Source organism: Psychroflexus sp. MES1-P1E, assembly GCF_002836055.1.
Classification (GTDB): domain Bacteria; phylum Bacteroidota; class Bacteroidia; order Flavobacteriales; family Flavobacteriaceae; genus Psychroflexus.
This window is the reverse complement of record NZ_PJBS01000349.1, coordinates 1-102,077: the sequence shown is the minus strand read 5'-3', so window position 1 is coordinate 102,077 and position 102,077 is coordinate 1. Positions and strand designations below refer to the sequence as shown.

The window sequence follows — 102,077 nt, the reverse complement described above, 5'->3', positions numbered from 1 at the left end:
GATAAAATACTTCACAAAAAACAACACATCAGATACTAATTTTTAATAGTGTATATTTATTTTTAATTTTAAAACTATTGGTATGAAAACAACATTTCTAGGATTAGGCTTATTAGTTTTCTTGTTTTCTTGTAAGAAAGAAAAAACAGACGAAGCGATGGTCAATCGCGAAATTAAGCAATATACTATTGAACAATTTATGGATAACGAAGCTATAGGTGGTGGAAGTTTTTCATCGGATAACAGTAGTTTACTTATTTCCAGTAATCGCTCTGGGATTTACAATGTGTTCACTGTTCCATCTAAAGGAGGAGAAATGACGGCGATTACAGCCTCAGATAGTACTTCGATTTTTGCAGAATCTTATTTCCCAAATGACAATAGAATCCTATTAAGTGCCGATGGGAATGGAGACGAAATAGATCATCTGTTCGTAAGGGATTTGGAAGGAAATATAAAAGATATCACCCCAGACAAAGAGGCGAAATCTACTTTTTATGGCTGGTCAGACGATGACCAATATCTGTATTTTGGCTCTAATAAGAGAAATCCGAGTTATTTTGATGTTTATAAAATGTCTATTGATGATTTTTCTTCAGAACTGATTTATCAAGATGATAGTGGACTCAATTTTTCAGGAATGTCTAGTGATGAAAATTATTTTGCACTCACCAAATCTTTAAATACAAATGATAGCGATTTATTTCTTTATGATGTAAAGACTGAAGAAATGATTAAAATCAATGAAAATCAAAGTAAGAACTCGTCTCAAGATTTCTCGAATGATAATTCTAAATTCTATTACACGACTGACGATGGTGGAGAATTCTCCTATTTAATGTCTTATAATTTGGCTACTAAAGAGAAGAAAAAAGTTCTAGAAAAATCTTGGGATATCATGGGTAGTGGTTTTACGTCCGAGGGAAAATACATGGTTGTTTATGTGAATGAGGATGGTAAAAATGCAATTCAAGTTTTAGATTCCAAAACAATGAAGGCTATTGATTTGCCAGATTTTAAAGATCAAAGTATCACAAGTGTTGGTTTTAGCGATGATGAAAAATGGATGCGTATGTATGCTGGTGGGTCTAATTCCCCTTCAGATTTATATACCTATAACATAGAAACGAAAGAACAACATAAATTAACTGATGTTCTTAACGAGGCTATAGATGTTGAAGATTTAGTAACTGCAAAAGTAATTCGTTTTAAATCTTTTGATGGTGTTGAGATTCCGGCTATCTATTACTTACCACATCAAGCGTCTGTTGAAAACAAAGTACCAGCTATGGTTTGGGTTCATGGCGGTCCTGGCGGACAATCCCGACAAGGGTTTAGTTCTCTTATTCAATATATGGTCAATCATGGGTATGCCGTTTTAGCGGTTAATAACCGTGGGAGTAGTGGTTACGGTAAAACATTTTACAAAATGGATGACCTCAACCACGGTGAGAAAGATTTACAAGATTGTGTAGAAGGTAAAAATTGGTTGGCCTCGCAAACTGAAATTGATGGCGACAAAATAGGAATCATTGGAGGTTCTTATGGTGGATACATGACCATGGCCGCATTAACTTACACTCCAGAAGAGTTTGATGTGGGCGTCAATCTTTTTGGGGTGACCAATTGGATAAGAACATTAAAGAGTATACCACCCTATTGGGAATCTATGAGAGAATCGTTATACCTAGAACTAGGAGATCCTTTTTCAGCAGACTCTATTAGATTAAAACGCATCTCTCCTTTATTTCATACCGATAAAGTCACTAAACCATTAATCGTTTTACAAGGCGCTCAGGATCCTAGAGTATTACAAGTAGAAAGTGATGAGATTGTTGCTGGTGTTAGAGAAAATGGTGTCCCCGTGGAATATGTTTTATTTGAAGATGAAGGTCATGGTTTTGTTAAAAAGGAAAATCAAATAGAATCCTATAGTAGGATTCTAAAGTTTTTAGATAACTACCTTAAAAAGGAAAACATACCCTCTGAGAATAAGACCGAAACTTCCGAAATTGAAGATGTTTAAAAAAGGGCCAATATAAAAATTCAGCTCTGTGTTCTTCAAAAAAGGTGTTTGTCTCCATGACAATAAGGCCCTTAATCATTAGAATATATGACTTCTAAACTTGAATGCTATAAGTAAGGTCTTGGTATATTTTTTGAACGAAGGTGCGCATGGGACAACCGAATGATAATAAGACACAAAAACAGGGCTTCGTAGGTATACATGGAGCACGGCAACACAATCTTAAAAATGTAACTTTAGACATTCCCCGCGATGCATTGGTAGTATTTACTGGGGTTTCAGGATCAGGTAAGTCATCGCTTGCTTTTGGCACTCTGTATGCCGAAGCTGAGCGTAGGTATCTTGAATCTGTATCGCCCTACGCCCGGCGACTTTTCCATCAAATGCCTATCCCAGAAGTCGACAAAATCGAAGGCCTACCCCCAGCTGTTGCTCTACAGCAGCAAAGAGGTTCAGGTACTACGCGATCCTCGGTTGGTTCTGTGACTACATTGTCTAACCTATTACGCATGCTATATTCCCGTGCTGGTGATTATCCAGACGGACAGCCTCTTTTATATGCTGATTCATTTTCCACCAACACACCAGAAGGAGTTTGCCCTAAATGCCATGGATTGGGTAAAATACACCAAGTCACTGAAGAGAGCATGGTTCCCGATGATTCCTTAACGATAAGAGAAAAAGCCATAGCGGCATGGCCACCAGCTTGGCAAGGGAAAAACCTTCGCGATATTTTGACCACTCTCGGCTATGACGTGGATATCCCTTGGAAAGACCTTCCTAAAAAAGAACGCGACTGGATCTTATTTACAAACGATCGCCCGCAGGTACCTGTGTATCGTGACTTAAGCAGAGACGACGTAAAACTTGCCATCAAAAGTAAAACTGAACCTAGTTATAAGGGCACGTATACGGGTGCGAAAAGACATGTTCTGCACACTTTTGCAAATACGCAAAGTACTTTGATGAAAAAACGTGTGTTGCAGTACATGATAAGCAGCGAATGCGGGTCCTGTAAGGGTAAACGTTTACGCCGCGAATCGCTTTCTGTGACTTTTGCTGGTTATGATATTGCCGACATTTCGAGATTACCTCTAGAGAAATTACTTTCTATTTTCGCTCCTTATGGTGATGGCACGGCGCCTGCTTTACTCAAATTAACCAAACAGCATCAGGAAAAAGCAATAGTAGCTCAAAGAATCGCCGAAGATCTTGTGGCGAGAGTAATTGTTTTATTGGAATTGGGCTTAGGCTATTTATCCTTGGAGCGCAGCACACCTTCTCTTTCCCCTGGGGAACATCAGCGGTTAAGACTTGCGACCCAAGTGCGTAGCAATTTGTTTGGGGTGGTGTATGTATTGGACGAGCCTTCTGCAGGATTGCACCCTGCTGACACCGAAGCCTTACTAAAAACTCTGGATAGATTAAAAGCTTCCGGTAATTCACTATTTGTCGTTGAACATGAGTTAGATGTGATTCGCCATGCCGACTGGATTGTAGATGTAGGTCCAGATGCTGGGGAAGGTGGTGGTGAAATTTTATATAGCGGACCACCATCCGGTTTAAAAAACAGTAAACGGTCCAAAACCAGAGAACATCTTTTTAATCATCTGCCTTTTAAAAAGACCATACCCCGAGAGCCTATCGGCTGGTTGAAATTAAGTGGAGTAACCAGAAATAATTTAACAGATCTTGGAGTATCCTTTCCTTTAGGAGTGCTAACGAGTGTCACTGGAGTTTCAGGCTCAGGTAAAAGCAGCTTAGTGAGTCAAGTATTAGTTGAATTAATGTCCATAAAATTAGGAAAGGGCCTTCTTAAAGAAGAAGACGAAGAGGTCTTACAAAAAGATACCGTAGAGACGCTAGGAGGAGAAATCATCGCGGGTTCAGAAGGTGTCAAACGCATGGTGGTGGTCAATCAGAAACCGATTGGGAGAACACCGCGCTCTAATCTGGCGACCTACACAGGCTTATTTGATGTTGTACGGAAATTATTTGCTTCAACAAAATTAGCAAAAGCACGCCACTATAATGCCGGTCGCTTTTCATTTAATGTGGGTAAAGGTCGGTGTCCCAATTGTGATGGTGAAGGTTTTGTGATGGTTGAACTGCTCTTTTTACCAAGTGTCTATGCGCCCTGCCCTGTTTGTGAAGGTGCGCGGTATAATCCCGAAACCTTGGAAGTTGAGTATCACGAAAAAAATATCAACCAAGTTCTTGACATGACCGTAGATAAAGCAGCCGTATTTTTTGAAAAAGAAGACCGAGTAAGTCGCCCCCTCAAGGTGTTGAAGGAAGTAGGTTTAGGTTATTTGCGTTTGGGCCAACCAGCAACTGAGCTTTCCGGTGGAGAAGCACAGCGCATTAAACTTGCTACGGAGCTCCAGCGACTAAGCCGAGGAAATACACTTTATATTTTAGACGAACCCACTACAGGCTTACACCCAACAGATGTAGAAAAATTACAACTCCAATTGGCGAGATTGGTGGATGCTGGCAATACTGTAATTGTAGTTGAACACGATATGCAGATAGTGGCTGGGAGTGATTGGGTTATCGACATAGGTCCTGGAGCAGGAAAAGAAGGCGGAAAAGTGGTCGCAGAAGGCACTCCAAACGAAGTTGCCAAAAACGAATTCAGCAAAACCGCAATTTATTTATCGAAAACATTAAACGGTCACCCATAATTCGAAAGGATAGTTTACGAACTAAGGATTTGTTCTATTCTTTCAGCACTGGAAATAGACTTTTAATAAACCATACCTTTAAAGTTACAGACATAAAACGAGCAAAAAAATGAGATAACCAACTCATTAAGCCATTACAAAGTATACACAAACCTAAACGTAACAAATCTTGGCTGAATAAAGGTTTCTGAGCTAAAGACAAAAATATTATTTGCGCTGTTCCTGACCTGAGAATCGATATCCAAAAGATTAGTTGCTTTGATTTCGTATTCCCATTTAGCATCTCTATCTTTTCTGTAAGAAAGGCTAGCATCCCAGTTTTGGAAGGACTGCGATTCACCATTACCAAGGTCTTGGTTGGTATAAGAATAATTGGTCCAGAAAGTCACCTTTTTCCAGATATAAGCATCAAAGTCTATGGAAGGAGCGTTTGTTATAAACTTGGTCTCCCGGCTTCCTTAGTTGTTGTTTGTTATGCTATAGCGGTAATTAAAACTCACATTTGGAGCCACCTTAAAGTTTGTACGAATCCCTGGGGTATAGGCTTGAGTAAAGCCTTCGTTAAGCGATTGCGAACCTTGAGTTGATAAATTGCTTGTCCTTTCCGAAGATCTGTTGAGCAGAAGGTGCAGTACAAGACTTTGTTTAGTTCAAAAATTAATAAAGAACAAATTTTTTGTATATTGAATTATTAACCATGACTACTATATGTTACCTAAAATTTGGCTTTTGAAACAATCTATAATTTAAAAAACGCATGAAAACACTTACAAAATTTACAATGGCATTAATATTAACCCTTGTATTTTCTCTATCCTATTCTCAACAGAATTATCTTCCTGGCTACATTATAAAGAAAAATAAAGACACCATTAATGGAATTATAGATTTTAGAGATTGGGATAAAACCCCAAATGAAATTAAATTTAAATCTAGTAACACAAATAATCCAATAGTATTTAATCCTTTGGATATCATTGAGTTTGGAGTAGAAGATCAAATATATTCTGGTGGAATTGTAGAAACAGAAGTGACAAAACTAAGCACCAATGAACTTAAGACCTATGAACAACTAAATATTAAAGTTGATACGACGTTTCTTCAGGTACTGATTAGGGGTGATAAAGAATTGTTTTACTATAAAAACAAAGACTCACGAGAAAATTATTACATAAAAAGAGATGGAAAGTTTGATTTATTAGTCCATAAAAAGTACCTACAAAAGCAAGGAACAACTGGTAAAAGTGTAATTATCGAAAACAATAGATATCTAGGTCAATTGACTTTATATCTTAAAGATTGCAACACTATAAGCTCTAAGCTTAAGAACACAACATATACGGAAGGGAGTTTATTCCGCCTTTTTAGACACTATAACGAATGTACTTCACTTGACATAGCTTTCCAGAAAGAACGAAAGAAATTAATTATTGAAGTGGGTGCACTCGTTGGGGCCTCTTTGACCTCGTTAAAGTTCAGTGGTTCCAGATTTCCAAAGCTTACTCGAGTAGACTATCCACAGTCTGTAAATTTTGCAGGAGGGATATTTTTAGACTTGATCTTCCCTAAATATCAACGCAAATGGTCGATAAATAGTGAGTTATTTTACTCTAGTTATAATGTTGAAAATCAGTTTAAAGAGGTTTTAAGTGGTGAGAATAATTTTAGCACAACGACTACAGAATTTGCTTATTCCTATATAAAAATCAACACTTTAGTACGTTTTAAATACCCTGTTGGTCATATGTTCATCTACGTTAATGCAGGTTTTTCTAATGGCTTCTCAATAAGTGAAACTAATTATATGAAAGAAGAATTTGTTTTTAATTCCATGGTTAGCATAGTTGAAGGAAGAGCTCTTCCTTTAACAAGAAACTATGAGCAAGGGATACTGTTTGGAACCGGACTAAAGTACAAGAGATATTCTTTCGAGATTAGAACTGAAATAGGAACTGGAATTTCTAAATACATAGAGTTAGATAGCACACCAACCAGATTTCAATTTTTGCTTGGATATAAATTCTAACATATTAAAATAGTTTTATAAAGGTTTGAATTAGCAAATTAAATAAAGAGCCACTTAGGAAATCCTTGATAAGTTGCTTTTTATTTTTTTTAGGTGAAACAAAGTTTTAATCGCTAGCTCTATTCATTACAAAGTATACACAAACCTAAACGTAATAAATCTAGGCTGAATAAAGGTTTCTGAGCTAAAAACAGAAATATTATTTGCGCTGTTCCTGACCTGAGAATCGATATCCAAAAGGTTAGTTGCTTTGATTTCGTATTCCCATTTAGCATCTCTATCTTTTCTGTAAGAAAGGCTAGCATCCCAGTTTTGGAAGGACTGCGATTCACCATTACCAAGGTCTTGGTTGGTATAAGAATAATTGGTCCGGAAAGTCACCTTTTTCCAGATATAAGCGTCGAAGTCTATGGAAGGAGCGTTTGTTATAAACTTGGTCTCCCGGCTTCCTTGATTATTGTTTGTTATGCTATAGCGGTAATTAAAACTCACATTTGGAGCCACCTTAAAGTTTGTACGAATCCCTGGGGTATAGGTTTGGGTGAAGCCTTCGTTAAGCGATTGCGAACCTTGAATAAACTGGTTGATTTTACTATAGTTAAAACTAGTGTTGATTGTTGCTCTTACCTTCCCGAAGGTTCGCTGAACTCGCCCAAAGACACTCACGTTTTCATCTGCAAAATTAGAATTGAAGAAAGTGCTGGTTCGGATAACATTCTCAAAGTTTGTTAAGCTTCGTATTTGATCGATATTACTGGAATATGCCGCTCTGGCAAACACATTGGTATAGTTGAATAGGTTGAAACTGCTGTACAATAAACTTATGTTATTGGACAAGGCATTTTGGAGTTCAGGCTCGCCAAATTGAATACTATTGAAGCTGTTCAATACTAGGCCCTCTGCCAATCTTGTCACATCCGTAAATTGATTACGCATATCGTACTTCAAAGTCAATGACTCACTTTTCTTAAACTGAATTCGAGTTTCAAAATCTGGTAATAACCTAAAGAAATTATCTTCGTAAGTCACTCCAAATTGGGTATTCTTGTTTCCATAAGCATGAACAGAAAAGCCGGGAGTAAAAGTGAATTTGCCCACTTTCACCCGATAATGGACTCCTAAATAAATATCGCTAAAATTATACTGTATATCATTAGTAGCCCGCCCATTATTAAAAGTTGGAGTGGGTGCAAATTGAGACCCATCTTCAAGAAATTGAAAGATATCAGAATTGAAGTCTTGACGACTTAAGATAGTCCCCAATGTAAAATTGATATTGCTTTTCGTATTGAGAATATTGTAGTAGTCCAATTTAGCATCCAACTGATTGGATTTGATACGCCTGTCTTGCGTCAAATTATAGGTTTGCAGTGAGGTATCCAAACCTATGGCTTCTGCTGTAGTGTCGAAGGGGTCTTCGCTATTGGGGTCATTACCTAAACGAGCATTGTAAAATGGATCTTCATCTTTTATCAAATGCTGAGCCTCCAAAGCAAAAATATTATTTTCATTAAGCGTATAGTAATAGTTTAAATTTTGATTAATGCTGTAAGGGTTAACTTCATCCACTTGGACTGTATTTCCTATGACTGAAGAAAGTATATTTTGGTCTTGAGAATCCTCAGAAACACGTGCCAAAACATCGTAATCTAATTGATTATTGAAGTTTGGTTTGTAAGAAGCGCTAAGTTTTAGTAAGCCTTGGTTAGACCGTTCTTCACTAGATTGCTCTGTTCGTTCATCGGGAATACCAAGATCTGAATTGGTATATTGGACAAAACTGTTTTCTTTGGATAGAATGCGACTGGTATTGTAAATAAGAAATCCACTCAAGTCTAGAGACTGCTTTGGTGAATAACTAAAGTTACCAGTGGCCAATTTATTTTCTATTTTCAGAGCATTGTCTTGATTGGTTAAGAAATTAAGGCTGTTATCTCCAAGATTTATACTAGTTCCACTACTACTACTTGGGGCCCTAAAACCTCCACCAAAACCTCTAATATCTCTTCGCGTTAGGGCAGCTTCACCCGTATTATTTATGTCTCCTATAAAATTAAGGCTGTACTTAGGACTGTAATAGAATAATTTGGGCTGAACCAAATACAACTCATCCTCAGGAGATGTTCCTACTGCTGCAGTTACATTACCAAACCAAAAGCTTTCCTTTCCTTCTTTCAGTTTGATATTCATCGCCACATTATCTTGGTTATTTCTCACCCCACTGAGCTGGCCCACTTCAGAATAATTTCTCAAGACTTGGATCTTATCGACAGCTTTCGAAGGAATGTTTTTTATAGCTAATTTGGTATCCCCATCAAAAAAATCTTTGCCATTTACCATGAGCTTATTCACCACTTTCCCTTCTACTTCAATCTGGCCGTTTTCATTAATCTCAACCCCTGGTAAATTTTCGAGGATATCTTCCAGCTTTCGTTCGGTACCATCGCTAAAAGAGTCCGCATTGTAAATAAGAGTATCTCCTCTAATGGTCACTGGCATTTCGTAACTGATCTCGACTTCATCTAGAGATTTATCAGTTTGAAGGGTGTACACTTTTGTAATATCATTTTCATCAGTGGTCAAAACCTCTTCAAAAGTCTTCAAACCAATGTAACTCACTTGTATTTTATAGCTGCCATTTTTACCTAGCTGTAATTTAAAATTACCATTAGCATCCGTAATACCATAGGACTCCAAACCACTCGTTGCTTGATTTATAGCTACTACATTGGCCAACTCCAAAGGATTTTGTAAGCTATCTTTAACGACACCTTGTAATTTAACTTGGGCAAAAATGCAGGTGGTTGCTAGAAGTAATGCAACACAAAATATTTTATTCATAAATTTATGTGAGGTGTAAGTTGAGTTCTATTTATCGATTTAATTTGGATCAACCTCGTCGTCGACCTCTATTGTTTCTCATCTCAAGCATTTTCTCTTGAATGGTTGCTTGATAATCATTTTTCGTGATCTCTTTACCTTTATCTGGAGCTTTAATCTCTATCCCCTCTTCTGGATTTATGACTATTTTAGAACACAGCATAACTGTATTTCCTGCACTTACCTCTAGAATAAGACCCGGAAGTCCCCAGTATTCTCCAGGACCGTGGCTTACAGGAATTTGAAGTGTATACCAAGCTTCTACCTCAGTTGTTTTTATCTCTAAATCTTCCATTTTAACAGCCGTTGAGTCAGTTTTAGCCTCAGTGTTCGTTTCTCTTAAGTCGCCCCAAGAAAAATTATACCACTCCAATTCATCGGTTGGTACGGAAGCCGTTGCTTTAAAGCACATATATTGGCCTATCGATTTAGACTCAGTCCCCATCTTCCATTCAATAGCGGCTAGCTTATCTTTCACTAAAAATTTCTTGCCATAAAATTCTTGACTTTGGACTAGGGTCTTTTGTTTTACATCTTTAAATTGCTCACCTCTTGAAAAATTATCACCCCAAGAATCTGTAGCTCCAGAAATCGCATCTATTTTCTCGTCTTCGTTAAACACAGACTTCTCCTTATTGAAATTTAAAATATAAGTCTTTTGCAATCTATTCTTTAAACGAGCTTGGATTTGCTTTTTTTGAGCTTCGCTCATTCTAGCTCCAAAACTTCCTAGCTCCATCTTAGCCTTAGAAAAATAAACCGCTTGCCCTTGAAACTCTTGAGCATTTAAAGTAGGCGAAAATGACAATAATGCAATGAAGACTAGACTACTAAATTTTAAGAAAATTGATTTCATGATGCGTTTTTAAAATAAAATGTTAAACGAATGTAGAATAATGCAAAACGCGTCACCCTATTTTGTAAAAATATTAACAAGCTAAGCGTCAGCTTTTGTGCTGATAGCTTTTTAGTTTAATTAAGCTTCTGTATATTTTGAAATATTAAAATATTAAAGATGAAAATAAAAACACTAAGCCTTTCTTTTATTATTCTACTTCTGTCTTGTAAAGATGTGCAGGAAAGGGATAATAAGATGAATGAAAAAGCTAATTCTGATGCTATCACAGAAGTTGCAAGCTTTAAAGGCCAACAAGTCACTGGAGTCACTGCAACTGATAAAGGACGCCTTTTTGTGAATTTTCCAAGATGGAGAAAAGGGGTCAACAATTCAGTAGTGGAAATAATTCCTAATTCTGACCCTCAAAGCTATCCTAATGACTCTTGGAATTCTTGGGAAATTGGCGAGCCTATTACAGAAAACAAATTTATTGGAGTTCAATCTGTGTTGGCTTTTGAGGACAAGTTATATGTTTTGGATACCAGAAGTCAATTGTTTCAGGACGTAATGGATGCTCCGCGTATTTTCGTTTTTGATTTAGCCACAGCTACTTTGTTTGAAACTTATATATTAGAAGAGACTAGCTATTATAAAGATTCTTATATCAATGATCTTAGAGTAGATAAGAAGAATGATAGAATCTACATAACGGATTCTGGCCATCCTGGATTGGTCATAGTAGATATTGATTCAGGGAAAACCAGAAGAGTACTGAACGAACATAGCTCTACCACCGCAGAACAATCCTTTCTAACTTTTGGTGAAAAGAAATGGGAGAACACCATTCATTCCGATGGCATTGCGTTAAATACTGAAAGTGAACGCCTATTTTATCATGCCTTAACTGGGTATAGCTTGTATTCTGTAAGCACGGATGTGTTAAAAGTCGATGACAAGAAACCAATCGAAGAACAGGTTACCTTTGAAACTAAAACAGCCGCTCCCGATGGGATGATTTTCGATAGCGAAGGAAACCTCTATTTTGCAGACTTAGAACACGATAAAATTCAATATAGAACACCAGAAGGCAAAATTCATACCCTTGCAGAAGGGGAACAGATACGTTGGGCGGATACCTTTAGTATTTATGAGGGCTATCTTTATTTCACAAATTCCAGAATTAACGAAGTGGGTGCTGATATCTCATCGATGACCTTTAGCCTTAATAAAATAAAACTTCCTTCTTCACAAGAAGCTCATTAAATATAAAATGAATGTGTCATATCATAAAATAATTGAAAAAATTATGATTAAACACAACCTATCCACATATAATGTGTCTTCTTAATGAACCAAATAGTTATGAAAATTAAATTTTTAGCTTTAATTACTGTCATAATTTTATGCTCATGTAGCAACGATCAGGATACTATCACTCAAGCTACATTGGAAGGAGATTGGAAGCTGATTCAAATGATGGGAATGGTTCCAAATTCAGAAACAACAGGCTCAGATATGGAAAGGCAAGAATCCTATCGTTTTTTTTGAAGATGGCAACTTTTTAAAAACCAGAGAAACTGATGTGAGCTTTGAAGAGCTTTCAGGAACTTACAGTTTCAATGAAGACCAGAGACGTTTAGAACTTACCTACGGAGAATAAAGATAGATCATAGGCTCTTGCCAATCTGATTTAAAAGAAAATCTGTTTTTTAGCTCAAATGAAGTCTTATCAAGTACATGGATCCAATGTGATGGTCCAAGTCTAGATTATAAGAAAATCTAACACTGACATACTGAAATTTACCTCATAGAATTTATACGTGATGCTTTATATAAAAAAACCGTCTCCACTCTGGAGACGGTTTTAAAGGCTGAACTTCAAAATAACTATACTCTTTTACTTAGTATAGGAAATTCAGGGCAGTCACGTCGTTAGAATTAAACTCTCCATCTTCATTATTGCTAAAACAGGCTAACATGATAGACGTTGGATCAAATCCTGATGGAGTTCCTGGAATGTAGTTTGCACCTACACCAGCGGTTCCTTCATTGGTATTTTGTCCACAACTCTGGCGACTAAAGAAATCGGTATGTCTAAAACCTACAGAATGTCCAATTTCATGAGTGATCACGTGCTCAATAACGTTGGTATTGTAATTACTCAACCCGTAAATCTGAACAAATTTGTTGGGGTTTCCGTTACTGGGAAAACCTGCTGAACCTCCAGCACCACTAGGGTTGTTTACAGTATTGTTATAGACTACCATATCTTTATTTTGATAGTTGGTTCCAAAAGTAAGATTGAAATTGATATTCAAATTCAGTCGGTTGTAATTTGCAATAGCCCAACTCAAAGCTGTTCTCTCTTTAGTAGTTAAGGCTTGACTTCCACCCGTATAACCAATCACAGTTATAGTTTGAGGACTGACTAAGGCGTTGGTACTATATTGTTTATTATGGGTATCCTCATAACCCTGGAAATCTAGTCCGCTAAGTTCCTCTAGGGACATCACGATATCTCCTTCAACTCGAATCACCTCGCGCTTCTCACCACCGGGAAGAACCATTTCTTCACGTTGAGCTCCCAATGCACTCAAATGGTTTTTAGAAATTAAGTCTAAGGTAGATTGATCTAAATTGGTAGGAGTCTCTGATGTATTGACTCCTAAAATAATTCTATCAGAGTTATCAATTTGGTTGGTATCCAAAACCTCTTCGCTTGTAACTTTGTCAGCTTCACATGATCCCAAAAGTAATCCGAAGACCGCTGGGACGATAAATAATCTTTGTAGTTTCATAATTTTTAATTTAATTAAGTTAAAAATAATTGCGCAATTATTCATTTATATTGCTCTAAAATACTTTTTAATGTTGTTATGAGTTAATTAATTGTAAAATTTTTAGTTTTATTTAACAAACGCACGCTAATTAAAGTCACGCTTTATTTTGGAAAATTAAAATATTCATTTGAATTATCTAAAAAACACTTATAAAACTCATCCTTCCGTCTTTATTTCTAATCTTCTGCACTTTAATTGATACTTATTCGCAGATTACAGCAGCATTTTACACCAATAGTTCAGGCTCAAAATTTGCTGTTGATTATCATATCAATAAGAGGTTTTGGACAGGTCTTAGAATTTATTCAGATACTTCTGTTGATAATTTCAACCCTGAGATCGTCAACGATCATAATATAGTGACAAAGTCAAGTTATGATTTTTACTTAAGTGCTGATGCCATTTTAAATAACATCAATGGCGGTATTATTTCCGTTGGTATTGGCATTAAACCTTTTGAAAATATAAAAGATCTATCTTTTAACATCGAGTTTAATCTCATTTATGAATTTGATCTCAATGACTTATTTGTCAGGGGATTTTTAGGAATGCATTATAAACTAAATTAATTTTAGTTTGAAAAAACTAAAGACTACTTCATCACTTATAAAAAAGAAATCTATAGCTCTATTTAATTCCATAATTCAACAGAAAGCTTAACTACAAATTTTTACATTAACTTCCCCACTAATAACATCTTATAAAACTTGTTTAAAATTAAAATACATTATGATTAACCCACTATTTTAGATACCTATTAATTTAAGCTGATACAACATTTATAAACCTTACTCCTATGGCATTTTTAAAAATAAAACACGTGTTGGTCCTGCTTCTCATTGTAGGCTATTCTTGTGACAAAGCTCCAGAAAAAGAAAAAACTCCAAACGAAGACCTTAACGCTTGGTTTGAAGAGAAATACGAAGAGTCTCTCCAAAAAAGCCCCTTAAAGCTAACGTCTCTTGGGATAAAGGATAAATATGATCAAATTGATGATTTAAGCCTTGATGCTCAAATCGAAAATGCAACGTGGATGCAGGAGAGTGTTGACGAACTCGAGAAAAATTTCGAGTATCAATCTCTTAATAAGCAAGACCAAATGTCCTATGATATCTGGCTTTACCAGAATGAGCTTCTTCAAGAAGGCCTAGAGTATCAAGATTTAGAGTACGTCTTCGACCAAATGACAGGAATACATACGCGACTTCCTAGTATGCTTATCAACTTTCATAAAGTAGATAGCTTAGAAGATATGCAAGCTTATGTTAATAGGATTCAAGGAACAGCAAGAGCGATCAATCAACTGGTCGATAGAGTAAAATCTCAAGCTTCCAAAGATATTCTTCCGCCTAGATTTGCTCTAGAGACAGTCTTAAAGCAAAGCAGAGCTATTGTTACCGGACAACCTTTTCAAGACTCAGAAGTTAACTCCCCTTTATATGAGGATATGCTGAGAAAAACCGATAGTCTTTTAGCTCAAAATAAAATAGATGATCAACACGCTAAGGAGCTAAGAACAGCTTCAAGAGAAATGCTGCTTAAAGTATTTCAACCTGCATATAACAATCTCATCGCTTGGACAGAAAACGAAATCCCAAATGCTTTAGAAACCCCTACAGGAGTGAGTCGGCATCCAAACGGAAAAGCTTTTTATGACTATACACTTAAAACGTCTACCACAACTTTACTTACAGCAGATGAAATCCATAACACAGGCCTGAAGGAGGTAGAGAGAATCCAAAAGGAAATGCTAAGCATTAAAAATGAAGTTGGTTTTGAAGGTGACTTACAAGAGTTCTTTAAATTTATTGACGAGGATGAGCAGTTTTATTTCCCAAACACAGACGAAGGCCGTCAAGACTATCTTAATGAGGCGAAACAATATATCGATGAACTCACCAAAAAGCTACCAGACTATTTTGGCATTTTACCAAAAGCTAGTTTACAAGTAAAACGCGTGGAAGCCTTTAGAGAGCAAGATGGTGCACCACAACATTACAACGCGGGAACACCAGACGGCTCCAGACCTGGCACTTATTATGTTCACCTTTCGGACATGTCGTCTATGCCTAAAACCACTATGGAAGGAGTAGCCTATCATGAAGGCAATCCAGGACACCATATGCAAATTTCTATAGCACAAGAGCTAGAAACCGTTCCAACCTTTAGAACACAACTAGGCTACAATGCTTACGTAGAAGGCTGGGCTTTATATTCTGAAAAACTTGCTAAAGAGATGGGAGGATATGAAAACCCGTATTACGATTTTGGACGACTAGTCAATGAAATTTGGAGAGCGATAAGGTTGGTAGTGGATACAGGCCTGCATTCCAAAGGTTGGAAAGAAGCCGAGGCCATTCAATATTTTAAAGATAATTCTTCCATCTCAGAAAATGCTATAAAAGCAGAGGTCCAACGTTATATGGTCATGCCAGGGCAAGCTACAGGCTATAAAATCGGCATGCTAAAAATTCAAGAGTTAAGACAACGTGCAGAAACTCAACTTGGCGATCAATTCGATATCCGCAAATTCCATGATATCATCTTAGGAAGTGGGGCTTTACCCCTAGACCTTTTAGAACGACAAGTGGACTCTTGGATTGAAGTGGCTAAACAAGCAGCATAGTTGAACAGAGATTCTATCAATACTTAAATTTTAGAATAGATTTAAAATTAATTACAACATGCTGAATTGAAGAACAGTGGTTCTTATATTATGGGATACAACGCCTCTCCAGACACTCCTATTATAAGTGGAATCAGCATCCAGATGAGTATCGATATGAAAGATGACAAAAAGGCGAAAACACCATTTGAAAAACTTTCTCAAGGTAGGAAAATCTATACCGACTTTCAAAGAACCAGTCGTGGGGCTTATTACGGTAGAGTTTCCGATCAATATGGTATCCATTAAATGATGGATTCTAAATAAAAAAACGTTTTCTAAAAGCAAACAAAGCAATCTCAAATCTAATTAAAGTATCATTCTGAAGCGGCCTGAATATATCATGCAGCCAGATTAATTTCAAAATTTTAAATTATTGATAGTCAATTATTTAATAGACCTTCAAACTTCCAAAACTTAGGGACAAGGTAACTACTTAAGTTTTGAAACCACTTTTTTTATACCTCAGTTGTTGCTTTTCGCTTCAATTTAATGACGGTCACTTCTGGCCATATACCTACTCTACCTGGGTAAGCCAAGAAACCAAACCCCCGGTTGACGTTGATAAAGCGCTTGGCATTTACATATAAACCAGCCCATTGCTCATACCGATATTGAACAGGACTCCACTTGAACCAACCTGGGATTTCAATCCCAAATTGCATTCCATGAGTATGGCCACTTAATGTAAGTTGAACATCTTTCTTATGGTGTTGAATGACTTCGTCCCAATGGGAAGGATCATGGCTCATCAAAATTTTAAAATCAGAAGCCTCTATCCCATCAGCGGCTTTTTCAAAATCCCCTGCTTTTTTAAAACCTCCTTTCCCCCAATTTTCGACACCAATCAAGTGTAATTTACTATCCCCTCTTACCAACTCTCTACGTTCATTTCTTAGTAAATCCCAACCCAAGTCGGAATGAACATTTACAAGATCTTCAAAATTTTGCTGTTTATCTGTTTGGCTTTCGAAATTATAATAGTCGCCATAATCGTGGTTTCCCAATATGGAAAAAACACCATCTTTCGCTTTCAATTGACTAAAAAGAGGAGTCCAAGGCGTCATTTCATCAGCTAAATTATTAACGAGATCGCCAGTAAATAAAATTACATCAGACTCTTGTTTATTGACTAGGTTAATCGCATATTCAATTTTTTCCGTATTATCAAAACTTCCGCTGTGGATATCACTCAGTTGGGTAATAGTATAGCCATCAAAAGCTTTAGGAAGATTGTCAAATTCCAACTCATAGGACAACACCTTATAATTATACTTCCCCTTATACATCCCATACAAAAGTGAAAGGAAAGGGATAGCTCCAAGTCCAAGAGCAATAGTGCTTATAAATTTTCGTCGAGAAGGCAAATTTTCTGTAGATGTAGTAAATAGTTTACGGTAAGCATAAACAAGTAAACGAACAGTGTCTTCACCAAACATCCAGACCACAACACTCAATTTCAGTAAAAGTAAACTTAAGAAAACACCAGCCATATAAGCTCGAAATCCAGTAAGTGAAGTATTTGGACTTGACTCGTAGAAAGAATAAATCAACAGTCCAAGCACAACTAAGGTGATGCCTACATAAACCCCGAGGCTCCACCAAAATTTAAATAGGGTTTTAAAGGCTTGAAAGGCATAGACCTCAATAGCAATAAGAATAAGAATTGGGACAATCCAGCGCATCTTTTTTTTGCAAATATAGTTTTAGCGGTTCTTCTAGTCCGCTATTTAAACAAAGTTTTAGAGGCCTTTATTCTGAATTTAATCCAACAAGATTAAATGTTTAGAAGACCACTGTTACATTCTCTAAAACTAATGCGGATGTCGGGTGCCGTGTTCCACTGAAGGACTTTTTGAAGCTTTAAAAACGTAACGATAAATGCTTATTAAAAATGTCAGTTCGAGTGGTTTCAATGAATTTTTGCTTAAAAAAAATCATTGAAATTATATCGAGAACACTTCGGATAACTAGAAACCTCTCGATACATTAGTGCTAAAAAGCATCTAATTATTGTCATTTGGAGTTTTTTACTTGACTGAATAGGAAAGAAAAAAGTATCGAGAAACAACTTTAAATATAAATTCAAAAGCCCTCAACAAAAAACAAGAATGTTCAGTCGTGATATCAATTTAAGTCCTAAAAATATCAGGGCCACAGCCCCAAATTTTATAAACGCTTTTCAGAAAAAGTACTTTAAAGCGTATACTTCTATTTGTCTTTTTAATGTAATTAAAAATATAAGATCATAGCCAGCAAATCTTAGTAGCAAAGGCAAAAGCCCTTCATTTGTCGAGGGGGGCATAGCCCTGACCCTTAAATAAAAAATAAGGTTAGAACAATCACCTAGTTCAATTTTGGAAAAGCCATAATTTCAACTAAATTTACATTTAATAAAAATTCACTTTATGGCTTCCAAAAAACGACTTTTCCTTGTTGATGCATATGCGATGATTTTCCGCGGTTATTATGCCCTTATCAAAAACCCAAGAATCAACTCCAAAGGACAAGATACTTCCGCCATTATGGGATTTATGAATTCCCTTTTTGACGTCATAAAGCGAGAAAATCCCGATCATTTGGCAGTTTGCTTTGATAAAGACGGAAGCAAGGATCGAAAAGAAATGTATGTAGAGTACAAGGCCAATAGAGATGCAACCCCAACCGTTATCAAAGACTCCATCCCTATTATACAGGATATTCTCCACGCTATGGAAATTCCTGTCGTAGAAATCTCGGGTATGGAAGCCGATGATATTATTGGGACACTAGCTATACAAGCGGAAAAGCAAAACTATGAAGTCCATATGGTTACCCCAGACAAGGATTTCGCTCAACTGGTTACTGAGAATATATTTATGCAACGCCCTGCACGAATGGGGAACGGAGTAGAAAAATGGGGCATACCAGAAGTGCAGAAAAAGTTTGGAGTGGAACGTCCAGAGCAAGTCATCGATTTCTTGGGTATGATGGGAGATGCTGCGGATAATATCCCAGGCTTACCCGGAGTGGGTGAAAAGACCGCTAAAAAATTTCTACAGCAATTTGGTTCCATGGAAGTACTCTTGGAAAACACAGATCAGCTGAAGGGAAAGATGAAAGAGAAAATAGAAAAAAATGCAGAGTTAGGACGCTTATCTAAAAGACTAGCTACAATCATTACTGACTGTGACGTCACTTTCGACGAGGATAAGTATGAAGTTTCTCCACCAAATGTTGAGAAAGTCTTAGACATCTTTAAAGAGTTAGAATTTAGAAGATTGACAGAGCAGTTTGTAAAAATGTACAACAAAGGAGAAGCTGTCGCAGAAAAGCCCTCTCAAAACACATCAAGCTCTCCCCAAACTGCTGGAGCTGGACAATTTTCTCTATTTGGAAGCGATACCGATGTTTCCAGTATTGATCCTAGTCATTTTGATGGATACAAGACCTTAAAAAGCACAGACCACCATTATCAGTATGTAAAAGGAGGTCTCTCCCTAAAGCTCTTTATAGAAAAACTAATGAAGCAAAACTCGGTGTGTTTCGATACAGAAACTACCAGTTTAAAAACTCTAGATGCCGAATTAGTGGGAATTGCTTTTTCTTGGGAGAGCCATAAAGGCTTTTATGTGGTCTTTCCCGAGGATCAAAACGAGGCACAAGAATTAGTAGAAAAGTTGAGACCATTTTTTGAATCTACAGAGATCGAAAAAGTAGGTCAAAACTTAAAGTACGATATCAAGGTGTTGGCCAATTATAAACTTAAAGTAAAAGGACCGTTGTTTGATACGATGCTCGCGCACTACATCATCAACCCAGATATGCGGCACAATATGAATATCTTAGCAGAAACTTACCTCAACTATTCTCCACAACCTATTGAAGACCTCATCGGTAAAAAAGGTAAAAGCCAAAAGACTATGCGGACAGTAAATTTGGAAGACCAAACCCAATATGCTGTAGAAGATGCCGATATTACCTTTCAACTCAAAACTTACTTTGAAAAAGAATTAAAAGAAGCCTCCAACGAGCCTTTATTTAAAGATATGGAGATTCCCTTATTACGGGTCTTGGCAGCTATGGAAATTGAAGGTATCAACCTCGATAAATCAGCTTTAGAAAACATTTCAGAAAAGCTAGATGAGGATATTGAACGCCTGGAGAAGTCAGTATACGTAGAAGCGGAAGGAGAATTTAATATAGGATCCCCAAAACAATTGGGCGAGATCCTATTTGGCAAATTGGAACTTGCAAAAAAACCTAAAAAAACAAAATCTGGTCAATACTCAACGGCAGAAGAGGTCTTGTCTAATTATGCAAAAGATCATAAAATAGTACGAGAAGTTTTAGAATGGAGACAACTCTCTAAACTCAAAAGCACCTATGTAGACGCTTTACCAAAACAAATTCACCCAAGAACCAAACGCGTTCATACCGAGTTTATGCAAACTGTAGCAGCAACTGGTCGTTTGAGCTCCAATAACCCTAACCTTCAAAATATCCCCATTCGCACAGAACGTGGACGTGAAGTAAGAAAAGCATTTGTCCCTAGAGATGAGAATTATGTGTTGCTCGCTGCCGATTATTCCCAAATAGAACTTAGAATTATAGCAGCCTTGAGTCAGGAAAAAACGATGATGAATGCTTTTAAAAATGGAGAAGATATTCACGCTTCAACTGCGGCAAGAGTATTTGGTGTGGATATAGAAGAAGTAACCAGAGCACAGAGAAGCAATGCTAAAACTGTCAACTTTGGAATTATATATGGAGTGTCTGCTTTTGGATTGAGCAATCAAACTGACTTGACTAGAAACGAATCTAAGGAGCTGATAGAGACTTATTATAAAACCTATCCTAAGTTGAGAGCCTATATGGATGAGCAAGTGGAATTCGCAAAGGAGCATGGTTACGTGAAAACAGTCATGGGTAGGCGGCGTTACCTCAAAGACATCAATGCTAAAAACCATATAGTGCGAAGTGCCGCAGAACGCAACGCGGTGAACGCCCCTATTCAAGGAAGCGCTGCAGACATTATAAAGGTCGCGATGATAAATATTTATGACGCTTTAGAAGAACAGAATTTTAAATCCAAAATGCTCCTGCAAGTCCATGATGAATTGATTTTTGATGCTCACAAAGACGAAATCGATGCCCTAACAGCACTGGTTAAAGACAAGATGGAAAATGCCTTTAAACTGGATGTTCCTCTAGATGTGGAGATGGGTACAGGACAAAACTGGCTGGAAGCTCATTAAAATAAACATCACTCTTTGTCAACCTGATCTCGTTTCAGATTCTTGACTGAATTTTAGATAGGTATAAATTAGATTCTGAAACCATCCGACTTGTTATAAAAGTCGGACTTGTCCAGAATGATAAAATATATAGATTTTAGGGCAATACCTACCCCACAATATTAACGATTTTACCAGGCACGATAATCACTTTTTTAGGAGTGCGCCCGTCCAGTTGTTTCTGTGTGCGCTCCTCGGCCATTACTATTTTTTCGATCTCGTCTTTGCTTAAGCCCAAAGACAAGTCAAGTGTAAACCTCATCTTTCCATTAAAGGAAATAGGATATGTTTTGGAGTCTTCTTTCAAGTAGTGTTCTTCAAAAACAGGATAATCCACTTCAGAGATACTAGTGGTGTTGCCTAAAAGTTCCCATAACTCTTCAGCGATATGTGGAGCATATGGTGAAATCAATACTGCTAGAGGTTCTAAAACCTCCCGAGACTTACAACTCTGCTGAGTCAACTCATTCACGCAGATCATAAAGGTAGAGACTGACGTATTGAAGCTAAAGTCTTCGATATCTTGAGTGACTTTCTTAATGGTCTTATGCAGAATTTTTAAGGACTCCTTTGAAGCGTGCTCATCAGAAACGACAAAATCCTGTCCCTCGTCGCCTTGGGAGTTGGGGGGAAAATACAATTTCCAAAGTTTTTTTAAGAAATTATGCACCCCAGACAGTCCCGCAGTACTCCATGGCTTGGCTTGTTCAAGTGGTCCTAAAAACATTTCGTAAAGTCTCAAGCTATCGGCACCATATTCCTCACAGATATCATCTGGATTGACCACATTGAATTTGGATTTAGACATTTTTTCAACTTCCCTACTCACTAAAAGTTTCCCTGATTCATTATAAATTACTTTTGCATCTTTAAATTCTTTTCCAAAAGGAGATGTTTTAAAACCGTCTAGATTCAATTCGTTTGAAGTATTGACTAAAGAAACATCAACACGTCTCTTTACATTGGTTAAACCCATATAAACAATCTGCCCGTTTTTATCACTCTGGTTTTTATTTTCAAATTCACAAATCTCTTCTGCTTTTTGTATAATTTTTTCTATTTCATTAGAAATATAGTCTGATTCTATATATTCCCTTTTTTTAATATTTAAATCACCCAAATCATTACTTAAAAGAACCTTTAATACCTTAGGTGTCTCTTTCAGATTATTGTTATTCTCTTTATCATCAACTGTAAAAACAATAGTAAAAGTATTTACAAAAGCACTCTCTCCCAAAATCATTCCCTGGTTAATCAACTTTTTAAAAGGCTCGTCTACTGGAAAAACTCCTTTGTCGTTTAGGAATTTGGTCCAGAATCTAGAATATAATAAATGCCCAGTGGCGTGCTCGCTCCCTCCAATATACAAGTCCACGTTGTTCCAATAGTCTAAATTCTCTTTGGAAGCGATGTGTTGATCTCGGTTTTCGGTTTCCATGTAGTGAAATAAATACCAAGAACTTCCTGCCCATCCAGGCATAGTGTTCAGCTCCACTGGAAATACTGTTTTATGATCTATCTTGGCGTTTGAGACTACTTGATGTTGCTCAGTATCCCAAGCCCACTCTTGTGCTCTTCCCAAAGGTGGAGCCCCATCTTCTGTAGGCAGGTATTTTTCGACCTCAGGCAATTTCAGCGGCAGGTGTTTTTCATCGATCATTTTGGGTAAGCCATTGATGTAATACACGGGGAAGGGCTCTCCCCAATACCGCTGTCTAGAAAAGACGGCATCTCTTAGTCTATAATTTATCTTTTTAGCCCCTTGACCCATGTTGGCCAGAGCTTCAATCGCTTTGGGGATCGCTTCCAAAACACCTAAACCATTCAGGAAGTCAGAATTAGCGATTTTTGTCGCATTAGATTTATCTGTGTAGGCTTCCTTAGAAATATCAATGCCTTCAAACACGTTGGGAATAGGAATTCCGAAATGTTGAGCAAAATCATGATCCCTTTGGTCACCACAAGGGACAGACATAACAGCCCCTGTGCCATAACCTGCAAGGACATAATCTCCAATCCAAACTGGAAGAGGTTCTTTAGTATGAGGATGCTCGGCATACGCCCCCGTGAAAGCACCAGAAATGGTTTTAACATCTGCCATACGTTCTCTCTCGCTTCGCTTTGCTGAAGCTTTTACATAAGCGTCTACTTCTTCTTTTTGGTCAAGAGTTGTAATTTTAGATACCAAATCATGTTCTGGAGCCAGGGTGATAAACGAGACTCCGTAAATCGTGTCTGGACGAGTAGTAAATGCTTCAATAATCCTCTCCCCTTGCCCCTCTCCAATGGAAAGCGGTTTAACTTTACTCTCTTCAGATGGCTTCGCCATCTTAGTATAGGCGGGTAGTTTATCTAGTTTGGTTTTGATTTTTTCAAGAACCTCATCTATATTTCCGATGACGTCTTCATTTTTAAATCGAATAACTTCAAAGCCTTTTTTATTTAGAAATTGTGTTCGTTCCTCATCATAGGCTTTGGTTTCATTATGATATTCTCCATCGACTTCAACGACCAAAGATTTTAATAAACAGACAAAGTCTGCAATATAATCTCCGATTAAATGTTGCTGTCGAAACTTATATCCCGATAACTTTTTACCTCGAAGTTGTATCCAAAGTGTTTTTTCAGCCTCAGTTGGTTGATTTCTATTTTCTTTTGCTTTTTCAATAAGGGTGTAGGCATTATTTCCACCTGTCATGTAGCCTGGCTTAGTATTCTCTTTCCCTTTGGGGAAGGGTAGGATGGGGAATTTTAGTTGCGCTCCCACCGATTTTCCAATCCAGTTGCGTTGGGTTTCTTTTAGGCTTTCGCTCCAATCTAAATCTTCAAGTCCTCTAAGTAGACGATCTGCAAACGCAGAAATACGCATGCTCCACTGCTTCATCTTTTTTCTGGACACAGGATGTCCTCCTCGTTCTGAAACCCCCTTCACAATTTCATCATTGGCCAAGACCGTACCTAGGGCTGGACACCAATTGACTTCAGTTTCAGCAAGATAAGTTAAGCGGTAATTGAGTAGCAGTTCTTCTTTTTGATCATCGGTAAAAGTTGACCATTCTGATGCAGAAAATGAAGTTGTGTCTTCATCTGCAGCTGCGTCCACGATTATATTTCCCTCTTTTTCAAAAATGTTGACTAATTCTGATATAGACTTGGATTTTTGAGCTTTGGCATCGTACCAGCTTTCAAAGAGTTGAATGAAAATCCACTGAGTCCATTTATAATAATTCGGATCACTGGTACGGACTTCCCGACTCCAATCGAAAGAAAATCCGATTTTATCGAGTTGTTTACGATACCCTTTAATGACATTGCTTTGATAATGATCTTCATCAACACACGTTTCCTTAGATTTATCGATAAGAGCTGAATTCTTAATCTTGCCATTATCTTCTACATATTTGTCTAATATTTTCCCTTTGTTATCTAAACACCCTTCAATATTAATTTCAGTTGTTGATGATGGATGTTGACCAGTTTGAATAGCGTACTGCTCAGCAGGAAGCCCAAAAGAATCATAACCTTGTGGGTGCAATACGTTAAACCCTTTGTGTCTTTTGTAGCGGGCATAAATGTCGCTGGCAATATACCCTAGCGGATGGCCAACATGAAGTCCTGCTCCAGACGGATAAGGAAACATATCCAACACGTAAAATGGAGGTTTTGGGTCTCCTTCAAACTCCTGGGGTTGTTTCGCTCTAAAGGTTTGGTCTTTCGCCCAACGCTTCTGCCATTTGGTTTCTATTGCTTTAAAATCGTATGCCATAATAAGTTACTTATTTCGAAATGGCAAAACTAATATATATGGCTTTAACTCCTCACTGAGATTGGAATTAAAACTCAAAAGTTAAAGCATAAGTTGATTTGGAAAGTCCTAAAATTTATAGCCGATATAGAAGTCGCCTAGAGCTAGGAATTCATTTGGATTATTTCCTAAGAGATTTCTTCCTACACCAATTTGGGTTGAAATGTAAATCCAATTGAGTTTATCTATTTAGAAGCAACAGCAAATCCAACAGCTACATCAAAAATGTATGGTCTTCTTCTACTCTATTTCCTTGTTGATTGACATAAAAGACATCTTCCTCTCTAATGTGTGAATATGTAAATACTTCAACGAAGAAGCCGTGGCCTTTAAATTCTGAATTTTGCCAAAGTAAAAACAGTAGTATAGGTGAATACCAAATTAAATTATACTAAGACGTAGCTCAGCAGAGGTTTTTTGATTGATTGAATTTGAAAATAATTAGCATAGCCTTAGTTACAGTAATTATTTTTGATGAAAAGCAGACAAAAAAAGAACGATTTATTACAACACTATAGATTTAAATTGGCACAGGTTCAAATTTTTTATAACGGATAAAAGTATCAGCATTAACAAGAAGGGAAACTCCATAACCAGAAGTTTAGGAATTGATATAGTCGTAGCTCACATCAAAAAATCCACCAGCAAAACGGATGATAGTCCCCAGTCTAAGTTTATGGATTTTTTCATAATTGCTTTTGGTAATAAACTCTGCTTTTGGGGTGTCTCCATGTTTTGCGAAAAAAAATGTAAGAAATAGCACTAGTGCTAGACTGATTTCATCAGTATTCAGATCAGTTAGTTGTTGCTGAAATAATTGAAATTCGCATTCAGTACTTCTTGATATTTAGCTTATTTGCGCTCCCGATAGCAGAGAAACCCCTGCAAAGGCTGGGCGCTACAGGGCGAGTGTATAGCGCTTGACCAAAGGAAAAGCCGCTATACACTCAAGACCTTAAAGCAAAGCCTGCGGAGTTGAAACGAATAGCGAGATAAAGCGCCCATAAAATTAATCTGAGGGATAGCCGTTATCATCTTATAGTTTTATATTTTTACAAAAATTATCAAGTGGCTTCTTCCTTTGAAAAATACCAAAAACGACGATTGATTACCTCCTACTTTTCGGTGGTGATCAGTATTGCTTTGGTCTTATTTTTAGTGGGTTTGCTAGCGCTTTTGGTCTTGAACACCAAAAAAGTAGCAGATAATCTCAAGGAGCAAATCGCCTTAACAGTCTACTTAAAAGACACCGCCAAAGAGGTTGAAATTGACCAAATGCAGAAGTCTTTGGCCTTAGCAGAACACACTAAAACCATAGTATTTGTCTCCAAAGAAGAAGCCGCAAAGGCCTACAGTGAGGAGATTGGAGAAGATTTCATGGAATTTTTAGGGTATAATCCTTTACAAAATTCTATCGATGTTTATTTTAATGCCGATTATGTCTCAGAAACGCAGATTGCAGAAATTTCTAGAGATCTAGGGGATAAGGAATTTGTAGACGAAATCGTTTATGATAAGCCGCTCATTGCCCTGTTGAATGATAACATTAAGCGATTGAGTTTTTGGATTTTAATAGTGAGTGGTTTACTCACATTTATTGCTGTTCTATTGATCAACAGTTCTATTCGTTTATCGGTTTATGCTAAGCGATTTACTATTAAAACCATGCAAATGGTGGGAGCTACCAAGCACTTTATTCGACGGCCGTTTATCTTGAAAAGTATAAAACTAGGTTTAATAGGCTCTACTATTTCGTTAATAGGAATGGGAGTTGTGTTGTATTATCTGAATAAGAGTTTTCCTGAGTTAAACCTAATTAGTGATGAAATTCTACTGGCTGCTATTTTTGTTGGTGTTTTAATCATGGGGATCTTAATTTCTTGGTTAAGTACTTTTTTTGCTACTCAACGATTTTTAAATTTAAAAACTGACGAATTGTATTATTAATATGGGAGAAAGCAAACGTAAAAAAGAAGCTAAAGAAAGCGAAAAGTTAATTTTCGAAAAAGTTAATTATAAATTTATGATCATTGGATTGGCGGTGATTGCTGTTGGATTTATTCTGATGGCTGGCGGTGGTAGTGATGACCCCAATGTGTTTAATCCAGACATCTTTAGCTGGAGACGAATTCGCCTCGCCCCTACCGTGATTTTAATTGGCTTTGCTATAGAAGTGTATGCCATTCTACTCAAGCCAAAGTCTGCTAAATAATGGATGTATGGGATGCGAGTATCCTTGGAATTATCCAAGGACTAACAGAATTTTTACCAGTATCGTCTAGTGGTCATTTAGAGATAGGCAAAGCGATTTTAGGAAACGATAGTCTTCCAAAAGAATCTTTATTGCTTACCGTGATTCTTCATTTCGCAACGGCATTGAGCACTATCGTCATATTCAGAAAAGATATTGTTGAGATCTTCAAAGGTCTATTTTCGTTCCGGTGGAATGAGGAAACTCGCTTTTCTTTAAAGATTATCATCTCGATGATTCCCGCGGCCCTTGTTGGATTTTTTTTTGAATCTCAAATGGAAATGCTCTTTGGTGGAAACCTAATTTTGGTAGGATTTATGCTTATTGTGACTTCATTGCTACTTTGGTTAACCGATAAATCCAAGGCTATTTTAAAACCAGTTTCCTACTCGAATTCCTTTGTAATTGGTGTGGCACAAGCTATTGCTATCTTACCAGGAATCTCGAGAAGTGGGGCGACTATTGCTACTTCTGTGCTTCTTGGTAATGAAAAGTCCAAGGCTGCAAAATTTTCTTTTTTAATGGTGATTCCTCTTATTTTTGGAAAAATTTTGAAGGATATTACAAGTGGTGATATTTCTATAGACGAGGCCAATATGGTGAGCTATGGAGTAGGATTTGTAGCTGCTTTTATTTCTGGATTGTTAGCTTGCACCTGGATGATTTCGATTGTGAAACGCAGTAAGTTGAGATACTTTGCCATTTACTGTTTTGTAGTTGGTGTTGGCTCAATTATTTTTACTCAACTGAATGGATAATTTAACTTTAGACGGAATAAAAGAAGGACAGGTTTTGCTTTTTGATAAACCTTTGCATTGGACCTCTTTCCAAGTGGTGAATAAGGTGAGATGGCTTATCAAACAAAAATTTGACCTTAAGAAACTTAAGGTAGGACATGCAGGGACCTTGGATCCATTGGCAACCGGTTTAGTTATTTTGTGTACGGGCAAGGCTACAAAAACCATCGAATCTTTGATGGGACAAACCAAAATTTACACTGGCGAATTTACAGTTGGCGCTACGACTCCTTCCTACGATATGGAGACAGAAGTGGATAAGACTTTTGAAACCTCTCATATTACTACTGAGCTTATCCAAAACACCTTACCTCAATTTAGAGGAGAAATCATGCAACGCCCCCCGATCTTTTCAGCCTTAAAAAAAGAGGGAAAGCGTTTATATGAATATGCCAGAAAAGGAGAAAGCGTTGATATTCCTAAACGTCAAGTAAATATTGACAGTTTTGATATTACCCAAAACAACTTCCCTAAACTCAACTTTAAAGTCCAATGTAGCAAAGGCACTTACATTCGAAGTTTGGCCTATGACTTTGGTGAAGCTTTAAATTCTGGGGCTTACCTCTCTGAATTACGTCGAACTCAAATTGGAGATTATAATGTTAAGGAAGCCCTTAGCATTGAAGATTTTGAAAAGCTTATAGAGGATTAGTCAGTTGCCTTTAAGCAATTCACAAGATCTTCTGCGATATTTTTCCCCTTATCTTGGTTGTACCATTTCTGAAGAGTGATTTTAAATTCATCTCTCAGTTTTCCATATTCGGCTTTTTCTTTAGCCACCAAATCGGCAGCCTCCTTTGGTCTTGGTCCCCAAATAAATAAAAGATCATTTTCTTCAGCATTAAAAGAAACCAGCTTAGGTATAGACTTGCCGCCATTAGTTAAAAATTGGCTCATAAGTTCATCATTTTCGTCTCTTAAAATCAGTTTGAAGGTGATGAGCGGATTTATATCTGCTATTTTATTCATGATTGGGATGACAGGAGCGGCATCACCACACCAGCCTTCTGTAATGACAAGCCAAGTTTGCTTTTTAGTTACCTTTTGGATAGCTTCAATTTGTTCTGCTGTTAATTCTGACGTTTTTTCCCAACGATTCATTCGGCTAAAGCCTAGTTTAGAGTAATTGAGATACGACTCATTTTGAGTAAATCCTGTCGATTTATCTTCTTTCAACAAATCACCTACAAGTTCTTTATATTCTGAATAAGTAAGTGCTTTATCTAAGTGTTTTTTTATACTTTCAAGTTGTGTTTGTTCGTTCATGTGTGTGTTTTTTAAACAGTCGAATTATATTAAAATTATTACAATGGCAAAGGTAAGGTGTGAGTGGTGTATCGGTCAAGAAATTTATGAAAAGTATCATGATGAAGAGTGGGGAGAGCCCGTTTACGAAGATCAACACCTATATGAATTGCTTCTATTGGAAAGCTTTCAAGCTGGTTTAAATTGGTTGACTATTCTAAAGAAGAGAGAGCAGTTCAGAGAGGCTTTTGATCAATTTGATTATCAAAAAATTTCTAAGTACACCAATGAAGACGTTTCCAGATTGCTCAACAACGAAAAGATTATAAGACATAGAGGTAAAATTGAAGCTAGTATTACCAATGCGAAAGGCTTTATAAAAATTCAAGACGAATACAACTCGTTTTCGAAATACATATGGAAGTATGTGGATAAAGAGCCTATATTAAATTCATTTTCAAAATTAAACCAAGTTCCTTCACAAACTGAATTGAGTCAAAATATCTCGGAAGACTTAAGGAAACGAGGATTTAAATTTTTAGGGCCTACGACGATTTATGCTTTTATGCAGGCTTCTGGAATGGTTAACGATCACTTAACCTATTGTTTTAAGCATAAAAAAAGTGTCTAATTTACATTAGACACTTTTTTTATGCTTAAAATTATATCTTCTAGTTACTTACCACTTGAGTTCCTTCTTCAACGAAAGTTTTCACTTGGACGATTTTATTTTCATCATAATCTACAATAGAAAGTTTACCATTATTCCAAAACATCCATTGTCCAACTTTTTTACCGTTTTTATAATTTGCTTTGGCAAGATTATTTCCTTCTCTATCAAAAGATTCCCACTCACCATGAAGTTTATCATTTTTAATATATCCCATTTGATGTAGTTCTCCACTTTCATAGAACATAGCTACTTTGTGTAAATCTCCAACTTTTTCTGTCTTCACCAGGTCTTTATCAGTTTGAGCAAAAAGTGTAAAACTCATTAAAAAAACCATTACAAGGGTGCTAAATGCTTTCATATCTCTTTTATTTAGATTCAAATATACATATAATTTACATTTAAAACACATTTGGTTAACATTAATTTTACAAAGGCTCTTAAATGAGGAGTGCATAGGGCGATTCGATCTGTAAATAAAGCAAGTATCAAGTCTTTAAGTAAGTCTAAAAATTTCCTTGACATCCTCTTCATTAAGACCGTTAACTTGTTATTTTTGCAAATCCTGTCATAAACCACAAAACATGTATAGAGATCACAATAACAGCGAGTTAAACATAAATTCTTTAAATAAAAAAGTTACTTTATCTGGCTGGGTACAAAAAATAAGAAACAAAGGATTTATCATCTGGGTAGATTTACGAGACCGTTATGGCCTTACTCAGTTGGTTTTTGATTCTGATCGTACGCCTAAGGATATCATGGAAAAAGCTAAAAGTTTAGGCCGTGAGTTCGTTATACAGGCAGAAGGAACGGTTATAGAAAGAATATCTAAAAATAAATCCATCACTACTGGAGACATTGAAGTGTTGGTGGAAAAACTTACTATTCTCAATATTTCTGAAACCCCTCCCTTTACAATTGAAGATGAGACTGATGGTGGAGAGGATTTAAGGATGAAATATCGGTATCTAGATATCCGAAGAAACCCTGTTAAGAATAAGCTTATCTTCAGAAGTAAAGTCTCCATGGCTGTTAGAAATTATTTGACACAAAAAGATTTTATAGAAGTTGAAACTCCATACCTCATCAAATCGACCCCCGAAGGCGCTAGAGACTTTGTGGTCCCTAGCCGTATGAATGCTGGTCAATTTTATGCCTTACCGCAGTCTCCACAGACGTTTAAACAACTCCTTATGGTTGGAGGATTGGATAAGTATTTTCAAATTGTTAAGTGTTTTAGAGATGAGGATTTACGCGCAGACCGACAACCGGAATTTACACAAATCGACTGCGAAATGACCTTTGTTGAGCAGGAAGATATTCTCAATACGTTTGAAGGCCTAACTAAGTATTTACTTAAGGAGATAAACGGTGTAGAGGTCAAGGATTTCCCTCGTATAACTTATGATGAAGCGATGCAAACGTACGGAAACGATAAGCCAGACATTAGGTTTGGGATGAAGTTTGGCGAGCTTAACGCTATTGCTCAGCATAAAGACTTCAAGGTCTTTAATGAAGCTGAACTTGTCGTGGGTATCGCTATTCCAGGAGCTGCAAGCTATTCTAGAAAAGAGATCGACAAGCTCATCGAGTGGATGAAGCGCCCACAAGTTGGTGCAAAAGGAATGGTTTACGTAAAATACAATGAGGATGGAAGTTTGAAATCCTCTGTCGATAAATTTTATGATGAATCTGATTTAAAAGCGTGGGTAGAAAAAACTGGAGCTCAACCTGGCGATCTTATTTGTATTCTTTCTGGTAAAGCTCATACCACCCGTGGACAACTAAGCGCTTTGCGAATGGAAATGGGCAATAGATTGGGCTTGAGAAAACCTAAAGAATTTGCGCCACTATGGGTTGTCGATTTTCCTTTATTAGAATGGGACGAAGCTACACAGCGATTCCATGCTATGCACCACCCGTTTACTTCACCAAAAGAAGGACAACTCGAGTTGTTAGCCACAGATCCTGGAGCAGTAAAGGCTAATGCTTATGATCTGGTTTTAAATGGAAATGAGATTGGCGGAGGGTCCATAAGAATTCACGATCAAAAAACACAATCCATGATGTTTGATTATCTTGGGTTTACTAAAGAAGAAGCAGAAGCTCAATTTGGGTTTTTGATAAAAGCCTTTACTTATGGCGCACCCCCTCACGGTGGTATTGCCTTTGGATTGGATCGACTTGTAGCGATTCTCGGTGGACAGGAAAGCATAAGAGACTATATCGCTTTTCCGAAAAATAATTCTGGAAGGGATATTATGATTGATGCCCCAGCAGAGCTGAGTGCTGATCAACTGAAAGAGCTTCACATTAAAAAGCTCTCTTGACGCTGATGACTATATGGGTGATTAAAGACGACAACACTAATTTAAAACAGTGCTTTTAAAATGAGGCCTTTTAAACAACTACCTTTTTTACAACGTTTTCTGATTTGGAAAACCAAGCATTTGACGGATCATCAATTTACAATCATTTTGAGTGCTTTGATAGGCTTTACGGCAGGTCTAGGGGCTGTTGTTATTAAAAATCTTACACATTTTATCCAGAGATTACTTGAAAAAGAGTTCATCGTAAATTATCATCATGCTTTTTACTTTGTCTTCCCAGTTATAGGATTTGCTTTGGTCTATTTTATCATTAAAAAAATTATACGTAGGCCAATTGGGCACGGCATACCCTCTACTTTGTACGCTATTTCTAAGAAAAAGGGAATTATGAAGCGTTTTCAAATGTACGCTTCATTAATCACAGCCCCTATTACTGTTGGTTTCGGAGGTTCTGTAGGCTTAGAAGGTCCTACAATTGCAACGGGAGCTTCTTTAGGCTCAAATATTTCAAGGTTGTTTCGCATGAATCAAAATATGCGAACCCTCCTTATTGGTTGTGCTGCTGCAGGGGCTATGTCGTCCATTTTTAAAGCACCAATCGCGGCGATTATATTTGCTATTGAAGTTTTTAGCCTAGATTTGACTTTGGTTAGTATGTTACCACTTTTGATGGCTTCTATTTCTGCCATTCTAACCTCCTATTTTTTCTTTGGGTCCAGCACGATTATTCCTTTTGTACTTCAAAATGATTTTACAATTTCTGAGGTTCCTTTTTACATAGTTTTGGGTTGTATCTGTGCTTTTGGATCTATATATTTTACAAATATTTATTTTAGAATACACAAGATTTTTTCTTCAATTAAAAATACTTTTCTACGGATTCTTTTGGCAGGAACTAGCCTAGGAGTTGTGCTTTATTTTATCCCCCCACTCTATGGTGAAGGGTATGGTGTCATCAATCATTTGCTTTCAGAGAACTATCAAGAAGCCTTACAAACGAACTTTTTCAATGAGTTTCTTGATAATATTTGGGTTGTGATCCTGCTTTTAGCAGGCTTAGTTATCTTCAAAATAGTAGCCACATCATTAACATTTGTTGCTGGTGGGGTAGGTGGTATCTTTGCTCCTGTTCTTTTTATGGGAAGCGCTTTAGGGCATTGTTTCGCTTTAATAGTCAATCACTTAGACTTTTTAAACAAACCCATTTCAACGGGTAGTTTTACAATGGTTGGCATGGCAGGTATGATGGCAGGTGTACTGCACGCGCCGTTAACAGCCATCTTTCTTATTGCCGAACTCACCGGTGGATATCAACTCTTTGTGCCTTTAATGATCACTGCTTTAATTTCATATTTAATCACACAATCATTTCAACCCCACTCTGTTTATACAATGGAATTGGCTAAACGCGGCGAACTTCTAACACATGATAAGGATAAAAATGTGCTAACTTTAATGGATATTCAACAAGTTGTAGAGGATAATTTTGAAGTCTTAGGCAATGAGATGAATCTTGGGCAAATAGTAAGTGAAGGTGTAGTAAAGTCCAAGCGAAATATCTTTCCTGTGGTGGATAAGGATTACTTATTTCAGGGGATCATCCTTTTAGATGATATACGAACGATCATGTTTGATAAAACCCTTTACGAAGAAATGAGAGTAAGTGACCTTATGCAAAACGCTCCAGATATCATAGATTTAAATGAATGCAAAATGAAAGATATCATGCAGAAATTTCAAGATACAGGAGCATGGAATCTCCCTGTGGTGAGGGATAAGAAATATGTTGGATTTATCTCAAAATCTAAGTTGCTAACGGCCTACCGACAAAAATTAATAGAAGTTACTGTTTAAAACATCACTATGAGAGCACTTATCAAATTGGTTTTTCTTTTCATCCTAGCTGGATTCTTACTTGGGTCCTACTTCAAACTTTATGAAAGTGATATTATAGGTGAACGAATTATAGGAATAAGTGTACTAGCTAGCGCTTTTATATTGATGCCTCTCTTCCTGGCCCACCGGTGGAAGGGGAAACGTCTACAAGATTACACATTGACTAAGGAAAACATAGATAGAATAAATAAACTTTCAGATAAATCTAAAGAAGATAATAGGAAGGATAAGTCCAGTGAGTAAATAGACCTTTAATTTGTTGAAAATGACTTAATTAAAGCAAAATATAATTCAATTTAAAACACATGAAAGATAAATTTTATTTACTTTTGTAGTATTATTAATTATTATTTATTGTTATGCAAGGTAAAGTAAAATTTTTCAATGAATCTAAAGGTTATGGATTCATCACAAACGACGAAACAGGAGAAGATATTTTCGTACACGTCACAGGACTTAATGGTGAATCTCTTAACGAAGGAGACGAAGTTGAGTACAATGAAGAAGAAGGAAAAAAAGGAATGAACGCTTCAGATGTACGTTTGATCTAATCATATAGCATTTTTTTTTCAAAATCTTAAAACGCCACTCTTTCGAGTGGCGTTTTTTTTTTAAAGGTATTTATGCCAAATTTAATTTGTTGTCAAGCAACTTTTACTGCTTTATAACTTTAAAGGTTAAAGCCTCTTGTTGTTTGTTTTTTATAGTTACAAAATATACACCTGAAACTAAGTCCTCTAGATCGATGTTTTCTTTTAGATCAAGATAAGATTTAACCAACCTGCCTTCCATACTATACACTTGGGCTTGATCAAGTTCAATTTGATTGGGATTATTAAAATTGAGTGTGTTACTTACTGGATTAGGATAAACGGAAATTGAATTTAAACTTTCAAAATCGTCTGCCCCTAAGTTACAGGTTGTAGAAAATGAAAATGTTCTGACGCCACCAGCTAGAATTGTCCAAGTGTTGTAAGGAAAACTACCAGAACTCGCCGCTTCAGGGTCTTTAACGCCAACACAAACATTCCAATCATTTTCAGATCTAGGAAACCCTTCAAAATAAAGATCTAGTGTAACATTTTCATAATCATATTCAGGATTATTCAAAAAAATAGATTTTATATCAACATTACTCAAATCGATATATTCTAAATTTTCAAGATTGCTTAAATCTAAACTTTCTATGTCTATATTTGGAGCATCTGCAGAATCATTCGTTATGTAGATTTGTTTTAGATTTATATTTTCATTTAAAAAATTCGGTTTAGTCTCATCACCAAAAAAATTAATTAAAACCGGATCAGTAAGCTTAAAAATTTCAAGCTGAGTAAAATCTTCAATACCAGTGAATTCTTCTATAGAATAAGTACCATTTAATTCACTAAAATTCAGTTCAATAATGTTTTCAATATCAGCAGTAAAAACCTGCCCATTGATAACTCCATCAGTATCGATAGCTAGATCGATCAAGGCTTGTTCAAAATTCTCGTCAGGCACGGAGGTAACTTGAGCAAATGAGAGATGGGTACTTAGAAAAGATAAAATAATAAGAGTGGAGAGTTGTTTCATAATATAAAGTTTTGATTTAAAGTTAGTTAAAATTACTATACAAACTAAAAAACTCCTTTAAATTAATAAAGGAGTAAATTTTAAAATGTAAAATAAGATATGCTACTCTACAACTTCGGCATCTTCAGTACTGTCGATCAAAACTTGACCTCTGTAGTACATTTTACCTTCATGCCAATGTGCTCTGTGAAACAAATGCGCCTCACCAGTGGTGGTGTCTGTGGCGATTTGTGGCATCTTAGCCTTGATATGTGTTCTTCTCTTATCTCTTCTTGTTTTCGAGATTTTTCTCTTTGGATGTGCCATTGCTCAAATGTATTATTCGTTTAGTAATTCTTTTAATTTATCCCATCGAGGATCTGTATCCTCTTGTTTAGTATTCTGTTCTGGTTGTAATTCATTTAACTTTTCAAGGATTTCCGACTTAATACTACCGTCTTCTACTCCAGGATGTACTCTTTTCACAGGAAGACCTAGTATAATTCCTTCGTAAATATACTGTTGGATTTCTACTTCGTAATCGCTATGTGGTAAAATTAACAACTCTTCATTATCATTATTGTAATCGTCTCCGAACTTCACAACTAGTGATAAGTGATTACTTATCTGTTGATTGTAAGGCTCTAGAGTAAGATCGCAATTTACGTTAACGTGTCCTGTAAATTCAAACTCAAGTTCAAGCATATTTGCTTTTTTGGTAAGTTCTAAATCAACACTAACATCTGCATTATTAAATTCATTAAAATCAAAAAGCTCAAAGAACGAATTATCAATTTTATAATCAAATCTGTGCTGTTCAACTTTCAATCCTACAAAAGGTATGGCGTAAGCCTTAAACTTCCTCATACAACATCAGTTTTCAGTTTGCAAATATATTAAAATTAATAATACTCTCTAGAAATAACTAAAATGATTTCTGAGTTTGTTTTTCTAAGGGATTTTTGTTTAGTTCCAAATATTCTAATCTGTTTTTAAAGATAGAAATAGACATAAAAATAGCTTGTGTAAAAGAACTCCCCTCGGCTATACCTTTCCCTGCAATATCGAAAGCTGTCCCGTGATCTGGAGATGTTCTTATTCTATTAAGCCCAGCAGTAAAATTAACCCCATTGCCAAAAGAGAGCGTTTTAAAAGGAATTAAACCTTGGTCATGGTAAGCTGCGATAACCGCATCAAAATTAGCATTATTTTTACTTCCAAAAAAGCTATCAGCCGCATATGGACCAAACACAAACTTACCCTCTTCTATAAATTTTTTGATGGTTGGTTTTAAGACCTCATCATCCTCTTTACCAATAACTCCTCCGTCGCCAGAATGTGGATTGATTCCAAGCACAGCAATTTTAGGCTCCCGAATATTGAAATCTTTTTTCAAGGAATCGTGAATAGCATTTACCTTTTTTTCAATAAGTTCTTCAGTTATTTTACTAGAAACGTCTTTAACAGGCACATGATCGGTAAGCAGTCCAACCTTAATAATATCAGATACCATAAACATTAAGCTGTCGCCTTTCAATTCTTGAGCTAAGTAATCTGTATGTCCTGGAAAATTAAATTCGTCAGATTGAATGCTATTTTTATGAATTGGTGCCGTTACCAGCGTATCAATATCCTCTTTTATCAAGGCTTGAGTTGCAGCCTTTAGAGATTGAATAGCATAGCCCCCAATTGTTTTATTTTCTTCTCCAAAGCTTATTTTTACATTTTCTTTCCAAACATTCACTACATTTATCTTTCCTTCAATAGCTTCACTAGCATCGGTAATGCCATTAAATTGTAGTTTAATGTTAAATTTATTACCAAAAAAGGACATTATCTTTGAGTTAGCAAAAATAACAGGTGTAAAAAGCTCTAAAACTCTTGGATCTTCTAGAGATTTTAATATTATCTCTGGCCCAATGCCATTCATGTCTCCTATGCTAATTCCTACCCTGACATTTGACTTAGTTCTCATAAAATTCAACTATTTTTGTACCCAACAAAGGTAACGAAATAATCTACAAAAATGTTTACAGGAATAATAGAGGAAGTAGGTAAAATCTCTAAAATAGAGGTTTCAAAAGGGAATATAGATTATACTATACAAGCAAACTTTGCCAAAGAGCTTAAAATTGACCAAAGCGTAGCACATAACGGCGTATGTCTTACCGTGGTTGATATTGAAGACGGCAAATACAAAGTCACTGCTATAGAGGAGACACTCAATAAGAGCAACTTAAACCATCTTGAAATTGGGCATTATATCAATCTAGAAAGAGGCATGAAAATGAATGCTCATCTAGACGGCCATATTGTTCAAGGCCATGTGGACCAAACAGCCGTTTGCCAACGTGCTGAAACTAAAAATGGAAGCTGGGAATATACGTTTTCCTACGATCCAAAATTGATGAACGTAACCATTGAAAAAGGGTCTATTACTATTAATGGAGTGAGTTTGACTGTCGTCAATTCAAAATTAAACGAATTCAGTGTAGCTATCATCCCCTTTACTTATGAGCACACCAATTTCAAAAATTTGACCGAAGGCGATGTCGTTAACTTAGAATTTGATGTGATAGGAAAATATGTAAAACGCTTGCTAGAACTTCAGAACAATTAGTTGAGATTAGCATCATTGATTAGCACATTGAAGAGGTCGGCCTTTGACTTAAGAAGTAATTCAAAGGCTTTAATCTGCTTTACTTTTGCATTGATAAGACCTACTTCTCTAGAATTGATAAGGAAAACTGAGCTTTCGCCAAATGAAAATTTCCTTTCTTCTGCTCTCAATAGATCTGAATTGTCTTGAACAATGGATTTAAAAATTGTTAACTGATTACTATAAGAAAGGATTTCATTTCTTGAAGCTTGTATTTTGTTTTGAAGTTGCAAGGTCTCAAAATCAAGATCTAATTCCGCTTCATTGACTTTAATTTTGGCAAGCTTCAAATCTCCTCGTTCTTTCCTCAAAAACAAAGGCAGTCTAAAATATACCCCCGCCTTGTATTCGCTAGCATTAAAATTTAAATTATCAACTTGATTAACTCGTTCGTTGATGAAATTATACTCTAGGTCCAATTGTGGCTTTAGCATATCTGCTTTCAAGTTTTGATTCACCCGAAGCTGATCAATTTTAAAATCCAATGCCCTTATTTTAGGGTGATCTTCCAGCACAAAATCTTCCAACTGAAGCAAGTTTGTCCCTAAAACAGGATCTATACTTCCAGCAGTCAAATCTTCTGAATCCACAAGTGGATTAAGTTCCAAAGGCACATTGTTTTCGAACCAAAGAAAGTTCGATAACGTCAATCTGCTCTTGATCAATTTTAGATTAGCTTGTTCCAAGCTCAACTTTCTATTTTGAACAATAATTCCAGCTTCCAGAGTATCTATTGTTGGTATGTCACCCTCTAATGCACTTTGCTTGATACCTTCAAACCTCACCTCAGCACGTTCTACAAAATTAATAAAAAGACGAACTTCTCTATTCGCTAAATACCAATCTAAGTAAGATAATACAGCATCATAGAGCAACCTGTTGAGAAGTATATCCCGTTGAGCTTGGCTCAAATCTTGCAAAATTTTAGACTGCCTTAGATCTGCCATCCGCTGGTTGATAAATAAGCCTTGACCTAAGGGTACTGAAATACCTGCACTATAAAGACCGTCTTGTGGTACATTATTTTGAGGGTTGAGAAATTGTCCTTCATTTTGTTCAAAACCAGCCTTTAGTTCTACGCCATACCAAGTTGGAATCTTGAAGGTTGAGTTTAGGATGTCGTAATATTCACTCCCTTTAAATTCTTTGTTCTGCCAGTCGATCTCAACCTTAGGATCGAAAGCACCTCGAGATTTAAGCAATTGAGCTTGTGCCGCTGAAATTTCAAAATTAGCGAGCTTGGAGAGGGGGTGGTACTCTTTAACGTAGGCCAAAAACTCATTAAGGCTCAATGTGTTGGTTAAATTTTCTTCTTGAGCAAAAGCATTATGAAAGAAAAACAAGAATAAGATAGAATAAAAGCGCATCATTTTCCAGCATTTTGATTCTTGTTGCTATTTTTATTAGAGTCTTGAGGTTGATAGTAATCTGGAGGGAATCCATTTATTTGTCTCCACATTTCATACCAAATAGAGACGTTGTTGAGAAGGGCAATGGTTCTTGCTCCAGAACCTGCTCTTATAACCTCCGGCCATTCCTGTTCATCTGGGTTTGGTTTTATGAGCACTCTAAATTTACCATTGTCGCTGATGGTTCGTTCTACGGCTACAACCTCCCCTCCATAGGTTCCATAAGAAAGATTGGGCCAACCTGAAAAGAAGATAGCGGGCCACCCGTCAAAAATGATTCTCACGTTCTCACCAGGATGCAATAAGGGTAAATCTATAGGTCTAACGAAGGTCTCAACAGCCATTTCAATATTGATAGGCATGATATTTATAATTTTCGTACCTGCACTGAAGGTTTCTCCAATTCCCTTCTGTATGGCCCTATTGATAAACCCATCTTGAGGAGCGGTGATAAAAAGCATACCAGACCGGACTTTATAGTTAGTGAATTCATTTTTTAGCTTAGTCATTTGTGCTTCTGTATCATATTGACCAGACAAAGCTGTAAATTTATCACTTTCAGCCTTAGAGATTTTCTCTTGATAATTGGCCTTAATACTAGATATTTCTATTTTAGAGTTTATCTCTTGATTTTTACTGGAAAGCAATTTATTCTTTTGAGAAATGACTTTGGCTTGGCTATTTTGGAGCTGAAGTTTCTTGGATTCAACATCGGTAATAGCTTTTAAGCCTTCATTCTCTAGCGTTTCAGTACGTTCAAATTGGCGTTCTGCAATGCTGAGCTGTATTTTTACAGCTTCCAAGTCTATACTGTCAGTTTGGACTTGAAGTCGGGCTTGCTCAAGGGTATTTAAAGATTGTTCTAACTTAAGCTTTCGTTCTTCTTTAAGCGCTTCAATTTGGAAATTCAAAGCGTTCACTTTACTAGTATAGGAATCCAAAGAAAAGTTCTTTGCCGTTATTTGTGACTCTGTTCTCATCAATAAGTTAGGGTCAAAAAACTTATCAGTAACTTCAGAGATATGCAAAATTGTATCGCCCTTATTAACAATTTGACCCTCGCTCACATACCACTCTTCAACTCTACCAGATATAGCAGACTCTATAGATTGTGGTCTTTGATTGGGCTCTAGCGTGGTTACAAACCCATTCCCCTGCACATTTTGTGTCCAAGGTAAAAATAGAACCACTAGAAACACGATTCCAAAAATAGACATAATCTTGTTGAAGGTTAGAAATCTATCTTTATTGAATGTAAAAAGCATAGACTTATAGTGAGATAAATCTACTTTTTCATTTAGTTTTTCTTTTGATACATCTAGCATAATTATTCTTTTATAGACATTACGCCATTATCCATAAAGAAAAAGCGATTGCACTTGCTTTTCCATTTATCACTTCGACTTACTATAACTACAGCCCAAGGCATGTTGGGGTCTGTAATAAAATCTATGACTTTACTTTCTTCTTCATCCAGAAAATCTTCAGTTGGATCCTTTAGCACTAATAATTTTGGTTTGGAAGCCAAAGCCCTAGCTATCATAATCTTTTTATTAACGGTGTATGGCAATTGTCTTCCCTCAGAATATATAACCGTTTGCAGTCCTTTATCTTGTGCTTTGACAAAATCCTTAAGCTGGAGTTTTTCCACTAAAAGCTGAACAAATTCCATAGAGATGTCTGGATTATTAAGCGTAATATTTTCAAGAATTGTCCCTTGAAATGTTCTATTGTTTGGGAAAAAGTGCCCAGCGAAATCTCTGAAATGTGTGATATCTATATTCTTTAAATTAATGTCATTCACAAAAATACTTCCCTCTATTTCTTCAATTAGTCCTACTAGAGTTCTAAGAAGCGTCGTCTTACCAGAGCCAGGCGTTCCTTGAACCAAGATAAGGTCCTTTGGTCGTATTTCCACATTTATATCCTTAAGGATATGCTTCCCTAGTAAATAAAGATTGACGTCTTTATATTCAAAAATCAAATTTTGATCTTTCCTAAGTGGTTTTTCGCCGTCCTGCCTTTCTAAAGGTATATCTGTTATTCTACCAAATTTCTCTAATCCAGCCAATAAATCATAGGCACTTTCTAATCCAAGAATAAGTTTTTCAACAGAATTAATCATCAAAAGAATAATAATCTCCGCAGCAACAAATTGACCGATATTCATCTGTTGGTTTATAACGAGTAAACCTCCAACTATCAGTAGCGCTGCTGCTACAATAATTTTGAAAACAATCATTTTGAAGAACTGGAATCTAAGTACTCTAAAATGACGCTCTCTAGCCTGAAGATACTTGTAACTGGTTTCATCATTTCGCGAAGAAGAGTAAGAAAAACTATCCGACACCTTAAAGCCCTCCAGACTTCTTGAAACTTCTTGAATCCAATGAGCAACCTGATACTTGTATTTAGATTCGATAAGGGCTTCTTTTACACCTTCATTTAAAGACAGTTTAAAAACAATATAAAAGAGAAGTAAAATCAAAAAACCAAAAAGAATAAAGAATGGATGATAAAAGGAAAGCAGAATCAAACCAAATAAAATCTGTATTATTCCTCCCGAGAAATCGATAACTAGCTTTGGTAAGGCTTTTTGGATGTTCATTACATCAAAAAAGCGATTGGCAAGTTCTGGGGGATATTGGTTTTGTAATTCTGAATATTTCATTTTTGGAAAACGATAAATGAGCTCAAAAGAAGAGCGTGCAAATATACGCTGCTGTAAATCTTCACCAATCCTTAACTGCATATACCTCAACACTCCTGCAAAAGCCACAGTGAACAAAACTACAAGTGTAAGGACTATAACAGAGGCATTAAATTCACCACCTATAATAATATTAACAATCGCCTGTATTCCTAGAGGAAGTCCTAACTCTACAAGTCCAGCAAAAATAGCATAGAAAAATATTTTTAACACAGGACTGCGTTCCAGTTTTAATAAACGCAAAAGCCTTATCCAAGGTAATTTAGTTTCTTCTGTCATAGGTTTAGCCTTTTAGGGTATTTGTCAATAAATCCTTATAGAATAAATACAAATTTGCCTTAGAATGACAATCAGTTAAATTTTCAAAATGCTCAGACAAGAAATAATGATTTAATGACCCCTCCATCACCATAGAAGATAAACTATTCCGATAAAGATAGTCTGGGTTTACTTCTAAAATAATAGCTGAAATCCTGGAGGCTAAGCGCTCATAAATACTGAAATACCCCGCTTTATTCTGCTCGTCAACTTGTTTATTATGATAGACTTTTACAAATTCTGAATTTAAAATATGCCTCAATTTTTTTCCATCTAGCTTGTAAGAACTGTGTTGAGATTCTGGAATACTAAACAAAATGTCTACTGCTTTCATAAGTTTATCTATTCCAGGTTTCATACTCGTGGTTTGCAATACAAACTCAATTTCTAAAATCCCCCAGTACAACGTCGACAAGTAAAGTAAAAGCTTGTGTTTATTTTCAAAATATCTATAGATTGAACTTTCTGTGGAGTCAATTTCAAAAGCCAATTTTTTAAAATTGAACTCCTCAATTCCATGAATATCAATTAGATCTATACTTTTCTTAACAATATTTCTACCCAAGGGAGAACTTTCTGGGTCTTTTAAATAAAGACTAGAGTTAATGTCAATTTTTAAGTTGGATAGTAATTTATGCATAACTATTAATTCAGAACGCAAATCTAATAGTAAAACTATCAACATGGTCATAGGAATTGAATTTTTGATGCTAACAAAATGTTAAATAAAATTGACCCTCTATAAACAGCTAAAGAATAAATAATGTAATTTGCGATAGCTTTTCCTTATAAATGAAACTCAGAATAAAATTTAAATCTAGACCTAGGCGCTTTTTACACAGGACAAAATCTTGTTTAAACTGCGACCACCATCTGGATATATCCGACGGGTTCTGCTCGTATTGTGGTCAAAAAAATTCATCAAAACCTTTAAATTTAAAAGAGCTCTTAGTGGAGTTCTTCTCTGGTTTAATTTCTTATGACTCCCGTTTTAGAAAAACTATAAGTGCTTTAGTGTTCCACCCCGGAAAACTAAGTGAAGAATATATTCAAGGAAAACGAATTAAGTATGTCAATCCATTTAGATTTTTTATAAGCACTGCTATTGTTTTCTTTTTAGCCATAAGTTGGATCAACAGAGATGACTTAAAAGAATTAAAAAGCACTTTAGAAGATGAACGAATTGAAAATAATGAGAATTTCAATCATGAATTTAGCTTTGAGGAAAACTCACCTTCTTTTAAAATTGCCAATTTTATTAAGGCTAATCCTAGAACTGATTATACTGAGGTGGTTGACTCCTTAGGGATAGAAAAAACTATGATAAACCAATTAAAATTCAACTTTTTATTTGGTTATGCAAGACTGAAAGAAAACCCAATAGACTTCTTGAATTTTCTACTTCCAAAGCTGCCCTTTTTTCTGTTTTTCTTTATTCCTATTTTTACTATTTTTAGCTCCTTGTTTTATATACGGAGGAAAATCCCCTATACGCACCACCTCATATTCAATTACAATCAACAAACTGTTTTTCTGATTTTGCTTTTTTTAGCCATCATACTCAGCTTTGAAAGTCTATGGTTTTGGCTACTTCTGTATTTGTTTTATCTGTATAAGTCTATGCGAAAATTTTACAAACAAAAAAGAATAAAAACAATTTCCAAACAATTCATTATAATTAACTTCTACTGGATAAGTGCTCTTTTAGTGCTAAGTAGTCTAGCCGTTTTAAGCATTGTCTTTTTTTGATGTTAAAAAAAACATCATAAAACATACTTCTCTACCAATTTCCAAAGCACGTTCGAGGTATTTTTCTTTTTCAAGTTTGGTGTTATCATAAATCTTTGGATCTCCATATGGAGTTGACGATCTAAAAGTGGCTCCAGGAATAAAGGGACAATTCTCGTCGGCTTGAGAGCAGGTCATTATAGCTATGAAGTTTTTTTGAGGATTTCTTTTATCATCGTAGAGTTTAGAACAGCAAAAAGTTGATGATTCATCACCAAATTTTATTTCATACTGAAGATTTTCACCTTTTGATTTGGACAAAACTTCAAACCCTAAGCTTTCCAAAGCTTTAATAGAATGGGGATGAAGGGCAGTGACTTCGCTTCCGCCAGAAAAAGCATTTATGCGTGATGAAACTCCGTAAAATTCTAATGTAACACTTGCCCAAATTTGACCAAAATGGCTTCTCCTTGAGTTGTGGGTACAGATATAAATGAGGTCTGCTTTTCCTTTATCTTTAAGTTCAATATCCAAAGCTCTTACAATACTTTTGAGTATCAATTTTCTTTCTTCTGAAATTAAATCACGTTCACTTTCAAGTTTTCGACACAAGCTTTCAATTTTTGGAAACATAAGAAATGGTGTTTATACCAAATTAGATTTATAATGTCGTATAAATAAATTGAATTATTTTTTGATTGACTAAAGTTAAAAATAATTAGCATAGCCTTAGTTATGGTAATTATTTTTGATAAAAAGCAAGCGAAAAAGAAACGATTTATTGCGACATTATAGGTTTAATTTGGTATTAGTTAAGGATATATCTAGAGTTTAATACTTCCACTTATTAGCTAAAGCGACTAAAGACAGCATAATTGGCACTTCTATAAGTACCCCTACAACCGTAGCTAGTGAAGCCCCAGAATTAAGGCCAAATAGTGAAATAGCAACGGCGACTGCAAGTTCAAAGAAATTACTAGCGCCAATCATTGCAGATGGTGCACACACATTATGCTTCAGTTTTAAATATTTACCTAAGAACCATGTTATAAAAAAAATGAAATAAGTCTGAATGGTAAGGGGGACTGCAATCAACAAAATATCAAAAGGATTATTGACGATTTTATCCCCTTGAAAGGCAAATAAAAGAACTAAAGTAGTTATGAGTGCAATCATAGAGACTGGCTTCAGCTTCGCTAAAAAAACCGAATTAAACCACTCCAAACCCTTTTTCTTTATCAAGTATCTATTGGACAGATAGCCGGCAGTAAGAGGAATAACGACAAAAATTAGTACTGAATAAATCAAGGTATCGTAAGGGATTTCAATATTGGTCACCCCTAAGAGAAGCTTTACGATAGGTATGAAAAGGATAAGCAATATTATGTCATTGAGTGAAACTTGCACCAGTGTATAATTGGCATCTCCCTTGGTTAAATAAGACCAAACAAATACCATTGCCGTACATGGGGCCGCTCCAAGGATAATAGCTCCTGCGATATATTGCTGTGCATCTTCCGGAGATAGATGGGCCTGAAAAATCTGATCGAGGAATAACCAAGCAAAAAAGGCCATTGTAAAGGGTTTCACCAACCAATTAATGACCAAAGTTAATCCAATACCTTTACTGTTTTTGGTAACGTTTTTTAAAGATGAAAAGTCAATTTGAACCATAATAGGGTAAATCATCATCCAGACCAAAATAGCTACAGGAATATTGACTTTTGCTACTTCAAGTTCACTGAGAAACTCTATAGAATCTCCAAAAAAACGACCTACAAAAATACCTAGGATTATAGCTAAAGCTACCCATAGGCTTAAGTATTTTTCAAACTTTCCCATCAAATTAGAATCAGTGGTTTATCTAAATAATTCATCAGCATCAGCAACACCCAGATTCTGGAGAACAAACAGAATTTTGCTCTGCGGACTCAGGTTCCGGAATTCCACATTTATCCTTAGCTAGGCAATCTGTAAGCGTGCTCACCAATTGAAATTTTCCATCATTAAAACCTAAATAGTATTTTCCTATGGTATCACCTTGGTACTCCACTTCAACTTCCAATCTATCGTCTATAAAAAGTTTGCTTTCTGAAAGCTGAATGATGTTTTTCAGCTTTTTTGGTTGCAATCTGTGGTCAATGTCATCTGCATTCCACAGCTGAAAATTAACCACTTTTTCATGTCGTAATGTTCCTCCACAATCCATAAAGTCTTTGGTAACTTGTCCAACTTCTGTGACATGGAAATGAGCTGGAACTATACTTCCGTCTGGTAATTGAAACTTTAAAACCTCGACTTTAGCCAAATGTTTTTTTACTTGTTTAAGTGTCATTTTATAGTGCTTTTATTATTTAATTCAATCTTTTATTTCACGCAAAAGGTGCCAACTAATTAGCAAATCCTAATTTAAGGCACATTCCTATGTGGACTCAAACAAGCGGGGTCTAAGCCTTTTATGTAAACCTAAAGCGATTCCTGTTACCTTAAAAAAGAGTTCCTTTTCTGTCATCATTATATTTGATATTCAAACTAAGCATTTACACAATTCATTTCTAAGAGGTTTATAGAATAGTCGTCTATTATTTTCTTTCCCTGTAATTATTTTTAATGACTGCTCTTTCTTTTTATTCTTCGTGTGAAATATTTTCTAGCTCTCAATACATAGTATCAACATAAATCAATAGAAAGAATAAATTTATCCTTAACAACACTCTTTTGGATTGGGATACCTGTCAAAAAGTTCATTGAAAGTCACTTTCAATTCAAACCACTTTTCTTCATTAATACAATAGCAAATTGAATTCCCTTCAATATTCCCTTTAATAATATCAGCATTTTTAAGCTCTTTTAAATGTTGGCTGATAGTGGATTGAGCTAAGCCTAATTCCTCAACCAGATCGCCACAAATACAAGTGCTGCTCTTAAGTAAAACTTCTAGAATTGCCAAACGTGCTGGGTGACCAAATACTTTTGCAATCTGCGCAAATTCATTTTGTTTGTTTGTAAATAATTCTGTGCGTGTAATTCCCATTTCTTAAATCTATATATAGCAATATTACGATTAATAATAAACTTTAAAAGCCTTTTTACTTTTTTTATCAAGTAAAGTCAAAAGCCTATAATCTTGACTTTTATGAATACTCGTTGGGTGTGTTTATTTTTTTTGTGTGTGGTTAATCTAACTTTTTCACAAGCAAAGAAGCAATACCAAATCACAAGACAAGACAAGGCTCCTGTTATAGATGGTAATTTATCAGATGAGGTTTGGCAGTCTATAAAAATCGCTAGTGACTTCGTTCAATTTACCCCTAACATAAGCCTTCCTGCAACACCAGATCGGAGAACGGAAGTCAAATTATTTTATAATGACCAAGCTATATTTATTTCAGCAAAACTCTATGATGATCCCCGTAAAATCATGAGTCAAAATACCATTAGGGATGAGTTTGGGCAAACTGATTATTTTACTCTGGTTCTTAACCCGAATAACGATGCTCAAAATGACACTCAATTTATCGTCTTCAGTTCTGGCACCCAAGCCGATGCTTTGTCTTCACCAAGCATCGGTCAGGATTTTGGTTGGAATGCCGTTTGGGAAAGCGCAGTTAAGCTTACCGATTTTGGATGGCAATTGGAAATGGAGATCCCTTACAGAACACTAAGGTTTCCAAAAACGGATGTCCAAAGCTGGGGAGTGCAATTCCGAAGATATTTTAGAAGAGAACGAGCGGAATATGCTTGGAATCCTATAGATAGAACCATAGGTTATGAAGGATTATATCACGGTATACTCTTTGGCATTAAAAATCTTCAACCCCCATTACGCTTAAATTTATATCCGTTTACAACAGGAATTATTAATACAGTTGGTGATCAAACTTCCACAGATTTTAAACTTGGCCTTGATTTGAAATATGGCATCACGGATAATCTTACTTTGGATGCTACCCTTATTCCAGATTTTAGTCAAGCTAGATTTGATGATGTTGTTCTCAATATAGGCCCATTTGAGCAAACGTTTGCAGAACAACGTCAATTTTTTACCGAAGGCATAGATTTATTCACGAAAGGAGATTTGTTTTTTTCCAGACGAGTAGGAAACGAGCCTACAGGAACTTTAAATCTAGGAAGAAATGAAGTCGCAGAAAACGAACCAAATAATATAGACCTGCTTAATGCTATTAAAATGTCTGGTCGCCTTAAAAATGGTCTTGGCATAGGGGTTTTTAATGCCATTACAGAGTCTACTAAGGCAATAGCATCAGACACTCTTCAAAACCAAACCAGAGAGCAAGTTATAGAACCATTAACAAACTATAGTATTTTGGTAGTTGACCAGCAATTTAACAGAAATTCTTCGGTAAGTTTAATCAACACCAATGTAACCCGTTCAGGAGATTTTAGAAATGCAAACGTCACAGGAGCATTGTTTGACCTTATCAATAACAAAAACACCTATAAAGTTGCGGGTGAATTCAAAATGAGTCATCTCAATCTCCAAACCGATGACAAGACAGGTTTTAGCTCAGCTTTAGAGATTGCCAAAATCAGTGATCAATACCAATTATCGCTAAGGTATGATTACGCAGATAAAAAATATGACATTAATGACCTTGGGCTTTTACTCAGGAATAATTTTAATAATATTACAGCTGAAGCTTCTTATCGTATTTTTGAGCCAACCTCCAACTTTCAAACTTATAGACTCACCTTCGCCTCTCTCTATAAACAGTTGGCTTCCCCTAACACCTATACTGGCTTAGAGTTGTCTACTAGTTTCTTTGCTACATCTCCTAAACTAGACACTTATGGTTTTAATATTGGTATGGAGCCGGGACGACAGTTTGATTATTTTGAACCTCGCGTCGACAATCGATTTTTTATTTATGAAAATTTCACAAATTTTGGTGGATTTCTTTCAACTAACTACAATCGCACTTTCGCCATTGACATAAGGGCAAATACAAATACATTTTTTGAAGAAGGGAGAGATTCTTACGCTTACAAACTAAACTTAGAGCCTCGTGTAAGATTCAACGACTACTTCTTTATGGTGTATAACTTCACATTCGATAAACAAATAAATGACAGAGGCTTTGCTAACTTTTTGAACCAAGAACCTATTTTTGGAGAACGGGATAGGACAATTTTAATTAACAGTATCTCTGCAAATTATAATTTTAACCCCTTCCATGGTTTCAACTTGCAACTGAGGCATTATTGGGATATGGTGAAATATGACGAGTTTATGTATGGTCTCAATCCAAACGGAAGACTTTCTGAAAATAAAAATTTACCAAAAACCAGCTTGGATTCCAATCCTGATATCAATTTCAGTACTTGGAATTTGGATTTAAATTATTCTTGGCAATTTGCGCCTGGAAGCTTTTTAACCGCTCTGTATAGAAATCAATTGTTTAGCACTACGTCTGAAGCTGAAGATAATTTTGAAACTACGTTTACTAATTTATTTCAGCAGGATATACAACATATCTTCTCAATCCGATTGCAATATTTCCTTGACGTTAACACTTTGAAATCTTTTTTTGCATCAAAATAGAGATGGTTTATCTAAACGCTGAAGGGGACAAATTTCAAGTTTTTCAAAAAAACTAACATCCACGCCACTTACAAATACTAAAGCTAAACACAGCTATAGCTTACAAACCATAAGCTAAAGCCAATGATAATAATTTCCTCATTGTGATATTTGTTAACTTAAACTAGTAGTTGAATAAATTAAGTTTGTATTCAAATTAATAAAATAAAAATATGGAAAATTCAAAAAATGACCTCCCGAATATAGTGGGCGTCGCAGCTGGAAATGATTCTTTTACAACATTAGTTGCAGCAGTAAAGGCAGCAGAATTGGTTGATACCTTAAGTGGTGAAGGACCATTTACAGTATTAGCACCAACCAATGATGCCTTTAACAAATTACCTGAAGGCACTGTAGACACTTTATTAAAGCCAGAAAGCAAAGAGAAATTAGCAAGTGTACTTACCTACCATGTTGTTTCTGGAAAGTTTGAATCTGCTGCATTGATAAGTGCAATTACTGAAAATGATGGTAAATTTACTGTAGATACTGTTCAAGGTGGTAAGATTGACTTAAGCCTTGAAGATGGAAAAGTAATTTTAACTGATGCAAATGGTGGAAAGTCAACTGTCGTTATTGCAGATGTTGCGGCTTCTAACGGAGTGATTCATGCTATTGATAGTGTTGTAATGCCTAAGTAAAAAAACTTAGTTTAGTTTATAGACCACCTGAAAAGGTGGTCTTTTTTTTATCCTTTATGTTGTTAGTGAGCACTTTAAATCTTAGTATTTTCTAATACCGTTATGCCTTTAAATCGATGTCCAAAAGAATAAAAACATCTATTCACTAGATAAGTTTCAGACAATTTAAACCCAGACTTCAATGATGAAATCACTGATTTTATATGCAAAAAGTTATCCGATTTTTAAAATAAATACTACCTAAAGATCTTTTCAAGCATTTAAAAAAGTAATTATTACGTAGCTAATAATTACTTTTTTTCAGAAAAGCAACTGCTACAAACACCAGGAATAATAAAAATATATCAAGCTTTAGCTCTTTTCCTAGATGGATTTTTGGTGACCATAAAAACTCCTAAGAAAACGAGTATAGCAGAAATAATTTTTAATCCATTGAGTTCATCTGCTCCAGAAATAATAGCAAAAGCTATAGCTATGACAGGTTGTATGTATACAAATACTCCAATAGTAGAAGCAGATAAATATTTGAGGGCAAAAATATTCAACAGGTAAGTTAAAAAAGTAGTCCCTACAATCACAAACCCTATTCGCCAAATAATAGAAAAAGGCAAAGCTTGCCATTCTACACTTACAAACTCTGTCCAACCAATGGGTAGGTTTATAATGATAGAGGTTAAAAATAGCCAACGCATAAGCGTAACAGGGTGATAGATTTTAGTTAAAGGTTTGGCAACAATTAAAAACAAACCATAGGATGATGCATTGACAAAAATCATTGCATTACCAAGCGGAATATTAGGAGCGTCGACTTGTTGTTGTACGCCAAATATAATTAAGGCAAGCCCACCGAATAGACCGATTACAGCTCCCAAACACTTGAGCCAAGTTACTTTTTCTCTGATTAAAAGTGCGGATAATACAAATACCAAAATGGGAGTTATGGTCACAATTACAGAGCTATTAATCGGAGTGGTTAAACTCAAGCCCTTAAAGAAAAACAGCATATTGAGAGCCATCCCAAGAAGAGCGCATAATAATAGTCTTGGCCAATGTTCTTTTTTAATTTTTTCATTTTTAATGAAAAAACTAACAATCCAAAATAGAATACCCGCACCTAATACTCTTATCAATATAAAACCTAAAGGTTGAATATAATCTGGCATTAAGCCTTTAGCTAGAGTATGGGTGACGCCAAACACAGAGGTTGCAAATAAGGCAGCAATTAACGCTTGAACTCGTTTACTCATGAAACAAAGACTTCAAAGCGTCTACGGTGTGCTTATCATTTCCTATGAATATCTTTTCATCATAAATAAATATAGGTCGCTTTAAAAAAGTATAGTGAGATAGAATACACGTTTTTATTTCTTCCTCAGACAAGTTCTCATCTTTTAACCCCTCTTCTTTATATCTTTGAGCTCTCTTATTAAGTAAGAGTTCGTAAGATCTTGTATATTTAAAAAGGTATTCCAAGTCCTCTTCAGAAATATGATCTTTCTTAAGGTCCTGTAGCTTTATATCTTCAGGCAAAGACAACTTACCTAAAATATGCTTGCAGGTATCACAAGTGGATAGATAGAATACTTTTTTCATTTTATGAGTTTTGTTGAGATTTTTTATTTTTAAAAGTTCTGTAAACGACGTAAAGTACACCGCCTACCAAAATATAAGGAAAAGCCATTAGATAAACTATACCATCGTTTATAGCTTTTGCAGCCCCTTGATCTGCTTCAGACTCCAATACAGCTCTACACATAGAACATTGGGAGCTGGCCTCAAAGGCAAAAAACAAAACCAATGACACTGTAATTAAAACTCTTTTTGCTTTCATCATGATTATTGTTTTAGTAATAAGGTAACATAAATAAGTAGACTAAAACCCCTGTTATAGCAACATACATCCAAATAGGAAAAGTCCATCTCGCAATTTTTTTATGCTTATCATATTCACCTGTCAAACCTCTATACATCGTAAAAAGAACCAAAGGGATAATTATTCCTGATAAAGCAATATGTGTAATAAGAATGAAAAAGTAAAGGTACCTTATAAAACCTTCACCCCCGTAAGGAACTGGGTCGATACTAATCTTAGAAATGACGTAGCTTACTAAAAAAAGGGCCGACAAACCAAAAGCTGTAATCATGACAGTTTTGTGCTCAATTTTTTTCTTTTGTTTTATAAATCGATATCCTAGAAATAGCAGTATTGCTGTGAGTCCATTGATAACTGCATGAAAAAAGGGAAATGTCCCAACATCCAGACCAAGAAGGTTATAACGAGTTGGCAGGTTCATAAGTACAATGACCACTATTGGAACGACGATGGAGAGCCCAGTAATAATTGGAACCATCGTTTTATCGGATTTGATTAAACTAGCTTTCATTTTAAAAGAATTTGAATGTCCTCCATTAAAATATCAATTTGTTGGGTTTCATGCCCTTCACCACTATTATTATCGATAGGAACCGAACCTTGGTAAAAAATAATAGAGTTCCCTGCTTCATCTTTTCTACTTCGGATGTATCCTTCTTGGTCAATCAAAGCAAAGAACCCAGAGTGCTCAAACCCACCCTCTGCATTCTCATCTTCTCGGGCATAAATAGTAAAGCCTTTATTGGCAAGCTCATAAATTTTATCTTTATCGCCAGTCAAGAAATTCCAATGGGGATGCTTAACACCGAGCTCTTCTGCATGCTTTTTCAAAACTTTAGGAGTGTCATGCTCAGGGTTAATAGTGAATGAAGCTATTCCAAAATTCATATTACCATAAAACTGATCTTGTACCTCCAATAAATTTTCATTCATAATAGGGCAAATAGTTGGACAAGTGGCAAAAAAGAACTCAACAACATAGACTTTTCCAAGATAATCCTCATTGGTAATCGTTTTATTATTCTGATTTCTAAAATCAAATTTAGGAACTTTTTTACGTTCGCCTTCTATTTCTATATAAGATAAACTTTGCTTGGAATTACGGGCTAGATATTCACTAACCACCCAAATTCCAAACACTAAAATGACAAGTGAAATTCCTACGTAAGAGTATTTTTTCATGGTCTTTATTCTCTTTGCGCATTATTCTTTTTTAAGGCAAATCGATATTCTGCAAGAATGATTTTAATATCATCATTCATTTTATCGCTCACCTCTTTTATGTTGCTTAAGTCGTAGGCGTATTTTGTGCCTTCGTCTTCGTCGTCACTCCTCCCTCTCAAACTCATTTTTTTATCAATAACAAAAGCGAAAGTTGAAGAAAACTTATCGTCGAGTTTTAAATCAGATTCCAAACTTTCAAACACCTTTTTAATTTGAGCGTCTGGTAGTTCAAGAAAAAACCAATCTGCAGCATCTGAAGTTTTATTGATTTCACTTTTAAATTCTTCGATGTCATCTTCTGAATTTGGCGCCACCAGTGTAACGACTTGGAAATCGTCAAACTTGTGATAACGATCATAGATTTTCTCTTTCATATTGAAAGCATGTACCTTTTTCACTTCAAAGTCGTTACCAAAGAAAGTCAAGATTGTAATTTTATTGTCGAAGGCGATGACGTCAGTTTCAAATTCGTTCAATAAAGAAAGATTTTCTTTAAGCACGGGGAGTCTTCCAAAACTATTGATCCCACTAGAGAAAAATAAATACGCTACCAAAGGAAGAACAAACAAAACAATAAGAACAGCGTATTTTTTCATATGATAAAATTGTATACAAAAATAAAAAAGACGATTTTAGTGAACCGCCTTTTGAATTATATTTAACCTTCTTTTCTTAGAAATCCCAAGTAATGTATCCATCAGAGTATATTTCTTGGATATATGACCCTTCTATCAAGAGTATAGCTATTAAATAACTAATTAAAAAGACACCAGTCCAAACGACAACTCTTCTCAAACTTCCCGACTCCTGTTCCATATGCATAAATGCCCAAACGATGTAATAGGCTTTTACAATCGTAAGCACAATAAAAATCCAGTTGAGAAAGGATAAGGAAACTAAATCATTATGAACAAGAAAATCTGGTTTTAAAATACCTAAACCTACTTCTACTATCGTTAGTATAGATAAAATGATAAAAACTTGCCATATGCGTTTTTTTGCTCCTGCGTGAACTCCGTGTGTTGTATCGTGTGCCATTTTATTATAAATTCAATATATTATTAATTAAACCAAGTAGAAAAATGTGAATACAAATACCCAAACTAAATCTACAAAGTGCCAGTAAAGACCAACCTTTTCCACCATTTCGTAACTTCCTCTTTTCTCGTAAGTGCCAACCAAAACATTAAAGAAAACAATAATAAGAATAAGCACCCCAGACAAGACGTGGAAGCCGTGAAAGCCTGTAATGAAAAAGAAAAAACCACCAAATAGCGGTGCTCCATATTCATTTTGGCTAAGGTTAGCTCCCTCTATAACACCTACACCAGACGTATTTAATTTCAGTAAAGATTCTTCTCTAGTTAAAATTTCTTTTTCACCTTCTTCTGTTATTTGCATAGTTCTAACACGAAGGGTCTCATTAGCTTCAAATCCCCTTTTTACATCCTCTAAAACCAAGGTATTAAGAGAAGGTTCTGAACTAAACCAAATACCATTTTTGGCTAAATGCTGGGTTCTATCTTTGGGGGAAGCCGTAGCAAATTCATCTAAAGCTATACGGTCTCCGTCTGCATCTACAAACTGAATAATCTTTCCACTTCTGGTTTCGACCGCTCCATATTCACCATGAATAAAGTTTTTCCATTCCCAGGCTTGAGATCCTAAAAAAATGATACCCCCTAGAATGGTTAATGCCATGTAGGTCACTACTTTATCTTTTTTCATCTCATGCCCAGCATCTACTGCTAGAACCATTGTTACTGATGAAAATATCAAAATAAACGTCATTAATGCGACATAATACATAGGTGCATCTACACCATGTAAAAATGGAAAGTGATTAAACACTTCATCCGCTATTGGCCATTCTTCAATAAACTTAAATCTTGAAAAACCATAAGCTGCTAAAAAACCTGAAAATGTAAGTGCATCTGAAGTGATAAAAAACCACATCATTAATTTTCCGTAACTGGCCTTTAGAGGTTTTTCTTCACCTCCTCCCCATGCTTGTCCTTCTGTACCTGTTTTTACAACGGTAGTAGCTTCCATAAAAATTAAATATTAATGTCTTACAAAAATAGACAAAATTCTTATTATCTAAAGAAATATAAAAACAAAAAGAGGTAAAGCCAAAGCCCATCTACAAAGTGCCAGAAGGTTACCCCTAGACGCAATCCTAGCATATTCCCTTTAGAATATTTCTTTTTAAAATGATTATAAATTACGACCAACAAGACGATAAGGCCTGCCATGACATGGACAACGTGAGCTAAAACTAATAGGTAAATGAAAGACATTGTAATACTACTAGCACTTCCCGTAAAATAATACCCTGCCTCTACAATCTCATTAAAGCCAACAAACTGCATCACCACAAAAAGAACTCCTAAGATAAAAGTAGAAATTATCATAGCATTAGCCTTTACTAAATCACCTTCAGAAGTGAATTTTTTGGTTAAATGAAATGTAATACTACTTAAAAATATAACCAGCGTACTCCAAATAAAAACATCTGGTAATTGATAGTCTGTAAGCCAATCTGGTCTGTTTTTACTCACAACGTAAGCACTCGTTAATCCTGCAAACATCATCGACATGCTTATGATGCCAAACCACATCATCATCATCCTTGCACGTTTGTGTTTTTCATCTAAAACCATATTCTGATATATTTATCTGATACGTAAATTATTTGTATTAAAGTAATGTAAAACACGCTGGCTAGCATCAGCTGTCTGGCGTATTTGGTCTCTCGTTTTTGAAAAAGCTTAATTGCATAAAAAAGCATAATCAATCCTGATATAAACACTAAAACAGCAGAGACTATTGATAGCTTTAAATCTCCAGTAACACCCAGAGCAGGTATTATCGAAACAATAAGGGTCCATATAGTATAAAGGATAATTTGAATTGCTGTGCCGCTATCTCTTTTACCAGTAGGTAGCATAAAAAAGCCCCCTTCTTTATAATCATCATACAGCCACCAACCTAAAGCCCAAAAATGGGGGAATTGCCAGAAAAACTGAATCATAAATAAGGCTCCTGCTTCAATCCCAAAAGAACCCGTTGCAGCTACCCATCCCAACATAAAAGGAATAGCCCCTGGAAATGCTCCTACAAAAACAGAAAGCGGAGTGATAGTTTTTAATGGAGTATAAACACTCACATAAAGAAAAATAGATATCGCCCCAAACATGGCCGTTATAGGGTTGATAATAAAAAGGAATGACAACCCGATTACAGTAAGAAGAGTCGCAATAAAAAAGGCAGTACTTGTGGTCATACTACCCGATGGTAGAGGACGATTTTTAGTCCTTTTCATCTTTGCATCTAAGTTCTTTTCTATGATTTGATTAAAGGCATTAGAAGCACCTACCATGGCATAGCCTCCTAGCGCTAATAATACAAAATGACCAACATCAAAGGTGTCTATACCTAATAGATAACCAGCAATTGAAGAAAATACAACACTAAGGGATAATCTTACCTTTGTGAGTTCTTTAAAATCATGTATCCAGGAAGAAACTTGTGTGTATGCAATAGAATCTGACAATATTCGAAACTTTTTGCAAAGATACGGCTAAAAAGTTTTTTTTAGGAAGCAGACGTTCGTTAATGTTTACTAAGTATTGGGTTAATAATCGTAATACCAGTTAAATATCTGTCCTAAAGCCCAAGTTAACCCAAGTTGTATTTCTATCGAAGTTTAGAGCCTTACCTCGAGCGGTATCAAACTTCCTGTGAATTAGATTCAGATAGACCTTTAGGTTTGTCGTTGGGTTTATTATAAATCTTACTTCCTTCTCGCCTTAATGAAAGTTTACCTTAATTAGCTTAGCCTATTTTGATGCCTTCATCAGCAATTCTTTGTCGTTCATATACAAATAAATCTGAGACACAAAATGGGACACTATCCACAATAGTTTCAAAATCACATACGCCAAAAATGAATTTTACACGCCCATACCATTTATCCTTTTTTTCTTGAGATAAAAAGAAGTTCTCAAGAATTTGTTGCCCAAAGGTCTGCCATAAACTGATTATAGTTCGTTTAAGGAAAATTTAAAGTACTGTGAGAAATTGTGTAAGATCTAACTTGGTTATATTCTAATTGGAAGAAAAGATGACTTGTAGTAAAGGCCTCTGTGTACTTTACTACAAGTTGAGATCCAAATTTAGTTTTCCAACTAGCATTAACTGCGGTGGCATCTTACAAAGAAAATTTATCGATTAACCACTGCCAGTAAGTAGTGGTTTGATGTATCCGTTTCATCTTATAACTTAAATAGATATGAAATTTAGAGCCAATTGTATATTCTACAACATTGTAGGATAGTAATAGATTGAGGGGCACTACAGTTCGTTTTATACCATTGATTTTGAAATCATTGTGCTGGGCATTTTGGACCAAACCATGCTAACAATTACGGTCTGACTTATGCCAGTTGTTTTTGTGTTGATGTTAAAACGTTTTGATTTATGCCACTGTTCGGATTAGCTTCCTTGCCTCTTTATGAAATTGAGTAATTACCTTATCGCTAAAACAACGATATGGCCAATACACTTGATCCAATGAACTTAAAACAAATTATTACTTTACATTTAGACGGTTACAGCAACCGCAAAACAGGAGCATCTCTGAGTATCTCCAATACAACTATCCCCCTTTCAACTTGAATATCTAAAACCATCCTGCTTCATAGCTCAAATAATCTTTTACTACTGGATAGGCTAACCATCACTATAAAGCTAGCCTATCTTCGCCCAAGCATGAGGAATGGGGTGCACGCTTCTTTGCCAAGTTCTTCTGCTAAATCATAATAGTAGCAAGCAAACTTGACTTGGTTTTCAAAAATCACTTTGTAAAAGTTGAGACACTTTCCTAAACACTTTAAAAATAACTGTTATGTTAGCATTGAAAATGGCAAAAGATTTTTCAAAATCTACTCCCATTCGGAGGGCTTCTGGAATATCGAAAATAAACCCGTAGTGCTCGCTATTGAGTTAGAAAGGTTTATTCATTAAATAACTTCTTAACAAAAAAATTTAAAGCAAAACAGAGGCTCAATCTTTGCTTTAAGATCGCAATACGGTTAAACTTCAAAATAGCGATTAAGTTAAGATGCTTTACAAGCATTGGTCCAAATTTTATCAATTTGAATAGCAAAGCGGTTATAAACTTCTTGGGACAAAGGGATGTTTAAACCACTCTCAGGGTGTGGGCAAGTGAAATCTTCATAAGGTAGACCACTTAATCCCTCTTAGTAACTCTCTAAAAGCTTATTTTTTTTTCAGTTTATACTCATCCTTGGCTTCAACTTCTGGCTCTTTACAATAGCCAAGAATAAAAGATTTCAACTGAGTTTTAGACAGGACTCTTGTCTGTTTTAAGGTATCATTACATTCTGAAATTGTGGGCTAACTTTCTGTTTGTGAAACAAAGCTTTACCCAAACGTAGAAAAGCACATCAACAGGAGAGGGAACGGGGAGCACCTCATTGATGGTAGGTTGGATAGATTTATGAATTTAATTTAAAATAAAAAAATCCCGAATTCAACATTCGGGATTTTTTTGAACTGTATTTTATTTGAATTTAATCTTGTACTTTAAACGTAATAGGTAAAGAATATAATACCCCAACATTTTGTCCACGTTGCTGCCCTGGTTTCATTTTAGGAAGTTTTTTGATAACTCGTTCACCTTCAGATTGTAATCTTGGGTGAGGAGCTCGGGCGGCAACATTTACGATATTACCTTTTTTATCGATTTTAAACTGAACGTAAACCCTATTTATGCCACTTAATCCAAGATCTGCAGCTAAGCCAGTGTCGAAGTTTTTATTAACAAACTTGCTAATCTTCTGACTCATACAGTTTTTACGCTCATCATTGGTGTTAAGGCCTTCACATCCAGGAAAAATTGGAACACTTTCAATAACAGCAAAAGGAACATCACCAATTTCTTCTTCGACTTCTTCGACTTCTTCAACTTCAACAACTTCGTTTTGATCGGTTTCAGTAGATTCTATAATAACCTCCTCTACATCTTCGTCATCTTCTACCACCTCAATAACTTCTGGTGCAGGTGGCGGTGGTGGCGGTGGTGGTGGCGTCTTTTGGATTTCTGTAATTGGCACGTCTTCCTCTTCTAACATGTCAAGATTCACAAAACCAGTATCTATAGCATCGTTATCATAAGTTTTCCATTCAATCATGGTTAAAGTAATAGCAAGAACTACTACAAGTCCAATCTGAAAAAACAGAAAACTTCTTTTAGACAGGTCTTTTTTTGGATTCTTTTTCGGTTCCATATTATAATTTTTAATAGATTACTAAAATATAAAAAAAATAAAATTTACTTTGATTTTGATTTTATTTTTTCAAAAAACTTTTTTTTACTAACATAAAACAGAAAAAACTCACCACTACTGCTATACTATTCGCTAAAATATCAAGTATATCAAAAGCTCTGGAATCTGTTAAGCTTCCTTGAACTATTTCAATAATAATACCAAAAACAACAATGCTAAGAGAAGTTAACAAAATCTTTTTTAACTGATATCCATTTTTTTTCAATAATGCAATAAGCCAAATTGAATTTAAAACAAAATAAGCTACAAAATGATAAAGTTTATCCTCATAACTTATTTGAAGTTTGGGAAGGCTACTTATATCTGAAATAGAAAGAACTAAGATACTTGCTGTGCATAAAATAGCAACAGGCAATAATAGTTGACTAGTCAGTAAGAGCTTTATAAGCTTCTGCATCCATAAGTTCTTTAACTTCGTCGTGATCTGTTATTTCCATTTTAATCATCCATCCTTTTTCGTAAGGCTCTTCATTAACCATTTCTGGTTCATCTTCTAACTCTTCATTAAATTCGATGATTTTGCCAGTTAAAGGTATAAACAAATCAGATACGGTTTTAACAGCTTCTACAGTTCCGAAAACCTCATCTTTATCTAGGGAATCTCCTACAGTTTCAACTTCTACGTACACAATGTCTCCTAATTCACTTTGTGCGAAATCTGTAATTCCAATGGTGGCGATATCTCCATCAATTTTGATCCACTCGTGATCTTTGGTGTACTTTAAGCTATCTGGTATATTCATTTTTAAATTGTTTTAGTTTCCAAAATTATATCTCAATGTAAACCCTGTTCTAACGGTTGTTTGTGGGAATATAGTTGAGATTGCATTCTGCGAAAATACATGATCGTAGAAAAATAAAGCTGTTAAATTTTTAGTAAATGCATAATCAGCTACAAAATTTATGGACCAAATGTCTTGACCTGAAGTAACACGGTTACTCAGCACGTCTAAATTTCTAATGATTGTTTCGTTTCTTCTTAAAGAAAGATCTGCTTTTAAGTTCAAATCGCTACTTAAAACCCTTCTATTCCCTTCAAATTGAGTGACAACAGTAAGATCTTTAACTCTATACCCTAGACCTATGATATACTCATCTCCCTGCATTTCAGTTAACAGATTGTTGTTGAAACTCAAAGATAAGGCTCTATCTTTTCTAACTTCAGCAAGAATACTCACCGAATTTTTCATTTCAAAATCCAATTTAATCAAAGGACTAAATTCTTCTATTAAATTCACATTAGAAATAAAAAGTTCTGTTCTGAAGTTTCCATTTTGATCTGTATTGAAATCACCGAAAGGATCACTTCTATTAAATTCTAAATCAGTTTGAAATTGATTCACAGTATAAGAAGATCTATAACCATGTTGAATAGAAAAGCGATTAAAGGTTTCTCGGAACCAAGTTAACCTCATCAACCCAGTATATTTTATATTCCATCCAGGAATAGGGATATCCCTGAAAGGACTTAGATCTTCTCCTTGGGGATCGGATCCTGTATACGCGGAAAGAAAGGATGGTAAGAGAACTGCTTGACTCGTTCTTCCAAAACCAATTGGATATCCATCTTCATCTATATTATTAGGATCGTTTACATTTACCCCAGCTTGTTCTGCAAGTCTGTTGGCAACGATAAAACGATTTTCCCTAAACGTTTCAAAATTTTCAGAAAATTCTTTCGTGCTCGAATTAAAGGAAGTACGAATCATGTTTGTAGAAATATTAAAATTCCCATAAGTGTTTGGAATAATAGAATTGTAGGCCATGGTCTCGGGGTCTACTCTAAAATTTTCTGTATACGTATCAGAGTACATTCTATTGGCAATCAAATCTATTGTCATCCCTGGCAATAATTTCAGCCCTGCTTGTATATCCAGTAGTTGGTTATCTGTCCGTATATATTGTTCGTTGAAATCTTGATACATGGTTAACCATCCTTTTCTCGCAGCCTCTCGACGAATGTCGTTTTGACTTCCAAAAGTAAATCCTGCAGTAGGTTTTAAGGTTCCTCCAAAACCAATATTATTGGTATAGCCAGGTAAAAAGATACCTTTTGTATCAGAATAATTAAACTGCACTCGATCCAAGACTGTCACTAAACCTATGATGGTATTTAGAGCTTTATCACCTATAGTAAGTTCCGTTTTAGCGTTTTCTTGGTTATTTTGATTTTGGGGATCTTGCTCAAAATTTTCAGCCCCTCTTCTTCGACTTATATTTCGCTTGATTTGGGATGGGTTTTGAGCTCTTTTTTTAGTTAAACCAAGGTAATTATAAAAGCTAGACATGTTTAAATTGGAATTGATCTGATGCCTTGCAGAGTTTTGAACAGAATTTCCTAGATCTGGAATACCTTCTAGATCTCTTAAAATCTCAGATCCTTTGGTCCATAAAAAATCTCCAGTGTAAGAATATTGAGTTTGAACAAACTTAAGGAAAGGGATTTTATTAAAGGGTAAGGTATAATTAAGCTGTAGTTGCTGGTAATGTCTATTTGGAATTCCGATATCAAAAAAATCATCAAAAATACCTATGCTATTATCTTGAACGTTATTTTCATCGATGTAATTTCTCACAATCCTGTTGGTAGAGGCATTAAAATTGAAATTTAATGACTTCGTCAGATTATAATCAATAGCATATTGCCAATCGAAAAAATAATTTCTTTGAAAGAGTTTTGGTGTGCCAATACTTCCCGTTGGTAGATCGAACTCTCTAAATCTTAACTCGTTGTATTGCCTATTTATGTTTGCACCAGCAGTAATACTATTGGGAAGCAGATTAATATTAAAGTCTTTGAAGATAGCAAAGTAGGGGCTTTTAAAAAGGCCAATATTCTCTAGAGGCTTAACCTCCAATGGTTTAAAATTAAATCCATAAGTTAAGGCAGCATCCACATTCTGGTCTAGGGATTCTCTAATTTCAAAATCCCTATAATCAGTTTGGTTATAACTTGAGGATACTGTGAAGTTTTCGATGTCATAAGGCATTGGCGTTTTTTCTTGATTGGTCCTATCTTTTCGTAGGCCGATGACACTTATCCCCTGACGTTTCGTGTAGGTTTCTGCCTGTTCTGCAAATTCTGCTCGATCTGCTTCATCTGCTGTATTATCCAGCAAAGTTTCGAGTTCTAGATCTCCGTAAACAGGATCAAATTGAGGTGTAATCAACTCTTCCCCTCTATTATAAGTGAGTGGTATTTTGACCCCCCAATCTTTAGGCAACAGTTGGCCTAGGTTGAGGCCAGTCACTATGTCGTATTGCTGGATGTCCTCCCTACTCCTTTGGTTGGGTCCTTGCTCTATGGCTCCAAAGCCTACGGTAGTTCTTCGACCACTTGCAGATACATTTGCAAAATCTGCAAAATTTGTATCCAGATTTAAGACTGCAGCCCAGCCTCCTTCGTTTTTAAGCCCTGTAAGTCTCATCTCGTTAAACCAGACTTCACCAGACACATTTTGATTGCTCGAGTTTTTTAACCCCAACATCATAACCCGTATATTTCCGAAACTGGGATTACCAATAATTCCAACTTTTAATCCCTCATTAGAACTACCATCAACAGGATTTAAAGATTCGTCAAAATAATTGAGTTTCAAGTTACTTAGATTGTCATCGCCAAGCACTGTAGATTTAATTTGTTGAAGTAAATCTAGAGGTAAATTGAGATCATTTTCTAAAGGCCATATTCCCCGAGGAGAAAAATCTTGAGGATCTGTTACTTTAAGCGGAATCTCTATCTGGTAGTAATTATTAGTAAAGTCAATCCCCATCCTTACAAAAGCAGTTAATTGGCCATCTTGAAGCTGATTCTCTGGTGGTGGTAGAGCTTCTGCATGGAGGTACATTTCTAGGTTGTCATATTGACGCATGTCAATTTGATAATTTTTGAAAACGGCTCTAGAATCCTCTGTCTCTAAATTTTTCACTCGTAAGGAAAGTGATTTTTCATCTTCTCGGATGGCCACGTTATTATTGACCAACTCTTCTCTTAAAACACCAGGAGGAGTGACATAATTAGACGTAATTTCCTCACTGACTGCTTCTACATTAAATTGAGTATTGCCCGCCATAGGGTTTTGACCATTTGGAAGTATAGGTAAATCGTATGTGAAGTAATCTCCTCTAATCAACTCTAAAGTTCCAAATCTCAAGATGGTTTCTTGACTAAAACCAGTCATGAACATTCTCATAAATCGAATAGATCGTAAATCACTTATCCCTCCAACAGCAAATTCTTCACCCGTCCTAAGAGGAACTCTAAATTGTATCCATCTCGCCTCTATTTCCTGCCCATTTTGAAGTGTCGTGATCACCTCTTTAACATCAGTGATATAGTCTGAATTGATCCCAGCAACAGTACTTGTATTATTCTCAACACTCATATTAGGAAAGACAGGAACCTCGTATTCATAGTAACTGTCAATAGTATTCATAGTATTATCTAAGTTGATGTCCTCCACATCTGGGAACGCAGAATTGCCCCTATTATTTTCGGTAACCTCTACAGGGCTATTCCCCTCCATTCCATTAAAGTTTCTATATCGGTTTAAAAGATCTCCGTCACCGTCAAGATAATACTGGTAATCGTCATTTGAAGGATCTTCGAAATTGGCAAACGCAGGAAACTTTAGTGCTTCATCGCTATTGAGCAGCCCGTCATAACCTACATCTTGATTAATTCGCTCTTGGCCTTCAGTATCAAAAGCATATACCAAAGATTGGTTACTAGGAACTTTTGAGAAATTAGTTAATAACGTATTTGAATTTCCCCCATCTTCTGGAAGACCATTTTCAAATTGTTTCCTTCCATCTTTTGAGATATCTTCTGTAATACTTCCAAAATTGAGAACAACTTTACCACCGTTATTTCCAGCATTTTCAGCATAAATAAAAGGGTCCATGACCCAAAATTCAACAAACTCTACATTGGATTGCTCGAAATCTGTCGTTTGCAAGCCTCTCATAATACCTCCAAAGTTTTGCTTTGGATTAGGAAGAATATTATCATTTGAAGCGGCAGGGTTATAATTGTACATGCCTCTCTCGCTTGGTCTGTACACAAGATCTAAAGGAAATAAGGTTTGAATTTGACCTGGTACAATATCTACATTAGGAAATATTTCGTTCACAAGAACTCTCCTAGAATAGTATTGAGAAAGGTCTTGGTCAGTGACATCCTCAGGCCGTTGAGAGCTATAGAAAATAGGATCTATAGTATGCCAGTTTAATTTAGCTCTATAATCATTGATACTTAAGTCGTCATTACTATCAAATGTTCCGTTAGCATCATTTGGCCCTCGATATCCTATGGGAGTACTCGCTAGTTTCCAGGACAATGGATCAATGACAGAGATACTCGTTTGTGAACCCTCAAAGTCATCCACATAACTAGTGGCTTCCCCCTCAAAATCACTTGCTTCAGGAGTTCCAGGCCTTAAGTAAGCAAACTCTCCTCTCAAAGAAAAATTGGACTCTACATCTGTATCAATGTTAGGCAGTTTGTTAACCAACCTAGTAAAAAAGGGAACAGTTGTATTATAATTGAAATTGACTCCATAAATACTATTATTTATAGGTTCAGTCCCGTAATCTGCCTTTTGTGTAATTGGTCTTTCGTTTAAATTTAAATACGTACCACCTATCAATAATTCTTCGCTAAATCTATGTTGAACATCTATACCGGTAAACCGCTTGGTTTGTCTTCCGAAAAGCGCATTATTTTCCGTAGATACTTGTATTGGTGTATCTGAAGCTAATAAAGCCTCATCTAAGATATTTACTCGACCTAGCTCATAATTTACTGTATAATCGATTCCTTCTTGCAGAGTCCTCCCTCCAGCAGTAACTGACACCGAACCTCTTGGGACATTAAATGCTCCTATTGGGATACCTCCTGTGCTAGAAGCTTTATATCGACCTGCTAATTGAAATTTGTTCTGTTGTGCTCCGTCTTGTTGAGCTTGAGTCTTAGTTGTAGAATAGAGCGAGTTGAAAACATACTTGGTTTGATTCTGATTATAGGTTTCTGGATTATCATAGTTCTCTGGACCAGTTTCTGGTGTTAAATCCAATTTATTAAAAAGATATTCACCAAAAGGTTCCACTTTTGTAAACTTAATAACCCCATTCTCAGGATCTATGGTGATTCCAGAAACAAAATCAAAAAAGCCATCACCACCGTTTACAGGGTCGTTATTGAGGTTTAACCTATCGAGGTCTAAGACTTGCAAAAGATTGGTTTCATCCACATCATCGGGCAGCGGAGTAGTACTTCCAGGAGCTTGGGTGATAAAATTGACAGGCTGTGGATCTGTATATAAAATATTAAATCTAAAACCGTCTTGCTCAAGCCCATTCGCCCCAAGACTATAGAAATTTTTCATCATCAAGTCCCAGATAGGCTCCTGTACAATCGTAACTGGACTCTTAAGAAGTTTGACAATTAAGTTTTGATTAAGCGCTATCTGCTCCCCTTGTTCTTCTGGATTCTCTTGAGTCTCTGTCCCAGGGGGTCCTCCGTTTGCAAATTCTCCAACTCTAAATACTCTCCCATCGGTTGTGGTATATTCAAAAGCAACTCCTAAAATTTCGTCATTATTTAAACGTTGGTTTAAAGAAATATAACCGAGTTGTGTGTTTAGAAAAAACTCATTAGGCCCCAATTCTCTTGCGTTTTCAAGAATGGCATAATCTCGTCCTTCTGAAACAAAAGGCTGGGCAGAACCAAAACCTTGCTGAATTGTAGCTATATCTCGTATTTGATCGTTCAAAATAGAGTTCGCCCCGCCATTTATTCCGTCTGGATTAAAAACGTTGTTAGCATTATCAGGTCTTCCATTAGGGTTTAATAAAAAGTTTGGAATTGGTGGAGCAATGGGGTTTCCATTATTATCAAAGAAAAGCCCTAGTTTATCTGGAGCACTTTCACCCAAATCTTGTAAAGCCACAATATTTCTAGAATCGGAAATGGTCTCCGTGTTATTTGTTCTGTTCGTTATCCAAACCTGAACCCTTGTAATTTGTATTCTACTATTTATAAAAGGATAATTTTGTAGAGCCTCATCATATTGGTCTCTAAAAAACTGAGATAAAAAGAAATGCCTGTTTTCATCATAATCCAAAGCGAATTTATCAAATTCTCTTACTGTTGCACCACCTTGGATATTGACGCTTTGACGTTCTGAATTCAATTCTGAAAAGACCCCAGTGATGGTTGTTTTTCCGAATTGCAGTTGTGTTTTTACCCCAAATAAACTTTGTGAACCTTGGATAAGGGTACTGTTTAAGGGCATGTTGACGTTACCAACCTCAATTTTTTGTATAATATCGTCTTCTGTAGGAGTATAATCCATTTTCACTTGATTCTGAAAATCAAATGTAGATTCGGTATCATATTCAGCGTTAACCTGAAGTCGTGTTCCTACGGAAGCTTGAAGACTCATACTTATTCGCTGGTCAAAATCGAAAGTGAGGTTACTCTGGTTTCTTGGGGACAATGCTGGGTTATCCTGCTTACTATACAGAATCCCCATATCCACAGCAACAGACCCTCTTGGATTAACTTCTATTTGATTTCCTCCAAATACAGATTGAAAAAAGGAATTATTGACATAGAAAATTGGAATTAAGTTTTTTTGGTCCTCTACATCTCCTTTACCTAAAGCGGCATCAGATTTTTGTTTGAAATAAGATTTCATCTGTTCCTCCAGAACTAGAGCTTCAAATTCTTTAGGCGTCAAGACCAAAGGAAATTTGGTGTTAACAGATCCAATTTTTTCGGTATAAATATATTTATCTATATAAGAATCATATTCATATTTAGAAACTATGCTAGAAGGATTTGGCATAGAAATAGTACCATATGTTGGACCTTGAGGTATAGAATCTTGAGCGTATATTTCTAAAGAAAGAAATACAAGAAACACAAGAAAGAAATAAGAAATAAAATTTATGTTAAGGGACAATCTTTTTTTGTTCAAAAGTTTTATAAATTTTTTAAGGCTAGCTTTATTATATCTTCAACGTTAGCATCGGGATTATTATTACAAATTTTTGAAATAATTTTCCCAGATTGTTTTCTGGTATAACCCAATGTCTCCAATGCAGAAAGAGCTTCCTCTTTGTTGGAATTTGAAGGCGTATTTACAATTTCTGAATACTCTTCAGAAGATCGAATTTTATCTTTAAGATCTAAGATGACTCTCTGAGCTGTTTTTTTACCAATACCTTTTATACCCTGTATAGTATCCGAATCTTCAGTGGAAATTGCTTCTACCACTTGCTCTGGCGTTAATGAAGACAACATCATTCTAGCAGTATTAGCGCCAATTCCAGAGACTGAAAGCAATTGACGGAAAACCAAACGTTCTGCTTTTTCCATAAACCCATACAAGGTATGTGAATCTTCTTTGACTTGTAAATGGGTGTAAATAGTTATCTGTTCTTCCCCTTTTAAACGAGAAAAGGTATGAAGTGAAATGTTTACTTCATACCCTATACCATTACAATCTACCACGATATGTGTTGGGTTTTTTTCTAACAATCTACCTCTAAGCTGAGTAATCATCTTAACTTAATTTTAGGACCCAAATGTAATAAAATTAAGTTAAGATATCAATTGATTTTTTATATGTATAAATCAATGAAAGCCAGCAACTTCTATAGTTTCCGTTTACTTTTCTGCTGAGCATCTACGACAGCTACGGCAGACATATTTACCATCTCATCGACACTAGCTCCCAATTGAAAGACATGTGCAGGCTTGTTCAATCCCATTAAAATAGGCCCTATAGAGCCTGCGCTATTTAACTCTTTCATTAGTTTATAAGTCCCATTTGCCGAATCCAAATTTGGGTAGATAAGTGTATTTACTTTTTTACCATTCAATTTAGAAAATGGAAATTTATCTGCTCTCATCTTTTTATTTAAAGCAAAGTCAACTTGCAACTCTCCGTCTACAGCAATTTCAGGGAAATTCTTATGCAAATAATCTACAGCCTCTTTTACTTTGATAGCATTCGGATTTTTGGACGAGCCGAAGTTTGAATATGAAACCATCGCAATAACAGGTTCTATGCCAAACATCTTCACCGTTTTGGCTGTCATTTGAGCAATTTTTGCTAAGACTGTGGCATCTGGATTAATATTGATGGACGTATCGCTTATAAAGATAGGACCTCGTTTAGAGTTCATCAAGTTGGTCGCGGCTACGTTGGTGACTCCGTTTTCTTTACCGATGAGTTCTAGGATTGGCTTTAATACCGAAGGGTAAGCTCTTGAGTATCCAGAAAGCATAGCGTCTGCATCTCCTTTTTCTACCATCATAGCAGCAAAATAATTTCGCTCCCTTAAAATCTTCTTAGCATCGTATAAAGTCACTCCTTTTCTACTTCTCTTCTTCCAAAGAGCTTCCGCATATTCATTTCTTTTTTTCTCTTCCTCATCAGATTTTGGATCGATGATTATAATGTCCTCCCCTTCAAATTCAATTTCAGTCATCAGTTCGAGTATTACATCTCTGCGACCAAGTAGAATAGGGATAGCAATTTTTTCATCATAAACCTGCTGTGCAGCCTTTAAGACATCTAGATGATCGGCCTCCGCATAAACAATCCTTTTTGGATTTTGTTTTGCCCGATTAATAAGTAATCTGGTGATTTTATCCTCACTTCCCATTCTCTCTAGAAGCTCTTCTTTATAGGCCTCCCAATCTTTAATTGGGTTTTGAGCAACCCCAGATTCCATCGCCGCTTTTGCAACTGCTGGTGGGATTTCTGTGATTAATCTAGGATCGAAGGGCTTTGGAATAATGTAGTCTCTCCCAAAGTTAAGGCGTGTTTCCGCATAAGCAATATTAACTTGCTCAGGCACTGGCTCTTTGGCAAGTCTGGCTAAGGCTTTCACAGCTGCCATTTTCATTTCCTCGTTAATTTTGGTAGCTCTCACGTCTAAAGCACCTCTGAATATATATGGAAAGCCAAGAACATTGTTTACTTGGTTGGGGAAATCAGTTCTCCCTGTTGCCATGATGATGTCTTTTCTGGTTTTTATAGCTAAGTCATAGTCAATCTCAGGGTCTGGATTTGCCATAGCAAATACAATAGGATCCTTTGCCATTGAAGATAGCATCTCTGGCTTTAAAACACCTCCTATTGAGAGGCCTAAAAAGACATCAGCATTTTCTAGGGCCTCTCCCAGCGACTTAATCTGTCTTGAGGTCGCAAATTCTATTTGTTTATCTGAAAGACCTTCTCTCCCTTTACTTATAGCCCCCTTACTATCGAACATGACAATATTTTCTTTCCGAACGCCCAGCAATGCATAGAGTTTGATGCAAGCAATGGCTGCAGAACCTGCCCCAGAAACAACTACTCTTACCTCCTCAATTTTCTTTTCCGCTAGTTCTAGGGCATTCAAAAGTGCCGCAGCAGATATAATTGCGGTTCCATGTTGATCGTCGTGCATTACAGGAATAGGAAGTTCTGCCTTTAGACGTTCTTCAATTTCAAAAGCTTCGGGAGCTTTTATGTCCTCTAGATTAATTCCACCAAAAGTTGGAGCAATATTTTTGACTGTATTTATAAAGTCATCTATATTTTTAGTATCCACTTCAATATCGAATACATCTATGTCCGCGAAAATTTTAAACAATAGCGCTTTACCTTCCATAACGGGTTTTGAGGCTTCAGCACCAATATCTCCAAGGCCTAGTACAGCTGTTCCATTAGAAATCACGGCAACTAGATTTCCTTTATTGGTATATTTATAAGCGTTTTGTTTATCCTTTTCTATTTCTAGGCAGGGCTCTGCCACTCCTGGCGAGTATGCTAATCCTAAATCCCTTTGGGAAGAATGCTTTTTGGTTGGAACCACTTCAATTTTTCCTGGCCTTGGCTTAGCATGATAAACTAAAGCCTCTCTTCTCTTTCTTGGTGTGCTCATAAGGATATTTTACTACTAAAGCATGTTTACTCTAGTCATTAATTGGTACAAACAAAGGTAAACCTTATGCGTTATTCTGAAAGAAATCCTCTCCAATATTAGGATTAAAACTAGAGCTCTCTGGGGATTGGAACTTTAAAGAAACTAACTTCAATCCAACTTTTAAACAATTGGTATACCTATAATTCCTAAAATAAGAATGTAACAAACCAGCCCAAAAGGCATTTCCAGCTCCTGAAGCATCCACCACTTTTTCAACTTTAAAGGGCCTCTATATGTATTATTTTTTCTCCTTTTACAGACAATTTCACACCTTTAGTACCTTTCGTATAACAAGTAGTATCAACTCCCAATTTATGAAAGTATTCAAACATTGTGTCGTCGGAAATGTTGCCCAGCAAACGACGCTTATCATCTTCACTAATTTTAATTAAGGGATTAAATGCTCAGAACGTTTCAAGAGTTAAAATTGCTTCCTGTTTATTTGGTTAAATTATATTGGAGTAGTTCAAGATATCTTTACTCAGTTTACAATTTAATTTTCTGTTATCGGTTTACCGTTTAGAGAATTTAACTATTGCATTTTTTGGCTTAAGACTAATAAGAGGTTGAATTTCAATCTCTTTATTGACTTGTTCGATCTTATAGGTCTTTAACAGCCGGTTGATGGCTAAGGTAATTTCGTACATTGCAAAATTATTGCCTATACATTTTCTAGGTCCTGCACCAAAAGGAAAGTAAAAATCACTTACGCTTCTTGATTCCTGAAACCGTTCTGGCTTAAATTGATTCGGATTTTCCCAGTTTGTAGCATTTCTATGAATTTGGTGTACAGAAAAAAGAAGAGTAGTTCCTTGTGGTATTTCAAATCCTTTGAAAGTATCACGCTCAATATTCTGCCGATCTATAAAGTAAACTGGCGGAAAAAGGCGCATAGATTCCTGTAAGACATTCTCAGTATACTTACTATCCTTCAAGATATCAAAAAAAGAATGGTCTTCAAGATGATCTATTTCTGAAACTAATTTTTCTTGTACATGTTCATCTTGACCTATCAATTGGACCGTAAAAGACAAAGTGTTGGAGGTCGTTTCATGACCAGCAATAAATAAAATTAAAATTTCATCTATCAATTGTTCTTGATTCATCTTAGAACCATCCTCATAGGTCAAAGCCAAAAGCATGTCCAGTAAATCTTTACTTTCAGAGTTAGAATTTTGCCGTCTTTTTATAATGCGAATGAGCAAATCTCGAGCTTCTTGGCTTAAGTTCAAGTTTCTTTTTAATTCCCGGCTTAAAACAAACCACCATTTTTTATAGGGCTGCCTTAATTCTTTGACCAGCATTTTTTGAGTTTCTTCTGTGATATACTGCAAGCGAGAAATTTCTTCTGCATTTATAGCATCGCTAAACAAGCTTTTTACCACTACTTTAAAAGCAAGATCATTAAATATCGGAAAGATATCTATAGGAGTATCGACCTCTATTCTTTCTAATTCTTTGTCTATGGCTTCTACCATGACATCTAGAAGAGAGTAAATATTTTTTTTGTGAAAGGCTGGCTGAATTAATTTTCGCTGAGATTTCCATTTTTGTCCTTCAGAAGTCAATAATCCGTGACCTACATACTTCGCCAAGTCTTTAGTTTGGATATCTGTTTTCTTAAAATTCTTTTGGTTGTCCCTTAAAGCATAAATAGCAAATTCTGGGTCTCTAGAAAAAACCACTGAATTGCCCAAGCCTAGATTTAATCTAAAAGTGTTTCCTAAGGCTTCAAAGTTCTTTTGGTGAAAGGGTAAAGGGTTCTTTAGAATATTACCTGCATGTTTTAAAAACTCAATTACAGGAACCTCAGGGAAATGAGTGGAAGATGTCATAAATGTTTTATTAGAATAATCCTTTTTGTTTATTTTCTCTAAGTTTACCGAGGTGTTTGTAGGCTGAGTCGGTTACTTCCCTTCCACGAGGAGTACGATTTATAAAGCCTTGTTGAATTAGGAAGGGTTCATATACTTCCTCTATAGTTTCAGCATTTTCGCTAACTGCAGTAGCCAATGTAGTTAAGCCAACAGGACCCCCTTTAAATTTGTCAATTATGGTCAATAAAATTTTATTATCCATATCATCCAAACCAAAGGCATCTACATTTAAAGCCTTGAGGCTATACTTCGAAATTTCCATATCAATTTTGCCGTTACCTTTAATCTGAGCAAAATCTCGAACTCGTCTCAGTAAAGCATTAGCAATCCTGGGTGTCCCCCGACTCCTGCCAGCTATTTCAATAGCAGAATCAGTGGTTATCGACACCCCTAAAATTGAGCTACTCCTTAAAATAATACCGCTAAGTAATTCCGTTGAATAGTATTCTAATCGACTTGAAATCCCAAATCTTGCTCGCATTGGTGCTGTAAGCAATCCCGAGCGCGTTGTAGCTCCAACTAATGTAAACGGATTCAAATTGATCTCAACACTTCTAGCATTAGGCCCGGACTCGATCATGATATCGATTTTAAAGTCTTCCATAGCAGAATATAGATACTCTTCAACTACTGAACTTAACCTATGAATTTCATCTATAAATAGAACATCCCGAGGTTCCAGATTAGTTAGCAAACCAGCTAAATCACCAGGTTTATCAATAACTGGACCTGAAGTGATTTTGATTCCAGTTTGGAGTTCATTCGCAAGAATATGAGCTAAGGTTGTTTTACCTAAGCCAGGAGGACCATGAAAAAGTGTATGGTCTAGAGCTTCGCCTCTTAAATTAGCTGCTTTTACGAAAACCTGGAGGTTCTCTAATACATGAGATTGACCAGCAAAATCATCAAAAGAAAGCGGTCTCAACGCTCGGTCTACCTCTTGGTCTTGGTTATCGAAATTACTGCCCGTCGCATCTAAATTTTCGTTCATATCACAAATATAAATAAAAAAGCCTCCAAGAAATTTGACTTGAAGGCTTCTCTCTATCTTTAAGAATAATTAATCATCCATTTCTTCTTCATGTTCCTGTAAAGGTACGTTTTGAGGTACAAAATCTTGACCAGCAATCACGTAATCTGTTTCCTCTTTATTCAGTTTGCTATAGTCGTAAGACCATCGGTGAACTTGTGGAATTTCACCAGGCCAGTTACCGTGAATGTGCTTCACAGGGGTAGTCCACTCCAGGGTATTTGACTTCCATGGATTTTGCTCTGCTCTCTTTCCATAGAAAATTGAAGAAATAAAATTATACACGAAAAATAATTGGGCCCCTGCAGTGATAAATGCGAATACAGATATAAGAATATTAGTATTTGCTAAATCGTCAAAGTATGGAAACTCTGTAAATTTATAATAACGTCTTGGTAACCCTGCCATTCCAATAAAGTGCATGGGGAAGAAAATACCATAAGCTCCAACAGCAGTGATCCAGAAGTGGACATAACCAAGGTTTTTGTTCATCATTCTACCAAACATTTTTGGAAACCAATGATAAATTCCTGCAAATAACCCATATAAAGCTGATATACCCATTACCAAGTGGAAGTGAGCAATAACGAAATAAGTATCATGTACATTTATATCCAATGTACTATCCCCTAGAATAATCCCTGTAAGACCACCAGTGATAAAAGTAGACACTAATCCAATGGAAAATAACATACCAGGATTTAATTGGAGGTTACCTTTCCAAAGGGTTGTAATATAATTAAAGGCTTTAACAGCTGAGGGTATAGCAATTAAAAGAGTTGTAAATGTGAAGACAGAACCTAAGAATGGATTCATACCAGAGACGAACATATGGTGACCCCAAACTACTGTAGATAGAAAAGCGATAGCTAGAATAGAAGCTATCATGGCTCTATATCCAAAAATTGGCTTTCTAGAATTGGTCGCTATAATTTCTGATGTGATCCCAAGAGCAGGTAGTAAAACAATGTAAACCTCTGGGTGACCTAAAAACCAAAATAAGTGCTCATACAAAACAGGAGAGCCACCTTGATAAGATAGGACTTCACCTTGTATATATATGTCACTTAGGAAAAATGATGTTCCAAAACTACGATCCATCAAAAGAAGAAGACCAGCAGCTAAAAGAACAGGGAATGAAACCACACCTATAATTGCAGTAACAAAAAAAGCCCAAATAGTTAAGGGTAATCTTGTCATCGTCATCCCTTGAGTTCTTAAATTAAGAACTGTTACAATATAATTAAGTGAGCCTAAGAGGGATGAGGCAACAAATATGGTTATAGCAACCAACCAAAGGGTCATCCCCAATCCTGAACCACCTATAGCTTGTGGTAATGCACTGAGCGGCGGATAAACGGTCCATCCAGCGGATGCAGGACCAGCTTCTACAAAGAAAGAGGAAACGATAACAACACAAGAAATGAAGAACAACCAAAAGGATAACATGTTCATAAATCCTGAAGCCATATCTCTAGCCCCAATTTGGAGAGGTATAAGTAAATTACTAAACGTACCACTCAAGCCTGCCGTAAGGACATAAAAAATCATGATGGTTCCATGGATTGTAGAGAGAGCTAAATAGATACTTGGATCCATTACTCCATCTTCTCCAAAGCGTCCAAGTAAAACTTCGTAAATCCAAAAAGTTTCATTTGGCCATGCCAACTGTAATCTCATTAACATAGACATTGCTATACCAATAAAACCCATGATGAGGCCAGAAATTAAATATTGTTTAGCGATCATTTTATGATCTGTACTAAATATGTACTTCTCTATGAAAGTAGGTTCGTGATGTCCTTCCTCATGTGCATGATCGTTCGCAAGTGGTTGTGCAGCTACTGACATATATTCTTATTTATTTTTATAATTAATTTTGTGCTGTTAATTCTCCAAAAGTTTGCTGCTCCGAAATCCATTTTTGATATTCTTCTTCAGTTTCAACAACAATTTTCATTTGCATGTTATAATGGGACACGCCACAAATCTTATTACACAGCAAGTAATATTCAAACTCGTAACTTTTTTCATCTGGCCCGAGGTTATCGTTATTTTCACGAATTTCGTTGATATTTCGCACTTTATCAACCATGTAATCACTATTTCGGATTTCTTTAGAAGTTGTTGTAGGTGTAAAGCCAAACTGTGTGGTCATCCCAGGAACAACATTCATTTGCGATCTAAAAAATGGAAAATAAGCAGAATGTAAAACGTCCTGTGATCTAAATTTAAATAACACAGGTCGATCCACAGGTAAATGTAATACCGTAGTTATAATATCATCTTTAGCATAAGGGTCGGTTTCACTGACACCTAATTGATTGATACCTTCTATAAATCTAACATTAGCCTCGCCAAGGGTTCGGTCTTCCCCAGAATATCTAGCTCTCCAAGCAAATTGATAGGCATAGATTTCAACGACAAGCGTCTCATCAGTTTCTTCAACGTTCATAATTTCAGACCAACTAAATAACCCGTAAATAATAAGGGCAGATAGTGTGATGACGGGAATAATGGTCCATATAAACTCGAGTTTATCATTATCAGCATAAAAAATGGCTTTCCTTCCTTTTTGACCTCTGTATTTAAAGGCAAACCAGTGAAGCATGAATTGAGTTATCACCTGAACAAACATAATAAGTGCTACAGATATGAAAAATAATTGATCATAATCTTCAGCATGGTCTGATGCCGCTGGCGCATAAAATTTGCTAAGGCTCCAAAATGAATAAAGCATAAGACCGTAAAAAAATACAATGAAAACTAAAAATAATTTTCCTTGGTTTTCGTTGTCTTTATTGGTGGCAATTTGTGAATCGTCACTTTCAATAGGCTGCGATAATTTAAAGATCTTTGAAATTTGCCAAATCGTAATTCCTAAAAGGGCAGCAACAATTATTATGAGTAATGCGGTCATCTTCTATCTTTCTTTTAATAGGTTTCTAGTAGTGGAAATGTTTGCTTTCTTTAAGGAAAGCACTGTGTTTTACAGTAAGAGGCGCTTTTGCTAAAGCACTAAATACCGTGTAAATGAATATACCTGAAATCAACAAAACAGAGCATATTTCTGTAATACCAATGAACCAAGATTCTCCAACTGTGCCAGGCATGATAAGAACAAAAAAGTTGATATAGTTTCCTACAAGTATAATAATACCTGCAAAAATGACTATCCAATTGACTCTCTTGAAATCAGAATTTATTAAAATCAGCATTGGGAGAAACCAATTCAAAATTAAGGTTCCAAAAAATAAAACGGGATAATCCTCTAACCTTTGGGCGTAGTATGTCACTTCTTCCGGTATGTTAGAATACCAAATCAATAAAAATTGTGAAAACCACAGATAAGCCCAGAATATAGAAAATCCCATCATGAATTTAGCTAAATCGTGAATATGACTGTTATTTACATGCTCTAAGTAGCCTTTACCTTTTAGGTAAATCGTAACCAAAGCTATTGTAGTAACTGCAGAAACCAAAATACTTGCTAAAACAAACCATCCAAATAAAGTACTAAACCAGTGCGTATCAATACTCATAATCCAGTCCCAAGACATCATAGATTCTGTTACAATAAAGAAAACTAGAAACATAGCAGATAACTTAAAGTTACGCTTGTGTAAAGTAAGGCTAAACCCCTCATCGAGTTTTCTAGAATTCTTGATAATCAATTTAGAGAAAATAATCCAACCAGACATATATATGGCAGCTCTTATCAAGAAAAAGGGTGTATTTAAGTAAGCAATTTTATTTTGAATAACTGCATCGTTTGCAACCACTTCAGGGTCCATCCAAATGAATAAATGATTAAGGTGTAAGGTCGATAATACAAGTAGGACATATACAATAATTCCACCAGGAACTAAGTATGAAGCTATCCCTTCCATAACTCTAAATAAGACGGGGGACCATCCTGCTTGTGCAGCATTTTGAAGCGCATAAAATACAAAAACACCTAAGGAGATTAAAAATATAAATAAAGCAGGAACATAAATAGCCGCCCAAGGCTTGTTTTGCAGTTGATGAAACAAATGCTCAGCATGTTCATCTCCATGAGCTGCTTCGCCAACAACACTAGATTCCATAGCCACGCTGTCTCCAAGGTGTGCAGCATCTTCTGCATGAAGCATTTCTTTGACGTCTTCAACAGATGATGGGGCATCGATGAATCCGTAAATTAAACCTATGGCTCCAACAATGATGAGGGCCAAAGAGAATAATTTTAATTTACTTGACATTGTATACATAATATCTCAGCTTGGTATTATAATTATTTTTTTTATTCAGAATCTAGTTCAAGTTCTCTTGATGCCTTTCCTTCCAGATCAGCTTTTAGCTTCATAACGTAATGGTCGACAAGCCAAAGCTCTTTGTTATCCATTTGTGAAGCGTAAGAACCCATGGTATTAATCCCATGCCACATCACGTGATACACACTTCCTTCCGTAATTGCTCTGCCTTGATCATCATAGCTTGGCACACCGAGAATTTTTTCACGTTCTACAAGATAGCCCTTTCCATCTCCTTTATCACCATGACATGTTGCACAATAGATAGTATAAAGCTCTTTTCCTTTAGCTAGATGGTCTTCCGTGTAAGCAACCTCGTTTTTCAACTCAGCTTTAGCCAATGCGTATCCGTCTGAATCGTCTTCATATTCATAAGGTGTAAAACCTCTGGGAATTGTCCCTTCCCCAGGTTTTTTGGCCTCTTGCTCATTTTGGAAGATATCGTAGGATCCATATGTATCATAAGGGATAGATTCATACATATCAGGGAAATACTGATAGTTACGTTCCCTTTTATCTGAACACGAAATGAGTGTCATACAAAAAGCTATAAGTAATATGGTAAATAAACTTTTCATGAACTTATTTATTATCTATTAATTTAATTTCTGAAGCACCATTTTCGTGCAAGACTTCAGCAATAGCTTGAACGTTATTTTCATTGACAGATACCTCCATTAAAAATTTATCATCTGTCGTTCTTACGTCTGGATTTTCGGCTTTTTTGAATGGCCATAACTTACTTCTCAAGTAAAAAGTAATAACCATTAAATGCGCTGCGAAAAACACTGTCATCTCAAACATAATAGGAACGAAAGCTGGCATATTCTGTAAGTAACTAAAACTTGGTTTACCACCAATGTTTTGCGGCCAATCTTCTATCATAATAAAATTCATCATCCAAGTAGATACAGCCAAACCTACCAACCCATATAAAAAAGAGGTTATGGCTAAACGGGTGCCAGGTAATCCCATAGCTTTATCCAAACCATGAACAGGGAATGGACAAAAAACTTCGTTAATGCTATATTTTTTTTCGCGCAGTGCTTTTACCGCTTTCAACAAAATATCATCATCTGTAAAAATCGCATGTAAAAATTTCGATGCCATTATAAGTTAGATTTAGAATTAAACTGTTCCGTGAAATTTGGTAAAGGTTCTTGGTCTGGCTCGTCATAAAGATTTGCATCATCTCCTTTCTCAGCTCTTATTTTTTTATACTTTTCTCCAGAGGTTTTCAAGATGGATTTAACTTCAGCTTGAGCAATCACAGGAAATGTTCTAGCATACAAAAGGAATAACACAAAGAAAAAACCAATTGTTCCTACAAAAATTCCAATCTCTACAAAAGTTGGGGAGAACATAGTCCAAGCTGATGGCATATAATCTCTGTGCAGTGAGGTTACAATAATTACAAAACGCTCAAACCACATCCCTATATTTACGACAATAGAGATAAAGAAAGAAAACATGATACTTCGCCTTAATTTTGGAAACCACATAAATTGAGGGGAAACTACGTTACAAGTCATCATTAACATATAGGCCCACCAATAGGGACCAGTTGCCCTATTAAGGAAAGCATATTGTTCGTATTCCACACCTGAGTACCAGGCCATAAATAACTCGGTAATATAGGCAACACCTACAATAGAACCTGTAATCATGATGACTATATTCATCAATTCTATGTGTTGAATGGTAATATAGTTTTCTAGATTAGAAACTTTTCTCATAATAATAAGAAGAGTATTAACCATTGCAAAACCAGAAAACACAGCCCCAGCAACAAAGTAAGGTGGAAATATAGTGGTGTGCCAACCCGGTATGACCGACGTAGCAAAGTCAAAAGATACAATAGTGTGAACCGAAAGAACCAATGGTGTTGCTAAACCTGCAAGAACCAAAGACACTTCTTCGAATCTCTGCCAGTCTTTTGCTCTTCCACTCCATCCAAAAGATAATATGCCATAAATACGTTTCTGAAAAGGCTTTACAGCTCGATCTCTTATCATAGCAAAATCCGGTAATAGACCTGTCCACCAGAAAACTAAGGATACAGAAAGATAGGTTGAAATAGCAAATACATCCCAAAGAAGAGGAGAGTTAAAGTTAACCCACAAGGATCCAAACTGATTAGGAATAGGAAGAACCCAATACGCTAACCATGGGCGACCCATGTGAATAATTGGAAAAAGACCCGCTTGAATAACGGAGAAAATGGTCATGGCCTCAGCAGATCTGTTAATGGCCATTCTCCATTTTTGTCTGAAGAGTAAAAGAACTGCAGAAATTAATGTTCCAGCATGGCCAATACCTACCCACCAAACAAAATTGGTAATATCCCAGGCCCAACCAATGGTTTTGTTAAGACCCCAAGTACCAATTCCTTCAGATACCGTGTAAACTATACAACCTAAACCCCATAAAAAGGCAATGAGTGCTATGGAGAAAACCACCCACCATGATTTGTTTGCCTTTCCCTCTACAGGTCTTACCACATCAAGTGTGACGTCGTGGTAAGATTTATCCCCTGTAACTAAGGGTTTTCTAATAGGTGATTCGTAATGAGACATAATTTATTATAAATTTATTCCTAGTTAGTTGATTATGCTTCTGTTGTATTTCTGACTTTGGTATGATACATCACATTAGGCTTAGTTCCTAAGTACTCTAAAAGATGATACATTCTATCGTCTTGTGTTTTCTTATAAACTACACTTTCTTTATCATTAATATCTCCAAAAGACATAGCTCCACTATCGCAGGCTGCAGAACATGCAGTATGAAATTCTCCATCTTCAATAACTCTCCCTTCACGTTTAGCATCTAGGATAGTTTTCTGAGTTTTTTGAATACACATAGAACATTTTTCCATCACACCACGTGACCTAACAGTCACATCAGGGTTTAAGACCATACGTCCAAGATCATTATTCATGTGGTAATCGAACTCATCATTTTGATTGTATAAGAACCAGTTGAAACGTCTCACTTTATAAGGACAGTTATTGGCACAGTATCTAGTTCCAACACATCTATTGTAAGTCATGTGGTTTTGACCTTGGCGACCGTGTGCCGAAGCTGCAACAGGACAAACCGTTTCACAGGGAGCATGATTACAATGCTGACACATTACAGGCTGAAAAATCACTTGCACATCTTCTTCTGAGGCAACTTCTAATTCTCCATAAGTATTTATAGCACTAGTTAATCCAGATATATCATTTTTCTTATCGTAATCCTCCAGAATTGTTTCTTCTGAAGAATAGTAGCGGTCAATTCTCAACCAGTGCATATCTCTACTCTTACGTATTTCAGATTTACCAACCACAGGAACATTGTTTTCACTGTGACAAGCTATAACACAAGCTCCACAGCCTGTACAAGAGTTTAAATCTATTGAAAGATTAAAGTGATGCCCAACAGAACGATCAAATTCATCCCAAAGATCGACATCAGGACTAGTAACCTCAACCTCTTTGTGATTCAAAGAAACCTTTGGAACGGCATTCCAATGTTCTCTGTCTTTGGTATTAAAAATTTCTAAGGTCGTTTCTTTTACAATATCTCGCCTACCCATCATCGTATGGTGAAGCTGAACACAAGCAAACTCATGAATACCATCCACCGCTTCGACCGTGACATTTTGATTGACATCAAAGTCATTGTAAAGTGGGAAAGCATTTACACCTACCTGCATTTCTTCTTGGATAGACTCTGTTTTTCCGTAACCTAATGCAATACCAATAGATCCAGGTGCTTGCCCTGGTTGGATAATAACAGGTAATTTTGATATTTTCTTATCCCCTAATGAAACAGTAAGGTAATTACCGTTTAGAGCTCCATTGGCAACATTTGTATTCGTGAGACCTAAGGCTTCAGCATCTACTTTTGACATGGTCACGTAATTGTCCCATGAAGTTCTAGTGATGGGATCTGGCATTTCCTGCAACCAAGGGTTATTGGCTTGACGGCCATCTCCGAGTGAAGTTTTAGTATACAAAGTCAATTCAAATCCTTCAGCATTGTTTTTTGAAACAAGCTTTCTAGCACCTGAAGAAAAATCGACCGTAAATGTTTCTTTAGTTTTAGGAAGCTCCATGTCTATGGAGAAACTGCCATCATGTAAAGATTTATTCCAAGAAAGTCCATCAAAAGTAGACTTGAAATTAGTTTTTACATACTCATAATACTTGCTTGAATTGCCTGTCAATTTCAATAAGCAATCTTCAAATTGTTTAGTATTGAAAAGCGGCTGAATTGTAGGTTGTATTAAACTGAAATCTTTTTTTGTAAATCTCACATCTCCCCAAGACTCTAAGAAATGGGGGGTTGCAGCAATATATTTACAACGAGAAGCCGTTTCGTCTTTCTTCATAGAAAAACCAACTGTTGTGTTGATTTTTCCCAAAGCAGCAACAAATTCATCTGCATTAGGAAGAGAGTAAACTGGGTTAACTCCAGCAATCATCAAAGCACCTACATTACCTGCATTTGCTTCTGAAATTAGGGTTTTAATTTTAGAGTTTTGTCCTTGACGAATAAGTCTTGGGTTTTCTAAATTTAAAACTTCACTACTCAAGGATTCGTTAATCTCTAGAGCCATGGCTTGAGCTTCTAAAGATTCTAATCCCGTTACAAAAATAGACTTGGAAGATTTTGATTTAAGTTGAGTTATCGCGTTATCAACGTGGTTTTGCAGCGCATCACTAAAGTTTGTTGAAGCAACTCTACCAACGATTTGATTATATACCTCTACGACAATTTTCTTCTGTAAAGAGGGTTTAACAGGCACACGCTTATCAGCGTTGGCTCCGGTAAGAGACATGTTTGCTTCAAATTGAATGTGGCGGGACATTATACCGTCTTTAGGGACTCTACTTTTACTATAACCTGGACTAAAACCACCACCTTGCCAGTCTCCTAAGAAATCCGCACCAACAGAAACAATCATTTCAGATTTAGAAAAATCATAATTAGGCAAAGCTCTATAACCGTATTTAGCTTGAAAAGCATCTAAAGCAGCCTCATCAGAAACGGTATCATAAACAATATGAACGACGTTAGGATATTGTTCTTGAAACTCTTTTATGAGCTTGTCTGTTGAAGGAGAGGCAAAAGTTTGCGTTAATAGATAAGTTTTCTTTTCAGCATTAGATTTCAGATCTGCTTCCAAAGATGAAAAGAATTCCGTCCATGTTACATCTCTATTTTCAATCTGAGGATTCTGTATACGTTGGATATCATACAGGTCTAAAACGGAGGCATGAACCCTAGCTCTTCCTGCAGAAAGTCCGTTGGATACAGTATTATTATCAATTTTTATTGGCCGGCCTTCTCTAGTCTTAACAAGAACACTTGCGAAATCAAATCCATCTGCAATGGTTGTAGCATAAAAGTCTGCAACACCAGGGATTATGCGTTCTGGCTGAACAACATAAGGGATAGATTTAACTACAGGACCTTCACAAGCAGCTAAAGAAGCCGCTGCAGTACTAAATCCTACATACTTCAAAAAGTCTCTTCTGGAAGTCTGTGTACCCTCAATATTTTCTTCATCACCCAAAAACTCATCTGAAGGGATATGGTCTGTGAATTCATTTTGTTCAAGCGACTCTACTAATGGACTATTATCCTCTAGCTGTTCGGCACTTTTCCAATATTTCTTTTCTGATGACATATCAAATTCTAATTTTCTATATTATTAATTAATAATGACACTTTCCACATTCCAAACCGCCCATTTCTGCGACAGTTAATTCTTCTACATCATACTTTTTGGAAAGCTCTTCATGTATTTTTTCATAGTACGCATTGCCTTCAACTTTAATGTTGCTTTCTCTGTGACAATTGATACACCAGCCCATAGTTAAAGGAGCATATTGTTTTTGGATCTCGTATGTTTCAACAGGACCATGACAGGTTTGACATTCAATTCCACCAACGGTTACGTGCTGGGAGTGATTAAAGTAAACGAAATCTGGTAAGTTGTGAATACGGACCCACTTGACGGGCTTAGTCTTTCCAGTATAAGACTGTGTAGAGGTATCCCAGCCAGTAGCTTCATATAATTTTTGAATCTCATTATCATAAAATTCTTTTGAATATTCTTCAGTAGCAGTTTCTGGTGCTACTTCAGCTATCTGCTTATGACAATTCATACACACATTTAATGAAGGTATTCCCGAGTGCTTTGAAACTCTAGCGGAAGAGTGACAATACTTACACTCAATTTGATTTTCCCCAGCATGTATTCTATGAGAATAATGTATAGGTTGTATGGGTTCATAACCTTGGTCAACGCCAACTTGCATTAAAAAACTATAACCACCCCAAGCTACTGCTAGAAGCAAGAAAACAATAGACACTAAAACCAAAAACTGATTTTCAGCAAAAGCAACCCAAATAGGCTTACCTTTTGGTTTGTCTGCTTTTATAGGTATTCCATTAGCTACAGCAAAACGGTTTAGAGTTTTATTGACTAGAATAAGTATCACAGATAATATCAAAAGAACTACTGATAAAAGCCCCAACACAATTTCTGTAGAAATCCCAGAACCTCCCTGTCCTTCTGCTCCAGCTGCAACTTGTGCCACTGCAACTACAGGCTCTGGCTTAGGCTCTTCTACATAAGCTAAAATGTTATCTATATCTTGATTGTTCAATTGTGGGAAAGCGTTCATAGCCACTTTATTCCACTCCTCATATAATTGTACTGCTTGAGAATCTCCAGATTTTATTAATTCTTGACTGTTTACAATCCATTTGTACAACCAATCCATATCTCTGCGCTCAGTAACACCATGCAAAGAGGGTCCTACTGCATTTTTATAACGTTTGTGACATGCTCCGCAAAGAGAATTAAACAATTCTTTTCCTTTTACAGGGTCTGCACTAGGAATAATTTCTTCAGTGCTTGCTTCATCAGCATTAGATTCGGCCTCTACTTCATCCTGACCAAATGTTACGAGCGTGAAAAGCAAAAGAAACACCAAGAAGAGATGTTTCAAATTTAATGGGCGTTCCATCGTCTTTTTCATATAATATTTATTAACCTATTTTAATGTGATGCCCATAAACACTAAGGATTGAGCATAAAAAATACCGTCTACAAAAGTAACACTAAATGAGCGTTTCTGGAATACCTAGATATGTTAAATGGCAATTTATAATCTTTCTAAATAAAATATAAAAGCACTTGCTTTCCTATAAAGTGTACATTTGTTTTAAATTATATTTCATGACTAAATATTCATTTGTAAGTGTTTTTTTAATTATTTCATTTTTGACCTTCAATCACTTAGAGGCACAAAATAAGTTAAACTCCTCTGAGTTAATAACGGTTTCAGACCTGTTAAACAAAAAGCATTCCTTAGAATCTAACAATGAATTAAAAAATACATATAAGCTTCAGATATTTTCAGGTTCTCTTGAAAAAGCTAAAGAGACTCAAAATGAATTTGAATATTTAGAATTAAATATCGAATCTAGGATATTATACCAAACCCCTAATTATAAAGTTTGGATTGGTAACTATAGAAATAGAATTCAAGCAGATAGAGCTTTTGAAAAAGTTAAATATAAGTATCCGAATACTCTTATCATAAGACCTGGAAAATAAAACTTGCTAAACCTTAGCTCAATTATTTTTGTCACTATTTATAATTGAAAAGTAAGGAAAACATATAATTCCGACTTAAGAACTATAAGATTTATTTTGATAACAAAAACAGCCATATTAATTTTTGCAAACTCTGCGCGTATTGATGCAGAGCGGAAATGTATTAAAAATGGAAAGGAATTTTTTGATTTTCAACATAGAAACTTACTAAAGCTTGTAAAAGAAAGTAAACTTCCTCACTTCTGGATAGATGAAAATCGGCAGGTTGGCGATGATTTTGAAAATCGCTACTTAAACGCGATTCAACACATTTTTGATAAAGGGTATCAACAAGTCATTTCCATAGGAAACGATACTCCCGGTTTGAAAGTGAAACACATCCTCGAAGCTTCAGAACTTCTCGAACATAACAGCATGTGCTTTGGTCCTTCTAGAGATGGAGGCTTTTACCTTTGGGGAATAAAGAAAGACTCTTTTGAAAAAAACTCTTTTTTGAATTTTAAATGGAATACCAAAGATCTACTTCCTGAAATACTTAGCGAATTAACTTACAATTCTGTCCAATTCGACTGTATCGAAACCCTGATTGATCTAGATTGTAATGAAGATGCTTTTCTTTTACTTAGAAATAAATCTATTGATTTTCAACTGAAATGCATCTTGCTTAAAATAGTAAGGAAATCGAAAAATCCCTCTACCCTTTTTCAATTTATTGCAAAGACTCAACTCAAAAGTCTTTACTACAACAAAGGCTCCCCTCTATCTACCTAACATCCAGCAAGCAACCCTTATTTAAACTCTATAATTACACTTATGAAATATACAACATTTGTATTTTTTTGGGCATGTCTATTTGCAAATGCACAAGAAAACATAAAAGTTAGTTTACTGGATTTAGAAACCAATCTTCCAGTGGAAAATGCAACACTAATTCTAAAAAATTTAGAGCAAGGCATCGATAAACCACTAACTACAAATTTAAATGGCGCAGTAACTTTTAGATCTGTTCCGACCGTCAACGGCTATCAAATTTTATTTGAAGGGAATGAGGCTTTTGAAGCTTCTGAAAGTCAACTCTTCAATCTGCGTTCTAACGAAAGTCCAGCAATTAAACTGTATGCTTATAAAAAATCTAGTAAGGCAGAGAACCTAGAAGAAGTCATCGTCACTAGTAATACCAAACTAAAAATCAATCGTCGTAATGCAGAGGTGTCCTTTGAAATTAACGCCAAAGATATTGAGCAAACTCCGGTAGAAGGTAGAGATATTACAAGGATATTGTTCCGCTTACCCAATGTGACACAAGCAACTGGATTTTTCCCTGAAGCTCCAACGGTGAGCATCAATGGTGCCAACCCTTTATTTACAAATTACACCATTGATGGAATGGATAATAACGAGCGGTTTCTTGGTGGAATGCGTTTCAATATTCCCGCTGGTGCTGTAAAAGATATCACAGTACTTACCAGCAACTATTCTGCTGAGTACGGACTAACGAGCAATGGCGTTATTGATGTCACAACCAAATCGGGAACCAATACGCTTAAAGGAGAAACTTATTTTATCACTCGCCCTGGCCCGAGTGTGGATGCTTCTAGCCAATTTGCTCAACGCGATTTATCTGGAAATCAAGTAAAGGATGGTTTTGCTCGTTACCAAACGGGCCTTGCTATTGGTGGGCCAATTACTAAGGACAAAACCTTTTTCTTTTTTAACTACGAACATACAACTGATATAAAAGACAATTTATTGAATGTCCCAGACCTTGGCGTGAGTGAGACTGTTCGCGGCAATAATGCATTTAATTATTTCACCCTAAAAATCGATCACCTTTGGTCCGATCAGTTTAGAAGTTCGCTTAGGGCAAATGTGGGTAGAATTGAGATTGAAAACCAAGGAGGTGGCCTTGATGGTGGCGTGATCTTTCCCTCTGCAGGAACCGCTCAAGAAAGAAACAGTATCAATCTTGCATTCAAAAACAATTATCAAATTGGAAGTCTCGATGGAGAAACCAACATCCAGTACAGTCGCTTTAGGTGGAATTACTCCAATCCTGTAAATGTTGGACCTCAAGTTACTCTTCGCAATCCTCAACAATTCACCATCGGAGTTTTAGGGAGTTCTGGGTTTGTTTTTGATGAAATTGAAAACACTCTACAGCTGCAGCAAAAATTTAAATATTACTTAAATAACCATACTATTAAAGCTGGTCTTCAATATATTTCTGGAGATCATGAATTGTTTGGAGGCGGTAATCCCGATGGAAATTATTTAGTAGATCTTACTCAAAATCAGATTGATACTATTCGTAATAGCGATCTTGGCGGTGGTTTAAACATCAATGACCTTCCTTCTAATGTAAATGTGGTCAATTATGGTGTGGAACTACGCCCTAATTCATTTGGAACCACACAAAATATTTATAGCTTTTATCTCGAAGACCAATGGCTGGTTAATCCTAAATTGAATTTAGTATACGGATTACGTTATGACTATGATGATTTATCAAAAGGCGGCAGTACATCTGGTGACACAGATAACCTTGCCCCGAGAATTAATTTCAATTATGAAATTGGGGAAAATTCGGTAATTAGAGGAGGGTATGGTATGGCTTACGATAAAATCTCTTATGCGATTCATAGTGATGCTTTACAGCAGAATACGACTTCTGCAGATTATCAATTGCAAATACAAGAACTGATTAATCAAGGTATGTTACCACAAAACACGGATATAAATCGTGTGACTTTTGATGGAAATCTTACAGCCAATCTAAGTGATGTAGACTATTTGCAAGGACCTAGTCCAAGTGATCTGCAAGACCAGCGAGAGTCTGTTTTTTCTAATGAGCGTAGAATCTTAAATCCAAATGGATATGATAATCCATTCAGCCATCAATTTTCTTTAGGGTACCAAACCCAGCTAGAAGATGATAAATTATTTTTTATCGATGTATTTCATAACCGAGGCCACAATCTTTTCCGATTGCGTAATTTAAATGCTGCAGAGGAGTTTCCAATAGATTCAGGCTTCCTACCAAACGATGTTCGCTCACTGGAAGAAGCTGATGCATCTCGACCTATTCCTATCATCAATGGCCAAGGTATCATAGATGGTCAGACTGTTTCTGGTGTCGCTAGAAATGTGGTCATGACAGAATCTAAAGGCCGTTCAGAATACTGGGCAGCTAGTTTTAATCTTCAAAAAACAAGAGGGAACGATAATTACGATTACCGACTTAATTATACCTTATCCAGACTAGAAAACAACACAGAGGACATCAACTTTAGAGCGCAAGATGCCAATAATTATGGAAATGAATGGGGGCCTTCCATCAACGATAGAACCCATAATATAAATGGTATTTTCAATTATTATCCATTCGAAAATTCTGTATTGACTTTGGCAGGACTTCTTCAAAGCGGCCAACCTATAAATAGAATTCCAGATGCAACAATTTTTGGAACTACAGATTTAAATGGTGATGGTTCTGCTTTTGGAGATGCTTATGTAGGTAACAGTGACCGTTCACCCGGTGAATCTAGGAACAACGACCGTTTACCTTGGTCTTTCAATTTTGATATTGGCATACAACATCAATTTTTAGTTGGTGAGACGCATCGCTTAGAAGTAAGAGCTGATATTTTTAATGTGTTCAACATTGAAAATCTTAGTGGTTACAGTAACAATGCAACGCAAAGTAACCAAATACAAGCGGGACCAGCATCCTCTGGAAGATTCGCACAAAGAAATGCAGGACCACCTAGACAATTTCAATTTGGGGTTAGGTATCTGTTTTAAACAAAAATTATAAAAGACTAATTGTAAAATAATGAAGAATCTACTCATGCTATTTGCTTTTAGCCTGTTGTTCATCTCATGCCAAACCTCTTCGGAAAGAAAACCGCTTATTCTGGATGACTACACATGGGAAGATATTCAAGCAGGAGGACAAGCTCAGGAAGTGACAATGATGATGTGGAAAGGCGATCCAAAAATCAATGTCTACATGCAGGACTATATAAAACCTAAATTGCTCAAAAAGCACAATATCAATTTGACTATTGTAGATGGGCAGGGTAATTATATTGTACAAATGCTAATGGCAGAACTACAAGCAGATGCAAGCACTAGTGAAATTGATCTGATGTGGATTAATGGAGAAACCTTTTATCAACTTCGCCAGATCGATGCCTTGTTTGGACCTTGGACGAGTAAGCTTCCCAATGCTGATAAAATCAACTTTGAAAATCCTTTTATTGGTAAAGATTTCCAGCAAACTATTGATGGTTACGAAATGCCTTGGGGGAATGTACAAATGACGCTTATCTATAATCAAGATAAAATTCAACAGCCGCCACAAACTAGATCAGAACTCTTAAGCTTTGTGAAAAAGTATCCTGGGAAATTTACATGGGATAATCACTTTACTGGGCTAACGTTTATGAAGGCATTATTGATGGATATTGCTGGAGGGGCCGACGTATTAAAAGGCGAATTCAATGAAAACTTATATGCGAAATACAGTGACGAATTATGGGTATACCTCAACCGATTAAAACCCTATTTATGGCGTCAAGGAGAAGTCTTTCCTGAAAATGTTGCCCAGATGCATCAATTGTTTGCCAATGGCGAATTGTTATTTACCATGAGCAATAATGATGCTGAAGTAGATAATAAAGTAGAAGAAGGTTTATTTCAGAAAAGCTCAAGAGCCTATGTCCCTGAATTTGGAACCATTCAAAATTCTCATTACTTAGGAATCAGCAAGCTTTCACAGAAAAAGCTTACCACTATGGTAGTGGTTAATGAATTAATTTCAGAAGAAAATCAGCTTGAGAAAATGAAACCAAGTGTGTGGGGGGATGGAACCGTTTTACAAGTCTCAAAACTGGATTCTGTTTTTCAAAAGAAATTTAATTCTATTGCTCAACGCCATTATGCTCCACCAAGAAAGGATATTCAACAGAAAGCTTTACCAGAATTAGCACCAGAATATATGATCCGCTTAGCAGAAGACTTCAAGAAAAACCTTATTGACTAGAAAACTATGTTCAGCATTAAACAAATAACACCTTGGAAAACAGCCTTATTCATCTTGATGCTGCTTCCTATGTTATTGGGTTTAGGGTATGGTTTACTGTATAGCTTTGGGGTAATTGGCTTACTCAATACTGGTTTTACGACAGAGCATTGGAGCGATGTTCTTTTAAATTTTAGCTTTTGGAAAAGCCTTTTATTCAGCTTTGGTATTGGGCTTATAAGTGTAGGTATAAGCCTAGTAATAGCACTTTGGATGGTCGTCAACTGGCATCACGATCTTAGGAAAGGAAAATTAAGCACTTTAATTTATTTGCCATTGGCCTTCCCTGCGACGGTAGTTGGCTTTTTCATTTTTCAAAGTTTTTCTAAAGCAGGATTCTGGTCTAGATTCCTCTACCAGATAGGTATCATTTCAAAAATTGAAGATTTCCCAAGTTTAGTCAATGATGCGTATGGAATAGGGATTATTCTTGCTTCCAGCTTTATCATCACCCCCTTTTTAAGCCTAATTTTAAAAGGGATTTTTGAAAATGAACATGTGACTAAATTTCAACAAATCGCAAAAAGTTTGGGAGCGAGTCAACGTCAGGTTTTAATAAAAGTAACCCTACCTATCTTACTTCAAAAGGCAAAGACGAGTCTGCTTTTATTTTTAATTTTCGTAATCGGTAGTTATGAGATTCCATTGTTGTTGGGACGCCAAAACCCTAAAATGATAACCGTAGCTATTGTAGATAAAGCCCAACGCTTCAATCTAAACGATATTCCAGAAGCTTATGCTATGGCCATTCTCTATGTCTTGTTCTTGCTCTTTCTCTTCTTTGGATTTCAAAGATTAGCAAAGCTAAAAACGAAAGCTTATGCGTAAACATATCGGTCAGAGCATAGTGGGCTTTATCATTTTATTTCCCATTGTATTCCTTTTAATTTTATCGTTTGGCAAACAATGGTTCTATCCGCATATCCTGCCCAATATATGGCAAACGTCGCAATGGGAATCTCTTTTTAGCCCGAGTTTTCAACTTACAAAAAGTTTAGGATTGTCATTGCTTTTGTCAATTTCAGTAGGTTTAGTTTCGACAGTGACTGCCTTTTACTTTTCCAAAAAAATAGCCTATTCTTATAACAAAACGACTTGGCTGTCTTTAGCTTATGTGCCTTATCTGCTCTCTCCCATTATTTTTGCAGTGCTTATCCATTTTTACTTTTTAAAGACAGGACTCTCAGGCTCACTTTTAGGGGTTATTATCGCCCAATTTTTGATCTGTTTCCCCTTTGGGATTATTATTTGTTCGACCTTTTGGACTTCCCAAATTCAGTCTTTAGAAAATTTGAGTTTCACTTTAGGGGGATCGACTACTCAGACTTTAAAACGTGTCCTCTTGCCTTTAGCTAAATCGACACTTCTACTCTGCTTTTTTCAATGCTTTTTAATCTCTTGGTTCGAATATGGCCTTACGCATTTCATAGGAGCAGGAAAAGTAAAAACACTTACCGTGAGCGTTTTTGCTTATGTAAATGAAGCAAATCCCTTCTTGGCAGCCTTAGCTGGGTTTTTATTGATTTTACCTTCTATTTTACTTTTGTTAGTGAACAAAAGACTTATTTTCAAAACTTCTAAAAAGCTTGCTGATTATGAGTGAATTCTTGAACATAGACGATTTATCAAAAACATTCGAAGGTCAACCGATTTTGAATGGCATTCATTTGAGTTTAGAATCCAATACTGTCTTGAGTATTCTCGGTAAATCTGGAAGTGGAAAAACCACCCTATTAAAAATAATTGCCGGCCTAGAAGTTGCAGACCAAGGACGAATTTCCCTAGAAGGAAAACCGGTAATGACAATGAAACCTCAAAAGAGAAATATCGTATATCTATATCAAGAAGCCTTACTGTTTCCACATTTAACTATTTTTGAAAACATTGCCTTTGGTTTACGGCTTCAGAAAAAGGATCAAGCTGAAATTGAAGAAAGGGTCATACAAATGTTAGGAACAATTGGATTAGACCATATGAAATACAAATCCCCAAACCAGTTATCTGGGGGTGAAAAACAAAGAGTAGCTTTTGGAAGAGCCATAATTGTGGAGCCTAAATTATTGCTTTTGGACGAACCTTTTGGAGCTTTGGATGTAGAAACAAGACACAGTATGCAACAGCTCTTTAAAGACTTGGCAAAACAACTGTCTATTTCTGCCTTGTTTGTGACTCACGATTTGAAGGAGGCTATTATAATGGGAGATGACATTGGCAAAATTGAAAATGGAAATTATAAAGCTTACACCTCTAAAAAAGAGTTTTATGAGGATGCTAAATCTGGAGTAACAGATGAAATTGATTTTTGGAGCAATCTACAACGTGGTGAGTTTTCCAAATTATAAAATAGAAGCTATGGAAAAGAAAAAAGTATGGATAGATACCGATCTTTCAGTAGGAATGAAAAACTATGAAGGCGAAGGCTATAGTGATGTTGATGATGGCTATGCTATTTTGCAACTTTTTAAAGCCGAAAACATAGAGATCACCGGTTTAAGCGCTGTTTTTGGCAATACTAAAATTCAAGATGCCTACAGGCTTTCTCAAAATATGGTTGATGAATTTGCACCTTATACCATTCCTGTTTTTAAGGGGGCAGAAGCTAAACTAAATCTTGATAACGCGGAGACCAATGAAGCCGTAGAAGCGCTTTCTGAAGGCTTAAAAAAAACCCCTTTGCATATACTCGCTATAGGACCGGCAACAAATATCAGTACACTACTCTTGCTATATCCAGAATTAAAATCACGCATAAAAGAAGTAGTGCTTGTCGCTGGGAGACGGAAGCCAACCTCTTATTTTAAAATTGGAAAAACTGAGATGGGACATGCGCCTGATCTTAATTTTGATCTGGATAACGATGCCTTTAGAGTCTTATTTGAAAGCGGAGTGAAGGTCGTTCTCTGTCCATTTGAAATCTCAAATAAAGTATGGATCACTGAAAAGGATTTAAACCATTTAAAAAATAGTGATCCAGCAAGTGAATGGCTTTCCAAAGCCTCCAAGCCTTGGTTGCAACAATGGTTAGATAGTGGTGAAAAGGGTTTTAACCCATTTGATGTGTTGGCAAGTCATTACCTGATGGAACCCGACGATATAATAAAAGAAGAGCTAAAAGCACATCTGGAAATTCACCCGAATGACATGTTACTAAACACGCCTAAACGCCATTTTAAACACTATCTTATTTGTGATCAAAGTGAAGGTTTTTCGGTGACCTATTGCCATGATGTCATTGAGAATTATCATCAAAAATTGATGGAAAGCCTTTTAAAATAAACTGAAAAAGAAAGAATTTGAAAATAATAGAGCAGCTAACAGCAGACAAAACTTACCTTGAAAGATACCTTAAAGGTCAGGGTTGGTTACCGCTGAATGAAAAGATAACAGCAATAGAAATACCGGGGGCAGGAAATATGAATTTCATAATTCGAGTAAAAACTCAAGAGCGTAGTCTTATCATAAAACAAAGCCGAGAGTTTGTAGAGAAGTACCCCCAAATAGAGGCTCCTGCTGAACGTGCCCTTCGAGAGGCCGAATTTTATCAACTTATTTCTGAAGAAGAAAGTATAAAAAAGAAGATGCCAAGACTGATTGGTGTCGATAAAAAAAACCATGTCTTAAATCTTGAAGATTTAGGACATGGGGCTGATTATACATTTTTATATCAAAAGAATATGCAGTTGGACGTCGCTGAACTTGAGGAAATAATAACTTTTGCAGCAAGGCTTCACCAAACCATCAACACCGATACAAGTGAAGCTTTGCTCCCTAACAGAGAGATGCGCAAACTCAATCATGAACATATATTTATTTATCCATACCTCAGTGACAATGGACTAGATCTAGAGGACATCCTCCCCGGTTTACAGGAAGTTGGACTCCCTTTTAAAGAGGATGTATTTTTAAAACAGGCTGTAAAAAAATTAGGCGATCGGTATTTAGAAGATGGAAAAACTTTACTTCATGGAGATTATTTCCCTGGGAGTTGGTTAAAGACTGAAGATGGTATTAAAATTATAGATCCAGAATTCTGCTTTTTTGGAGATGTTGAATTTGAAATAGGAGTCACACTCGCTCATCTAAAGATGGCGAATCAACCTAATGCTTTGGTTGAAAAAGCACTTAAAATTTATAAGGATTTATCACCTATCGATGATCAACTTTGCAAGAAATTCATGGCAATAGAAATCTTAAGACGCATTCTTGGATTAGCACAATTACCATTGAATCTTGATCTTGAAGAGAGAAAGGCTTTATTGAATGAAGCACGGGCGATTCTGGTAACAAAGGGATGAATTCACTTCAAACAAATCAATTTATAACCAGCAACAAAAAAATTATAAAAATCAACTCATGGGGTAATACTCATGTAAAACACAGCAAGAGGGATATCTTATAAGAACTGATTTAAAGATTTAGACAAAAAAACAAAGAGGTGAATTACAAAGTTTTTATTTTATGTAGCGTATTGGGAGGGGTTCCATTTTTTGGGATTTCTCAAAATTCTATAAGGGAAGCTATAGACAAGTATAATTCTAACACAGTTGAGTATATATCTGTGGAGGAATTAGCCGCCTTAATAGAGGGGAATAAAGAAGTGAAACTCTTAGATGCCAGAGAAGCTCCAGAATATGAAATAAGCCATCTACAGGATGCGATTTTTGTAGGCTACGGCAATTTTGAAATGACCTCTATTCAAGATAAAATTCAGCCCCAAGACACCCTTGTGGTATACTGCTCTATAGGCGTCCGGTCCGAACAAATTGGTGAAAAGTTAAAAAAAGAAGGTTACGTAAATGTCTATAACCTTTACGGGGGGATGTTCGAATGGTTCAATAAGGGTTATAAGATCTATGACCGCAGAAATGATAGCACTCAGAAAATTCATGCCTACGATAGGTTTTGGGGTAAGTTTCTAGAACATGGACAAAAGGTATATTAATGGATAAATTAGTCATCGTTTTTGCGAAGAATCCAGAACTCGGCAAATGTAAAACTCGCCTAGCTGTGAGTATTGGCGATAAGAATACTTTAGCTGTTTACAAAGCATTAATTCAATATACCGCTAAAATCCTAAGCAAGCTTAAAGAAGATTGTGTTGTCTTTTATTCAGAAGACATTCAAACTGATGATTTATGGGACGACGCGAATTTTCAAAAGCAAGTTCAGTCTCAAGGCCACTTGGGTAAAAAGATGCAAGCTGCCTTTGAGTGGGGATTTCATAAAGGCTATAAACAAGTGTGCATTGTAGGAAGCGATTTATTTGAACTTGAGGTTTCCGATATTCATGATGCTTTTCAAGCTTTAGAAACCCATGATTTAGTCTTTGGTCCAGCTGAAGACGGCGGGTATTATTTAATGGGCATGTCTGCTTTTCACCCTGATGCTTTTAAGGATAAAGCATGGAGCACAGAACTTGTTTTAAAAGAAACCTTACAAGATCTAAAGGGCAAATCTTTTCACCTTCTCAAAGAAAAAAACGACATTGATACGGTTGATGATTTAAAAAAATATAAAAAATTTCATCACTTCATTCCCAATAAGTTTTTGAATTAAAAAAATACAATAATGAAAGATAGATTAGAGAAAACAGTAAATTACCTTAAGGACAAAGGCTTCGAATCTCCACAAGTAGGAATCATCTTAGGCACAGGCTTAGGTAAACTTGTTGAACACATAGATATAGAAATCGAAATCAGTTATAACCATATCCCGCATTTTCCTACTGCTACAGTAGAATTTCACCAAGGTAAATTCATTTACGGGACGCTAAGCGGGAAAAAAGTAGTCGTGATGCAAGGCCGCTTTCATTTTTATGAGGGCTACTCTTTACAGGATATCACGTATCCCGTCCGCATCATGAAAGAATTAGGAATCGAAAAACTATTGGTTTCCAATGCTGCTGGCGCGATCAACAAAACCTTAAAGAAGGGAGAGTTGATGCTGATCGATGACCATATTAACCTTCAAGGAGGATCTCCATTAGCCTTTAAAGGTGTTTCTAAGCTAGGTGAACGCTTCGTAGACATGTCAGCTCCTTATGATAAAGATATGAATACAAGCTTTCTAAAAGCAGCTAAAACTTTAGGGATCACCTTATATGAAGGCGTATATGCTTCTGTAGTAGGACCTCAGCTAGAAACCCGAGCAGAATATAGGTACCTTGGTCTCATTGGAGCAGATGCCGTGGGCATGAGCACGGTCCCCGAAGTTATTGTGGCTAACCACTTAAAGCTTCCTGTTTCGGCTATTTCTGTCTTGACAGACGAGTGTGACCCCGATCATTTACACCCCTTCAACGTGGAAGAGATCATCGCTGTGGCCAATACAGCAGAGCCAAAACTGGTTAAGCTTTTTAAGAGTTTAATCGAAACCTTATAGTGAGTTTATAGACTTGTCAAAAGAAAAAAGACCTGTGAGGTTTTAAAAACCTCACAGGTCTTGAGTAAAATTAATTATTATTAAACTACAAAGGCGAATACAATTCTATTTCTCTCATAATTCCGTGAGGAGATATTTTAAACGACAAAGATTGATAACTGTACCTTAAAATAAATGACTTTTCACCTTCATTTATTTTAGTACAAAAATTAACGTTATTAAAATGCTCTTTTAAATCATCAACAGTGCCTCCAACTTGAACTCCATTAACTTTAAGCATTTCTCTTTTTTTTTATTTTAAAAGAGAACATACGCTTAAGACCATTTTAATCTCCTTGACTATCTATAACTCCAGTAAAATGAATATAGCTATTCCATAATAGTACCAAGGATAACCAAATTCTTCTGTGTCTTTTTCTCCACTTTAAGTAAGTTGACTATTATTATTTAAACGTGTGACTTCTATAAATTTTTCATGCGTATAATCTGTTCTATTGATATCCCATCCGTTTAGTTTAATAGTGATCTCAGATGCTTTATATGAGCATATATCCTGTCCTGTCAAATTATTTATTGAAAAAAATAAAAGGATAAGAAATGTAGATGTTTTAAGTATAATTTTCATTTTTAGGCAAAAATCAGGTAGTAAATATCACTGATGTTCATATTATCATCTAAGTCGATCACAATAGGACAACAACTTCCATTGTTTTTAATAAATAGGATAGACTTAGAGCCATCTCTCCTAGTGTTAAAACTAATATTATTACCCAGTACATCAATAGAGTCGCCAATTTCTAAATGGTGTCCCAAAATGGTCACTTCAGTGGTTTCTAATCTATCTATTTCAATAGGTTCACTTGGTCCTCCAAGATCAAAAGAAATCATCAACCCACTATTAAAATAAAATATCCGTTGCGGCTCTCCTATTTCACTTCCAAATTCGTCTATTGTAAATAAATCTTCCCCATTACTTCTAGCTCCTGTAAATAGTTGTTCCATTTGTTGAACATTTCCATCAGTAGCTTTGATGGCTTCAAAAGACACCCCTTGAAATTCTACGTTAGCATATTCAGCAGCAGTTAAACTATGGTAGCCTTCTTGAGCTTTACAGTTTATAATTGATATAAGTACAATCATTAGATACATTACTTTTTTCATAATTCTATATTTTATTAATTGCAATTATAAAAATTATTGTTTTCATTTCTTCGTTAATTTGAAGGGCTTAAATAAAATAATAACAGAGAAGGCTAGAAAAAACCCCCTCTGTTATTATAAAATTCAAAATAAACTCTATTTTGTTCTGGTCAATATCATCTCTGTGGGAACTGAAAAGCCTTGTATGTCATTATTAGGGTTATAGGATTCTCTTAATTTGAAATAGGCTTTATTTTTTTGTATCAATTTAAATTCAATTACTCCAAACTTTTCATAGGTATAATCCCAAAACCTAAATCTTAAAGTGCCTTTATCTAGGTTTTCCATGGTATCATTTTCAGCGCTTGTTAAAATGGAAGTATTGATGCTTTCAACATCACATTCTTTACCAAAGCAATATTGTGCTTTCAACCTATCAATATAAACGCCTTGAACAGGTGTCTTTTTTCTGAAAATTTTGAACTTGAAAACACTACCACTAGTAGTATGTTCCCAATAACCTAAATATTTATTTAACAAAGTAGCATCAGTTTTATAATAGGTTCCTTTTACCATGTCAATATTATTCATCCCCTTTTTTAAAGTTACTTCCTGTGCTGTTATATAACCTGTACTTAAGGATAGTGCTAGTATAAAAATTATAGTTTTCATATATATTTATTTTATTAATTACAATCTACATCTACTGTTTGTCTTCCTTGTGCTTTTATTTTTTGCCAGTCGCTATAATCAGAGTTGCCTTTTAATAAGCTTAATCCTGAATTTTCTAAAGCAATTGTCATTATGATTCCCGTCTCCTCGCAAAGTAGGGACTGGATCATCGGCTGGAGGATTATCTGGAAAATCAGATGAACCACAACCGTCACCCGGCTCGAGAACTTCTGGAACATCTGGATTAGAGCTTGGTGGGATTGGGATGATTACCTCATAAAGCTCTCAACAAATATTGCAATGTAAAAAACCACCTCAAATGAAAAGGCTGAGGTGGTTTTGGTTTATATATTAGTTTTGCTTGGTCATTATTACGGCCTCTTCTTCACTGGTGGGTAAGATATGTAGATCTCCCTCTGGACAACCGTAAGGTAAAATTTCTACAGAAGGATTACCCAGAGCTTAAACGAATTCTCATCTATCTTATCCATCTTGACCCATCCCATCTGGTTGCAATCTGCCTGCTCACCTTGATAGCCGGATTTATACAAGGTATAATCATAATCTACGAAATGCATACCTACTATATGTGATCTCAACATAGGATCTATATGTAACGTATTTATCAATACTTCCCCCGTATTTGTTGTAATCTTATATTTGGTAATTATAATATCAATATAAAGTTGTGTTTCTCCATTTACCTTCAGTGTAAAAAGCCTGGAATACGCATTTTGTAAAATACTGGTCACAGGATAGGCCGTGATTTCTGCATAGGTGTGGTTTGATAAGCTAAGTTAGCTCTAAATAGCCAACTTCTATTATTTTTTGATTGATGACACTGTATTTAATGTAAATGAAATGATTACATTTTTCACATGGAGCTATAATGTAAGCTTTTATCCCTTGCGGGTAATTTCCACCACTATTTTCAACCAAGTTTAAAGGACTTAAAACCGAAATGTTATCACCCACAGAAAAGTTCATACTATTTATACTAATAGTCATTGATGAGTCAGTAATTTCAAAACCGCCTAAAGTAGCATTCCCTCCATAAAGAGTTGAAAAACCTATTTCGAATCCCTGATTATAAAAATATGAATAAGATTCACCAGAAACCGTACTTATTTGCTTTTCGTCTGGAACACCAAATAAATTTACAATTTGGGATTCTTCTCCGTAGGTGTCTTTAATTTGACTTAGGCTATGCCCGTTTAGTTGAATTGACTCAAATTCAACCTCGCTCAAGACGTTAACATCTGGTTGAGCAAAGACAGTAGTTGTTATTAAAAGTATATATATATATTTCATTTTATGTTTTTTTAAGTTAATCACAATCATCAGTTACATTTCCGTTGTCATCAATTTCTGTTTCAAAATAAATTCTTGGATCTATTAAATTGAAATTATTATCAAAATTCCAGCTCGAACCACCATCATGAAGTCTGGTTTCTACGTGAACGTGAGAATCTGTATAACCACCGCTTATTGCACCTGCTAAATTTCCTGATTTACCTTGATAGCCTATAATCTGCCCAGCCGTCACATGATTTAATGGGTTTGTTGACGCTTCAATCCTATTATTTTCTTGTAAATGAAAATAGGTTGTAATTATAGGTTCGCCATTTGGTAATGTGCTTTGAAGCTGAACCATATATCCTGATTTGTAATGATAGGGTGTGTTATAAACAAGGCCATCAAACATAGCAAAAATAGGTGCGCCATAAGGGTTTTTTAAATCTATACCATTGTGTTGCTTGTTTCTGACACCATTACCATCAAACATAGCATAAACTGGTGCACCATATGGATTCAAAATATCTGTACCGCCATGGTCCTTACCTTGTTGACTGTTCTCACAAACTCCGCCAATCCTTGTACAACCATATCTTCCTCCTTCCAATCCAGATACTTTTTGTTCTGCAATTCTAGGATTTCTTATCGGGTCTCCAGCACAAGGCACTTCCACACACTCTCCACTACTATCTCTTGTATATCCTTCTGGACAGTAGCCTTCTACGCAAAACATGCCTAAACTATCTGGTACTTGTCCTAGAGGACATTCTAAAGTAAGAGGATCCTCATCCTCGTTTATTAGTTTATTAGTTTATTACAAAAAGAAAAAGAGTACTGCAAATTGTTAAAAATTAAAGGTAAAATAACCAAGACTGACTAAAATCATCATTAATTACAACAAAGCGCTTGGTTGAACCCATTCTTGGCCTATAAAATTCAGGTTTATAATTCCAAAATACATAAAAGAAATTTGAAGTTTTGTAAAAATAAATGGTTTCTTCATCTCTTAGTTTTTGGTCTATTTCATTGTATTTTTTATGTTCAGATATAAAAGATTTAAGTGCTTTACATTCTTTTAGATTTGAAACAACTTGAATTTGACTTTTATTTTCATTTAAAGTCCCAGATTTTTGACGGTATTTACTATCGTGTACCTCTAAAAATAACTCAATTTTCAATATTCCGTGAGGAAATTCTGGTGGACACTGATTTTGTAATTCTTGTCCATTGGTTGTTAGATAAATTAATGTTATTAAACTAAAAAGTAAAGCTTTCATAAGTTTTGTTGAAAATTAATACATGCTTTCTCCAAAAAAAATACAGATTGTACTTCGAAGATTGTATAATTTTATTCTTCCAAAATAATTTCCAA

General features: G+C 35.9%; 91 protein-coding genes. 35 read left to right on the top strand and 56 right to left on the bottom strand.

The annotated features are described in order from the left end of the window. Positions 1 to 82 precede the first annotated feature (82 nt). Together CXF67_RS16940 and uvrA are read left to right on the top strand one after the other, a co-directional pair. Complete coding sequence (locus CXF67_RS16940) at positions 83 to 2,026, top strand: S9 family peptidase (protein WP_102089826.1); 1,944 nt, start codon at positions 83 to 85, stop codon at positions 2,024 to 2,026. 149 nt (positions 2,027 to 2,175) lie between these two features. Continuing rightward, a complete protein-coding gene (gene uvrA / locus CXF67_RS16935) occupies positions 2,176 to 4,713 on the top strand; it encodes an excinuclease ABC subunit UvrA (protein WP_102089825.1) in 2,538 nt (845 codons plus the stop codon). Between the two features lie 134 nt (positions 4,714 to 4,847). Here the strand turns inward: uvrA and CXF67_RS19010 are convergent, their stop codons facing one another. Continuing rightward, positions 4,848 to 5,102: a hypothetical protein gene (locus CXF67_RS19010; protein WP_257984738.1), complete on the bottom strand. Its 255-nt coding sequence runs from the start codon at positions 5,100 to 5,102 to the stop codon at positions 4,848 to 4,850. A gap of 368 nt (positions 5,103 to 5,470) precedes the next feature. Between CXF67_RS19010 and CXF67_RS16925 the strand changes: the two genes are divergently transcribed. After that, positions 5,471 to 6,739: a porin family protein gene (locus CXF67_RS16925; RefSeq protein WP_102089824.1), complete on the top strand. Its 1,269-nt coding sequence runs from the start codon at positions 5,471 to 5,473 to the stop codon at positions 6,737 to 6,739. 126 nt (positions 6,740 to 6,865) lie between these two features. Here the strand turns inward: CXF67_RS16925 and CXF67_RS16920 are convergent, their stop codons facing one another. Both CXF67_RS16920 and CXF67_RS16915 read right to left on the bottom strand, forming a co-directional pair. Next, positions 6,866 to 9,580 carry a carboxypeptidase-like regulatory domain-containing protein gene (locus tag CXF67_RS16920; RefSeq protein ID WP_102089823.1) on the bottom strand — a complete coding sequence of 905 codons (2,715 nt, stop codon included), beginning with the start codon at positions 9,578 to 9,580 and terminating at the stop codon, positions 6,866 to 6,868. Between the two features lie 49 nt (positions 9,581 to 9,629). Next, positions 9,630 to 10,475 (bottom strand): GLPGLI family protein, encoded by an 846-nt coding sequence (locus tag CXF67_RS16915; protein WP_102089822.1) that lies wholly within the window; start codon positions 10,473 to 10,475, stop codon positions 9,630 to 9,632. Positions 10,476 to 10,634: 159 nt separating this feature from the next. On the opposite strand from CXF67_RS16915, the gene CXF67_RS16910 reads away from it, so the two are divergent. Beyond that, positions 10,635 to 11,720, top strand: coding sequence for an L-dopachrome tautomerase-related protein (locus CXF67_RS16910; RefSeq protein ID WP_102089821.1), 1,086 nt, complete (start codon positions 10,635 to 10,637; stop codon positions 11,718 to 11,720). Positions 11,721 to 11,819: 99 nt separating this feature from the next. Then, the gene (locus CXF67_RS16905; RefSeq protein WP_145990497.1) at positions 11,820 to 12,005 is read left to right on the top strand and encodes a hypothetical protein; all 186 of its coding nucleotides are present in this window, start codon (positions 11,820 to 11,822) and stop codon (positions 12,003 to 12,005) included. 353 nt (positions 12,006 to 12,358) lie between these two features. Here the strand turns inward: CXF67_RS16905 and CXF67_RS16900 are convergent, their stop codons facing one another. After that, entirely contained in the window at positions 12,359 to 13,255 is an 897-nt protein-coding gene (locus CXF67_RS16900) for a zinc-dependent metalloprotease (RefSeq protein ID WP_102089819.1), read from the bottom strand. Between the two features lie 401 nt (positions 13,256 to 13,656). Between CXF67_RS16900 and CXF67_RS19005 the strand changes: the two genes are divergently transcribed. The 3 genes from CXF67_RS19005 to CXF67_RS16885 all read left to right on the top strand — a co-directional run bounded on the left by CXF67_RS19005 (position 13,657) and on the right by CXF67_RS16885 (position 16,211). Continuing rightward, positions 13,657 to 13,866 (top strand): hypothetical protein, encoded by a 210-nt coding sequence (locus CXF67_RS19005; protein WP_257984737.1) that lies wholly within the window; start codon positions 13,657 to 13,659, stop codon positions 13,864 to 13,866. Between the two features lie 227 nt (positions 13,867 to 14,093). Further along, positions 14,094 to 15,923 carry a DUF885 domain-containing protein gene (locus CXF67_RS16890; protein ID WP_102089817.1) on the top strand — a complete coding sequence of 610 codons (1,830 nt, stop codon included), beginning with the start codon at positions 14,094 to 14,096 and terminating at the stop codon, positions 15,921 to 15,923. A 66-nt stretch (positions 15,924 to 15,989) separates the two neighbouring features. Next, on the top strand, positions 15,990 to 16,211 hold the full coding sequence (locus CXF67_RS16885) for a VOC family protein (protein ID WP_145990496.1): 222 nt from the start codon (positions 15,990 to 15,992) through the stop codon (positions 16,209 to 16,211). A 209-nt stretch (positions 16,212 to 16,420) separates the two neighbouring features. Here CXF67_RS16885 and CXF67_RS16880 read toward each other — a convergent pair whose 3' ends face one another. Beyond that, positions 16,421 to 17,647 carry a metallophosphoesterase gene (locus tag CXF67_RS16880; RefSeq protein WP_102089815.1) on the bottom strand — a complete coding sequence of 409 codons (1,227 nt, stop codon included), beginning with the start codon at positions 17,645 to 17,647 and terminating at the stop codon, positions 16,421 to 16,423. A 723-nt stretch (positions 17,648 to 18,370) separates the two neighbouring features. Here CXF67_RS16880 and polA point away from each other — a divergent pair. Further along, complete coding sequence (polA, locus tag CXF67_RS16875; protein WP_102089814.1) at positions 18,371 to 21,199, top strand: DNA polymerase I; 2,829 nt, start codon at positions 18,371 to 18,373, stop codon at positions 21,197 to 21,199. Positions 21,200 to 21,347: 148 nt separating this feature from the next. Here the strand turns inward: polA and CXF67_RS16870 are convergent, their stop codons facing one another. Then, positions 21,348 to 25,004, bottom strand: coding sequence for a leucine--tRNA ligase (locus CXF67_RS16870; RefSeq protein ID WP_102089813.1), 3,657 nt, complete (start codon positions 25,002 to 25,004; stop codon positions 21,348 to 21,350). 1,107 nt (positions 25,005 to 26,111) lie between these two features. On the opposite strand from CXF67_RS16870, the gene CXF67_RS16865 reads away from it, so the two are divergent. From CXF67_RS16865 to truB, 4 genes are read left to right on the top strand one after another with little or no spacing between them, the layout of a single operon-like run. Then, a complete protein-coding gene (locus CXF67_RS16865; protein WP_102089812.1) occupies positions 26,112 to 26,990 on the top strand; it encodes a cell division protein FtsX in 879 nt (292 codons plus the stop codon). A 1-nt stretch (position 26,991) separates the two neighbouring features. Further along, on the top strand, positions 26,992 to 27,255 hold the full coding sequence (locus CXF67_RS16860; protein WP_102089811.1) for a DUF3098 domain-containing protein: 264 nt from the start codon (positions 26,992 to 26,994) through the stop codon (positions 27,253 to 27,255). Further along, the gene (locus CXF67_RS16855) at positions 27,255 to 28,052 is read left to right on the top strand and encodes an undecaprenyl-diphosphate phosphatase (RefSeq protein ID WP_102089810.1); all 798 of its coding nucleotides are present in this window, start codon (positions 27,255 to 27,257) and stop codon (positions 28,050 to 28,052) included. Before CXF67_RS16860 ends, CXF67_RS16855 begins: the two co-directional genes overlap by 1 nt. Next, positions 28,045 to 28,743, top strand: a complete 699-nt coding sequence (truB, locus tag CXF67_RS16850; protein ID WP_102089809.1) for a tRNA pseudouridine(55) synthase TruB — start codon at positions 28,045 to 28,047, stop codon at positions 28,741 to 28,743. Before CXF67_RS16855 ends, truB begins: the two co-directional genes overlap by 8 nt. Here the strand turns inward: truB and CXF67_RS16845 are convergent. Further along, on the bottom strand, positions 28,740 to 29,357 hold the full coding sequence (locus tag CXF67_RS16845) for a thioredoxin family protein (RefSeq protein ID WP_102089808.1): 618 nt from the start codon (positions 29,355 to 29,357) through the stop codon (positions 28,740 to 28,742). The two genes, truB and CXF67_RS16845, sit on opposite strands and share 4 nt — an antisense overlap. A 43-nt stretch (positions 29,358 to 29,400) precedes the next feature. Here CXF67_RS16845 and CXF67_RS16840 point away from each other — a divergent pair, with 43 nt between their 5' ends. Continuing rightward, on the top strand, positions 29,401 to 29,967 hold the full coding sequence (locus CXF67_RS16840) for a DNA-3-methyladenine glycosylase I (protein ID WP_102089829.1): 567 nt from the start codon (positions 29,401 to 29,403) through the stop codon (positions 29,965 to 29,967). Between the two features lie 40 nt (positions 29,968 to 30,007). On the opposite strand, the gene CXF67_RS16835 is transcribed toward CXF67_RS16840, so the two are convergent. Further along, positions 30,008 to 30,367 (bottom strand): toxin-antitoxin system YwqK family antitoxin, encoded by a 360-nt coding sequence (locus tag CXF67_RS16835; protein ID WP_102089807.1) that lies wholly within the window; start codon positions 30,365 to 30,367, stop codon positions 30,008 to 30,010. Between the two features lie 223 nt (positions 30,368 to 30,590). On the opposite strand from CXF67_RS16835, the gene aspS reads away from it, so the two are divergent. From aspS to CXF67_RS16815, 4 genes are all read left to right on the top strand, one after another. Then, a complete protein-coding gene (gene aspS, locus CXF67_RS16830; protein ID WP_102089806.1) occupies positions 30,591 to 32,339 on the top strand; it encodes an aspartate--tRNA ligase in 1,749 nt (582 codons plus the stop codon). A 60-nt stretch (positions 32,340 to 32,399) separates the two neighbouring features. Then, on the top strand, positions 32,400 to 34,193 hold the full coding sequence (locus CXF67_RS16825; RefSeq protein WP_102089805.1) for a chloride channel protein: 1,794 nt from the start codon (positions 32,400 to 32,402) through the stop codon (positions 34,191 to 34,193). Positions 34,194 to 34,202: 9 nt separating this feature from the next. Continuing rightward, positions 34,203 to 34,478: a hypothetical protein gene (locus CXF67_RS16820; RefSeq protein ID WP_102089804.1), complete on the top strand. Its 276-nt coding sequence runs from the start codon at positions 34,203 to 34,205 to the stop codon at positions 34,476 to 34,478. Positions 34,479 to 34,594: 116 nt separating this feature from the next. Further along, the gene (locus CXF67_RS16815) at positions 34,595 to 34,786 is read left to right on the top strand and encodes a cold-shock protein (protein ID WP_102089803.1); all 192 of its coding nucleotides are present in this window, start codon (positions 34,595 to 34,597) and stop codon (positions 34,784 to 34,786) included. A 103-nt stretch (positions 34,787 to 34,889) separates the two neighbouring features. On the opposite strand, the gene CXF67_RS16810 is transcribed toward CXF67_RS16815, so the two are convergent. The 4 genes from CXF67_RS16810 to pdxA form a co-directional block, all read right to left on the bottom strand. Continuing rightward, positions 34,890 to 35,807 (bottom strand): T9SS type A sorting domain-containing protein, encoded by a 918-nt coding sequence (locus CXF67_RS16810; RefSeq protein ID WP_102089802.1) that lies wholly within the window; start codon positions 35,805 to 35,807, stop codon positions 34,890 to 34,892. 102 nt (positions 35,808 to 35,909) lie between these two features. Continuing rightward, entirely contained in the window at positions 35,910 to 36,113 is a 204-nt protein-coding gene (rpmF, locus tag CXF67_RS16805; RefSeq protein ID WP_102089801.1) for a 50S ribosomal protein L32, read from the bottom strand. A 12-nt stretch (positions 36,114 to 36,125) separates the two neighbouring features. Next, positions 36,126 to 36,653, bottom strand: a complete 528-nt coding sequence (locus tag CXF67_RS16800; protein WP_102089800.1) for a YceD family protein — start codon at positions 36,651 to 36,653, stop codon at positions 36,126 to 36,128. Between the two features lie 58 nt (positions 36,654 to 36,711). Beyond that, positions 36,712 to 37,761 (bottom strand): 4-hydroxythreonine-4-phosphate dehydrogenase PdxA, encoded by a 1,050-nt coding sequence (gene pdxA, locus CXF67_RS16795; RefSeq protein ID WP_102089799.1) that lies wholly within the window; start codon positions 37,759 to 37,761, stop codon positions 36,712 to 36,714. A 51-nt stretch (positions 37,762 to 37,812) separates the two neighbouring features. On the opposite strand from pdxA, the gene CXF67_RS16790 reads away from it, so the two are divergent. Beyond that, positions 37,813 to 38,406: a riboflavin synthase gene (locus CXF67_RS16790; protein ID WP_015024572.1), complete on the top strand. Its 594-nt coding sequence runs from the start codon at positions 37,813 to 37,815 to the stop codon at positions 38,404 to 38,406. Here CXF67_RS16790 and CXF67_RS16785 read toward each other — a convergent pair. Genes CXF67_RS16785 through CXF67_RS16770 form a run of 4 tightly spaced genes read right to left on the bottom strand, consistent with a single transcriptional unit; the run spans position 38,403 to position 43,522 of the window. Then, the gene (locus CXF67_RS16785) at positions 38,403 to 39,815 is read right to left on the bottom strand and encodes a TolC family protein (RefSeq protein ID WP_102089798.1); all 1,413 of its coding nucleotides are present in this window, start codon (positions 39,813 to 39,815) and stop codon (positions 38,403 to 38,405) included. The two genes, CXF67_RS16790 and CXF67_RS16785, sit on opposite strands and share 4 nt — an antisense overlap. Further along, a complete protein-coding gene (locus CXF67_RS16780) occupies positions 39,812 to 41,179 on the bottom strand; it encodes an HlyD family secretion protein (RefSeq protein ID WP_102089797.1) in 1,368 nt (455 codons plus the stop codon). The genes CXF67_RS16785 and CXF67_RS16780 overlap by 4 nt, the downstream gene beginning before the upstream one ends. Before the next feature lie 2 nt (positions 41,180 to 41,181). Then, complete coding sequence (locus tag CXF67_RS16775; protein ID WP_102089796.1) at positions 41,182 to 42,843, bottom strand: peptidase domain-containing ABC transporter; 1,662 nt, start codon at positions 42,841 to 42,843, stop codon at positions 41,182 to 41,184. 4 nt (positions 42,844 to 42,847) lie between these two features. Then, positions 42,848 to 43,522 carry a TetR/AcrR family transcriptional regulator gene (locus tag CXF67_RS16770; RefSeq protein WP_257984736.1) on the bottom strand — a complete coding sequence of 225 codons (675 nt, stop codon included), beginning with the start codon at positions 43,520 to 43,522 and terminating at the stop codon, positions 42,848 to 42,850. Between the two features lie 311 nt (positions 43,523 to 43,833). On the opposite strand from CXF67_RS16770, the gene CXF67_RS16765 reads away from it, so the two are divergent. Then, entirely contained in the window at positions 43,834 to 44,631 is a 798-nt protein-coding gene (locus CXF67_RS16765) for a DUF3667 domain-containing protein (RefSeq protein WP_257984735.1), read from the top strand. Here CXF67_RS16765 and CXF67_RS16760 read toward each other — a convergent pair. The 4 genes from CXF67_RS16760 to CXF67_RS16745 all read right to left on the bottom strand — a co-directional run bounded on the left by CXF67_RS16760 (position 44,611) and on the right by CXF67_RS16745 (position 47,644). After that, positions 44,611 to 45,243, bottom strand: coding sequence for a low molecular weight phosphatase family protein (locus tag CXF67_RS16760; protein WP_102089793.1), 633 nt, complete (start codon positions 45,241 to 45,243; stop codon positions 44,611 to 44,613). The genes CXF67_RS16765 and CXF67_RS16760 overlap by 21 nt on opposite strands. A gap of 198 nt (positions 45,244 to 45,441) precedes the next feature. Beyond that, on the bottom strand, positions 45,442 to 46,452 hold the full coding sequence (gene arsB / locus CXF67_RS16755; RefSeq protein WP_102089792.1) for an ACR3 family arsenite efflux transporter: 1,011 nt from the start codon (positions 46,450 to 46,452) through the stop codon (positions 45,442 to 45,444). A gap of 40 nt (positions 46,453 to 46,492) precedes the next feature. Continuing rightward, positions 46,493 to 46,945, bottom strand: a complete 453-nt coding sequence (locus CXF67_RS16750) for a DUF6428 family protein (protein ID WP_102089791.1) — start codon at positions 46,943 to 46,945, stop codon at positions 46,493 to 46,495. Between the two features lie 369 nt (positions 46,946 to 47,314). Then, positions 47,315 to 47,644 carry an ArsR/SmtB family transcription factor gene (locus CXF67_RS16745; RefSeq protein WP_102089790.1) on the bottom strand — a complete coding sequence of 110 codons (330 nt, stop codon included), beginning with the start codon at positions 47,642 to 47,644 and terminating at the stop codon, positions 47,315 to 47,317. Positions 47,645 to 47,746: 102 nt separating this feature from the next. Here CXF67_RS16745 and CXF67_RS16740 point away from each other — a divergent pair, with 102 nt between their 5' ends. Beyond that, complete coding sequence (locus CXF67_RS16740) at positions 47,747 to 50,173, top strand: DUF5916 domain-containing protein (RefSeq protein WP_102089789.1); 2,427 nt, start codon at positions 47,747 to 47,749, stop codon at positions 50,171 to 50,173. Between the two features lie 212 nt (positions 50,174 to 50,385). Further along, positions 50,386 to 50,853 (top strand): fasciclin domain-containing protein, encoded by a 468-nt coding sequence (locus CXF67_RS16735; RefSeq protein WP_102089788.1) that lies wholly within the window; start codon positions 50,386 to 50,388, stop codon positions 50,851 to 50,853. A gap of 344 nt (positions 50,854 to 51,197) precedes the next feature. On the opposite strand, the gene CXF67_RS16730 is transcribed toward CXF67_RS16735, so the two are convergent. The 10 genes from CXF67_RS16730 to cyoE all read right to left on the bottom strand — a co-directional run bounded on the left by CXF67_RS16730 (position 51,198) and on the right by cyoE (position 57,506). Continuing rightward, positions 51,198 to 52,100, bottom strand: coding sequence for a DMT family transporter (locus CXF67_RS16730; RefSeq protein ID WP_102089787.1), 903 nt, complete (start codon positions 52,098 to 52,100; stop codon positions 51,198 to 51,200). Beyond that, entirely contained in the window at positions 52,093 to 52,446 is a 354-nt protein-coding gene (locus CXF67_RS16725; protein ID WP_102089786.1) for an arsenate reductase family protein, read from the bottom strand. Before CXF67_RS16725 ends, CXF67_RS16730 begins: the two co-directional genes overlap by 8 nt. 1 nt (position 52,447) lies before the next feature. Beyond that, positions 52,448 to 52,684 carry a hypothetical protein gene (locus CXF67_RS16720; RefSeq protein ID WP_102089828.1) on the bottom strand — a complete coding sequence of 79 codons (237 nt, stop codon included), beginning with the start codon at positions 52,682 to 52,684 and terminating at the stop codon, positions 52,448 to 52,450. A 13-nt stretch (positions 52,685 to 52,697) separates the two neighbouring features. Next, positions 52,698 to 53,237 carry a DUF420 domain-containing protein gene (locus CXF67_RS16715; RefSeq protein ID WP_102089785.1) on the bottom strand — a complete coding sequence of 180 codons (540 nt, stop codon included), beginning with the start codon at positions 53,235 to 53,237 and terminating at the stop codon, positions 52,698 to 52,700. Next, on the bottom strand, positions 53,234 to 53,908 hold the full coding sequence (locus CXF67_RS16710; protein ID WP_102089784.1) for an SCO family protein: 675 nt from the start codon (positions 53,906 to 53,908) through the stop codon (positions 53,234 to 53,236). Before CXF67_RS16710 ends, CXF67_RS16715 begins: the two co-directional genes overlap by 4 nt. Before the next feature lie 5 nt (positions 53,909 to 53,913). Further along, positions 53,914 to 54,546: a hypothetical protein gene (locus CXF67_RS16705; RefSeq protein ID WP_102089783.1), complete on the bottom strand. Its 633-nt coding sequence runs from the start codon at positions 54,544 to 54,546 to the stop codon at positions 53,914 to 53,916. Positions 54,547 to 54,622: 76 nt separating this feature from the next. Then, positions 54,623 to 54,988, bottom strand: coding sequence for a cytochrome C oxidase subunit IV family protein (locus CXF67_RS16700; protein WP_102089782.1), 366 nt, complete (start codon positions 54,986 to 54,988; stop codon positions 54,623 to 54,625). Between the two features lie 27 nt (positions 54,989 to 55,015). Next, a complete protein-coding gene (locus CXF67_RS16695) occupies positions 55,016 to 56,002 on the bottom strand; it encodes a cytochrome c oxidase subunit 3 (protein ID WP_102089781.1) in 987 nt (328 codons plus the stop codon). A 44-nt stretch (positions 56,003 to 56,046) separates the two neighbouring features. Continuing rightward, positions 56,047 to 56,613, bottom strand: coding sequence for a cytochrome c oxidase subunit 3 (locus tag CXF67_RS16690; RefSeq protein ID WP_015024552.1), 567 nt, complete (start codon positions 56,611 to 56,613; stop codon positions 56,047 to 56,049). Beyond that, the gene (gene cyoE / locus CXF67_RS16685) at positions 56,604 to 57,506 is read right to left on the bottom strand and encodes a heme o synthase (protein WP_102089780.1); all 903 of its coding nucleotides are present in this window, start codon (positions 57,504 to 57,506) and stop codon (positions 56,604 to 56,606) included. The genes CXF67_RS16690 and cyoE overlap by 10 nt, the downstream gene beginning before the upstream one ends. A 998-nt stretch (positions 57,507 to 58,504) precedes the next feature. On the opposite strand from cyoE, the gene CXF67_RS19000 reads away from it, so the two are divergent. Continuing rightward, positions 58,505 to 58,630, top strand: a complete 126-nt coding sequence (locus CXF67_RS19000) for a hypothetical protein (protein ID WP_257984734.1) — start codon at positions 58,505 to 58,507, stop codon at positions 58,628 to 58,630. A 917-nt stretch (positions 58,631 to 59,547) separates the two neighbouring features. Here the strand turns inward: CXF67_RS19000 and CXF67_RS16680 are convergent. The 17 genes from CXF67_RS16680 to CXF67_RS16600 form a co-directional block, all read right to left on the bottom strand. Next, positions 59,548 to 60,264: an energy transducer TonB gene (locus CXF67_RS16680; RefSeq protein ID WP_102089779.1), complete on the bottom strand. Its 717-nt coding sequence runs from the start codon at positions 60,262 to 60,264 to the stop codon at positions 59,548 to 59,550. 61 nt (positions 60,265 to 60,325) lie between these two features. Next, positions 60,326 to 60,679 (bottom strand): VanZ family protein, encoded by a 354-nt coding sequence (locus CXF67_RS16675; protein ID WP_257984733.1) that lies wholly within the window; start codon positions 60,677 to 60,679, stop codon positions 60,326 to 60,328. A gap of 10 nt (positions 60,680 to 60,689) precedes the next feature. After that, positions 60,690 to 61,067, bottom strand: coding sequence for a glycine cleavage system protein GcvH (gcvH, locus tag CXF67_RS16670; protein ID WP_102089777.1), 378 nt, complete (start codon positions 61,065 to 61,067; stop codon positions 60,690 to 60,692). A gap of 12 nt (positions 61,068 to 61,079) precedes the next feature. Further along, the gene (sprA, locus tag CXF67_RS16665; RefSeq protein ID WP_102089776.1) at positions 61,080 to 68,306 is read right to left on the bottom strand and encodes a T9SS outer membrane translocon Sov/SprA; all 7,227 of its coding nucleotides are present in this window, start codon (positions 68,304 to 68,306) and stop codon (positions 61,080 to 61,082) included. Positions 68,307 to 68,311: 5 nt separating this feature from the next. Next, a complete protein-coding gene (gene ruvA / locus CXF67_RS16660) occupies positions 68,312 to 68,893 on the bottom strand; it encodes a Holliday junction branch migration protein RuvA (RefSeq protein WP_102089775.1) in 582 nt (193 codons plus the stop codon). Between the two features lie 92 nt (positions 68,894 to 68,985). Next, the gene (locus tag CXF67_RS16655) at positions 68,986 to 71,268 is read right to left on the bottom strand and encodes an NADP-dependent malic enzyme (protein WP_102089774.1); all 2,283 of its coding nucleotides are present in this window, start codon (positions 71,266 to 71,268) and stop codon (positions 68,986 to 68,988) included. Between the two features lie 64 nt (positions 71,269 to 71,332). Beyond that, positions 71,333 to 71,518: a hypothetical protein gene (locus tag CXF67_RS18995; protein WP_257984732.1), complete on the bottom strand. Its 186-nt coding sequence runs from the start codon at positions 71,516 to 71,518 to the stop codon at positions 71,333 to 71,335. A gap of 304 nt (positions 71,519 to 71,822) precedes the next feature. After that, positions 71,823 to 73,145, bottom strand: a complete 1,323-nt coding sequence (locus CXF67_RS16645) for a cytochrome P450 (RefSeq protein WP_102089773.1) — start codon at positions 73,143 to 73,145, stop codon at positions 71,823 to 71,825. A 10-nt stretch (positions 73,146 to 73,155) separates the two neighbouring features. Beyond that, positions 73,156 to 74,178 carry a Holliday junction branch migration DNA helicase RuvB gene (gene ruvB, locus CXF67_RS16640; protein ID WP_102089772.1) on the bottom strand — a complete coding sequence of 341 codons (1,023 nt, stop codon included), beginning with the start codon at positions 74,176 to 74,178 and terminating at the stop codon, positions 73,156 to 73,158. 69 nt (positions 74,179 to 74,247) lie between these two features. After that, positions 74,248 to 76,068, bottom strand: coding sequence for a cytochrome c oxidase subunit I (locus CXF67_RS16635; protein ID WP_102089771.1), 1,821 nt, complete (start codon positions 76,066 to 76,068; stop codon positions 74,248 to 74,250). A 22-nt stretch (positions 76,069 to 76,090) separates the two neighbouring features. Continuing rightward, positions 76,091 to 77,137 carry a cytochrome c oxidase subunit II gene (locus CXF67_RS16630; protein ID WP_102089770.1) on the bottom strand — a complete coding sequence of 349 codons (1,047 nt, stop codon included), beginning with the start codon at positions 77,135 to 77,137 and terminating at the stop codon, positions 76,091 to 76,093. A gap of 25 nt (positions 77,138 to 77,162) precedes the next feature. Next, positions 77,163 to 78,467 (bottom strand): quinol:cytochrome C oxidoreductase, encoded by a 1,305-nt coding sequence (locus CXF67_RS16625; protein ID WP_102089769.1) that lies wholly within the window; start codon positions 78,465 to 78,467, stop codon positions 77,163 to 77,165. Between the two features lie 32 nt (positions 78,468 to 78,499). Next, on the bottom strand, positions 78,500 to 79,087 hold the full coding sequence (locus CXF67_RS16620; protein WP_102089768.1) for a c-type cytochrome: 588 nt from the start codon (positions 79,085 to 79,087) through the stop codon (positions 78,500 to 78,502). Positions 79,088 to 79,091: 4 nt separating this feature from the next. Beyond that, entirely contained in the window at positions 79,092 to 79,619 is a 528-nt protein-coding gene (locus CXF67_RS16615; RefSeq protein ID WP_102089767.1) for a DUF3341 domain-containing protein, read from the bottom strand. Further along, positions 79,619 to 81,085, bottom strand: a complete 1,467-nt coding sequence (nrfD, locus tag CXF67_RS16610) for an NrfD/PsrC family molybdoenzyme membrane anchor subunit (RefSeq protein ID WP_102089766.1) — start codon at positions 81,083 to 81,085, stop codon at positions 79,619 to 79,621. The genes CXF67_RS16615 and nrfD overlap by 1 nt, the downstream gene beginning before the upstream one ends. A gap of 32 nt (positions 81,086 to 81,117) precedes the next feature. Then, a complete protein-coding gene (locus CXF67_RS16605) occupies positions 81,118 to 84,192 on the bottom strand; it encodes a TAT-variant-translocated molybdopterin oxidoreductase (protein ID WP_102089765.1) in 3,075 nt (1,024 codons plus the stop codon). 28 nt (positions 84,193 to 84,220) lie between these two features. After that, on the bottom strand, positions 84,221 to 85,552 hold the full coding sequence (locus tag CXF67_RS16600) for a c-type cytochrome (RefSeq protein WP_102089764.1): 1,332 nt from the start codon (positions 85,550 to 85,552) through the stop codon (positions 84,221 to 84,223). A gap of 200 nt (positions 85,553 to 85,752) precedes the next feature. Between CXF67_RS16600 and CXF67_RS16595 the strand changes: the two genes are divergently transcribed. The 12 genes from CXF67_RS16595 (at position 85,753) to CXF67_RS16540 (ending at position 97,597) form a co-directional block, all read left to right on the top strand. Continuing rightward, positions 85,753 to 86,133, top strand: a complete 381-nt coding sequence (locus CXF67_RS16595) for a hypothetical protein (protein WP_102089763.1) — start codon at positions 85,753 to 85,755, stop codon at positions 86,131 to 86,133. Between the two features lie 96 nt (positions 86,134 to 86,229). Then, on the top strand, positions 86,230 to 86,904 hold the full coding sequence (locus tag CXF67_RS16590; RefSeq protein WP_102089762.1) for a DUF2064 domain-containing protein: 675 nt from the start codon (positions 86,230 to 86,232) through the stop codon (positions 86,902 to 86,904). 42 nt (positions 86,905 to 86,946) lie between these two features. Beyond that, on the top strand, positions 86,947 to 89,934 hold the full coding sequence (locus CXF67_RS16585; RefSeq protein WP_102089761.1) for a TonB-dependent receptor domain-containing protein: 2,988 nt from the start codon (positions 86,947 to 86,949) through the stop codon (positions 89,932 to 89,934). A gap of 31 nt (positions 89,935 to 89,965) precedes the next feature. After that, positions 89,966 to 91,177 carry an ABC transporter substrate-binding protein gene (locus tag CXF67_RS16580; RefSeq protein WP_102089760.1) on the top strand — a complete coding sequence of 404 codons (1,212 nt, stop codon included), beginning with the start codon at positions 89,966 to 89,968 and terminating at the stop codon, positions 91,175 to 91,177. Between the two features lie 6 nt (positions 91,178 to 91,183). Continuing rightward, positions 91,184 to 92,044: an ABC transporter permease subunit gene (locus CXF67_RS16575; protein WP_102089759.1), complete on the top strand. Its 861-nt coding sequence runs from the start codon at positions 91,184 to 91,186 to the stop codon at positions 92,042 to 92,044. Further along, on the top strand, positions 92,037 to 92,819 hold the full coding sequence (locus CXF67_RS16570; protein WP_102089758.1) for an ABC transporter permease: 783 nt from the start codon (positions 92,037 to 92,039) through the stop codon (positions 92,817 to 92,819). Before CXF67_RS16575 ends, CXF67_RS16570 begins: the two co-directional genes overlap by 8 nt. Continuing rightward, on the top strand, positions 92,812 to 93,558 hold the full coding sequence (locus tag CXF67_RS16565; protein WP_102089757.1) for an ABC transporter ATP-binding protein: 747 nt from the start codon (positions 92,812 to 92,814) through the stop codon (positions 93,556 to 93,558). Before CXF67_RS16570 ends, CXF67_RS16565 begins: the two co-directional genes overlap by 8 nt. Then, a complete protein-coding gene (locus CXF67_RS16560; protein ID WP_257984731.1) occupies positions 93,506 to 94,492 on the top strand; it encodes a nucleoside hydrolase in 987 nt (328 codons plus the stop codon). The genes CXF67_RS16565 and CXF67_RS16560 overlap by 53 nt, the downstream gene beginning before the upstream one ends. Positions 94,493 to 94,509: 17 nt before the next feature. Further along, positions 94,510 to 95,511 (top strand): phosphotransferase, encoded by a 1,002-nt coding sequence (locus CXF67_RS16555; RefSeq protein ID WP_102089756.1) that lies wholly within the window; start codon positions 94,510 to 94,512, stop codon positions 95,509 to 95,511. Positions 95,512 to 95,651: 140 nt separating this feature from the next. Beyond that, positions 95,652 to 96,158 carry a rhodanese-like domain-containing protein gene (locus CXF67_RS16550; RefSeq protein ID WP_102089755.1) on the top strand — a complete coding sequence of 169 codons (507 nt, stop codon included), beginning with the start codon at positions 95,652 to 95,654 and terminating at the stop codon, positions 96,156 to 96,158. Continuing rightward, positions 96,158 to 96,772 carry a TIGR04282 family arsenosugar biosynthesis glycosyltransferase gene (locus CXF67_RS16545; RefSeq protein ID WP_102089754.1) on the top strand — a complete coding sequence of 205 codons (615 nt, stop codon included), beginning with the start codon at positions 96,158 to 96,160 and terminating at the stop codon, positions 96,770 to 96,772. The genes CXF67_RS16550 and CXF67_RS16545 overlap by 1 nt, the downstream gene beginning before the upstream one ends. Before the next feature lie 12 nt (positions 96,773 to 96,784). Then, positions 96,785 to 97,597: a purine-nucleoside phosphorylase gene (locus CXF67_RS16540; protein ID WP_102089753.1), complete on the top strand. Its 813-nt coding sequence runs from the start codon at positions 96,785 to 96,787 to the stop codon at positions 97,595 to 97,597. Positions 97,598 to 97,682: 85 nt separating this feature from the next. On the opposite strand, the gene CXF67_RS16535 is transcribed toward CXF67_RS16540, so the two are convergent. From CXF67_RS16535 to CXF67_RS16500, 9 genes are all read right to left on the bottom strand, one after another. Further along, positions 97,683 to 97,877, bottom strand: coding sequence for a hypothetical protein (locus CXF67_RS16535; RefSeq protein ID WP_102089752.1), 195 nt, complete (start codon positions 97,875 to 97,877; stop codon positions 97,683 to 97,685). A gap of 144 nt (positions 97,878 to 98,021) precedes the next feature. Continuing rightward, a complete protein-coding gene (locus CXF67_RS16530; RefSeq protein WP_102089751.1) occupies positions 98,022 to 98,222 on the bottom strand; it encodes a hypothetical protein in 201 nt (66 codons plus the stop codon). 2 nt (positions 98,223 to 98,224) lie between these two features. Then, positions 98,225 to 98,758, bottom strand: a complete 534-nt coding sequence (locus CXF67_RS16525; protein ID WP_102089750.1) for a hypothetical protein — start codon at positions 98,756 to 98,758, stop codon at positions 98,225 to 98,227. Positions 98,759 to 98,893: 135 nt separating this feature from the next. Beyond that, positions 98,894 to 99,409 (bottom strand): DUF6705 family protein, encoded by a 516-nt coding sequence (locus CXF67_RS16520; RefSeq protein ID WP_102089749.1) that lies wholly within the window; start codon positions 99,407 to 99,409, stop codon positions 98,894 to 98,896. Between the two features lie 14 nt (positions 99,410 to 99,423). Further along, positions 99,424 to 99,579 carry a hypothetical protein gene (locus CXF67_RS18380; RefSeq protein ID WP_180958003.1) on the bottom strand — a complete coding sequence of 52 codons (156 nt, stop codon included), beginning with the start codon at positions 99,577 to 99,579 and terminating at the stop codon, positions 99,424 to 99,426. A 270-nt stretch (positions 99,580 to 99,849) separates the two neighbouring features. After that, positions 99,850 to 100,161: a hypothetical protein gene (locus tag CXF67_RS16515; protein WP_102089748.1), complete on the bottom strand. Its 312-nt coding sequence runs from the start codon at positions 100,159 to 100,161 to the stop codon at positions 99,850 to 99,852. A 40-nt stretch (positions 100,162 to 100,201) separates the two neighbouring features. Then, complete coding sequence (locus tag CXF67_RS16510; RefSeq protein ID WP_145990495.1) at positions 100,202 to 100,720, bottom strand: hypothetical protein; 519 nt, start codon at positions 100,718 to 100,720, stop codon at positions 100,202 to 100,204. A 16-nt stretch (positions 100,721 to 100,736) separates the two neighbouring features. Further along, on the bottom strand, positions 100,737 to 101,438 hold the full coding sequence (locus CXF67_RS16505) for a peptidoglycan DD-metalloendopeptidase family protein (protein ID WP_102089746.1): 702 nt from the start codon (positions 101,436 to 101,438) through the stop codon (positions 100,737 to 100,739). 118 nt (positions 101,439 to 101,556) lie between these two features. After that, positions 101,557 to 101,982, bottom strand: coding sequence for a hypothetical protein (locus CXF67_RS16500; RefSeq protein ID WP_102089745.1), 426 nt, complete (start codon positions 101,980 to 101,982; stop codon positions 101,557 to 101,559). Positions 101,983 to 102,077 lie beyond the last annotated feature (95 nt).

Bases quoted from the DNA above. Each gene is read 5' to 3' on its own strand.
- CXF67_RS16575 (WP_102089759.1), top strand. From the start codon at position 91,184: ATGTTCAGCATTAAACAAATAACACCTTGGAAAACAGCCTTATTCATC.
- CXF67_RS16510 (WP_145990495.1), bottom strand. From the start codon at position 100,720: ATGAAATATATATATATACTTTTAATAACAACTACTGTCTTTGCTCAA.
- CXF67_RS16645 (WP_102089773.1), bottom strand. From the start codon at position 73,145: ATGACATCTTCCACTCATTTCCCTGAGGTTCCTGTAATTGAGTTTTTA.
- CXF67_RS16705 (WP_102089783.1), bottom strand. From the start codon at position 54,546: ATGAAAAAATACGCTGTTCTTATTGTTTTGTTTGTTCTTCCTTTGGTA.
- CXF67_RS16500 (WP_102089745.1), bottom strand. From the start codon at position 101,982: ATGAAAGCTTTACTTTTTAGTTTAATAACATTAATTTATCTAACAACC.
- CXF67_RS16565 (WP_102089757.1), top strand. From the start codon at position 92,812: ATGAGTGAATTCTTGAACATAGACGATTTATCAAAAACATTCGAAGGT.
- CXF67_RS16920 (WP_102089823.1), bottom strand. From the start codon at position 9,580: ATGAATAAAATATTTTGTGTTGCATTACTTCTAGCAACCACCTGCATT.
- CXF67_RS16835 (WP_102089807.1), bottom strand. From the start codon at position 30,367: ATGAAAGCATTTAGCACCCTTGTAATGGTTTTTTTAATGAGTTTTACA.
- rpmF (WP_102089801.1), bottom strand. From the start codon at position 36,113: ATGGCACATCCAAAGAGAAAAATCTCGAAAACAAGAAGAGATAAGAGA.
- CXF67_RS16890 (WP_102089817.1), top strand. From the start codon at position 14,094: ATGGCATTTTTAAAAATAAAACACGTGTTGGTCCTGCTTCTCATTGTA.
- CXF67_RS16810 (WP_102089802.1), bottom strand. From the start codon at position 35,807: ATGAAACAACTCTCCACTCTTATTATTTTATCTTTTCTAAGTACCCAT.
- CXF67_RS16710 (WP_102089784.1), bottom strand. From the start codon at position 53,908: ATGAAAAAATACTCTTACGTAGGAATTTCACTTGTCATTTTAGTGTTT.
- CXF67_RS16605 (WP_102089765.1), bottom strand. From the start codon at position 84,192: ATGTCATCAGAAAAGAAATATTGGAAAAGTGCCGAACAGCTAGAGGAT.
- CXF67_RS16580 (WP_102089760.1), top strand. From the start codon at position 89,966: ATGAAGAATCTACTCATGCTATTTGCTTTTAGCCTGTTGTTCATCTCA.
- CXF67_RS16680 (WP_102089779.1), bottom strand. From the start codon at position 60,264: ATGGAACCGAAAAAGAATCCAAAAAAAGACCTGTCTAAAAGAAGTTTT.
- CXF67_RS16695 (WP_102089781.1), bottom strand. From the start codon at position 56,002: ATGGAAGCTACTACCGTTGTAAAAACAGGTACAGAAGGACAAGCATGG.
- ruvA (WP_102089775.1), bottom strand. From the start codon at position 68,893: ATGATTACTCAGCTTAGAGGTAGATTGTTAGAAAAAAACCCAACACAT.
- CXF67_RS16725 (WP_102089786.1), bottom strand. From the start codon at position 52,446: ATGAAAAAAGTATTCTATCTATCCACTTGTGATACCTGCAAGCATATT.
- CXF67_RS16900 (WP_102089819.1), bottom strand. From the start codon at position 13,255: ATGAAACTACAAAGATTATTTATCGTCCCAGCGGTCTTCGGATTACTT.
- CXF67_RS16840 (WP_102089829.1), top strand. From the start codon at position 29,401: ATGGCAAAGGTAAGGTGTGAGTGGTGTATCGGTCAAGAAATTTATGAA.
- CXF67_RS16790 (WP_015024572.1), top strand. From the start codon at position 37,813: ATGTTTACAGGAATAATAGAGGAAGTAGGTAAAATCTCTAAAATAGAG.
- CXF67_RS16940 (WP_102089826.1), top strand. From the start codon at position 83: ATGAAAACAACATTTCTAGGATTAGGCTTATTAGTTTTCTTGTTTTCT.
- CXF67_RS16600 (WP_102089764.1), bottom strand. From the start codon at position 85,552: ATGAAAAAGACGATGGAACGCCCATTAAATTTGAAACATCTCTTCTTG.
- CXF67_RS16845 (WP_102089808.1), bottom strand. From the start codon at position 29,357: ATGAACGAACAAACACAACTTGAAAGTATAAAAAAACACTTAGATAAA.
- arsB (WP_102089792.1), bottom strand. From the start codon at position 46,452: ATGGGAAAGTTTGAAAAATACTTAAGCCTATGGGTAGCTTTAGCTATA.
- CXF67_RS16595 (WP_102089763.1), top strand. From the start codon at position 85,753: ATGACTAAATATTCATTTGTAAGTGTTTTTTTAATTATTTCATTTTTG.
- CXF67_RS16730 (WP_102089787.1), bottom strand. From the start codon at position 52,100: ATGAGTAAACGAGTTCAAGCGTTAATTGCTGCCTTATTTGCAACCTCT.
- CXF67_RS18380 (WP_180958003.1), bottom strand. From the start codon at position 99,579: ATGATCCAGTCCCTACTTTGCGAGGAGACGGGAATCATAATGACAATT.
- CXF67_RS16560 (WP_257984731.1), top strand. From the start codon at position 93,506: ATGAAATTGATTTTTGGAGCAATCTACAACGTGGTGAGTTTTCCAAAT.
- CXF67_RS16635 (WP_102089771.1), bottom strand. From the start codon at position 76,068: ATGTCAGTAGCTGCACAACCACTTGCGAACGATCATGCACATGAGGAA.
- aspS (WP_102089806.1), top strand. From the start codon at position 30,591: ATGTATAGAGATCACAATAACAGCGAGTTAAACATAAATTCTTTAAAT.
- gcvH (WP_102089777.1), bottom strand. From the start codon at position 61,067: ATGAATATACCAGATAGCTTAAAGTACACCAAAGATCACGAGTGGATC.
- nrfD (WP_102089766.1), bottom strand. From the start codon at position 81,085: ATGTCTCATTACGAATCACCTATTAGAAAACCCTTAGTTACAGGGGAT.
- CXF67_RS16785 (WP_102089798.1), bottom strand. From the start codon at position 39,815: ATGATGCGCTTTTATTCTATCTTATTCTTGTTTTTCTTTCATAATGCT.
- CXF67_RS16715 (WP_102089785.1), bottom strand. From the start codon at position 53,237: ATGAAAGCTAGTTTAATCAAATCCGATAAAACGATGGTTCCAATTATT.
- CXF67_RS16910 (WP_102089821.1), top strand. From the start codon at position 10,635: ATGAAAATAAAAACACTAAGCCTTTCTTTTATTATTCTACTTCTGTCT.
- CXF67_RS19000 (WP_257984734.1), top strand. From the start codon at position 58,505: ATGGCCAATACACTTGATCCAATGAACTTAAAACAAATTATTACTTTA.
- CXF67_RS16740 (WP_102089789.1), top strand. From the start codon at position 47,747: ATGAATACTCGTTGGGTGTGTTTATTTTTTTTGTGTGTGGTTAATCTA.
- CXF67_RS16925 (WP_102089824.1), top strand. From the start codon at position 5,471: ATGAAAACACTTACAAAATTTACAATGGCATTAATATTAACCCTTGTA.
- CXF67_RS16735 (WP_102089788.1), top strand. From the start codon at position 50,386: ATGGAAAATTCAAAAAATGACCTCCCGAATATAGTGGGCGTCGCAGCT.
- CXF67_RS16915 (WP_102089822.1), bottom strand. From the start codon at position 10,475: ATGAAATCAATTTTCTTAAAATTTAGTAGTCTAGTCTTCATTGCATTA.
- CXF67_RS16540 (WP_102089753.1), top strand. From the start codon at position 96,785: ATGAAAGATAGATTAGAGAAAACAGTAAATTACCTTAAGGACAAAGGC.
- CXF67_RS16545 (WP_102089754.1), top strand. From the start codon at position 96,158: ATGGATAAATTAGTCATCGTTTTTGCGAAGAATCCAGAACTCGGCAAA.
- polA (WP_102089814.1), top strand. From the start codon at position 18,371: ATGGCTTCCAAAAAACGACTTTTCCTTGTTGATGCATATGCGATGATT.
- CXF67_RS16535 (WP_102089752.1), bottom strand. From the start codon at position 97,877: ATGCTTAAAGTTAATGGAGTTCAAGTTGGAGGCACTGTTGATGATTTA.
- CXF67_RS16815 (WP_102089803.1), top strand. From the start codon at position 34,595: ATGCAAGGTAAAGTAAAATTTTTCAATGAATCTAAAGGTTATGGATTC.
- CXF67_RS16770 (WP_257984736.1), bottom strand. From the start codon at position 43,522: ATGCATAAATTACTATCCAACTTAAAAATTGACATTAACTCTAGTCTT.
- CXF67_RS16855 (WP_102089810.1), top strand. From the start codon at position 27,255: ATGGATGTATGGGATGCGAGTATCCTTGGAATTATCCAAGGACTAACA.
- CXF67_RS16870 (WP_102089813.1), bottom strand. From the start codon at position 25,004: ATGGCATACGATTTTAAAGCAATAGAAACCAAATGGCAGAAGCGTTGG.
- CXF67_RS16720 (WP_102089828.1), bottom strand. From the start codon at position 52,684: ATGAAAGCAAAAAGAGTTTTAATTACAGTGTCATTGGTTTTGTTTTTT.
- pdxA (WP_102089799.1), bottom strand. From the start codon at position 37,761: ATGAGAACTAAGTCAAATGTCAGGGTAGGAATTAGCATAGGAGACATG.
- CXF67_RS16505 (WP_102089746.1), bottom strand. From the start codon at position 101,438: ATGTTTTGCGTAGAAGGCTACTGTCCAGAAGGATATACAAGAGATAGT.
- CXF67_RS16625 (WP_102089769.1), bottom strand. From the start codon at position 78,467: ATGTATACAATGTCAAGTAAATTAAAATTATTCTCTTTGGCCCTCATC.
- ruvB (WP_102089772.1), bottom strand. From the start codon at position 74,178: ATGAACGAAAATTTAGATGCGACGGGCAGTAATTTCGATAACCAAGAC.
- CXF67_RS16530 (WP_102089751.1), bottom strand. From the start codon at position 98,222: ATGAAAATTATACTTAAAACATCTACATTTCTTATCCTTTTATTTTTT.
- CXF67_RS16745 (WP_102089790.1), bottom strand. From the start codon at position 47,644: ATGGGAATTACACGCACAGAATTATTTACAAACAAACAAAATGAATTT.
- truB (WP_102089809.1), top strand. From the start codon at position 28,045: ATGGATAATTTAACTTTAGACGGAATAAAAGAAGGACAGGTTTTGCTT.
- CXF67_RS16820 (WP_102089804.1), top strand. From the start codon at position 34,203: ATGAGAGCACTTATCAAATTGGTTTTTCTTTTCATCCTAGCTGGATTC.
- CXF67_RS16525 (WP_102089750.1), bottom strand. From the start codon at position 98,758: ATGAAAAAAGTAATGTATCTAATGATTGTACTTATATCAATTATAAAC.
- CXF67_RS16825 (WP_102089805.1), top strand. From the start codon at position 32,400: ATGAGGCCTTTTAAACAACTACCTTTTTTACAACGTTTTCTGATTTGG.
- CXF67_RS16620 (WP_102089768.1), bottom strand. From the start codon at position 79,087: ATGAAAAGTTTATTTACCATATTACTTATAGCTTTTTGTATGACACTC.
- CXF67_RS16880 (WP_102089815.1), bottom strand. From the start codon at position 17,647: ATGCGCTGGATTGTCCCAATTCTTATTCTTATTGCTATTGAGGTCTAT.
- CXF67_RS16655 (WP_102089774.1), bottom strand. From the start codon at position 71,268: ATGAGCACACCAAGAAAGAGAAGAGAGGCTTTAGTTTATCATGCTAAG.
- CXF67_RS16905 (WP_145990497.1), top strand. From the start codon at position 11,820: ATGAAAATTAAATTTTTAGCTTTAATTACTGTCATAATTTTATGCTCA.
- CXF67_RS16630 (WP_102089770.1), bottom strand. From the start codon at position 77,137: ATGACCGCATTACTCATAATAATTGTTGCTGCCCTTTTAGGAATTACG.
- CXF67_RS16520 (WP_102089749.1), bottom strand. From the start codon at position 99,409: ATGAAAACTATAATTTTTATACTAGCACTATCCTTAAGTACAGGTTAT.
- CXF67_RS16570 (WP_102089758.1), top strand. From the start codon at position 92,037: ATGCGTAAACATATCGGTCAGAGCATAGTGGGCTTTATCATTTTATTT.
- CXF67_RS16700 (WP_102089782.1), bottom strand. From the start codon at position 54,988: ATGGCACACGATACAACACACGGAGTTCACGCAGGAGCAAAAAAACGC.
- CXF67_RS16615 (WP_102089767.1), bottom strand. From the start codon at position 79,619: ATGGCATCGAAATTTTTACATGCGATTTTTACAGATGATGATATTTTG.
- CXF67_RS16780 (WP_102089797.1), bottom strand. From the start codon at position 41,179: ATGCTAGATGTATCAAAAGAAAAACTAAATGAAAAAGTAGATTTATCT.
- CXF67_RS16860 (WP_102089811.1), top strand. From the start codon at position 26,992: ATGGGAGAAAGCAAACGTAAAAAAGAAGCTAAAGAAAGCGAAAAGTTA.
- CXF67_RS16800 (WP_102089800.1), bottom strand. From the start codon at position 36,653: ATGAGGAAGTTTAAGGCTTACGCCATACCTTTTGTAGGATTGAAAGTT.
- CXF67_RS16585 (WP_102089761.1), top strand. From the start codon at position 86,947: ATGAAATATACAACATTTGTATTTTTTTGGGCATGTCTATTTGCAAAT.
- uvrA (WP_102089825.1), top strand. From the start codon at position 2,176: ATGGGACAACCGAATGATAATAAGACACAAAAACAGGGCTTCGTAGGT.
- CXF67_RS16750 (WP_102089791.1), bottom strand. From the start codon at position 46,945: ATGACACTTAAACAAGTAAAAAAACATTTGGCTAAAGTCGAGGTTTTA.
- CXF67_RS16775 (WP_102089796.1), bottom strand. From the start codon at position 42,843: ATGACAGAAGAAACTAAATTACCTTGGATAAGGCTTTTGCGTTTATTA.
- CXF67_RS16760 (WP_102089793.1), bottom strand. From the start codon at position 45,243: ATGTTTCCAAAAATTGAAAGCTTGTGTCGAAAACTTGAAAGTGAACGT.
- CXF67_RS16690 (WP_015024552.1), bottom strand. From the start codon at position 56,613: ATGGTTTTAGATGAAAAACACAAACGTGCAAGGATGATGATGATGTGG.